The following is a 115,343-nucleotide window of genomic DNA, read 5'->3' on the forward strand; positions in this document are numbered from 1 at the left end:
CTGAACAGGCATTAGTGCTGATTCAGAAACTGTATGCGATAGAAGCAGAGCTCAGGAAAAAGACCGATGGTACAGCGGAAGACCGCCGCGAATACCGACAACAGCATAGTCAACCAGTGATGCAACAACTATATGAATGGCTCAACCAACATCAACTGACTGTGCCATCGAGTTCTCCCACCGCCAAGGCTATCAATTACACTCTGAAGCGTTGGCCAGCCTTAAGCCGTTATCTGGATGATGGCAATCTACCGATATGCAACAATTGGGTAGAGAATCAAATGCGACCTTGGGCCTTAGGGCGCAAGAACTGGCTGTTTGCTGGCTCGCTGCGCAGCGGCCAGCGAGCGGCGAATATCATGACTTTAATCCAGTCAGCAAAGCTGAATGGCTTGGATCCGTATGCCTATTTAAGTGATGTGCTGAAAAGGCTGCCGACGCATAAAGCGACCCAAATAGAAGAATTACTGCCACATCGCTGGAAATCCAACTCAAATTAAAAAATAGGCATGGGGTTCAGCGGACGCTTACTTTTATAATCTGAAACGACCTCATTCAAGTCTAGACAAAATGACACCAAATGAGTTTTACTATGATCAGCTACCCCAACAAAACAAGGTGGCTTAACTAGAGCGGAATATCACTTATAAATACGCTTTTAGTTGTTCAAACAAGTGGAACCACCTCTTTTTAATAAATATTCAATTTTTTGAAAAATTCAATTCTGACAATCAATCCTCCAACTGCATTTGCACGTTGTAAAGTAATCTTGCCTAAATGAGAGTCAATAATCTGCTTCACAATAGATAATCCCAGACCACTTCCTACTACAGAACTGGCTTGATTTATTCTATAAAAACGCTGAAATATAAATGGGATTTGTGCTTCATCTAGACCTATGCCGTTATCTTCAACCTGTATAAAACTACCATTTCCAATACTTCCACAACTGACTTTAATAATAGGTTTATGTATTGAACTACGATAAAGAATGGCATTTTCGAGTATATTTCTCAACATAATTTCCAACTGATCTGACTGCCCCCAAACGCACACTGAGGTGAGATGCAATTGTAAGTCTACACCTGCTTTTCTGAACTGAATACCCATCATTTCAACTGTACCTTTAACAATATCTACCAAATCAATATTGCTTTTGTTTTGTGTGGCATTCGGTTCAAGCCTCGCTAATGTAAGCAACTGAGTAATCATTCTTGATGCTTTGTCTACTCCTGTAATAATGTCCTGTGCAGCTTCCTTAGACTCCTCATTGGAACGTGCATTTTGAAGTACTTGGGCATGTAAGCGTATAGCAGCTAATGGTGTACGGAGTTCATGAGCGGCATTTGAGGTAAAACGTTTTTCACGTTGCATACTTTCAGCAATCTCACTAAGTAAGGTATTTAAAGAGCTCACTAAAGGTTCTATTTCTTTCGGTACAACTGGCTTAATTGGATTTAAATGTTCAATGGATTGTTTTTCTAAGTTTTGACTAATGCTATATACAGCCAATAAATGACGACGGATCGTGCAAATAATCAACCATAATAATAATGGCAAAAATATGATTGAAACCAAAATCAAAAACAGCAACATATCTTGCTGAATATCTTTTCGAATTGTCCAAACCTGCGCAATTTGTACCTGTATTGTATGCGTACTATCCCAAACAGAATAACTACGATAAGTATTATTATTCAGTTTAATCCAACCAAAATTATCTTGCTGAACAAATGGCTGTGTTTCCACACCAATAGAACGATAAATTAATTGTCCATCACGATGCCAAATTTGAAATACAATTTGGTCATAATGCTCACCCTTAGCTTTTTCAATCACTGTATGCTGCGGTACTTTTCCATCTAGGGTACTTAGAGTCGTAGACAATAAAGCATGAGCAGTTTCTGCTAATGACTTATCAAAAATATTATTGGCAGTGTTTTGCATTCCCCAATAAATACTTCCTAAACTACCCAACCAAACGCTAGTGGTAATTGCCAGTAAAATTATAGATAAGCGCTGGGTTAATGAATAGCTGCGAATTGGATCAGCCATTTAATGCTGTTCATCCATGATATATCCAAAACCTTGTACTGTACGGATAATATTTTTACCTAATTTCCGACGCAAGTTATGAATATAGACTTGTACAACATTACTACTCACATCAACGTCATAAGCATAAAATGAATTTTCTATATTTTCACGCGAAATTACACGACCACGATTGAGAGTAAATAACTCCAATAAATGAAACTCTTTATGTGTCAACTCAATTTCGACTTGATTTAACAGTACTTGTTTACTCGCTTTGTTAATACTAATATTTCCAACCTGAATTAGGTCCCCTACCTCTCCTGAAATTCGGCGTAATACAGCATGAATCCTTGCTACGACCTCATGTAAATCATAAGGTTTAACAACAAAATCATCAGCTCCTGCCTCTAGACCTGTAATACGATCATCAACTTGATCTTGAGCAGTCAGAATAATAATTCCAACTTGATTCTTTTTGCGACGTAGTGATTTTAAAATTTCAATCCCATTTCGATCAGGCAAACCTAAGTCTAGTAGAATAAAGTGATAATGATAACTCACTAAAAAATGGTACGCTTGCTCTGCTGTGCTCGCAATGTCAACTACAAAGCCCATTTGATCTAGACCACGTGCAGTTGCTTTTGCCAACAAGCTATCATCTTCTACCAATAGAACTCTCATAACACCTTTTTCTCTTGCTTACCAAACTACAGCGCAAATTTATAATCCCTACTATGCTCGTAAATATTACTGTTAAATTCTATCCATCTCATGTAAAGGCCACAATTGATGAGAATCAAGTAATAAGGAACTCATACTTTCTGCATAATCTACTTTAGCTTGATCGACTCGGCTACGTGCTTCAATCAATTGCTGCGAATGCAACAAAAGCTCATTGAGATTCAACTCACCTAATTTATACGCTTTTTGCATCAAGTGATGTTGTTGTTGCAACAGTTGTAAGTTTTCTTGCGCCTTCGTATTCCGTACAGTCGCTGACTCCATTTGAATCACCCACCCCTGTATTTCTTGACGCAGACGTTTTTCTACACGCAATACCTCCAAATCCGCTTTTTTTGCTTCTGCCGCTGCCATTCCTGAAGCAATACCGACTTGTCGCGCAGTCAAAGGAATTGAAACACTAACCCCTAATAAATTCTCCTCTCCCGATTGCTCCCTACTGTAACCAAAACCAATCGTAGGATCTGGCAGTCTATTAAGCTGCTCTCTTTTTAATACTGCGTATTGCTGTGTAGCTTGCATCCTTACGAGTGCTAACTCATGATTAACTGACAAAATTTTCTGTACCCACTCTGCTTGACTATACTGTATAGGGCTAGGCTGTATAACATCGCTGCTCCACTGTTCAGGGATCTTTCCTCTATAATCGCGGGCCAACAATTGCTGAGCTTGAATATATGCAGCTTTAGCTTGCATATATTGTTCCTCAAGTTGTTGGTACTCATTCTTCAAGAGCATTAGCTCAAGTCGTGGTGCATCTCCTGCTCGAATACGTTGTTCAGTCACTTGGATAAATTGCTGAATTTGATCCAGCTGTTCTTGCAGTCGCTTCAAATGCAATGTGCTTCGCATATAAGCAAACCAACTATTTAACAACATTTTAGATGCTTGATGTTGAGCATTCTCATACTTCAGTTCTGCAATACTTGAAATACGTTGTGCTAGATCTTGATCTAGCCGGTATTTATTAGGCAAACGTATTTGTTTTTCTATCCCCAAACTAGGTTCATAACTATTGGCTTGTTTTCGCTCTAGTTGTGTATCCGTCTTACGTACTTGCATACCGGCTGTAACAGTCCACGGATTTTGCCCTACTTTTAATCCTTGTCGGGCAAAGTCTGCATAATCTTGCTCTGATATTGCAGCACGCACATTCGGATGTTCTACTAGACTCTGTTGTACTGCTTCAAGTGGTGGCAAAGCAGCTTCAAGTTGAGGTTTTGCAATTGCTGTCGAAGCCACTGTAAAACAATAGCCCAACCCAAACAGATACCAAATTTGGCCTAGAAGTGTTGATTTAAATTTGATATTTAATGTCATTAGTCAAGTGCTCCTTGGCTCATATAACCAGAAATTAATGTAGGTATGACCCAATAAAAACAATCACTTGATTTAAATTTTTGCTGAATATGCGCCAAAACCAATGATACAGATTCGTGTTGTACAATCAGCAATATAAGATTCCGTTCAGTTGCTCCGCGAATTTTTTCCTGAACATTACGATAATGTTGGCGATTACCAAACCCTTGTGCGTTGACACAAGTACACCCTGAAATCAACTCAGGAATTAACCACAAATGCTCCATAAGTTCTTCAGCAATATCAGAGGACACGTTAATAGAGAGTTGGCATATTTCAGACATGATGATCTCGCGCTAAACCAAATTTTTTAAACAAGTTAGGAAGTAAAATCAGAGTCAGCAAAGTACAAGAAATAAGCCCTCCAATCACAACTATCGCCAATGGACGTTGAATCTCGGCACCAGGGCCAGTAGTAAATAACAATGGGATCAAACCTAAAGCTGCAATACTCGCGGTCATCATGACTGGACGTAAACGGCGCATAGCACCTTCACGAACAACTTCCTCAATTGCAACACCACGAGAAATCAGTTGATTAAAATAACTAATCATCACTAAACCATTCAGTACAGCAATCCCCATCAAGGCAATAAAACCAACTGATGCAGGAACAGATAAATACTCACCTGTTAATGCTAATGCAAATACTCCACCGACTAACGCAAAGGGAATATTGACGAAAACCAATACGGCTTGACGCACCGAACCCAAAGTCGTAAATAGTAAAAAGAAGATCATTGTTAATGCAGCAGGTACAACAAGCATTAAGCGAGCAGCCGCACGTTGTTGGTTTTCAAATTGCCCCCCCCATTTGAGTGAGTAGCCGGTTGGTAACTTGACTTTCTCTGCAACCAATTGTTTTGCTTCATCTACAAAACTAACTAAATCACGATCACGTACGTTGGCACGTACCACTGACATTCGTGATGCATTTTCACGATCAATTTTTACGACACCCTCAGTCTTAACCACTTCTGCTAAAGATAACAATGGCACTGCAGCTGCATTCTCAATTGGCAAGGCAATATTGGAAAATTCAAAACTCGACTCTCCCAAACGTGGATCCCCTTTCATCATTAATGGAACAGGGCGCCCCTGTTCAATAATGGAACCTATTTCTTTGCCTTCCACGAGCATCTTGAGTTGGGCTTGAACATTTTGACTGTCCAATTGATTTCGTATAGCCATATCACGATGGATTCGCAGCTCTTGATACTGTACTCCCGAATTTTCGAGTGTCATGACATCTTCATTGCCTTCAATGCCTTGTAGAACTATTGCAATTTGCTTTGATAAATCATTAAGCTGGTCTAAATCACTTCCAAAAATTTTGACAGCCAAATCTCCTCGTACTCCAGACAACATTTCTGAAGTGCGCATCTCTATGGGTTGACTAAATGTTAAGTTCACGCCAGGAACATCTTGAAGTACAAGACGAATTTTTTCTAAAATTTGCTCTTTATTTTTGACTTGCCATTGCGTTTGTGGTTTTAGCACAATGAAACTATCTGTTTCATTTAACCCCATAGGGTCTAATCCCAATTCATCAGAACCTGTACGTGCCACAATTCTTTCAACTTCAGGCACTTGTTCCAAAATACGTTTTTGAATATCCAGATCTAATGCAATTGAGTTTTGTAAGCTAATCGAAGGGATTTTTTCTAACTGTAAAATAGTATCTCCCTCATCCATGGTTGGCATAAATGACTTTCCAATGAATGGGAAAATCAATGCAGCCAGAAGTAAGGTACCACCTGCTAAGACATAAATCTGTTTAGGATGGGCTAAACTCAGATTCAAAAGTTTTCGGTAACCAGTTTCTAATTTAGCTACTAAAAAGGGTGTGTGATGTGCTTTCGGTTTTAGAAAGAATGAACACAGTACAGGAATCACTGTCAAAGAAAAAATTAGTGAACTTGATAAAGCAAATACAATTGTTAAAGCCACAGGTGAAAAGAGCTTCCCTTCCAATCCTTCAAGCGTGACCAATGGAATAAACACTAACATAATAATGATCATGCCTGCTGTGACTGGTACTGCAACCTCAGACACTGCGCGGTAAATCATATTTAATGGCGGTAAAAAAGAACGTTGCGGTGACTCTTTTGCTTCAGCAAGTTGCATTTCAATATTTTCAACCACTACAACTGCAGCATCCACTAATAAACCAATCGCAATCGTCAAACCACCTAAAGACATTAAATTGGCACTTAAACCAAAATGGTGCATCATCAAAAAAGTACTTAGTGCAGATAATGGTAAAACTGCCGCAACCACTAAAGCAGACCTTAGGTTTCCTAAGAACAATAAAAGTAAAATCAAGACTAAGACAATAGCTTCTAATAACGTTTTACTTACGGTATGAATGGCTCGGTTTACCAACTCACCACGATCATAAAATGGTTCAATCGTTGTACCCTGTGGCAGAGTTTTTTCAATGTCGGACAAATGCTCACGAACATGTTGAACGACTTGACGTGCATTCGCACCTTTTAAAGTTAATACAATACCTTGGACAGCCTCACCTTGGCCATTTTCAGTCACTGCACCATAGCGTGTGAGTGCTCCAGTATGTACCTGTGCAACATCTTTAACCCGCACCAATGTTCCTTGATGGCTAGAAACAATAATATCGCCTAACTCTTCAAGGTTTCTGACGCGGCTATCGCTTCGGATCAGTAATGACTCTCCATTTTCATTAAGCCGCCCAGCACCATCACTGGCATTATTTAGCTCGATTGCCTGTTGTAGCTGTGTTAAAGATAAGCCTCGTGCCGCCAGGGCCTCTAAATTAGGGGTCACTTCAAATGTACGAACAAGTCCCCCCAAAGCGTTAACATCGGCGACCCCTTCAATTTTACGAAGTTGTGGACGAACCACCCGATCAAGTAGAGTTCGTTTTTCCATATCACTGAGTGGCCCATGTAAGGTAAACATAAAAGATTCACCTAATGGGGTCGTCATGGGTGCAATTCCACCTGACGTACTACTTGGTAATGCAGACATCACATTACTTAAACGTTCATTCACCTGTTGTCTAGCCCAATAAGGGTCAGTGCCTTCAGCAAAGTCTAATGTGATAATCGCAATCGCGTATTTAGATTGCGAACGCATTACTGTCTGATGAGATATTCCCAACATTTCTTGTTCAATGGGTACAACAATACGGCTTTCCACCTCTTCGGGCGTCATGCCGGGCGATTTCATCACAATTTGTACTTGCGTACTTGACACATCAGGAAAAGCATCAATTGGTAGTTTCGTAAAAGCAATGTAGCCTGCCACACTGATCGCCAATGTGAGCAATAATATTAAAATGCGCTGACTAAGTGAAAAGGCGATAAGACGTTTTAACATATGTCTCACCTCAACGTTCTGTAGTGCTAATAGGTGCTTGCTCTGCACCAAAGCCAGACCACACCGCCTTGAGACGCTCTACACCACTGATAGCAAGTTGCATTTTGGGTTTTAATTTTTCAGCTGTAATATAACTTTGCTGCTGATCAGCTGATAGAACTTCAACCGTTACAGCTTCAAACCCCTTCTGATTTTTAACAAAAATAATGTGTTTACCATCTTGTGAGGTTATGGCAGTACTTGGTACTGGCCATGCTGCAATTACTGTTGGCTGCTTACTTTGAACATGAACTTTGACAAATTGTTGCACCCGCAAACAATTATGTTTGGTATCCATTTGTACGATGATATTTTGAGTTTGTGTATTCCCTACAAGTGCTGGAGCGATATTTTGTATATGCCCTGTAATATCACAACCTTCAACCTGAACAACATCCCCAATATGCACATATTTACTGTCAGCTAAATTAGCTTGTAATAACAATTGTAACGGTGAATCAGCGTTTACAAGTTGACCTAATACTGTACCAGCCTCAACATACTGACCTGTAGAAACCTGTAAGTTTTCTATATAACCACTTGTTGGGCTTTTAACATAGACAATGGAATTTAGACTATTTACCTGCCCTCCTCCCATAAATTGCAGCATTCGCTGTTTTGCACCTAAGTTAATATTAAGACGCTGTACTTGATTCTGTGCCTCTTGCACACGCTTCTCGGCAATAATGCCTTCAGCATATAAGCTACGTTCACGTGTTAAATTTTGCTGGGCTAATTGTTGTTGAGCACGAAGCTGCAATATTTCATTTTGAATCTGAATTAAATCTGGACTATGTACAGCAAGTACATGATGATTCCGGGTAACTTCTGCCAAGGGTTGTACCAAAACTTGCTGCACCATTCCTGAAACAGGACTAGTCAGTACAACTTTGCTTTCTGGTGACCACTGTACTTGCCCTTGTAAAATAATTTGTTTTTGTATGTTAGTAGAAGAAGCACCTAATGTGTGTAATTTGATCCCAACTTGCTCAATTTGTTTTGAAGAAATTAAGATTTGTTGCTCTGAGACTTCAGGACTCCTCTCAGCCTCTGAAACCTGTCTCTCTACTTTAGCCTCTATATTTTTATTCGAGAGCAGCTTACTTCCCCACCATAGCCCAAGGCTAATCAAGATCAAGACGCTCATTAGATATAATAGTTTTTTAAAATTTAGTACATCTACTCGCTGATCCACTCGTTTCATCCTTCAAGAGATTTTCTCTACAAAGCTAAGATTAAGTTCTTAAGATCAGATTAAGTTTATAAACCTATTTCAGACTGCATAGGCCCAAGTGAACCGTATTGGGTTTGTGGGAGACTTTTATTTAACTGATGTTACGTAGTAAGTGCATTTTGAGCATCTTCGCTACTACATGTTGTAGTCGATTTATAAATTATTAATAATCATTATATTAAACTATATATTGTTATTATTTCTCACGAAAATCAGCATCAAAACATAGGTGACTTTTATAAACTAAAATGTCTAAAATGAAGTGACCAAAACCACATTAAATGATCTAAATTGATCAAAATTTTACTCCACCAAAAACTATATACCAGTAATCAAATCATATACTTATAATTAAGGTCATTTAATGGAATAAATCTCGGTGACCTTGCCAAGGTTGGGGTCGCGAGTTCGAGTCTCGTTTCCCGCTCCAAATTCAAAAAGCCTCAATCGAAAGATTGAGGCTTTTTTATTGATTTTATATTATGTTATCCCCAATCATACTTTCTTTATTATCTTTTATTTCACAGTTTCGGGCCCCAAATACGACATATTCGTAGGTAGTTGCAAAAAATAAATGCATTAAAATCATTAGATTTCTTTAATCCAATAGAATCTCATCAGCCAATCAAGCATCTCATTATCGACCAACTGGCATAATTTCATAAATCCATTTTTTTGTGTTTTAATGGTGATATCACAATGTAAAACACAATATTATGGATTTAATATTCAAAAAACCTGAAGAAGTTGTTGCTTTATTATGTGAGAGGCTTCGTAAAGAACGTCTTTATCTGGAAATGACTCAGGCAGATGTTGCTGCGCGTGCGGGTATTGGTGTGAATACTGTATCTAATCTAGAAGCTGGTCGAAATGTTTCATTTGAAAATTTAGTACGTGTTGCCATGGTGCTCGGCCGATTAAAAGAATTAGAGGAACTTTTCAAACCACATTTAAATAGTGTAGATGACATGCTCCGCTATGAGAGTAATACGGCTCGCCAACGTATCAAAAGGAAATGAATCCATGCTCAAAAAACTTGATGTTTACTACAATGGATGGGGCGAATATTGGCTTTGGGGCACACTAGTTTCCTCAACTGCAATCACAGGTCGACCATTGATTGCTTTTGAATACAGCGCAGAAGCAATTAGTAAAGGTTTAGAGCTTTCATCTTACCTACTTCCGCTAAAAGGTGACCCATTAAGAAAGAACTTTCCTGCACATCAAATGGGATTACCAGGCCCTATATACGATGCCTTACCCGATGGCTGGGGCATGCTCCTGATGGATCGCTTATTTAAAAAAAATGGACTTAATCCAGCACGAGTTGGGCCTTTAGAACGCCTCACGTATATTAGTACACATGCAATGGGGGCATTATCCTTTGAACCTTCAGCATCCGAGTTAACATTAGCTGAAAATATTCCATTGCTAAGACTCGCTCAAGAAGTTCAGGAAGTTCTCAAAGGAGAAGGTGCCGAATTTTTACAGCATTTATTAATTATGGGCGGGTCTCCACAAGGTGCAAGGCCAAAAGCACTTGTTTATCGTGATCCTGTCACTAATGAATTCTCAACAGTTCACTCACATCAACATGAAGCTTGGCTGATCAAATTTCCCGCTCAGCAAGAGCATCCTGAAGTTTGTGCAATTGAAACTGTTTATGCAGAATGTTTGCGTCATTGTCATATTGACACCCCAGACACCCAATACTTCACTCTTCCGAATGGCCTAACTGCATTTGCCTCAAAAAGATTTGACCGCTGCGATGGCATGCGCATCCCTATGCAAAGTTTAGCTGCCTTTACAGGGGCTGATTTTAAATCACCTGGGAGTTTAGACTACAGCAACTTTCTTCGTGCTACACACTTTTGTACCAATGATATTCGCGAAAAAGCGATTGCATTCAAGCGCGCTGTTTTCAATGTGGTGTTCAATAATCGAGATGATCATTGCAAAAACTTTTCGTTTTTAATGTCTCAAAATGGACAATGGAAACTCGCCCCAGCCTACGACGTTACTTTCTGTGAAGGCCCAGGTGGATATCATCAAATGGATATTATGGGTGAAGCACTGGATATTACTCGGTCTGCCATTGTCAAACTGGGCATTCAGGAAGCAGAGCTTTCTATTCAAGAGGTTGATGAAATGATTAACTCAATTTGCGAAGTTGCCAGCCGATTTACGAAGATTGCTCATGATCTATTACCTGAACAAATTAGATCTGAAACTCTCCAAATGATCCAAAATAGGATTGAGCATAATATTCATTTATTGAATTGAATATAAACCATCCGATTTAATCAAAAGCAATCTGGAAATACATATAAAATTTAATCAATAACAGATCAGTGATAAACTCCGAACCCAAGATGGTATATCCACTGCGGGCTTTGGTCATTATAAACAGACAAAGACAACTTACATCCCTCTTGCACTGCAAGCCCATACTCTAATGTTAGCTCCTTGAGTTGCGCAGGTGATAAACTCAACCAAGCATTATCAGGAGCTGGTTCAATATTAAAAGTGACACTTTTAACAGCTTGCTCATATTTTCCAGTCTGAATATTCAGTTCTACGGAATCTGGAAAATGCTGATAAATAGATAATTCATCATCCTCAACATCAAAGCTATATACTTCCTGATTTTGCATATCTCTTAGACATGTATCTTTATATAACTGTTCCGTTAGCAAAGCTGCATTCACCTGAATATTAGAAAAGAGTTGTTCACCTTCTGAAGAAAAAAAGTCCTGATTAAACTTTTGAATTTGTTCATCATCATATTTTGTAAAGTCGCAGGTATTGGCATTGAATCTAAGTCTGGCATCAACCACCAGTTCATTATTAGACCAAGGCAAAAGTTGCGATAAATCTTGCGATTTATATTGTTTTTTGGTGTCCACATAACCTTCATAACCAGGCCGATTAAATACCGCCTGCTTTTTTGGCTGAGTTCTATCTTTATTTGCACAGTATTTATAGTTAAATTGTGGAATTACAATGTTGGGATGTTGCACAATATTTAAGCGATGTCGATTAACACGCCCTGCTGTCTGAACTATCGACTGCACACTTGAAGCATCAATAATCGCCCAGTCAAAATCATGATCGCGCCCAACTTCTTCTACAGGCGTTGCAATCACAATCAATGGAATATCTATAGAGTTAGAGGTCCGAACGATACTTAATATCTCTTCATCCGTATAAATATGTTCATTTCCCGTTGGACGTTTTGTGCCATTTTTATGCCGTGTGAGCAAAAAGTCGAGTCGTTTTTCTTTGTGGAATCTTGAGATTAGCCAATCATGAGCATGGTAACAAGCAATCTGTGCATGTGGCAGTCGGCCTGATAAATGCTTTGCTAAATCAATAGCATGCTTGATATTTGCCACACGGATTAAACCAAATGAAAGTTTTTTGTCCTGTTTTTTAAGTGACCAACGATGTTGTTGATGTAGAGCTTCTGTCTGCTCCAAAATCGTCCTTTTCCATTGATCAACAGAAGGATTTTCAATACTGGCTAAACGTGCCAAACGATATGGCTGTTCTGCTTTAACCGTAAGAACGTGCTGCAACTCATCTAAATGCTGTTGATAAACCTGATTAAATACTGATGGTTCATGGCTTTTTTGTACCAGTATCTTGGGCTTCAATTCATTGTCTGCAATCGCTGCAATAAATTTTTGTGGTTCCTTATATAAGGCTGCACGAAGCTCGATTCCTGATTCAAAAGCACGGTAAATGCTATCTGCGACTGTTGCTGAAAGCGTTGCAGATGAACAAATAACATGACGACCATACATTGCAGCCAATTGGACTAAACGCAATACAGCGATTAATGATTTAGGTTCATAACCATCAATTTCATCTAAAATCAGATCACTGCTCATTATTCTGAGCAATGCTTTAACATGATGCCCTTGTCGATGTGGCTCGCCTGCCGCGATTAAATAATCAATCGTGGATACCAATAAAGGCGAGGCTAAAACATTTTGAGCAACTTTATCTACTCCCCTTTTTCCTTTGACTATTTTAGTAAATAGAGGATGCAACCACTGTGGTAAGTCTTGATCCTGTGCATAAGCATCAAATACAGGTTCTGGTAAATTTTCATCTTCATCAGCCACAGACGCATTTGCACGACTTTCATTAAATAACTTTTGGCTGACATGATCACCAATAATCACGGCAATTTCATCATCCGACAGATTCATGGAGCTTTTAAGTGCATCACCAGTCTGTAACGTTAATGAGCGAAGATTCAGTGCAATGGCAAGGCGTGGATCATTCGGTCTTAATATACATGCTGCACGCAGGTTCATTCTGGTTTTACCACTCCCCGTTCCTGCAATATTCAGCAATAAGCAAGGGGTATCTGGCATTTTATTGATTTGCTTTTGTAAGGCATGAGCAACCAAATTTTGCCACTGAAATCTGGGTAAAGTAGAAGGCTGACAGATAAACTCAACCGTTTGTTCACTTAAACCAGCAAGATTCAAATCTGTCATCATTTTTGTGGCGATATACGCAGCACGATCTCCAACCTGCTGCAAATGCCAATCCAGAGGTTGATCTTGCATTCGCTCCTTTTTGCCTTGTGGACTATTTTTTATCTTTGTATTGGCAAATAGGCTGACATTTTCAGGTTTTGTTTCAGAAAACTGTTCCGCAGAAACGGTATGGTCTGCATGAATGAGTGCTGCGCGGCTATGTAGTGCTAAAGCTTTCCAATATAACTGTTGATCTTCCGTTGCTTGGGTCATTTTCGCTAAGCGGGCCATACGGTTTTGGTGACTTTTAAATATGCTGTCATTTAAATCACCCGCACAGGTGAATTGTTCTACACGAGGATGTTTTTCCCTGACATGCAAATCCGCATTTGGATACCAGTTGTTATCTCCCAATAAGCCATGATGCGTCACCACCAAATAATCCACGGCTTCTAATTCATTCAGCAAAAATTGTTTTCTTATCTTAGTACGTTCGCCCAGGGTTAAATCTGTTAAGTTACGATCAATATTTTTCCATGCTTCTGGCCAATTCCAGTTATTTTTACGCATTTGCTGCAATAGTTTCATCGACAACCATTCATGTCGTACATCATCTTTGAGCATCTGCCCTGCCATCGCAGGACTTAATTTGCTTTGAAAGTGCTGAGAAGCCTTACCAATGTCATGTACATCACCTGCAGCACCTGCAAGTAAACTTGCTGCTCGAACCCATTCAGGCACTTGTAGCTGCTTTTGTTGTTTAGATGTCGAGGCAACTGGATAAGCGCCCTCTAGATTAAAACGATGCTTAGAACCTACGACCCAAACCAATTTCATTCTGCGCATACCATAATTCACATAAGCTGCTACAGCAGTTTGACGTGTTGCTGTTTTTTTCAGTGCGCTACGAATTTCTTTAAGACCTTCCATGGTCATAGGTGCCTGCCATGAACTTTGCCCAGTGCGAATTGCATAGCTATCTAAAACAGCTCTGGTCTTTTTTAAAGCGCGTTTTTCACAAGCGGATATAAAAATTGTATGCATATTGGATGGATATAATTATTCATTGGATTTAATCGCATCTCTGCGACACATCATGTCGTTTAACTAAAAATAGCATTTGATAATAAATATTTCATCCGCTATTAATACTCTAAACAAATATATTTTAATAACTTAGGATGCATTATGACAAAAGATACAGAGGAAAATCCTTATCAGCAAGCCTTGGCTGAATCTGTTCATTACAGCCTAAAAACCGTTAACTCAAATATTGAAAAAGGCGGTATCCGCCTTGCGCAAAGCCATGCATTAAACTTACCTTATATTTCAGCACGAACATTACTTGCTGATGATTTTCTTGTTCCAACCGACTACCAAGCAAATGCAGGTAAAACTGCAACTTTATTTAAAGTCGTCAAAGCAGCTCAATTAGATGAAGAGCTGTCCGAAGCAGATGAAGAATTTAAGCAAAACGTGGCCTTGCTTAAACCACATTTAAACAAGATATTTGAACAACCATTTACTGCAGGGTTGGATATTATTGATATTCGCATGCGTCAATTACTCATTCCTAAAAATAATGAGTATCTATCCATCAGCCCACTTTCAGCAGCAGGTCTGAATTTACTGATTAATACTGAAGTTGATGCACTTAAAGAACAACGTAAAGCAGAAGGTAAAAATACAAAACTGAAGAATATTAAGACAGCTGTATTTGGTATTGGCGGATCAAATCCGCAAAACGTCGGAAGTCTAGTCCGATCCATGCAACGTCCTCTTGTTCTTGACTCACCTACTCAAGATCCTGAAACACGCCTTGCTTTTCAGTATTTTTATAAAGGCTTTGATTACCAAATTTCAAATGCCTATATCAATCGAGCGATGTATCAGGAATTGACTGAATATGCAAAATCTTTGATTAAACAACAAAAACTAAGTTTGAAGGTAGGCTTCCATGAACATGGTATACACGCCCCTTTTTCAAATATGCAAACACGTGCAGCAGAATTAACCACTATTCAGAAAGTTATCGATGATGTTCTGCAACAAGGGCAAGACATCCTCCAAATTTTAAAGGCTGTTGCAAATGATTTGCCTAGTTTAAAAGTGTTGGAGAGAAAATCGAGGTGGAGCCATCCGCGTGTATCTCTAATCGCTCAAGGCTTAATTAATCCTGAACTGCAACAATTTGAAGATTGGCAACAGCTTTTTGCAGATGATTTAGCAAGACGAATCACGAAACACAGTTACTGGAAAAAAGAGATTAAAAATACAGTTGACATTAGCCTATCGGAAGCTGAAGCCAAAAGCTTTCTCTCACGTCGTATTCAGGAGCTTTTAAAATGAGTTGCTTCGTCGTTATTCCATACATTAAAGTGCAAGCAGCAAATTTTCAGAGCAATGGCTTAATCATGGGTGGCGCTCCACTGATGGCTGCTGCCATGTTTAGCCATCACCTTGCGCGTCAAATTGATGAAAAAGATCTCGGCTTTTATTATGTGCACCATGATATACAACCACTTGGTGGAGAAGCTTATGGTCGCTTCACTCCAGCACAACGACGCGGTGCTACTTTTATTGGTAAGACAGATTATGCTAGAGGAACTAAAAATTTATCACTTCAACCCACTGCAAGCTGTCATTTGCTGTTCAGTTTAGTAATTGAATTTGACGCTAGACGTCCAGATCTAAACACATTAGTTCAAACTATCAAAAGAAGTAAATTTGCAGGCGGTCATATTCTCGAGTTTGGGAAAATTCAAGATTTTAATGATGCTGAAGATGCCTTGGCTCAGATTAGCTCTGGCTTTTTAATTCATGATAGGAATGATTTATTAACCGCCTATCAAAAAGCATATCAAGTAAATCGTTTACAAGCCTTTAGCCAACTTTTAGCACATCGTCCGCAAGCTAAAAATAGTGATATACCTATTTTAGAACATTTACCGAATGAAAGCTTAGCATGGCTTTCTGCAACAACTTTAGGTTATGCCTTACTCGAACAACCAACTGCTGATCGTGCTGGGATTCGCCATGCCGATGATCAGGATGAAACACAGCATGCCTATGCAGAACCTTTAACAGGCTTGATTCAGTATCACTCACTTAATTCAATCTTGAATGAAATCCGCCTTGAAACATCAATTTATCCCGATGGCTATTTAGAACAAATCCAATGGTCGTATCACTGGATTCAAGACAACGTTTTTTTATTGCAACAAAATCAACAGATCGACAACTAATTGACATTTATAAGGAATAAACATCATGTCTACATCTGAAAATTTCAAAAAATTACCAGGCAGCCTTTCTTTACAACGCGGAACATTAATCAGTGATGCTGCTTTCTACCATTTGCATGCTGATGGCAAAGAAGAGGCGCTACATGTGATGTATCATGGTATTCGTGGTACTCAAAACGTGGCAGGCAATAAAGACAAAGGTGCTGCTTCAGGTAACACTGTCGCTCGTGAAGTTTCTAATATTCAAATGACAGAATCGGCGAAACTTTTGCCTGATGCTAAGTTTCTAGTCAAATGGAGTTTACGTTTCATCGACTTAGATCATATTTTATTTGCTTCAGCATCCAAAGCAGGTGCAGATAAACAAGAGGAAAAAGACTTTCGCGCAAGTTTCAAGGATTTTATTGAAAAGGCTAAAAATAGCGAAGGGATTGAAGAAGTTGCTCGTCGCTATGTTCGCAATATTGTGAATGGGCGTTGGTTATGGCGTAATCGCAGCGTTGCAGAACATATTTCGATTAAAGTCAGCGAAATTATTGAACATGATCAAAGTCAGACGACTAAAAGCTATAAATTAATTGCTGAATTTAATGCTTTGGATTACAGCCTAAAATCATTTGATGATGTTTCTGAAAGTGAAAATAAAATTGCCAATATCTTAGTCAAAGGCATGCAAGGTGATGTCAATTCAGGATTACATATTGAAGCGATTGTAGATTTTGGCATGGGCGGTGTTGAAGTCTTTCCATCACAAAACTATCTTGAAGAAAAACCAAAAGGTTTTTCGCGCTCACTGTATCAACTCAATCCTATCCGCCCTGAACGTCAGGCCAAAGACAATCAGTTTTTAGGACAAGCAGCGATTCGTGACCAAAAAATTGGCAATGCCTTACGCACCATTGATACTTGGTATGACAAGTTTTTAGAGAATGATAGTAAACCAATTCCTGTAGAGCCAAATGGCGCAAGCCTAGACGCACAGGACTTTTTCCGTGTAGACAAAAAGAAAAAAGATTCTGCTTTTGATATTTTAAAAGAAATTCGCAGTTTAGACCCAAATAGCGATAAAGGTATGTTCTTAATAGCCTGCTTAGTTCGTGGCGGCGTTTACTCTGAGGGAGAGTAATATGCAACCCAACTATTATCTTGATATTCGGATTTTGGACAGTGCGGATGATGGCGAGCTTACCCTCGCCCATCTGCGCAATCAAATTTACAGTATTGTGCATGGCGCTTTTCGAAAAATGCCAGAAAAATTCGCCTTGGCTTTAGAAATTTCACCACGCCAGCAACGAAAAATGCTGGCCAAAGAAGCGAAATACAATCACCCCATAACACCAAATTATGATGTTTTACGTATTTTTGCATCGGAACAAGATGATTTAGATCAATTGGTTGAGAGCATTAAAGGTCATTGGAAAATTAGAGACTATGCTGTACTCAATCATCCTGTTGCTGTGCCTATAGCAAAGGTGACGGGTTGGCGCTGTTATTTTCGTTTTCGATTACCGACCTTAAAAGCTGAACCCAATTTTTTAAAAGATTATCCTGAACGAGAAAGTTTACATACCAAACGTCTTAATAAAGCCAAGAAACTTCCTTACTTTAAGGTCATTAGTCAAAGTACTGGACAAAGTTTTACGGTTCCTATTGAGATTTTTGATATTAATTTTGAGGAAGAAAATTTTGGACTTCCTGAAACTTACAAGGATGTTAACGTGTTAAAAAGTGGTTTACCTGATGGGTATGGCCTAGCACGAAAACAACACGCTTTCGCATTACCTGTGTTTGAGGTATAAAAATGAGTGATTTCCGTCAGCAACGCAGTCGTGCCCTGATGTTATCTAAACGAGCCTGTGTATTCTACCTTGAACGAGTACGGGTCATGCTCAAAGATGATCGGATTGTGTATCTGACGGATAACCTTCAACCGATGGAACATTTTTATAATATTCCTGAAAAAAATACGGCGTTCTTATTACTCGGTAAAGGCAGCTCCTTAACCGATGCTGCCGCCCGTCGTTTGGCAGAATCTAATGTCATGGTTGGATTTTGTGGTTCAGGTGGTTCTCCTCTCTTTTCATCACTTGATCTCACTTTCCTCGCACCACAAAGTGAATATCGCCCAACCGAATATATGCAAACTTGGATGAGAGCTTGGCTTGAAGATGATGCTCGCTTACTGATGGCTAAAGTTTTACTAAGCGAACGTGTGTCTATTACTGAAAAAGCATGGAAAAAGAATATCAACTTAATACAACACGGTATATCGCTTGACCCCATTGCTATGACACGTTTTCTACAAGATATTGATTTGGCAAATAATCAAACAGAATTATTAGCAGCCGAAGGCCGTTGGGCAAAAAGTCTCTATAAACAACTTGCATCGGGTTTAAATTTTGAATTTAGCCGTGAGGAAGGAAAAGGGTCGCATGAGTCCTTACGTGATATTGCCAATAGTTATCTAGATCATGGTAATTACATTGCTTATGGTTATGCTTCTGTCACACTAAATGGTATGGGAATAAGTTTTGCCTTACCTATTTTGCACGGTAAGACACGTCGTGGTGGTTTAGTTTTCGATATTGCAGATTTAGTAAAAGATGCTTTTGTTATGCCACAAGCGTTTATTTCTGCCAAAAATGGACATAATCAAAAAGAGTTTAGAATGCAACTGATTGAATCCTGCCAAGATCAGGATGTCTTAGACTATATGTTTAACTTCATTTCTGAGCTATGCAATAAAATCAAATGATTTCAAAAGTTTATTGATTTTTGTTTTTTTGATCTATTTTCACTCTTTAAAAACCTATATCATTATTATCTAGAGCTTTTTATGATAAAAGTTCTAGTTTGCCATCGCCCAGATGGTTTAGAAGTTGTAAATATTGGCACTATTTCCACAACTTAAGTTTGCCATCGCCCAGATGGTTTAGAAGTCATATTTATCAAATAATACTTTTTCGTCTTCGTTTGCCATCGCCCAGATGGTTTAGAAGAGGTAAAGTGCTGCATATAACCCCCTGTTACCGTTTGCCATCGCCCAGATGGTTTAGAAGTTTAGTTGCATTATTCGGGGGGATTGTGAAGTGTTTGCCATCGCCCAGATGGTTTAGAAGTAAATTAACAATCTCTAAAAGGTTGCCATGATGTTTGCCATCGCCCAGATGGTTTAGAAGGCATGTTTTACCTGTGCCAGTTTTACCGATAAGTTTGCCATCGCCCAGATGGTTTAGAAGTCAATAGAATCAATAAGGTCATCACCTTTATGGTTTGCCATCGCCCAGATGGTTTAGAAGACAAGCGCAAAGGGAGAATTAAAATGCCCTTTGTTTGCCATCGCCCAGATGGTTTAGAAGTTGTAAATATTGGCACTATTTCCACAACTTAAGTTTGCCATCGCCCAGATGGTTTAGAAGACTATTTCCGCTATTGGATTTTCGGGTTGAGCGTTTGCCATCGCCCAGATGGTTTAGAAGGCACGATGAACCGCTGCTTCCGCTTTAGCTACGTTTGCCATCGCCCAGATGGTTTAGAAGTTATGCGTACTGGTAAAAGGATTTCAAAAAAAGTTTGCCATCGCCCAGATGGTTTAGAAGTAGCACGTAACTAGGAGTCATCCATACTTCACGTTTGCCATCGCCCAGATGGTTTAGAAGTATTTGACCATTACCCATTAAGAATATTTCATGTTTGCCATCGCCCAGATGGTTTAGAAGAAGCAGAAAAATATTGTCGTGTTGCTGGGAATGTTTGCCATCGCCCAGATGGTTTAGAAGAATTAGCAGATAATCGAGATTCAAAAAACCATGTTTGCCATCGCCCAGATGGTTTAGAAGAATGGTAAAGTTTTATTGTTAGAGCGTGGTTCGTTTGCCATCGCCCAGATGGTTTAGAAGTTTACCGCTTCGTGTTGGAGCTGCAACAAATGGTTTGCCATCGCCCAGATGGTTTAGAAGTGAACAAGACCCAAGTTTAAAATATCAATGCTGTTTGCCATCGCCCAGATGGTTTAGAAGATTGCGGGGGTTGGCGCAATTGTTTATCTGCTGTTTGCCATCGCCCAGATGGTTTAGAAGTTTTGCACCGGAAACAGCGCCACTAGCACCTCGTTTGCCATCGCCCAGATGGTTTAGAAGACTTGATTATATTGATAGAAACCCAACAAAACGTTTGCCATCGCCCAGATGGTTTAGAAGATTATTGCGTCTTTTGTCACATTGTTATTGATGTTTGCCATCGCCCAGATGGTTTAGAAGTAAAACAAATCTTACAAAATTAAGGCCGATCAGTTTGCCATCGCCCAGATGGTTTAGAAGTCAAGAAATGTTAGAGCTAGATAAAGCTAATCGTTTGCCATCGCCCAGATGGTTTAGAAGTTGCTTGATTCCCCTCTTTGCTCCATTTGATCGTTTGCCATCGCCCAGATGGTTTAGAAGCGTTTCTTTTTGGCTTGTAGTAGTTGCAGCATGTTTGCCATCGCCCAGATGGTTTAGAAGGATTAGTCAAAATTGGCTAATCAGGGATAATTGTTTGCCATCGCCCAGATGGTTTAGAAGATCTGCAATATAACCTTTATTAGCTTTGGGGCGTTTGCCATCGCCCAGATGGTTTAGAAGTCTATTGTTCTTCTTCAAGCAATTTATTGGCAGTTTGCCATCGCCCAGATGGTTTAGAAGTTTTGTACGTCTATCAATAATAGGAGAACATTGTTTGCCATCGCCCAGATGGTTTAGAAGATATTAAGCACAGCATTACTATACTCCAGTATGTTTGCCATCGCCCAGATGGTTTAGAAGTGAAATTGTGTCGGGAAAATATAAACTTCCTGGTTTGCCATCGCCCAGATGGTTTAGAAGTAGTCATAATGGGCGGATTGGGGGAAGAAAAGGTTTGCCATCGCCCAGATGGTTTAGAAGTACACCAGTACACACCTTAATAACTTTCATTAGTTTGCCATCGCCCAGATGGTTTAGAAGTAATGTTGATTGGGATTATGATGTAACTTTGCGTTTGCCATCGCCCAGATGGTTTAGAAGATCTGCGGGATACATGATATTAGCAATATTCTGTTTGCCATCGCCCAGATGGTTTAGAAGAAAAACAACTAAAGCACAGTGATATTCACCAAGTTTGCCATCGCCCAGATGGTTTAGAAGTGAAATGGCATCAGGTTTAGCGGGTGGTATTGGTTTGCCATCGCCCAGATGGTTTAGAAGTTTGTCGGTTGAATGTATTGAAGCTTTAATGTGTTTGCCATCGCCCAGATGGTTTAGAAGTTGATTGTATTAAACAGAACCTACCACATTTAGTTTGCCATCGCCCAGATGGTTTAGAAGAATTTTGAAGAATACTTGGGATATGAGGTAAAGTTTGCCATCGCCCAGATGGTTTAGAAGTGAACCAGTTGCCCCGATTAAGCAAATATTTTGTTTGCCATCGCCCAGATGGTTTAGAAGAATATCAGACTGTTTAATTAAAGAGCCAACACGTTTGCCATCGCCCAGATGGTTTAGAAGATTGATACACCGATACCAATTAGCATGATTACGTTTGCCATCGCCCAGATGGTTTAGAAGATTAGATGAATGGATTACTGAAACAATTAATAGTTTGCCATCGCCCAGATGGTTTAGAAGTTGACCTTGCATAGATGCAAGAGAAACACCACGTTTGCCATCGCCCAGATGGTTTAGAAGTGAACGTGTCGGAGCAGCTAATAGAATAAATTGTTTGCCATCGCCCAGATGGTTTAGAAGTTATATGTGCTATCAATCTTTGTATTTAAGACGTTTGCCATCGCCCAGATGGTTTAGAAGATTTTGAAAACTTGCTAGAATCGGCTTCTGTTGTTTGCCATCGCCCAGATGGTTTAGAAGTACTCGATAATAAGCAGAATTACAATCATTTGGTTTGCCATCGCCCAGATGGTTTAGAAGATATTTCCCATTTCGCAAAATCAAAGGTCGGCGTTTGCCATCGCCCAGATGGTTTAGAAGTAACTCAATTCATAGTATTTTTAAAAGAAAACGTTTGCCATCGCCCAGATGGTTTAGAAGAACAATAACTCTTGAAACCTCAATATCATTATGTTTGCCATCGCCCAGATGGTTTAGAAGTTGTGGAGAGAAAAGGATACGGTGATTACCGAGTTTGCCATCGCCCAGATGGTTTAGAAGTGATAAATCTGAAAATGTTTTAAAAAATTAATGTTTGCCATCGCCCAGATGGTTTAGAAGTAATAATTATAAAAATAAATTAAGAGATAATTGTTTGCCATCGCCCAGATGGTTTAGAAGACTTTAGGACTTTGCTTCTGTCTAACGATATTGTTTGCCATCGCCCAGATGGTTTAGAAGAAACGCTAAAGGCTCATAGATCATGTAGTGATGTTTGCCATCGCCCAGATGGTTTAGAAGATTCCAACCACAGGGCGATAGACAATAGTTATGTTTGCCATCGCCCAGATGGTTTAGAAGTCTAAAGCCATATCGCAAGGTGTAGGGATCATGTTTGCCATCGCCCAGATGGTTTAGAAGAACAAGCACTTCCACATAGTTAGCTTGTGTTAGTTTGCCATCGCCCAGATGGTTTAGAAGTTAAGATCAAATGCCCCTAAGCTGTATATTGTGTTTGCCATCGCCCAGATGGTTTAGAAGAAAACAGATTGCATGATTAAGCGCAATCAAAAGTTTGCCATCGCCCAGATGGTTTAGAAGAACATTTAAAAGCTAGTTTTAAAGGCATCTTTGTTTGCCATCGCCCAGATGGTTTAGAAGTCTACCGCTTCCATCGCAGCTTCCCATCCATAGTTTGCCATCGCCCAGATGGTTTAGAAGTTGTGCAAGCAACGCTTCAATCAAGGGGCTTGGTTTGCCATCGCCCAGATGGTTTAGAAGAACCTCTTAAATGTGCCGCCCCATGTTATTTTGTTTGCCATCGCCCAGATGGTTTAGAAGTAAATGATATTTGCATGGTTAATGACTACACCGTTTGCCATCGCCCAGATGGTTTAGAAGTCATCGGTACGCTTACGCTTTGCTTTGATTTCGTTTGCCATCGCCCAGATGGTTTAGAAGTAGTGGACTATCCGACCACTCAAGGTGGGGTAGTTTGCCATCGCCCAGATGGTTTAAACATTACACCCCTTATTATCAATCAAATTAATTTTCAAAGTAACTCTAAATAACGATGCACCCAATCAACCGAAATGCGCTCTTGCTCTAAACGCCTATTTTTAAATGTCTGTGCACGCAAATCATGAAATAATTTTAACTCGTCAGCAGTGAGATATTGTGGCTCACTAAAAATAGAGTCTGGTTCATCCACCATATGATTTTGGAACTGTAAAACTGTGGCTTCATCCATCATTAAAGCAATCACGTGTGGAATTTTTTGCCGAACCATACTTAAAATATTTAAACCTTCAGAGTCGATATCTCCCCAATAAAAAACCTGTTTATACTGTAACCACTTGGCCTTCATCCATGTAATATTTTTACCCCCACCACAAACCACAATACTATTTTCCAAGTAAGGGCACGCTAAACCTGACTGAATATTTTCAACTACAATTATTCGTTCCGCAGGTAACTCAAATTGATCTAGCACCTCTGTGGACAATTGAAAAACGGGGAGTCCTCCCAATTTTTCCTGCACATTTGGGCAGACGGGTTTGATCGTCAACCAACCTTTGGGGCTATCTAAGCAATCTAGCCATGCCAACAACCCTCCAGCCAGTACGATCTCATCATCATAAAGTACATTGCAAATTGCCTCCGTCAGCAATAAGTTCTGCTCAAGAAACTTCGTGTTTACAGCGCTTAATGGCAAGGCCCTTAAATAAAGCCCTGCCCCCATATTCGGTTTCAGCTGTTCAATCAGCTGAATCAACCATTGCCATTCTTGTTGGCTATAGCGTTCTATCTGCTCTAAATGATGAATTAAAGTTTGAAATAAACGGTGCTGATGACGATCATGCACAAAAGACTGCTTCAAAAAGCTGGATATTTTATCCAACCAGTTTTCAAGTTGTTGCTCTGTTCCTAAAAGCTCAGTAAGCTGCTGTAAAGAAAAAATTCGTAACTTTACTGGAACACGTTGTTCTGAAAGTTGTCGATACTGCCGTTCTTGCCATTCAACCAGTTCAGGATAAGCAAAATCTGTCCACGCTTTAAAAAAAGCATGAAAATGACCCAAATTATCTCTAGCTTGTTGGTCTGTGGGCACTTTCAGTGAAATTTCGATTGGAAAAGGACGTTGATTTAACAACCGCTGCTTTAAATTTCGACGATTTTCCCATTCTTTTTTATGCAAAATACCCAAAACGGTATTTGGAAGTAATCCCCACTTCTCAATTTTAGGCATCTAACTGCACCCCAAACTGTTGTGCCTCTCTATGCAGTTGCTGTTGTTTTTGCGCCATTTTTTCATCAATTTCCTGCCAAGTAATTTCACATAAATGACTTTCATGTTTCTCAATATCACGCTCGGCAATTAATAAAGAACGTGCTGACTCACGCGCTAAATTCAAGTTTTTATAAGGTGTGATTAAATTGACATGAATTTTCAACGCCTTAAATACTTTGAGTACTCGACGACTAACCGCTTCAGCTGTGTTTGAAAAAGCTTCATCTAAAAACACTGTACTGTAGATTGGATAATCATAGCCGTCTGGTGTTAATACATAAGCCAAACTCGCTGCCACAATGGTTCCAGCAAAAGATTCTTTTTCTCCGCCAGATTTACCACTCGATGACTCCAAAACATCTCGTATTTCTTCTGTAGCCAAATCGACTTCTTCTGCATAGAAAGACATTTGATGACGAGGATCAAGTAAACGCTGGCTTTCAAAAGTATGCGCTGTAACCGAGTTACTCGCTTTTTCTAAAATAGAAATTAATTCAGCTAACTTTTTAAAACGTTGTTCATATTCAATACTATTAATACTAGATACGACCCATTTTAGTTTTTGCTCAAAATCTATGACGTGTGGATACTTTTCCTTTTTGTATCCTAGTCTTAGATAGCTGCCAGACTTAAATTCTGTACGCCGTAAAACCTGATTAATTATGGCAATACGGTCAGTGATTTCTTCTCTATCTGCCTCAAGGCGATTCTGAATCACACTTAAAGACTGCATGGTATGTTTTTGCAGACGCTGTTCAAACTGTTCAACTAAGGCAGGCAAACCTTCCTTTTCTAGTTCATGAAAATAGGCAACGCAATCATCCAATGCGGCCAAACCAACTGCCCATTCACGTTGTAATGCAATATGTGACCATTTATCCTTGCCACGAAACTGACCAATAATGTACGTTGCGCTATTTTTTGCTGAGGTATTTTGGTTGCTGGTATGTTCAATTAAACGCTCTAGCTCTTTTTCCACAGCAGTAAGATAAGCATCCTCCAACCGAGGTGTTTCTCCTATACGCTGTAGCAACAGTTCTCTGGCTTGTTCTGGGACACCTTGGTTTGCTGCCTTTTGCGCTTGTTGTTGTTGTTTTTCTGCATCACTGAGTTTCTGTTTGAGTTGCCCCCAAGTGTGTTGTAACTGCCCTTTCTGTTCCTGTAGTTGTTTTAATTCCTCTTTTGCAAGCTCCCAACGTTGTCGAGCTTGTTCAATATTGGTATCTGCCTGTTGTAAATGCTGCAAGTCATTGCTGGTCTGTTGCTGGCGCTCTGTCCAATAAGGAATATTTATCATATCCCATTGGTAACGTAACATTCGCTCCCACAAACTCTTATGCTGTGTTACCTGATCTAACACCTTACGCGATTGTGCAACACTCAAGGCATACTGTTCCAACTGTACCTCAAGTTGTTTCGCTTCATGCTTTAATAAATTTAAACGTGAAGTATTGGAAAATCCCAAACACCAAATTTTTCGATCATCAATCCGCTGTTGATCTTTTTTCTCAAAACGACCTTGCTCACGATGAATTAAGCCCTGTTGTGTCATAGAAAAAGGCGTTGTATTCATGATTGTTGTATCTGCCACACATTGCAGATCAAAGCGAAGCAGATGTTGTTTTAACCAATCACGATATGGATGCTCTCGCCAAACCAATTTCCGCAGAAAACCATTTTCTTTAAAATACACACTTTCTGTAGCATCAAGATGGATCACCTGTAAACGCACATGGGTTTTATTATGACGCGCATTCACCCATTGAGTGACCATCGAATAACGATCTTTCGGCACCAATAACGTTGTTTTTAAACCACCTAATGCTCGTTCAATTGCGCCTTGCCAGATTTTTTCAGCCTCTTTTACATCAATGAGCTCACCAATAAACATTAATTCATGTTCATCAAAATCTAAGTGCTGTCTAAGCTCATCTCTTAAACGCAATAAATGTACATCATGAATATTACTATTAGGTCTGGTTTCTATTTCCTGAATATCGCTTTGAGTTTCTTTCAGTTGCTGTTGCGTTTGTGCGTATTTGCTACTGACTTGAGCAAACTCATCTTGTCTTTGGGTTTTCTCTTGCCCAATATTTAGAAGCTGCTCATGGGCTATTTTTTGGTTATCAATTAAATTTTGCTCGGTTAAATCATCTTGCAATTGTAATTGCTGAGCATCTTCCTGATAACGTGAAGCCTCTATGGTTAATTGATTTAACTGACGCTGTATCAGTTCTAGCTCTTTTTGTAAGTTTTCAATCCGATTACCGCCGACTCGTAAATAGTCTTCATGGCAACGCTCTTGTTGTTTTTCCGCATCATGTTCTTGTTGTTCTAATTGCTTAAACTGCGTATGTAATCGCTGTATCTCTTGCTCCAGCTGATGTATTTTTTCAGTCCAAAACTGAACATACAATTCACCTAAATATGCAGGAAAAGCTTGTTTTTCGAGCTGTAGATTATTCAGTTGCAGAGTTAACGCTGTTATTTGAGCAGCTAATCCAGGTAGTTTTTGTAAATATAGGACTTGTTCACGTGCATCTACCAAATGCTTATAGTTTGCCTCTAGGTCGGCAAACTCATTCACTGCTGTCTGCGCTAAAGCACGAACCTGACTTGGTTCTAAAACCAACTCACGAATTAATTTAGTCAAATCATCAATTTTCTTCAAACCTAAAGCACGTGATAACAACGCAGGGGCATTTTTATTATCCATAAATAAATATTTACGGTACATCTCCTGATAGTCTTCAAATTTGCTGTCAAAATAATGCACGCGTGCATCTGTTTTAGGATTAAAATGTTGTTTCAGCTGGCGAGTATTGCCATCTGCAAATTTTTCTAACACCTCCGTCAGTTGCACATTACGACTTGCAATCATATATAAACGGTTCACTTCACTCAGCGAATTTTGACCTTGCCCGACCCAAAACAATCCAATTAAAGTAATCATTGAACCGTCATCAGCGGTATATAGCGCTCTTAATGCTGTCGTCACTGCTTTTTCGCGCTTATTTTTTACTCGCGTTCCAGCACCATCATGTTCTGTGCCAAAACTACCCCGCATATAAGAAAGTAATGTGCGGTCTGAACGAGCACCCTGTGCAGCCGCTACGTTAAAACTGGCTTTATTGGCAGGTTGCAGCAATGCCATTAAACCATCAATAAAAGTGGACTTACCGGCACCATTATCTCCCGTAATGAGTGTTCCTTCAGGATCAATGCGAGCTGTATGCAAGTTATGGAAGGAGCCCCAGTTAAATACTGAAATTTCCGACAAGCGAATTTGGCCTTGTGCAAATAGAGTTGAGAGGGTCATTTCTTGCATGATGATTCTCCATGTTCTTGTTCGGATTGCTGCAACTTGGCCTTTGCTGATAATTGTTGATATTCAGATAATAAACTTTGTAAAAACTCGGCATTCACGACATAGCGGATAATTGGCGTGATTTCATAACGCCCTTCTTCACCACGCAGTCCTGTTAATACTTTTTTCTCTATAAATTTATCTAATGCTGTATTTAATTTTTTACGATCTTTACTGTCATGATTCGTTAAAGGAATAAATGGAATTAAACTGCTCCGAATTCGCTCAACATCAATAATAATTTTTTGCTCACCCGCAGTTTCCCGTTCCTGATAATACTTCCGCAAAATAAGTAAAATTAAGGTGTCATATACAGTTAAAGTTCGTTTTCGTATCAGTACAGGAAAATCATCTAAAGGCTGGTTCTCATCTTCCTGTTCATCCTCAATACTTTCGAGATTGATGATATAAGCTACACCTTGCTTGGCATCCAAAACCAACTGGATATAAACCTCTGCCAAATGTCTACGAATTTCCGCTTCATATCGGCACAATAAATCAAAAAGTTTTAAGTTTTCTGCTGCAAGAATAACCCCTTGACGCATGAGATAGACCAATACCCGTCGGGCTGCATGCGGCATAAGTGCATCTATATCACGATCCTGAGCATGCTCCATATCTGTTTGATTATCTGCATGTTGTACCTCTGCTCGAGCTGTAGGAGACAAATTTTCTACAGGCTGATTAGCGTGTATATCTATATTTTTTTCTGAATTTGAAGATGGTCTGCGTACCATTTCAAAGAAATTGTCATGCTGTTGTATCTTATTTTCTGATTGCATCTCGATCTCCTTAAAGCGCCAACTCATCTATATTTTTGGGAAATAAATCTGTACTCAAGTAATACACTGGAATACTGGCCTGCAAATGCACACCTGAACGATCCTTAAGTTCAACTTGCTCGGTATGCTGCATTTGTGGTGCTTTAATGGCTTTTGCTATACGCAAGTAAGCAACAAGCTCTTCAAGTCCCGCTTGTACAGGATGTTCCTGTGTTAAATGGGCAATACTCATCACCCCTTTCTGTGCGAGCGTTTGATATACTTTTTCAGCAACAGCACGAACCCGTACACTGTCTAAGTACTTCAGCATCTGATCACTAGGTTCAGTCTTGTTTTGTTGCTCTTCGACCTTACGCGTATCCATATGTTCTGTGGGACTTTTTAAAGCAAGACTTTCAGGCGAATTCAGCTGAATGGAACCCACGGCTAAATCTACTTGTACTTCTGTTTTTAAATCACACTCTGATTGCAACAACGCCACTGCATTTTTTTCTAATTCCGACAGAAACTGATCAATCAAACGGTTTTCCAATGCTGCACCACTTTCAATATAAGCTCTCAAACCTTCTTCTGTACGACGTCGGACTTGGAAAACTCGGCTACTTTCGCGTCCTAACTCACGCATTAACTGACCTAAATATTTACGTTGAGATTCGCTTAATTGTTGTGCAATAGGATGATTCAAAATACTGCGTAACTGCTCTCTAAACTCAGTAGAACGATCTTGATCCTGAAGTAATTGACAAAACCCATCAAAAGCACTGCCTGCATCACTTTGGGCAAGCAACTGCTCTTTTTCCATTAAGCTCAGCAATACTTCTCCACGTGAATAAGCACCACTAATCATATCTAGACGCAACTCTTTATCTCGTAGACGAATCTCATCTTCGACCCGTCTAAAATCGCCTGTAAGAATGGAAGCAAGTTGATAAATTTCTCGTATTCTTTCTTTTTGTTCTGATTCTTCTAATTGTGTAACAACACCCGCCAACAAAGCATCTATTTCATTTTGAATCACTAATTTTTTTTGTTCGAGCAACTCCACTCGTTCTTCAATATTTTCACTCAATGCGACCACAAAATCACGAACCGCATCCTGCACAATTCTTAAATGTGATGCTGTGGTATGGGTTGCTCGCTCATCCAAGCCCTGACAAAAACGTAATACGGTTTCGCTAATATCCGTTTTACTCAGCTTGCCATCTATTTCTCTGAGCCAGCCTGAATGAATCCAATGATTTAAATAATGCGCTGCATTATTTTCTGTCTGCCAAATACCCTGCTCACGACTAGATTTAATCAACTCATCCAAGACATTTCTTGCACGGCCATAAGGGACTTCATTTTGTTCTGCAAATAAGTCAACAATGAACGCTAAAATATGTGGTGCGTTATCTGCTCTTAATAATTTCCAAATTGAGTTTTCATGATATAAACGCCGATACTTGGCCTGTAACCCTAGAATATTCATGCCATTCCACATCATCTGTATGATGGTTATTTATTCTACAGTTATTTTTTAATCACCCAAGCAAATTACCAAGCAAGACGACACGAGTTGTCGCATAAAGTAAGATGATATAAACAATCACCTTACTTCATCGAAAAAAATAAAAAACAAACCTTATCTAACTTCTTTGTGTACAGTGACAGCAACCTTAACCTACCTCTCCCCATACACCGTTGCAATCAAATGCTCCACCACTTGCGGCTCAGCCAAAGTAGATGTATCTCCTAAACTATCCAATTCATTCGCTGCAATTTTCCGCAAAATACGGCGCATAATTTTACCTGAACGGGTTTTGGGTAAAGCAGGTGCCCAATGCAGCGCATCAGGCGTTGCCACAGGTCCCAAAATTTTGCGAACCCAATTGACTAATTCTTCACGCAACTCCTCTGACTCAGGTGTACCAACTTGCAAGGTTACAAAGGTGCAAATCCCCTGTCCTTTAATCTCATGGGGCATACCCACCACTGCCGCTTCAGCCACAGCTTCATGTGCCACCAAGGCACTTTCAATTTCTGCGGTACCTAAACGGTGCCCCGAAATATTCAAGACATCATCCACACGCCCTGTAATCCAGTAATAGCCATCTTCATCACGGCGTGCACCATCTCCTGTAAAATACGCACCCGGATAGGTCGAAAAATACGCTTCAATAAAACGTGCAGGGTCGCCCCAAATACCGCGCATTTGCCCTGGCCATGAATCTTTCATAATTAAATTGCCTTCGGTCGCGCCTTCCAGTTCATTACCTTCGGCATCGACAATTGCGGGTTGTACCCCAAATAAAGGGCGCGTCGCCGAACCGGGTTTCAGTGGCGTTGCACCTGGCAATGCTGAAATTAATATGCCCCCTGTTTCGGTTTGCCACCATGTATCTACAATTGGGCAACGTCCTTCACCTACCACGTTGTAATACCAGTTCCATGCTTCAGGATTAATCGGCTCACCGACTGAACCGAGTAAACGCAAACTGCTACGGTCACTCTCACGTACAAAACGATCTCCCTCTCGCATCATGGCGCGAATGGCAGTCGGCGCAGTATATAGAATGGTGATGTTGTGTTTATCGACAATATGCCCTGTGCGCGCCCAACTTGGATAGTTCGGCACCCCTTCAAACATCACGGTTGATGTACCATTCGACAATGGCCCGTATAAGACATAAGAATGCCCTGTAATCCAGCCTACATCTGCGGTACACCAAAACACATCATCTTGTTTCAGATCAAAGACTTCTCGAAACGTGCTGTTCACATAGGTCAAATAACCGCCTGTGGTATGCAAAACGCCTTTGGGTTTTCCTGTCGAACCCGAAGTATATAAAATGAATAATGGGTCTTCGGCATTCATCGGCTCGGGTGGGCAGATGTCATTGACCGACATAATTTCCATGTGATACCACACGTCGCGTTCAGGTAACATCTCAATCGGATTTCCTGTACGGTGCACCACAATCACATTTTGCACACAGTCGGTACCTGCTACTTTTAGAGCAGCATCAACATTGGCTTTTAAATAAATTGGCTTGCCACCACGCATGGCCGAGTCTGCAGTGACAATTAACTTGGCCTGACAGTCTTCAATTCGGCTAGCCAAAGCATCGGGAGAAAAACCACCAAAAACCACACAATGCACTGCACCAATCCGCGCGCAGGCTAGCATGGCAATCGCAGCTTCGGAAACCATTGGCATGTACAGCACCACCCGATCACCTTTTTGCACCCCGTTCTTTTTCAGCACGTTGGCAAAACGACAGGTTTCATCATGCAAAGAAGCAAAAGAAACCACTTTATGCCGAGATGGATGATCTCCTTCCCAAATAATTGCAGGTTTATGCGGATGTTCTTTTAAATGACGGTCTAAGCAATTGGCACTGACATTCAGTTGCCCATCGGCAAACCATTCAATTTTAAAATGCTCGGGGTCAAAGTTGGTATTTTTGACTTGAGTAAAAGGTTTAATCCAATCTAAGCGTTGGGCTTGCTCTGCCCAATAAGTATCAGGGTCATCTATAGATTGTTGATAGCGTTGAAAATATTCTGCCTCAGTGGTGCGGGCAGTCTTTTTAAATTCATCTGGAACAGGATATACGTCTTTCATCTGCTACTTCCTTGATGTTCTTGCATCTCTCACGAGATGTATGCCACGTTATTGATTATTATTTCTGCACATTTACAGTATGAACTTTCTTTTTTATGGCTCACCATTCGGCTTTAGTCGCATAAATTTTATACAAACAAGAGCATGCCAAATCGTTGATCGAATGCCATGTCCTTGCATTCATACTTTTCAGGTTTACATTCCACTGTACTGCGCATTGCATTATTTTTAAAGAAAATATCGTCCAATAATCGCGAGTATTAACATTTTTTTACGCAGCCAATCATCCATGCCAACGACCCTGTCTTACAGATAAAACCACATACAACTAGCATTTTAAGCGCCAAAAAATAGTACGCTCATCACTTCTCTCCAAGTTGTCTAAAATACTCGCAAGTAAGCATTGCTTCATTAACCAAATTGAGTTTTTCAGGCAAAATAGTCACTTCATTTTGAATTCGGAATTATCGTGGCAGAATCCAAACCCTCACTCAGTGAAGTTTCTGAAAACACCAGTCAGCTGTTGCAGGAAGCCACTGAAAAAACCACGCAAACCGTGATCAATCATACGGCCAAGTACAATGACGCCTACTCCACCATCGACAAAATTATGGAAGGATTTTGGGAACGTGTGCCGTATTTGATGATTGCAGCCGTGGTGCTGATTCTGTTTTGGCTGCTTGCCCGACTGTTTAAATGGTTTATTCGCAAGACCCTGAACAATCGTTCCTATACCCGACAAAATTTGGTTTTGGTGCTGAATCGGGTCGGTAGTTCCGCAATTATTTTCTTTGGTTTTCTGATTGCGATGGTGATTGCAATTCCGGGTTTTACCCCAAGCCAACTGATGAGTGCTTTGGGTCTAGGCTCTGTTGCAATTGGTTTTGCTTTTAAAGATATTTTCCAGAATTTATTATCGGGCGTGCTGATTTTGATTGGTGAGCCATTTAAAATTGGTGATGACATTATCGTAAATAATATGGAAGGTACGGTAGAAGATATTCAGATTCGTGCCACCTTCCTGCGCTCTCCCGATGGACGTCGCATCGTGATTCCAAATGCTACGGTGTATACCAGTGCCGTGACGGTCAATACGGCTTATACCCGTCGTCGTTGCGAGTTTGTGGTCGGTATTGGTTATGAAGATGACGTACAAAAAGCCAAAGATATTATTTTGGCCATTTTAGACCGTGACATAAAAATCTTGAGCCAACCTGCATTTAGCGTCAATGTCACTGCCTTGGCCGATTTTTCGATTAATTTAAATGTGCGTTGGTGGGTAAATACGACGGAAACCACCACTTCAGCATCCATCAGTGAAGTGCAAGAACGGGTAATTGCCGCTTTTGCCGAACATCACATTTCGATTCCTTATCCTGTGCAGGAAGTGAAAGTTTATCGTGGTGATGCAGCAGTCAATGAAGATGATTCAGCCCGCACTAAACAAACGCCCTAAAACATAAGCAATCACAGTTTCAGTACGAATAATACGGTTGCCCAAGTGCCGCGCTTGGCAGCCGTTTTTTTCGAGCAAATCAATTTCGTAGGGAATAAATCCACCTTCTGGGCCAATCACAATACTGCATGGATGTTGGATGGCATGTGGCATAGCTTGATCGGTATAAGGATGCGCCACATAAGCAGAACAATCGGCAGAAATCAAACCGGGCAAAACATCTTCCACAAAGGGTTTAAAGCGTTTATAAAGTTGGATCTCAGGTGCAATGGTATCGCCTGCTTGTTCCAAGCCCAAAGTTACATATTGATCGAGCTGCTGCAAAAATGGCGTTTGCCAATAGCTTTTATCAACCCGATAGCTGTGCAGTAAAATAATTTTTTCCACACCTAACGTCACGCTATCCATAATTAAACGACGCAATACTTTGGGGCGCGGCAAAGCCACAATCAGGGTCACAGGCAGTTTTTTTGGGACAGCTTCTTCATGCAGGGCTTTGACTTGAATTCGCTGCTCGCTGACTTCCACCACTTCGGTCAAATAACGCTTGCCACCACGAATCCCGACTTTCAAGGTGTCACCGACTTGCACACCAACATGCGTATGCAAATGCTGCACTTGCCGCTGGGTGCTAATAGACCACACTTCATTTGTGGTCTGTCGCGGGTCAAGCAAAACGATATTCATATTTAAAGATACTGATTAATCACGTGAATATGCTCAGTTAAAGAGCCACGATTTTTATACATAATCACTTGAGCATTTTGATTCAGCTGTGCACGTAACGCAGGTTCAAACAACAATTGCGTTAACGTATTTACAGCTTGTTCAGCATTTTCGACCACATACACGGCTTCTGCTGCAACAAACTCATCCACAATACTTTGGAAGTTAAAATAATTTTTGCCCAATACCGTGGCGACATTTAAGGCCAAAGGCTCTAAAATATTATGCCCACCGCCAGGTTCATTCAGCGAACCACCGACATAACAGGCCTGACTTAAGGCGTACCACAACCACATTTCACCCATGCTATCGGCTAAATACACTTGTGTTTCAGGTTGAATCGCTTCAGCCAAGCTACGGCGCTGCATATTAAGTTGCAGTTTTTGTACCTGCATAGCCACTTCATCAAAACGCTCTGGATGGCGCGGCACAACAATACATAACAGTTCAGGATGCTGTGCGAAATAAGGTTTCAGTGCAGTCAATAATTGCTGTTCTTCAGGCGCATGGGTACTGGCAAGGGTAATAATTTTGCGATGTACCAATTGCCATGTCTGTTGCAACTGCGCGGCTTGCTCTACAAAATCTTCTGGCGCAGTAATATCAAATTTAATATTACCCACCACGTTGGTACGCTCGGCAGGCATCCCCAATGCGATAAAACGCTGCTGTGTGGCAGAGTCTTGCGCCAAAAGTTGCTGCAAATTTTGCAACATGCCACGAGTCAATCCTTTAACTTTGGCATAGCCTTTGGCCGATTTTTCCGAAAGCCGCGCATTAATCAACAAACACGGGACTTGAAAATGCTGCGCCTGATCAATCAAATTAGGCCACAATTCTGTTTCGACCAGTGCCAATAATTTAGGCTGATATTTCTGATAAAACTCACGAATTAAATGCACCTGATCGGCAGGTAAATACACGGCTTGAAATAAATCTAAATACGGTGCTTTTAAAAATAATGATTTGGCGCGTGCCTGCCCCGTTTTGGTGGTATTGGTGACTAAAACGGGATGTCCCACTTTTAAATAATGTTCAATTAAAGGTTGTGCGGCATTAGTTTCCCCCACCGACACCACATGAAACCAAATGGCATGTAAATTTTTAGCAGGCTGAAATGGGCCAAAACGCTCAAGCAGTTCTTGTTGTAATTGCTCAGGATATTCGGCACGTTTACGAATACGTGACTGATAAATCGGTTTTAACAGCGCCAAGGCTGCGTTATACCAAAATGGAGTAGCCAAAAGATGCGCCCCAAAGAAAGATTATCGGCAAAATATAACAGAGCCACACGCGCATGTTAATTGCATGTGGCGCTATACTGGCTTTTATTCTACAGCGTGTTGTGTTTCCGCCAAAGTTGGATAATCGATATAGCCTTCTGCAACGGCTGTACCAATCATGTTTTCCAGCTTGAGTTCGTTTAAAGGTACATCTGCCAATAAACGCTCATACAAGTCTGGATTGGCAATATACGCCTTACCAAATGACACCGCATCGGCCTTGCCCGAAGCCAATAATTCCACGGCATCAGCACGACTTAAACGCATGTTCGCGATATATGGCACACCGCCTGAACGTACTTTCATTTCTTGGGAAATGCTGTCTTCGGCTAAATATTCGCGGGTAAAGAAAAAGGCGATTTTACGCTGCCCCAATTGCTGCATGACATAGCCAAAGGTTTCACGTGGATCATCATCTCCCATGTCGTGCTCATCGCCACGTGGTGCTAAATGCACACCGACTCGACCTGCGCCCCAGACTTCAATTAAGGCGTCCATCACTTCTAACAAGAAACGCGCACGATTTTCAACCGAACCACCGTATTCATCGTCACGTTGGTTGGTTTTGCTTTGCAGGAATTGATCAATCAAATAACCATTGGCTGCATGCAACTCTACCCCATCAAATCCTGCTTCTTTGGCACGGATGGCGGCTTGTTTATATTGCTCGGTAATGGTGTGGATTTCTGCAATTTCTAAGGCACGTGGCAACACATATTCACGTTTAGGACGCAACAAACTGACATAACCCGCTTGTTGTACCGCACTTGCCGATACTGGTGTTGCGCCATTGAGTAAATTTGGATGTGAAACACGACCTACATGCCACAGTTGCGCCACAATCAAACCACCTTTGGCATGCACGGCATCGGTAACGAGTTTCCAACCCTGCACTTGAGCATCGGTAAACAATCCTGGGGTATTTAAATAACCATTGGCTTCTTCAGAAATTACCGTTGCTTCTGAAAGAATCAAACCTGCACTGGCACGCTGTGCATAATATTCTGCCATCATTGGCGTTGGAACACGGTCATCGCTGGCGCGGCTACGGGTTAAAGGTGCCATCACCACACGGTTTTTTAGATGCAGATCACCCAAAACTAAAGGAGAGTCTAATTCAGCCATTTTTGCCTCTAATCTCACAGTTAAAGTGAGTGTTTTAAATATTCGACATATTGCTGAATGAGTGCTTCATTACGAGAAAAATACGACCATTGTCCATATTTTTCTGCACGAATAAGACCTGCCTGTTGCAGTACCGATAAATGATTTGACATGGTCGATTGCGACACGTTGCCCAAACGCTCAATGTGTCCTGCACATACGCCACGCTTAAAGTCGCCACACTCATCTACCGACAAAAATTGTTCTGGTGCTTTTAACCATTCTAAAATTTGCCGACGGGTAGGATTGGCTAAGGCTTTAAAGATTAAATCGACATCCATCATTCAGACACATATTCGTAAATATAAGCCCAATTCAGCAGCTGCTTTTAATATATCGTATTTTTTCGATATTAATATCGTTTTTTTACGATTTATATAATTTTTTAAGCAACTTCACTGAATTGGGCAGGCTCATTAGGATCTTACAGACCGTAACTTATAGACCCTGCTTTAAACTGGCTTCAATAAACTTGTCTAAATCACCATCTAAAACCGCACCTGTATTTGAAGTTTCCACGCCTGTACGCAAGTCTTTAATACGTGAATCATCCAATACATAAGAGCGAATTTGGCTGCCCCAACCAATATCAGACTTCGAGTCTTCTAAAGCTTGAGCCGCCTCATTACGTTTACTCATTTCCAGTTCATACAACTTAGCACGTAACTGTTTCCACGCATGGTCACGGTTGGCGTGTTGCGAACGCTGGTTCTGACATGCCACCACAATACCTGTAGGTGCGTGGGTTAAACGTACCGCAGAGTCAGTTTTGTTAATGTGCTGACCACCCGCACCTGAAGCACGGTAAGTATCGGTACGAACATCGGCAGGGTTAATATCAATTTCAATGTTGTCATCAACTTCTGGCGAAACAAACACCGCAGAGAATGACGTATGACGACGGTTACCTGAGTCAAATGGCGATTTACGCACTAAACGATGCACGCCCGATTCGGTACGCAACCAACCATACGCATATTCACCTTCAACGCGAATAGTCGCAGATTTAATCCCTGCTACATCACCATCCGACTCTTCCATCAATTCTGCTTTAAAGCCGTGACGTTCAATCCAACGCATATACATACGCAACAGCATCGATGCCCAGTCTTGTGCTTCTGTACCACCCGAACCTGCCTGAATTTCGACATAGCATGGGTTTGGATCCATTGGATTGCTGAACATACGGCGGAATTCTAATTTCGCCAGTTCTTCTTCTGCAGAAGTCAATTCAGACTGCACATCCACCAATAAATCTTCATCATCGGCTTCAACGGCTAAATCCAGCATGGCTTGGGCATCTTCTAACTGGGTCGCCAAACCTTCTAGAACATGAATCACGTTTTCAAGCTCGCCCTTTTCTTTGGCCATGGCTTGCGCACGACTTTGATCATTCCAGATTGCAGGATCTTCTAACTCGCGGAGAACCTCTTCTAAACGCTCTTTTTTCAGATCGTAGTCAAAGATACCCCCGTAGTGTTTGACCACGTTCGTTCAAGTCTTTTAATTGGTTTAGATAAGGATTAATTTCCACGTAAATTCTCTCAATTAACAATGAAGCTTATTAACTGATAATTGTAGCACAGACATGTTCTGGCATTTCTATCCTGCTGTAAATTCCAGCATAACTTTTCAGCTTTTATAAGTTGAATGCTAAATGTGGTTAAAAATAAAGATCGCTTTAAACTTTTAAAGTGAAAGCCTGATGATATCCAACCTAAAATAGCATGCACGATTAACACGGATATTTATCTTAATGGCCGATCTATCGCCCTGATTTTTTGCCTGACACATTCAGCTGAAAACATGCTTAAAAAGTGGTGTATGGTAATTGCTTCAACCCGCCAAAATAAAACAAAGATGAAACAAGTTTGATGATTTAATGATCAACTTTAGTAAAATTCACAAAATACACATAGTTTTAATAAAACAAAACATTTAATTATTTCATTTTTATTTCAATCACTTAAACTCAAAATATTACACAAATTTACGCTTGTAACAAAGCGGCAACTTTCCTGTGATTGACGCTGATTTTTTTTCGCCTAGACTGAAAGTTGTAACAAAAAGTTTAACTGTTAACCAGATTTCAGAGGGGTACTTTCCATGAAAAAATTAGCAATCGCATCAGCCCTACTTTCAGCTTTGGCTATCACTGGTACTGCGAACGCATATCAAGCTGAAATTGGTGCATCAGCAGGACTGATTGATCCAGACAACGGCAGTTCAAGCGGTTCATTCGGTGTAGATGGTACTTATTACTTTAACCCTGTACAAACCCGTAATGCACCTTTGGCAGAAGCAGCGTTCCTTGATCGTGCTAGCAACGTAAATGCCAAATACCAATATGACGAAGTTGGCGACAATGAAGCGCATACTTACGGCGTAGGTGCAGAGTACTTTGTACCGAATTCAGACTTTTACTTAAGTGGTAATGTGAGCGGTCATGACTTGAAAGACAATGATGACCTAAACAATGATTTAACCACCTATGGTGCAGAAGTTGGTTATTTACCAGCACCAGGCTTGTTAATCGCAGCAGGTCTTAAAGGTTGGGATAATGACCGTGATGATGGTGTAGACCCGACTTTACGTGCTAAATACGTAACTACACTTTCGAATGGTAAAGACATCAACCTTGAAGCAGGTGCTGCTTTTGGTGATCTCGATGAATACAATCTTGCTGCGGATTACTTCATTGATAAAACGCTAAGTGTAGGTGTCGATTATTACAGCAACGATATCAACGATAATGATGAGTTTGGTGTGAGTGCACGTAAATTCTTTACACCACAAGTCAGTTTGGAAGGTCGTGTAGGCTTTGGTGAAGTTGGTAATGCTGACTACAACCGCTTTGGTGTCGCTGCGAAATATCGCTTCTAAGCTTAAGTCTAATTCCTTACTCAAATAGCACCCTTCTTCGGAAGGGTGCTTTTTTACGCCCCGCAGATTCAAATCTCAAGTGCAACACATTTGTAGTTAGTTGAAAAAGTTAGGTGTATTCATAGAATCATTAGACTTTTTCAACCCGCAATTGGAAAGCACACAATGAAGAAATACACCCAACTTTCTCAAGATGAAAGATACGAAATTTATGCTACTTTGAAAAGTAAAAGTTCAATCGCTACCCTTGCTCGGGAGTTAGGACGTTCACGATCAACCATCTACCGTGAATTAAAAAGAAATACTGGGCAACGTGGATATAGAGCTCAACAGGCAGCTAAATTTGCAAGTCAAAGACGGTACCGTCCTTCATCATCAATGACAGCATTTGCCTTCGCTTATATTGATTATTTGATTGGTTTGGACTGGTCACCAGAACAAATTTCAGGTGCTTTAACACAACGCGGTTGGCTGGATGTACCTTCACATGAGTGGATTTACCAGTACATTTATCAAGATAAATCAAAAGGTGGTAAACTTCATCTACACTTAAGGCATCAGAAGAAATATCGAAAACGCGGTTACAAAAACACGGATCGTAGGGGGCAAATCATTGATAAAACAAGTATTCACTACCGAGACCAGGTCATTGATCAACGACAACGTTTAGGAGATTTCGAAGGTGACACGGTGATTGGTAAACATCATAAAGGTGCTTTATTGACTCTCGTTGATCGAAAGAGCCTGTATGTACATATTGTTCATTTAGGGTCAACGAGAGAATCCTCTAAAACGATTACTTGTGCATTAGATCGTTTACAAATGAGCCATGCTTATAGTGTGACATTTGATAATGGCAAAGAATTTTCCGAACACAAAAGAATTACTGATGCTGGCATAGAGACGTATTTTGCTGATCCTTACAAGTCTATTCAGCGAGCTAGAAATGAAAATACGAATGGTTTAATCCGGCAATATCTGCCAAAATCATCATCGTTTGATGACGTGTCAAACGAACAAATAGAGCAGATAGAATTTGCACTCAACCATCGTCCTAGAAAAACCCTAGGTTGGTATACACCGAGTGAAGTTATGTCTGGTTTTTATACTGTTGCACTTGCCGCTTGAATCCGCCAAATTAAACCGTTCTGAAATTACAATCGAAGATGATGAAGATTCGATCTCGGCAGACAACACAGGTTATGCACTGGAAGTGGGTTATTTACCAATCAATAGTTTGTTATTAGCAGCTGGTGTTGCAAAAGAAAATATTGACCCAATCCAAGCAAGCCAAATCGGTTTTATCAACAGCTTTACAAATATTTGGACTGCTGAAGATGATACTATTGCAACACTTCGCGCAAAATATGTCACTCAAATTGGTAACTATTATACTAATTTTGAAGGTGCAACCTATTTTGCAGATGAAACAGTATATCGTCTAGGTGCAGACCTTTATATCGACCCAACTTTAAGCGTTGGTGTTTCTTTTGCAGATTCAACAGAAGAAGATTTTGATACTATCTTTAATGTACGTGCACAAAAATTCTTTACCCCAGCATTTGCTGTAGGTGTGAATTACACGACAACTGATGGTGCGGACTCTTACGGCATCAATGGTACATTCCGCTTCTAATCCCTTACATTAAAAGCAAAAAAATCCGCTCAAATTTGAGCGGATTTTTTTATTTGGATTACTGCTCCAAATGCACAATCTGCAACTGCAAACTCACATTGCCATTAAACACATTGCGCTCTAACTCATAAACCAAACGCACATCATCCCGCATCGGGTTAAATTCAAATTTATCTTTAGCACCAAACGCAATCGCATCAACCACTTGTCCATTGTCCAATGCCAAACGCAATTTTAAATGAGCGTCCTTCAACCATCTAAAATCAACCACTTTAAACCGTCCCTCAAACACAGGCTGCGGAAACTTTTGTCCCCACGGCGCCAAATGCTGTAATAAATCTACCGTGTGTAAATCAAAAGCTTCTTGCGGCAATTCACCATCTGTCCATAGCACAGCATGAAATAAATCCGCATCCATTTGCGCAATGATCTGTTCAAAGACCTGTTTAAATTCTGCAAAGTGCACCTTTTTTATGGTCAAACCTGCCGCAGCCGCATGTCCACCAAAATGACTCACCAAATGTGGATATTGCTCTGCAACCAATTCAATGGTGTCACGTATGTGAATCCCCTCAATTGAACGGGCAGAGCCTTTAATATGCTCACCATCTTCATCGGCAGCAAATACAATCGCAGGGCGATGAAACTGTTCCTTTAAGCGTCCTGCAACAATTCCAATTACACCTTGGTGCCAATGTTCTTCAAACATGATCAAGGCATGCGGTAAATCGCTTTGATCTAACTGCAGCTTTTCCAACTCTGCCAGCGCATCCTGTTTAATTTGCCCTTCAACCTGACGGCGTTCCTGATTCAAAGCATTTAACTGACGCGCCAAAGCATAAGCACTTTGCATATCCGCTGCCAGTAAACACTCGATTCCAATGTCCATGGTTTCCATGCGCCCTGCAGCATTGATACGTGGCCCCAAGACAAAACCCAAATCCTGCGCTTTGAGCTGTGCGGGTTCACGTCCTGCCAAATCCAGCAATGCGCTAATCCCAGGACGACATAAATTCTGCTGTATCCGTTTCAAGCCTGCATCCACCAAAATACGGTTGTTATAATCCAGACTAGCGACATCGGCATAGGTGCCCAAAGCCACCAAATCTAAATATTGCGTTAAATTTGCAGCAGATTTACCCTGTTTTTTACGCTGACTGGATAAGTTGGCCAACACATAAAATGCCACGCCCACACCTGCCAAGGCTTTACTTGGGAAATCACAACCCAATTGATTCGGATTCACCACAGCCTCTGCATTTGGAGTGGCTTTTGTGGTGAGGTGGTGATCGGTAATGATGACCTGCATCCCCAAAGCTTGCGCACGCTCCACACCTTCATGACTGGAAATTCCGTTATCTACCGTAATTAATAAATCAGGTGCATAACGCTCAAAAGCCAAATCGGCAATGGCGGGGGTTAAGCCATAACCATATTTAAAACGGTCAGGTACTAAATACTGCACGTGTGCGCCCATTTCGCGCAATGCCAAAATCATAAGTGTGGTACTGGTCGCGCCATCGGCATCGTAATCGCCCACAATTACAATTTTTTTCTGCTGATCAATCGCCTGATCCATCAGCTGAATTGCTTCTGGTAGACCTTTCATGCTTGGAGCAAGCAAGTGCTTCAGTTTAAGTTCCAGCTCCTGCTCAGACGCAACGCCACGGCGCGCTAAAATTTGGGCAACAAATGTAGAGACGCCCTGAAAGTTTTCAGGGCGTGTAAGTAAAGGTCTTTGCTTTATTAGAATTTTTGACATAATTTCCAGTCATTTAAGGCATCAAGCGTTGTAGTTTCCAGTCACCTTCAATTTTTTCATAAGCTAAGCGGTCATGCAAACGGTTCGGACGGCCTTGCCAAAATTCGTAATAATCAGGCTGCAAGCGGTAGCCACCCCAAAATACGGGTTTTTGCAATTCAGATTGATCACCCACTTGGGCATGCAAGTCTTGGAAACGCGCCTGTAGTTCTTCACGACTGGCAATCACACCACTTTGCGGAGTGCTAATATGCGCAGCGATCTGATTATCACGCGGGCGTTTGTGATAATACGCAGTCGATTCTTGCTCATCAATTTTTTCGACATAGCCACTGACACGAATCTGACGTTCCAGTTCAGGCCAGTAAAATAACAATTCAGCATAAGGATTGGCCGCTAAATCCAACCCTTTTTGACTGTCATAATTGGTATAAAAGTCATAGCCTGCTTCGGTGGCTCCACGCAGCAACACAGTACGCACATGCGGACGACCTTGCGCATTGGCAGTCGCCAATGACATCGCATACGGTTCATGCAGCTTGGCTTCTAAGGCATGGTTAAACCAATTCAAAAACTGAATATGCGGATTGGCACTGACCTGTGCTTCTAGCAATTCACCTTTTTGGTAACTTAAACGCAGCTCACTTAAATCTTTAATTAAATCACTCACGATTTACCCCCCTTTTAGACGGCATGACGACGTACAGCATCTGCTAAATCTTTCGCCATTGCCTTCACTTCAGCCAAATCATCACCTTCCACCATGACACGAATCACAGGTTCAGTGCCCGATTTACGAATCAATAAGCGTCCACGACCTTTCAGCTGTTCCGTAGCACGGTCAAACTCTTCCACCAAGGCAGGAACGGTATACGGATCAAACATATTTGCTAAGCGCACGTTTTCCAGCACATTTGGCAACAGTTTAAAATCTGCCACCAATTCATGTAGGGCTTTATTTTGTTCGACCATCACCGTTAACACTTGCAAGGCAGCAATAATTGCATCACCTGTGGTGCTCTTGTCCAAAGTCAAAATATGCCCCGATGGCTCACCACCAATAACCCAGCCATTTTCTTCCAGACCTTGTAGCACGTAACGGTCACCGACATTGGCACGGAGTAATGGTACTTGGGCTTTTTCTAACGCCAATTCCAGCGCCATATTGCTCATTAACGTCCCAACAATACCTGCAGGTTTTTTCGAGCCTTGTGTGGCAAGAATATATAAAATGTGGTCACCATCAATTTGCTTGCCTTGACTATCCACCAAAATCACACGGTCTGCATCACCATCAAATGCAACACCCAAGTCCGCCTGATGCTCAAGCACTGCTTTTTGCAAACTTTCAGGATGGGTTGAGCCGCAATTTTCGTTGATGTTTAAACCATTTGGCTCATTGTGAATGGCAATCACTTTCGCACCTAATTCACGGAATACCGCAGGGCCAACATTGTAGGCAGCACCATTGGCGCAATCGACCACAATGGTGAGGTCATTTAAATCTAAATGATATGGAAAGGTCGATTTACAAAACTCGATGTAACGCCCATTGGCATCTTTAACACGAACGCTTTTACCCAAGTTGGCCGTATCATCAATTTTTAATTCTTGCTGCAATTCTTGGTTAATTTCTTCTTGCAAGGCATCTGGCAGCTTTTTCCCTTCGCCCGAGAAAAATTTAATCCCGTTATCAAAATACGGATTATGCGATGCTGAAATCACAATGCCTAAACTGGCATGCAAAGCGCGGGTTAAGTGCGCAATAGCGGGCGTCGGCAATGGGCCGAGCAAATGCACATAGACACCTGCGGCATTTAAACCCGCTTGTAATGCTGCTTCTAAAATATAGCCTGAAAGACGTGTATCTTTACCTAATACCACAATAGGTTTATTTTTTTTGGTGTGTTTTTTTAAAACTTTACCTGCTGCAAAACCTAGTTTTAATGCAAAATCAGGTGTAATTGGTAACTCTCCAAACTTCCCTCGAATGCCGTCTGTACCAAAATAACTCATATTGTTCTCACTTCTTAGGGGTGATCTTTATCATCACTTTTTTACTGCGAGTTACTTTACACCAAAAATGAAAAAGCCGTCACATTGATGACGGCTTTTATTTGAAAATGCTACTAAATATCAACCAACGCGATAGTTCATATTAACCAACGCGATAGTTCGGCGCTTCTTTAGTAATCGTCACATCATGCACGTGAGATTCCTGCATACCTGCTGCAGTAATCTTCACGAATTTAGCATTTTGGCGTAGATCTTCAATGGTTGAAGAACCTGTATAACCCATAGATGAACGTAAACCACCCATCATCTGATGCACGATGTTGCCCATTGGGCCTTTGTACGGTACACGACCTTCAATACCTTCTGGTACAAGTTTTTCTGCACCTGCTTTCGAGTCTTGGAAATAACGGTCTGCAGAACCTGTTGCACCCGCCATTGCACCCAATGAACCCATACCACGGTATGCTTTGTAGTAACGACCTTGGAAGAATTCAACTTCGCCCGGTGCTTCTTCAGTACCAGCAAGCAATGAACCCACCATAATGGTACTTGCACCTGCACCAATCGCTTTGGCCATATCACCAGAGAAGCGAATACCACCATCGGCAATTAATGGAATCTGTTCTTTCAATGCATTGGCAACAGCGTCAATTGCAGAGATTTGCGGCATACCAATACCTGCCACAATACGTGTGGTACAGATTGAACCTGGGCCAATCCCCACTTTCACTGCGTCTGCGCCTGCATCTAACAATGCCAAAGCAGCATCGCCAGTTGCAATGTTACCGCCAATTACTTGAACTTGTGGATAGTTAGCTTTTACCCAACGTACACGCTCAATTACGCCTGCAGAGTGACCGTGTGCAGTGTCAACCACAATCGCATCGACACCTGCTTCAACCAATGCTTCTACACGGCTTGGTGTTTCTGCGCCTGTACCCACTGCAGCACCCACGCGTAAACGACCTAAGTCATCTTTACAGCTGTTTGGATACAATTCTGCTTTACGGAAATCAGTGACCGTAATTAAGCCTTTTAATTCCTGCTGGTCATTCACCACCAAGACTTTTTCAATACGATGCTGTTGCAATAAAGCTTGAATGTTTTCTTTAGATTCGTCTTCGCGTACTGTCACTAAACGATCTTGACCTGTCATGATATTGCTGACAGGTTGTTCAAGGTTGGTTTCAAAACGTGTATCACGTCCTGTCACAATACCGACAACTTTGCCATCTTTTACTACAGGTACACCGCTAATATTATTGGCTTGAGTCAGCGCAATCAATTCACGTACTGTAGTTTCTGGCGTTACGGTAATCGGGTCTTTCACCATACCCGCTTCAAATTTTTTCACACGGCGCACTTCGGCTGCTTGCGCAACGATGTCCATGTTTTTATGCAAAATACCAATACCACCGTTTTGCGCCATCGCAATTGCCATACGAGATTCAGTCACCGTATCCATTGCTGCTGAAACCAAAGGAATATTCAGGTCAATGCCGCGCGTAAAACGTGTCTTTAAGGAGACATCTTTTGGGAGAACAGTAGAATAGGCAGGGAGTAATAAGACATCATCGAAGGTTAACGCTTCTTGAACGATGGTCAGCATAACAGTCTCACTGGTAATTTCCGTGAGCCATTATAAACAAATCTGGGCACAAATTTCATTTGTTCTCTAAGAAATATTTTTTATTCTGCCCTTCTGGGGGATGCAGCATGAAAAAATCGGTAATTTTCATCTAAAAATTGAGGTTTTCACTCCTAGTTTGCTTTTTAGCCACGCAAGTTTAAAACTTGCGAGGTTTCATTTTTCAGGCAGATAAAGCCGCTTCAATCTGAATCATGATTTGGCTATCTACCCAAAATTGAGCCACAAAAAAAGCAAAGCCGCAGCTTTGCTTTTCCAATCTGGATTGCGATCAACAACTTAAAGCACCATTAAACCACTTGATCGAAGTCATCATCATTCACAGAAATGGCTGGATCGACTTGCACAAATGGAATCATGTTATGCGCACGACGTGCTTTATTGCATTGATCATCGGCAATTTGCACTTCTTTACAAGAGCTGCTGCGTAATTCATAAATCCCGCAGCTCACTTGCTGTCCGACTTCACCTTCTAAAGCGACACAACGCGGCTGACTCTGATTGGTACCACACATGCATGAATAGACTGCTGTTACTGGTTCCGTGTAGTGCTCAGGCATATTCATGCCTTCAGCCCAATAAAATGAAACACGGAAATAAGCGCAACACGCGCCGCAGCTTAAGCAGGCATCGGCTGTAGGTACTTGAGACAACATTCGTTAAGTTCTCGTCATCAAAAAAATCGTTTTTGGGCGAAAATCTTAAAAAAAGTTGTTTTTGCACTCAAGTTTTTTTTACAGTTTTTTCAGCTTTTTTTTGTCGCTTATTCAGGGCAGCTAAAAACGTGTTCATCCATCAAATCGACGCCACATTCCAATGTTTCAATCCAGTCTAGGAATTGGTTCACCTGTTCTTTGCCCACAAATGGCGTACCGTGTTGCGGCACAATCATTTCAACGTCCATGGTGCGTACCATATTCACCCATAGGCGAATCACTTTATTGGAACACATATAGCGCTGATGGAAACCTTTCATCGCAGGAATATGCGCAGCAAAATCAGTCAATGGAATTGAAGCATCTTCCACCATTGACGCACCCATATCACCAGAAAATAAAATTTTGGCGATAGGATCATAAAACTGGAAATTACCAACAGAGTGTAAGAAATGCGCAGGCACAGCAATAATTTTAGACTCGCCCAAAGGAATTGCCTGACCTTCATCTGGCAGTTCCACCAAACGATCTAACCAGTTGCCTTTCATACGGTCGCTCATAAAAGATGAGCTTAAGTGCGGCAAGAAACGCGCCCACAATTTTGATGCTACGATTTTTGCTTCGGTATAGACCAACCAACGCGGCATTGAAGTGATGATGTCTGGGTCTTGGTGCGATGCCATGACATAGTCAAGATTGGTCAAACGGGTATATTTGTTTAATTCCATGGTCAGTGGTACATAGGTCAGGTCGCCACCTGGGTCTAGCACTGCGGCACGGTTATTATCAATGATCAGAAATTGGTTGGCCTGAACACCTTCACCTTTGACCAAACTGGTAAAACTAATACATTTATGTGTCCCATTATCAAATAAGACCTGCGATGTTGTACGGTCAAATGCCATAACCAATCCCCAATTTTTTCATTTTAAAAATAGATTTTCTATCACTGAATAACATATAGCTATTTATGGAAAGTTACAATAAATAAAATGGCTCAGATTATCTGAAATATCAGTGAATTGCAGTACCATTCACATAAATAAATCCCGAGCAGTTTGCTCAGGATTTATGCATTTTAATGAATAATTTAGAATAAATAATGTTGCGCCAAAGTCGACACACCAATAATTAGGAAAATCAGTGCACCAATTTTATGAATTAAAGCAATTGGCAATCGGGTCGCTAATTTATTACCAATAAATACCGCAGGTGCATTGGCCAGCATCATCCCCAAAGTGGTTCCAAGCATGACCCAAAACACGCTGTCATAACGTGCGGCTAAAGCCACTGTGGCAATTTGAGTTTTATCGCCAATTTCTGCCAAAAAGAACAATACAAAGGTCGCGCCAAATACACCGTATTTTTGCCACTTGTTGATGCTTTCAGTTTCATCATCTAGCTGGTCTGGAATAAGCATCCAAATCGCCATGCCAATAAAACCTAAAGACAAAATCCACAATAAAATTTCTGGGCTAAGTACCGTGGTAATCCACTGCCCTAAAACTGCAGAAAGTCCGTGGTTAATGAGTGTTGCCAGTAAAATAGCAACCAAGATTGGAGCAGGTTTACGAAAACGTGCCGCGAGTAATAAAGCCAATAGTTGGGTTTTATCACCCATTTCGGCTAAGGCGACAATGGCAGTCGAGATGAGGAATTCATACATGATGTTTTTCTCTGGCTAGCACACATACCAATGACCTATCCCTCCTGCTAGCCAAAATCTGCAGAGTGATAAATCAAAGGTCTTGCCAACAAAAGAAAGCTTGAAAAAGCAGACTTGGTTCTTTGCTATGATGACCATGTTCTGTGGAACAAATATGTTGACCATCACCTTTTTACTGCATTCAGTTGAAACAGAAATTAGTAAAAAGCGGCTACTCCCCAATGAAGTACAGCTATTCTAAACGGAATACTGCGGTTAAGCAAATTTAGCCGAATAACGGCAGTGACAAAAAACCCTGCCGCAGCAGGGTTTTATAAAGCTTTTCTGAGTTTAGAGCAGCAAGCTACGAATATCTGCCAACAATTGCGTCAGTTTATGGGTAAAACGTGCTGCATCTGCGCCATTAATCACCCGATGGTCATACGACAATGACAACGGCAACATCAAGCGCGGATCAAAACCTTCACCATTCCAGACAGGCTGCATGGTCGCTGGTGAAATACCCAAAATCGCAACCTGTGGCCAGTTCACTAACGGCGTAAATGCCGTACCACCAATCGAACCTAAACTGGTGATGGTAAAGTTTGCACCTTGTAAATCTTTAGGCGACAACTTTTTATCACGCGCTTTTTGACTCAACTCACCCAGTTCAATCGCAATTTGTTTAATCGATTTCTGATCTGGATTACGTAGTACAGGCACGGTTAAACCATCGGGGGTTGCCACCGCAATGCCCATGTGGATTTCTTTACGCAGCAGCACAGACTTTTGATCGTCTGCCAGATGCGCAGCGAAATATGGCTCATCTTTCAGCAAATGCGCTACTGCTTTGGCAATGAACGCCAAAATGGTCAAGCTAACACCTTCTTTTTTGAAGTTAGCTTTCAATTCACTGCGCCACGCTTCTAGCTCAGTAATATCGGCCAAATCAAATTGCGTGACTTGTGGGATGTAATTGTTCAGGGACAATTGCGGAATTGACACTTGTTGTAAGCGCGTCAAACCTTTTTCTTCCACGCCACCAAATGCAGTAAAGTCAGGCAGCTTTGGCAAACCTGTAACTTGCTGTGTTGTAGCAGCGACAGGAGCCGTCTGCGGCGCAGTAAGACGCGCTTTAACATAAGCCTTCAAGTCTTCTTTGAGTACACGTGCATGTGGGCCAGTGGCGTTTACATCGGCTAAAACGACACCCAACTCACGTGCCAGTTTACGCACAGCAGGGCCTGCATACACTTTTGCATTGGCTTCATGTTGCGCCTTGCTCAATTTATCTACATTCGTATGCGCACTTGCTGCAACTGTCGTGGTTTGTGCTGTAGATGCAGCACTGACTGCTGGCGATGCACTTGGTGCAGAGGCAACTTGCGCTGCCGCAACTGCTGCTGGTGCAGCTGCGCCTGCAGTTACTATCGTCACTAAGGCATTGCCCTGCGCAACACTTTGTCCTAATTCTACATGAATCGCTTGAATCACGCCTGCAGTAGTACTTGGCACTTCTACCGTAGCCTTGTCTGATTCCACCACAATCAAACTTTGGTCAGCGGCAACTGTATCACCTACTTGTACCAAAATTTCTGCCACTGTGGCTTTATCGACCCCTAAATCAGGCACTGCGACTTCAACCTGTGCTGATGCTGTTGTTTGTGGTGCAGATGCAGTTGCTGCGCTCGCTGTTGCAGCAGCCGCTTCTGCTGATGCCACTTGAGGTGTTTCCACCTGTGTGACTGCAGCAGCGGCGGTTTTCACTTTCAGAATCACCACACCTTCTTTTACGGTATCACCCGTATTGATTTGGATAGCGGTAACTGTACCCGACACCGTACTTGGCACTTCTACTGTAGCTTTGTCCGACTCCACCACAATAATGCTTTGATCCACATCAATCGCATCGCCCACTTGTACTAAAATTTCCCCAACAACGGCTTTTTCCACGCCAATGTCAGGTACTTGTACATCTACTTCTTGCGCAGTGTTTGATGTCGCTGAGCTTGGTGCTGCAGCGACCACTGGTTCAGCATCTTGCTTCGGTGCCGCGTCCACTTGGGCTTGCGGTGCAGCAACTTCTGTAGCAGCTGCCGTTTGAGCTTCAGTTTCCAATTCAATCAGCACCGCACCTTCAGTCACTTCATCGCCTTGTTGTACCAAAATACTTTTCACCACCCCTGCAACGGTGCTGGGTACTTCAACAGAGGCTTTGTCTGATTCCAATAGGACAATGCTGTCATCAACTGCAATCGTGTCGCCAACTTTGACAAGAATATCTGCAACAGTGGCTTTATCGACACCAATATCAGGCGTTTGAATTTGCATGATCAGTGCTCCTCTTTGTAGTCAGCAACCGCTTGTACTTCAGGAACCGCTTGCGGTGCCCACGCGACAGGACGATCTGTATCTAACTCAAATGTCGAGATTGCATCTTTGACCAAACGCGCATCGACTTCGCCTTCATCAGCCAGTTTTTTCAAGGTGGCTACCACAATGTGTGCAGCATCGACCCCAAAGTAGCTACGCAAGTTACCGCGGGTATCGGAACGACCATAACCATCGGTACCTAAGGCAACAAATGGACGATTGTCTGGCAAGTAACCGCGAATTTGCTCGCTATAGGCGCGCATGTGATCGGTAGCAGACACGACAATGCCATCTTTGCCACGTAACTGTTGTGAGATCCACGGCTCTTTGCTTTCTTCAGCCAATGGATGCAAACGGTTGTATTCTTCACACGCCATACCATCACGCGCCAATTCATTAAAACTGGTCACACTGTAGACATTCGAGTGGATTTGATACTCTTCACGCAAGATTTTCGCCGCTTTGATGACTTCACGCAAAATCACACCTGAACCTAGCAATTGAACCGTGGCTTTTTCATCTTCCTGCAGTAAATACATGCCGCGCTTAATGCCTTCTTCCACACCTTGTGGCATTTCAGGATGCTCGTAGTTTTCATTCATTACGGTGAGGTAATAGAACACGCGCTCCTGATTGACATACATGCGTTGCAAACCATCATGCACAATCACGGCAAGCTCATAACCAAAGCATGGGTCATAGGACACACAGTTTGGAATAGTATTGGCTAAAATATGCGAGTGACCATCTTGGTGTTGCAAGCCTTCACCATTGAGTGTGGTACGTCCTGCAGTGGCACCCAACAAGAAACCTTGCGCCTGTGCATCACCTGCCGCCCATGCAATATCCCCAATCCGCTGGAAACCAAACATGGAGTAATACATATACATTGGGATCATTGGTAAGTTATTGGTCGAATAACTGGTACCCAAAGCTGCCCAAGCACTCATTGCACCTGCTTCGTTAATGCCTTCTTGCAGCATGTGACCGTCTTTGGCTTCACGATAATGCATCAATTGTTCTTGGTCTTCAGGGGTGTATTTTTGCCCATGTGCGGCATAAATACCCAGTTGACGGAACATGCCTTCTAAACCAAAAGTACGTGCTTCATCGGGTACAATGGGTACCACACGGTCTTTAATGGCTTTTTCTTTGAGCAGGGCAGAAATCAAACGCACCATCACCATAGTGGTCGATTGTTCTTTGCCACCTGAACCTGCCAAGACTGAATCGAAAACTGATAATTCAGGAATTTGTAAAGCTTCGCTGTCTTTACGACGCGCAGGCAAATAACCACCCAACGCTTCGCGACGCGCTTTCATATATTTCAATTCAGGCGAATTTTCACTTGGACGATAGAACGGCACTTCTTCAAGTTGCTCATCGCTAAATGGCAAGTTGAAGCGGTCACGTACATATTTTAAAGAATCCAACTGCATTTTTTTGATTTGGTGGGTTTTGTTCACCGCTTCAATTTCATCAGACAAACCATAACCTTTGACAGTTTTGGCTAAAATGACCGTTGGCTGACCTTTGGCCTTACATGCTTCAGCATACGCCGCAAATACTTTGTATGGATCGTGACCACCACGGTTCAGGTTATCAATATCTTCATCGCTTAAATCTTTGACCAATTCTTTGGCTTCAGGATATTTACCAAAGAATTTCTCACGAGCGTATGCACCACCTTTCACTTGCAAGCGCTGATAATCACCATCCACCGCTTCTTCCATAATGGCTCTTAATGCACCTGTGTCGTCTTTGTCTAATAAAGCATCCCAATGACGCCCCCAGACCACTTTAATCACGCGCCAACCTGCGCCACGGAATAACGACTCAAGTTCTTGAATGATTTTACCGTTACCGCGTACAGGGCCATCTAAACGCTGTAAGTTACAGTTCACCACCCAAATCAGGTTATCTAGCTTTTCACGACCTGCCAGTGAAATTGCACCCAAACTTTCTGGCTCATCCATTTCACCATCGCCTAGATATGCCCAGACTTTACGGTCTTCTTCTTTAATCAAACCGCGGTTCATTAAATATTTTTGAATATGTGCCTGATAAATTGACATGATTGGACCCAGACCCATCGATACCGTTGGGAACTGCCAATAGTCAGGCATTAAATAAGGATGTGGATAGCTAGGTAAACCGTTACCGCCCACTTCACGGCGGAAATTATTTAATTGATCTTCGGTTAAACGCCCTTCTAAAAATGAACGGGCATAAATACCGGGTGCACAGTGACCTTGGTAGTAGATCATATCACCGCCAAAATGATCACTATTGGCACGGAAGAAATGGTTAAAACCAACATCATATAATGTGGCTGAAGATGCGAAACTTGCAAGGTGACCACCTAAATCATCACCTGTTTTATTGGCACGCAATACCATTGCCAACGCATTCCAGCGAATCAGGGCGCGAATACGACGCTCCATATCCTGATCGCCCGGCATGGCAGGTTGTTCTTCCACTGAAATGGTATTGAGGTAAGGAGTATTTAATCGCTGAATGGGTACATGCTTTGCAATTGCACGTTGGTACAGTTTTTCGAGTAAAAATGCTGCCCGTTCAGTACCCATATGTTGTAACACAGCATCAAAGGCGTCTTGCCATTCTTGGGTTTCTTGTGAGTCCGTATCACCGTAAAACGCCATAATTCACTATTCCTAAGCCTAATCGTATGCTTTATATGTATCATAATTTAGACTTTAGTAGATATGGCTAATCTTAAATGCATATCCTGCATACTATTTAGAAAATAAATAGTCATTGACACATTCTTACAGCAAATAACAAAAAACCGCCAATTTAGGCGGTTTTTTATACAATAAAGCAGATACTGCGTGTTATTATTTTTTTAGGTGATAAGTTGATGTCTGAAATGTCTCACTAGATTTCGCTAAAAGCTAAAACGTGAGTATAAAGAAAAGCGACCTTTGCCGCTTTAATTTCATGTTTTAATTTGTAGTTCGCGTGTAGTTTACAGTGAGTGTGGCTAGAGCATGAATTTCTAGCCAAAACATTACGGCAACATTGCTAAATAGGTAGAAGGGTTCTTACGTTGACCATCTTTCACTACTTCATAATGTAAGTGAGGACCTGTACAACGACCTGTACAACCCACGTTGGCAATATGTTCGCCTGCATCTACACGGTCACCCACACGTGCAATTAAACGTGAAGCGTGTGCGTAGCGCGTGATATAACCATTACCGTGGTTAATTTCTACATATTGACCATAACCTGTGCCCCAGCCTGACTTGGTCACAATACCTGGGCCAGTCGCATAAATTGGAGTACCGCTTGGTGCAGCAAGGTCTAAGCCAGAATGGTTTTCAGCACGACCACTCATGACACGACCGCCATAGTTCGAGCTAATACGTGCATTTGGTAATGGATGTGACACTAACCAAGCATAAGGATTTGAAGAAGCAAAACGGGTGCTGGTATTGGTACCGTATTTTTTTGCTAAAGACGCATTGTTTAATTCTGTAGTCTTTTCACGAAGCTTAACGGTCATCTGCGTTTGTGCAGGAACATCAATGTCTTGTGTTTCTGTATAAGAACCTTGTGACAAGGTGCGGGTTAATTGCTCAATACGATCAGTCGATGAATTTTGAGAATCTAACTCAACTAAATCAGCAAATGCGACAGATGCTGCCGAAGCTGCCAGTGAAAACGCTAATAAAATACGGCGCGAATGCATAAAAAAACCTCTTAACTGTTCTTACTTGAAGTTCCTTGTGATCTCTTCCTTGATATCTACTGAAAGGAGCGCATAAGATTAGGGCATAAACATGAAGGAATGATGTATGTCCGAACCTGTGAATCTCTTTCAACAAACAAGAAAACACATAAAAACAGGAAACCTAACGTTTCTCTCAACCCAAGTTGCTGCATGGCAGAAACTTGGCAAACTTATTCAACCTTTACTGCCGCAACCAGAGCAATGGCAGGTGGTTTGTTATCAACAAGGTGTCTTAACCATTACTGGAACGAATCAAGCGATGGTCAGTCAACTTGCTTATTTGCAAAAGCAATACATTACTCAACTGTCACAACTGCATGAACTGAAAGACATACAAAAAATTCAAGTTCGTTTAAGAGTTGAATCTCAAACGCCCCCAAAAAGCGAAAAGCCTTTAAGAACACTTAGTCCAGAAACTCAAGATATGTTACGAGGTGCTGCTGACTTTGTGAGCGACCCTAAGCTTAGCCAAGCTTTGTTACGTTTGGCAAGCAATAAAAAATAATTGTTTGCAGAAAACACCAAAAACTCGCGCTCAAATTTGTGATGAAATTCACATATTATTGTTGTTACATTATAACGTAGTAAGAAAAGACAATGACTTATGTCACATGCACAAAAGTGATCGGGCAAGAATTTATGTCATCAAATGTTACAATTTCATAACTGCTTGGATCGCTCTGAACATTGCGTAATAACTGATTATTTAAGGCATGTCCTGATTTATAACCATCAAACTTGGCAATAATTTGATGTCCAAGCAAGTACAAATCCCCCACAGCATCTAAAATTTTATGCCGTACAAACTCGTCCGAGAAGCGCAAACCTTCTTCATTGACCACGCCTGTATCATCTACCCCAATGGCATTATCTAAACTCGCACCCAAAGCCAAATTATTGGCTTTTAAATAGTCCAAATCTTTCATAAAGCCAAAAGTACGTGCGCCACTGACTTCATAGACAAAGGTTTCTGTAGAAAAATCGATGGTGGCAGACTGATATTCTTTTTTAAAGGCAGGATGATCAAAGTCGATGGTGAAATTGAGCTGAAAACCTTCATGCGGACTGAACACCGCACGTTTATCGTCAATTAAAGCTTCTACAGGTTTTAAAATTTTGATGAACTTTTTCGCAGCATCCTGTTCTTTTAAACCACCCTGCATCAACAAATAAATAAAAGGCCCTGCACTGCCGTCCATAATGGGCACTTCAGAGGCAGACACTTCAATAATCAAGTTATCAATGCCCAACCCTGCAATTGCACTCATAACATGCTCAATAGTGCCAACTTTGGCATTATCCTGAACCAAATTCGAGCACATAAATGCTTCTTGAATCAGCATGGCATCGGCTGGAATATCGACAGGCGGATTTAAATCGATACGACGAAACACAATTCCCCCATCGGCATGATGCGGCACAAAGTTGATCAATACTTTTTGACCACTGTGCAGACCAATACCGCTCGCCTTGACGACACGTTGTAGGGTACGTTGTTTCAGCATGTTCTCAATTCATCTAAATTTTAAAACCGCTATACGTTAGCATATTTAGCCATTGATAAAAAACAAAAAAGGCAGTTTAAAACTGCCTTTTCCCGATCACACAATGAAATTGAGGATCTTGGCTTATTTACGCTGCTGATTTTTCAAATAGTCTTGAATACTCATTGGCGTTGGACGCGCAGAGCCTGATGTTGTTGTCGCACTAATTGCAGGCGCAGTTTCTGCCTGCTGACGCTGAATTGCAGGCACATCATCTTCTTCTACTGCCGCTATTGGTGCTGCAGAAGTGGTTTGTGTCACGGTGCGTTTTGCAGGCTCTGGTGTATCGCCTGTGTTACGCGCTAAACCAGTAGCAATAACAGTCACGCTAATTTCGTCACGCGCTTCAGGATCAAATACCGTACCGTAGAATACTTGGGTTTGTTCGGTATCTGAAAGTTGATGAATCACGTCCATGATCTCTTCGATTTCACCGAAGGTCACATCATCACCACCCGTTACGTTAATCAACAAGCCTTTGGCATTGGCAATGGTTACGCTATCGAGCAATGGGCTACGAATCGCTTGTTCAGCCGCTTGACGCGCACGGTTTTCACCACGACCTGAACCAACACCCATCATCGCATAACCGCGCGTACTCATCGCAGTTTTCAAGTCAGCAAAGTCTAGGTTGATGTGACCTGGACGTACCACCAAATCAAAAATACTGCGTACACCGTTCAACAAAACGTCATCGGCTTTTTTATACGCATCTTTCATTGAAATGTCGCGGTAAACTTTCATTAAACGCTGGTTTGGAATAATGATTAAAGAGTCTACATGCTGTTCTAATGCCGCAATCCCTTTTTCCGCAGAAAGTAAGCGACGCTTACCCTCAAAGTTAAATGGCGTAGTCACCACACCAACAGTCAAAATGCCCATTTCTTTGGCAATTTCAGCCACAACTGGCGCAGCACCTGTACCTGTACCACCGCCCATCCCTGCAGTCACAAACACCATGTCTGTGCCTTCAAGTTGCTGACAGATCAGCTCGCGGCTTTCTTCCGCTGCAGTTTGACCCACTTGAGGATCACCGCCCGCGCCTAAACCACGTGTGCTTTGCTCACCTAGCTGGATTTTGAATTGCGAATTCATGCGATCCAATGCTTGTTTGTCCGTATTGGCACAAACAAATTTTACACCCTGAATATCCGACTCAAGCATGTGCTGCACAGCGTTACCACCTGCACCACCCACACCAAACACAGTGAAACGGGCTTGACCGTTGCTATCGGTTTGATCATCTATAAATTCAAATGAGGCCATGACCTTTAGATTTCCTAATACGTTATTGGCAGTCACTTAAGCCCGTATACTGCCTTGATCTTCATAAAAATTATTTTTAAGAATGCTGTTCAACTTCTGGCTTGTCAAGTACCAGTGATGATCCGTACAACTTCCTAACAATATTCCCAAAAAACTCAACTAAAAAATAGATTTTAACTTTTCGTTCAAGCCAGACCATGCCCGTCCGACACGCCCCCAAACCGATAAGGTTTCAGGGTCTTCATGTTCTACAATCGTGTCTTGAGTATAGTTTTGACTATAAAGCAATAAGCCTGAAGCTGTTGCATATTGTGAACGGCGTAAGGCGGCCTGATGCGGTTCATCGGCATAAACTTGTGAAGGATGATTCCCCAAGTGTGCCGAAACACCCAACATACGACGTACCAAGCTGATCATGCCTTCAATTTGTGAGGCATCACCCGCCAAAACCACACCATGATATAAACCATGAATGGCACCGCTCTTTTCGAGTTCCTGACGAATTTGTGCAAAAATTTCTTCATAACGCGCAATAATAATTTCCGCCAGTTCAATACGGCTAATGGTTTGCGGCCCATCAATGCCCTGAATCTGAATCATGTGATCAGGTTTGACCACTTTCATATCTACACAGCCATACAATAGCTTAATCCGTTCAGCTTCTTCAGTTGTGGTTTGTAACACCGCTGCAATATCGCGGGTGACATGCTCACCACCACGCTGCAAAGTGTGTGCCAAGGCCAAACGTCCATCTAAATAAACTGCAATACTGGTCGTACCTGCGCCAATATCTACCAGACACACACCGTATTCTTTTTCATCTTTAAGCAGACTGGCTTCTGCAGTGGCTAAATTTGACACCACCATTTTTTCGACACCAATATTGGCACCTTTTAAAGCACGGTCTAAATTCTGCATGGTGCTAATAGGCAACATCATCAATTGATAATGCCCCGTCATGCTATGTGCTGACATACGAATTGGGTTTTGTACCCATTCACCCGAATCATCTAAATCGAAACCGAGTGGTACTGCACTCACCAAATAATGGTCTGAGGTGAGGTGACTGGCTTTGGCCAAGTCCAAGGCGCGTACCACTTCACTGGTGGTAATGGTGTGATCACTACTTTCAATAGGTGTGCGACCTGAAGCATAAAAGCTTTTTAGCTCTGCACTAGGAATAGAAATCCATGCCGAATGCACACGGCATTCCGCCATATCTTCCGCTTCTTGCACGGCATTTTTAATTGCAGTAATCACTTTATCGAGACTGACAATTTTTCCCTTACTCATGCCTCGATTACGTGCGGTGGCCATACCAATGACTTGGATATTGTCTGGCGCATGGACCTTAGCAATCAAAACTGAAACTTTGTGCGTCCCAATGTCAATCGCAACAACCGAGGGAACAGCTTCACTCATTTATTCACTACCATTACCAGTATGTTTAATTTATGGCTTAATGCCTCTATTTTTTTAAAGCCCAATATTATGGCTTTGCTCTTATTCCCTCTGCAATGCTTGTGTCATCAATCGTTACAACAAAGTGACCATTTGCAATTTTTGGCGGAATTGAGTTTTTCCATTGAATGGCTAAACCATTGCGATAACGCAAATCGATGGCGGATATTTTAGACCATACAGGTTTCAAATCACTTTGTGCAAGATGCCCCAAGCGCTGCAGCTTACTCATGGTTTGATCTTTATCTACAATAACACGTAGACCTGAATCAAACTGCATAAACCACGTCATACGTTCTGTTAAATATAGTTCTTTTAAACGATCGTTGACGGGTAAGAATAATTGGTTAATTTCATTATAACGACGCATCATCATTTTAGATTGATGCGTTGGCCCGTGTAATAACGGTAAATGTTGATTATTTTGTGGCGTGACCTCGGTAAAGACTTCACCGCTGTCACTGAGCAAACGACCTGTCCCCCAACGTGCAATTGGATGACGCGGCATAACCCGCACACGAATAGCGTTCGGCCACGCACGTGAAACCACCACTCGATCTACCCAAGACAACTCCAAAGCGGTATCGCGGATTTGCTCTAGGTCAGAGGTGAAATAGTTCTTGGTCATTACAGGGTTCACATGCGTCATCACTTGGCGGTGTTCCGCATCTGAACGTGTACCCACTACATCTAGCTTGGCAATTTGTGCATCGGTCATGACTTTGTATAGCCCGTACGCACCCACTGCCAACACGAGCACCGCAACGCACAGCATTACCCAACCGCCAAAATGAATCAGCTTTTCTTTGGCTGTTGGCGGTTTGTCATGAATCGAGGTAATCGCTGCCCGTTTACGGCGCAAGGATGCAGGAAGTTGAGCCATATTTAGTGTGCTTCACCTGTAAGGGTTTGTGCCAAAATTGCCACACACAGCTCATCAAAACTATAGCCGACTGCATTTGCCGCTTTCGGAACTAAAGAGTGGCTGGTCATTCCCGGCACGGTATTCACTTCCAATAGCCAGAAATTGCCGTTCTCATCTTGCATGGCATCAATACGACCCCAGCCACTTGCACCCACGGCTTGGAAGGCACGTAATGCCAAAGCTTGTAACTGTTGCTCTTCGGCAGTGCTTAAACCACACGGAATACCGTATTGCACATCATTACGTTGATATTTGGCTTCATAATCATAGAACGCCACATCTTTCGGTGGTTCTAAACGAATAATCGGTAAAGCCTGACCATTTAACAGCACGATGGTAAATTCACGTCCTGTAATCCATTTTTCAGCCATAACAATAGCGTCATGTGCAGTTGCTTTCGCTACAGCATCGGCAAAGTCTTCTACTTTTTCGACTTTGCTCATGCCAATACTTGAACCTTCATGTACAGGCTTGATGATGAGTGGTAAACCCAATTCGGCAACCACGTCTTCAATATTGGAATCTTTGCTAACAATACGATATAGCGCAGTTGGCAAGTCAGAACCTTGCCAAATTTGCTTGGTCTTCACTTTGTCCATGCCAATGGCTGAACCTTGCACGCCCGTACCCGTGTATGGAATATTCAACCATTCCAAAACACCTTGAATTTGACCATCTTCACCACCGCGCCCGTGTAACACAATAAAGGCACGATCATAATTGACCAATTCGGTCACGCTACGTGTTTGTGGATCAAATGCTTCTGCATTGACCCCAGAACGTAGCAGTGCTTCGAGTACTGCTTGACCGCTGTCTAGAGAAACCTCACGCTCAGCAGATTTTCCACCCAATAACACGGCAACTTTGCCGAACTTTGAAGCATTTGACACGTTTATATCCTTAAACTTTAAACTGGTCGATCAAATTCAAACATCACAGGTTGTGATTATTTTAAATATAAATGGTTTTGTGCAAGCTCGATTGAAATCGCCCCCACATTACCTGCACCTTGGGTCAATAACAAGTCATTGGCCTGTAACACTTGTTTCACAATATTCGGTAGGTTGCCGTCATTTGGATCGACCAAAATTGGCTCAACCTGACCACGCAAACGAATACTGCGTGCCAAAGTACGGCTATCTGCGCCAACAATTGGTTTTTCACCCGCAGGATAAACATCGAGCAATAACAATTGATCGACTTGTGACAACACTTCCACAAAGTCATCAAAACAGTCACGGGTGCGACTAAAACGGTGTGGCTGGAACAACATCACCAAACGGCGATCAGGATGACTTTGACGCGCAGCTTTAATGGTGGCTTCCACTTCTTTCGGGTGATGTCCGTAGTCATCTACCAATTTCACATTGCCGTCTGCTACCTCAAACTCACCTTGTACTTGGAAACGACGACCGACACCGCTAAAGCCTTCTAAAGCACGGCAAATTGCACCATCAGAAATGCCTTCATCGGTGGCAATTCCAATTGCAGCCAAGGCATTCAATACGTTATGCAGCCCCGGTTGATTCACCGTCACGCGTAACGGTTCGCGGTCTTTACGCAGTACAGTAAAGTGTGTGCGCATGCCGTCTTGATCAACATCAACGGCACGAATATCGTTGTCTTCATTAAAACCATAGGTCAATACAGGGCGCCCGATACGCGGCATGATTTCACGAATATTGGCATCATCACCACACACCACAGCCAAACCGTAGAATGGCAGTTTGTGCAAAAATTGAATAAAGGTATCTTTTAAGGTATCGAAACTACCACCATAGGTGTCCATGTGGTCGGCATCAATATTGGTCACCACAGCCGCCATTGGCTCTAGGAATAAGAACGATGCATCAGATTCATCGGCTTCTGCCACGATATAACGGCTAGCACCCAATGCTGCATTGACCCCAGTACGGTTTAGCAAACCACCAATCACGTAAGTTGGATCCATGTTTTCTTCGGCCAACATACAGGTGATTAAACTGGTAGTGGTGGTTTTACCATGTGTACCCGCGACTGCAATACCATGACGGTAACGCATCAACTCGCCCAGCATTTCAGCACGACGCACCACAGGAATACGGGTGTCAATTGCTGTTTTAATTTCTGGGTTTTCTGGGTCAATTGCAGTAGACACCACCAACACATTGGCGCCTTTAATATTCTCTGCCGCATGCCCAATATAAACCTTGATGCCGTTTTCTTCTAATTGCGCTGTGGTTTTTGAAGCTTTGATGTCTGAACCCGACACTTTATAGCCTTGGTTTTTCAAGACTTCGGCAATACCACACATCCCCGCGCCACCAATACCCACAAAATGAATGTGTTTGATACGGCGCATTTCAGGCACTTTGATTAATTTTTTCGCTTGATCAGCGGGTGTAGATGGAGACATATTTTACTCGAACAATGCTTGAATAAGACGAACCACGTGTTGAGTTGCATCAGGCTGCGCCTGCTGACGGGCTTTGACCGCCATTTCAGACAACAATTGACGATTCATTAACGGGGTTAATAATGTTGTTAAACTTTCAGGTGTCATGCTGGCTTGCGGACAGATTTTTGCTGCACCAAGATCGGCTAAAAACTTGGCATTGGCAGTTTGGTGATCATCCACCGCACTAGGCAATGGTACAAATACTGCTGCAACACCTGCAGTCGCGACCTCGGTTACCGTGAGTGCGCCCGCACGACAAATAATTAAATCGGCATCACTATAGGCTTTGGCCATATCTTCAATAAAAGGCTGTACCTCAACCTGTAAATGGTCAGGCTTGTGTGCATAACGTGCCTGCGTCGCTTCGGCATGGTTTTGCCCACATTGATGATAAACATCTAAAGCGACATTTAGTTGCTTTAACGTTTCAGGTACACATTCATTTAAGGCTTGTGCACCTAGTGAACCACCCACAATTAAAATACGAATTGGCAAGCCTGCTTTTTCACGTTCCTGATAGCGCCATGCAGGGCTTAAGGTCGCAGTGATTTCTTCACGAACAGGGTTGCCTGTGGTGACAATTTTATTACTGTTTGGAAAGGTATTTGGGAAAGCCTGACACACGGTTTTTGCCACACGTGACAATTGAGTGTTGGTAAAACCCGCAACTGCATTTTGTTCGTGAATCAGCACAGGAATACCCAAAGCACGTGCTGCCAAGCCACCCGGCCCTGCCACATAACCACCAAAACCTGCAACAGCATCAACTTTTAATTGCTTCATGTAACGCACAGCACTGAGCGTTGCGCCTAAAATTTTAAATGGTGCAGCCAGTTTACGGATCAAACCGTTGCCACGTACACCTTGAATATTAATTTGGTAAATTGGGATATTATGATTTTTAAGCAGACGATTTTCCATGCCCGTTGGGGTCGCCAACCATGACACTTGAATCCCTTGTTGCTGTAATTGTTTTGCGACGGCCAAAGCGGGAAAAACATGTCCACCTGTACCTGCGGCCATCATCATGACATGTTTAGGCTGTTGTTGCTGTGCGTCAGTCACGGTTTAATTCTTCAACTCAAAATAAGGCAAATAAAAATCTTGTATAAGCTATCAATTGTAATCACAAACGCATGGGCTTTAAAGGTTATTTACTTTTTTTCACCAAGTGCTTGATTGTTTTTTTCTACAGATTTTCAAGTTTAAACTAGTTTTATTATTAATCTACGGAAAATGTTAAGTTTTATTCAATTTTACCTGCTTTGATTGATCTATTTTGCAAAGTGTTTAAGTTGTTTTTTGTATCCACGTCTCTAAAAACAAGGCCGCTTTCAAATAGAAAACGGCTTTTGTATTGATACAGTGAGCATAAAGCCCAAACTTAGTTGGGACGACCTGCTTCAAGTACGGTAAATAAATCATCGGCAATGGATGTACCAAACTGTGCATCAATTTCACGAATACACGTTGGACTGGTCACGTTGATTTCAGTGACATAGTTGCCAATCACATCTAATCCGACAAAAACCAAGCCTTTTTCACGTAAAAATGGCCCGACTTTGGCGGCAATGGCTTTGTCATTTTCAGTCAATGGACGTGCTTCGCCTAAACCACCTGCAGCTAAGTTGCCACGCACTTCGCCATTTTGTGGAATTCGTGCCAAACAATAAGGCACAGGCTCACCATTAACCATGAGGATGCGTTTATCACCATCTACAATTTCTGGAATATAGCGCTGCGCCATGATTGGCTGAGTGCCGTTGTTGGTCAGAATTTCAATGGTTGAGCCAATATTGACCCCATCTTGGTACAAACGGAAAATTCCCATGCCGCCCATGCCATCGAGCGGTTTAACGATCACATCACCATGTTGCTGAATAAATTCACGAATCAGGCTTTGTTGTGACGTGACCAATGTCGGAACTTGTAGTTCTGGGAATTGAGTCGCAAACAGCTTTTCATTACAGTCACGCAGGCTTTGCGGCTTGTTGATGATCCATGCGCCTTCGCGTTCAGCTTGCTCTAAAATATATGTGGTATAAACGAAATTCATGTCAAAAGGCGGGTCTTTACGCATGAGAATGACATCATAATCAGCTAAGGATTCTTTGCGTTTTTCGCCCAATTCGTAATAATGGTTATAATCTTCAAAGACTTTGAGCGATGCAATCAGACCAAATGCCTTGCCCTGATCAATATATAAGTCTTGCTGTAATGCATAGCCCAAGGTATGCCCACGACGGCTTGCCGCCCATAACATCGCCATGGTTGAGTCTTTTTTCAAATTGACACTTTCGATGGGATCCATCACAACAAGTACGCGCATATTTCGGTGCTCTTTTGAAGAATTGAATAAGCAAAAGTATAGCGGAGTTTGGCTTTGGTTTTGCTGCAATTTTCGTAACGCTTTATCCACGATCATCATGCACTTAGGAGTATGCGATGCAACAAGCGATTATTGGTTTTCATTTAGATGAAGAAAATGATTGGGTCGCAGATTTGGCCTGCGGTCATGGGCAGCATGTGCGGCATAATCCACCGTGGCAAAACCGCCCGTGGGTAATCACAGAGCAAGGGCGCAAGGAAAAGTTGGGGGTGATGCTGGAGTGTAAGAAGTGTGAGGAGGAGACACCAATCTAAATCACTGTCTCCTTAGTGTCTCCGATACAATAATATTTCTCAATTAAATTTGTTACATCCAAAACAATTTAAAGGGGAAACTGAAATGCCAAAATTAACTAAAGAACTCGTAGTAAACTGGCATATTACAGAAGCATGCAACTACAAGTGTGATTATTGCTTCGCAAAATGGGATAGCGATAGTAAAGAGGTTTTGCACTCTCAAATAAAAATTGAAACTCTAATTGAGCAAATTGAAAACATTAGACATATATTAAACAAATCAAGTCAAACCGTTTATTTTGATCAATTACGTCTCAATTTAGTCGGAGGCGAGACTTTTCTTTATATGAAACAATTGAAAAATATTATCAATTTATCAAAAAAGTATAATTTCAGGCTTTCTGCGATTACTAATGGCAGTCTATTCAATGAAATTGATATGAAGTTTATTGCTCAGAATTTTTCGTCATTAGGTATTAGTGTAGATTCTATAAATGAATACACCAATTTAGCTATTGGACGTACATCTAAGCAAAATACCTTTAATCCGTCTCAAGTTTTAACAGCTATCAATAAAATTAAAAAGTATAACCCTATGATAGAAATAAAAATTAATACTGTCGTCAATAAGCTCAACGCATCTGAGGATTTAAGCTACTTTATTTCTCAAATCCAACCTAATAAATGGAAAATTTTTAAACTTTTACCTGTTTATTCAAATAAATTAGATATCACAGAGCAAGAGTTTCATCAATTTATTGAAAAACACTCAAGCTTCAAGTCTATTATCAGTTCAGAGAATAATAATGACATGACTGAATCATATTTAATGATTGATCCACTAGGACGTTTTTTTCAAAATGGTTACACGAGTGGGTATAAATATAGTTCTCCATTATGGCAAGTTTCAGCAGAAACTGCATTAAAGCAAATAAAATTTGATTCTCAAAAATTTGTCAATCGTTATAAAAAAATCTTTTAATTAAAAAGTTAGAAGAAGCTCTTAAACTCCATAAGAGCTTTTTTTTCATCCCAAGAACACTCTTGTTCTAATAACTTAAATTCCATAAATACAATATATTTTTTAAACTCATCAATTGTTTCCTGACTGATACTCTGATTCATCATGCGATGTCTAGCTTTTTGTACTCTTTTGTAAAAACTTTCCCCTCGATTTTTCACATCAAATTCAGAACAAAATTCTCTTAAATTACCTTTATAACATTGCTCTAGAAGAGTATTAAATTTATCGGTAACCTCTGTACTGCTGCCTACCACTTCGGCATTCCCCCTGTGATCGATTCATATAATATTGTGTAGATTTCACCACTTTGTCATAATCAATTTGAATAAGCTTATTTATCGCACATTCACAATACTGTTCTGTTTCTAACAAGCTTAAATTGGATGTTTGGAATATTCTAGCCTCACATGCTTTTTCAAATTTTTGAATATTTTTATCCGTCCATGAATTATTATCTACCAAACTTTTATATCCCATAAAAGCTACTGGCAACCCTATTAATGTAGCCCAAATCCAATTTTTATACTTATGCTGTTTTTCTGTACCATAGAACATTAAATGGGATTGACAACCGCCACATTGGTAAAGACCTGTTTTTCGAGAGTCGATGATTAACCTGTTATCACGTCCACATTTCGGGCAACGTATATACGCATACTTTTCTAATTCAGACATAATAAAAATAAAAAAAGGGTGATAAAACACCCTATTTTATATAAAAAATAATGATTTAGATACCATACTTCACACGGTATGCTTCCATTTTCGCCAAGGCCTCTTTTTCACCTTTGACATCTAAATAATTCATTAAATCTTTCATGGTAATTAAAGCATGCACAGGAATTTCCAACTCTTTTTGCACTTCCTGAATAGCAGACAAATCGCCCTGACCTTTTTCTTGACGGTCTAAAGCCACCAATACGCCCGCAATTTGTGCGCCTGCATTTTTCAAAATAGTCACCACTTCACGAATAGCCGTACCCGCAGTAATCACATCATCAATAATCCAAACTTTTTTGCCCTCAACCGCAGCACCCACCAACACACCGCCTTCGCCATGATCTTTGGCTTCTTTACGGTTAAACCCCCACGGCACACTTACGCCATGATTTTGCGATAAAGCCACTGCTGTAGCTGCCACAAATGGAATACCTTTATAGGCAGGCCCGAAAATAACATCTACATTTTTGCATTGCATGAGTTGATCTGCATAGCCCGAAGCCAATAGCGATAAAGCTTCGCCATCATTCAACAAACCTGCGTTAAAAAAATAAGGACTCACACGACCCGATTTTAAAGTAAACTCACCAAATTTAAGCACACCACGTGATAAGGCGAGTTCGATAAAAGCTTGCGGGTTAAATTGAGCTGGCGATGTCATGAGGTGCTCCAAATTAATACATTGAGGTAAGACCTGAGCATGATACCAAAGAGTAGCTATCCGAGTGATCAAAAAATTCTTCGAGTGGTTTCAATTAACGTCAATGGGTTGCGTTCATCGGTAAGCAAAGGCTTACTCGAATGGTTGGAAAAGTCTGAAGCAGACGTGATTTGCATGCAGGAAAGCCGCATCACACACGCCCAATGGACCGATAAATTTAAGCCAGAAGGCTGGCACACGCATCTTTTCCCTGCAGAACGTGCAGGTTACGCAGGAACAGCCATTTATAGCCGTTTGCCCTTTGTTTCTGTGCAAAATGGTTTAGGCTTTGAATTGGCCGATTCTCAGGGTCGCTTTATCAGTGCTGAATTTGATGTAGGACTGGATCACCCAATTTACATCTGTTCACTGTATTTGCCTTCTGGCTCTTCGGGTGAAGAAGCGCAAATGCGGAAAGATCACTTTTTAGAAGAGTATCAAAAAATTCTAAAACAGTGGCGTGAAGACAATAAATCGATCATTGTCTGTGGCGATTACAACATTGTGCATAAGCGCATTGATATTAAAAACTGGTCAGGTAACCAAAAGTCTTCAGGTTGCTTACCGCATGAACGTGCATGGTTAGATCATATTTATAATGACTTGGGCTATGTCGATACCTTCCGTGAAGTACGCCATGAAGCAGAGTTGTATTCTTGGTGGTCAAATCGCGGGCAAGCCCGTGCCAAGAACGTTGGTTGGCGGATTGATTATCATGCCTGTTCACCCGACTGGAAAGCACGCACTGTCAATGCTTGGGTGTATAAAGAAGAATGGTTTAGTGACCATGCTCCCGTGATTATTGATTATAAGATTTAGGGTCTATTGACATTTCATAAATGGTTTGCGCTGTAGGCTAAAACTGAGCAGATCAGGCATGAAACGCAGGGAATAGTGGATCTATTGCCAAGTTTCATAACGCAATCTGAGAAAGTTTTAGCCACAGCCTGAGCAAAAACAAGCACTGCTTTGTTTGCAGCGCAAGGCGCAGCGAAGGACGAGCATATTTTTTTGCTGCTATTGCGTTATGTGCCAGTCATTTAGAATGGCTAAATTTCCTGTCCCATGCCTTATATCAGCTAAAAATATGCGTCGTCGCAAACATAGACGAATTGTCAATAGTCCCTTATTCACACAAATTTCACAGCCTATATGAGTGAACAATTGTTCACTCAACTGAGGTTCAATTCGCACATAATCTGTCGACTTTGTGTATTTATCTTCAAGTCGATTCAGCGCATTATTGCATCACGGCAAAGGGACAGTCAGGATGACACAAAAGGATTGGAAGCCGAAGGATGGAAAGTAAACTAACTGGTTTTGGTTAGTTTCAAGGATGTAACAATGGACGTTAAAATGAGACCCGCATAATCAGGATGATTAAATGCGGGTTTTCTCTTTTTATCATCTTATTTTCTGTTTTGCGCTGTTACTGTTGTTCTTCACTGTATTTTTTATTTTCACTAAAGTCTGTTCTTATCAAGTTTTTCATTTTTTTCTGTTTATGCGTCCCATTTTAGAGCGATCAAGTGTCAATTTGGTGACATCGGTATGACGTATTGATGACACATACCATTTAAACAGCCAATCATTGTTCACTGCAAGTTTCTAGCACTTAGCGCTGTTTTGGGCTAGGCTATAGCCAGTTTGATGATATTAACGTGAAAAAAATATGTTAAAAATTTATGGGATTAAGAACTGCAATTCAATGAAAAAAGCCTTCGATTTACTCAATGAATTGGGGCTAAGTTATGAGTTTCACGATTATAAAAAACAAGGGATCGATGCCGACACTGTCAAAAGTTGGTTAGATGCGCTTGGGCAAGATGTAGTACTGAATAAAAAAGGCACCACTTGGCGCAAACTCAGCGAAGCAGAACAGCAAGCTGCTTTGGCCAGTGAAGCCAACTTAATTGAAGCACTTTGCACTCACACCAGTTTAATTAAACGTCCTGTCTTAAAAACTGAATCAGGCTTTATTGCGGGTTTTGATGAAGCGGCTTATCGTGCTTTAGGTTAAGTTTAAAAAAATACCAATAAAAAACCTGCTCACATGGAGCAGGTTTTTTTATATCCTGTGCAATATGATTTCAACTGCACAGGTGGAATACATGCTTAGTTCGCACGAATCCATGTTTGGTTACGACCCAATGCCGCTACACCAATGAAACCACGCAATTCCAGTTTCTTACCACCATCGGCAAGCTTACCTTTTAGCTTGTAGGTTTTACCTGTTTGCGGGTCAAGAATTGAACCACCATCGTAGCTCGTGCCGCCTGTATTTTTCAGACCGCGAACAATGGTCAAACCTTTGAGTGATTTGTTGTGATACGGACCTTCACATTTTGTACAGGCATTTTCTTCACCAGGCGTTAAAATTGACTGAATGCTTGCGGTTAAAGTTCCATTTTTTTGCTCAGTAAATCTTACCGTGGCTTTGGGTTGTTTGGTTTTGTCGTCAATTGTTTTCCAAACTGTGCCGTTAAGCGGATCTGCAGCATTGGCCAAAGCGCTTAAACCTAACAGCCCGAATGCAAGTGCAATTTTTTTCATTGTTTTGTTTCCCTGGTCTACTATCAGACAACTTTATTATTAAAAAGTCACAACAAATTTGCAATTTTTGAATGTGACCGTTTAGTGTACCCTTGTAAATTATGTTGGTAAATACACAAATATCCGATCAAATAAAGAACAAGATGGAAAAATCATGAAGATTAACCCCATGTGGAAACAAATTATTACAGAGCAGTTTTTAAAAACCACCATTCGCAAACCAAGCCAATTTAATTTACCCCCCAATTCTGTACGTTTTGCACTAGAACAAATGTGCCGTTTATTTCCCATGCAAAAGTCGGTGCAGGTACGCGCGCTGCGTTTAGCAGGTCTGCATGCCGAAGAATTAAAACCACAGAATGCTGCAACACAGCTCATTTTTCATATTCATGGCGGGGCTTTTTTTCTGGGTTCGTTAAATACCCATCGAGCATTTTTGAGTCAAGTTGCGGCACGCACCCAAATGCAAGTGATTCATGTCGATTATCCGCTTGCACCTGAGCATCCTTTTCCACATGCTTTGGAAGCCGTGTTTGATGTCTATCAAAGTCTGTTGGCGCAAGGTATACACGCCAAAGATATTATTTTGTCAGGAGATTCTTGCGGTGCAAATTTAGCGTTGGCGCTAGCTTTAAAAATACGTGATGAGCAATTGCCGCAAGTGAGTGGCTTAATGCTGCTGTCACCATTTTTAGATTTAACCCTCACCAGTGAATCCTTGCGTTATAACAGCAAGCATGATGCCCTGCTGTCAATTGAAACGCTGGAAACAGGCATTGATTACTATGTACCGCCTGAACTTGATCGGGCAGACCCGCAAATTTCGCCATTGTTTGATGATTTACATGAATTACCACCAGTTTTAGTACAAATTGGCTCTAAAGAAATTTTGCTGGATGATGCAACACGTTTTAAAGAAAAAGCCGAACAGGCAGGCGTAGAAGTGCATTACAAACTCTACACGGGTATGTGGCACAATTTTCAAATGTTTTCACCGTGGTTTGAAGAAGCCAAACGTGCATTGGCAGATTTAGCAGAGTTTGCACATCGGCAAGATCAGAGCTAAGTTCAACCATAACAAGGCTTTGCTAACCAACCCTTTTAGCCGATCCATCTATATAAAAAAAGCTCAGCACCCTCAAGGCACTGAGCTTTTTTTATTGAAATAGTGGGTTAAATCGCCTGAATTTTTTGCATCGCATTGGCAACAGCTTGGTCTTTAAATTCCGACATACTCACCCCTTCAGCGCGAATAATTTCTACATCATTCACCCCTGTAAAGTTGAAGATGGTTTTCAAGAAATCTTCCTGAAAATCGGCAGGGCTGTTATCACCATACACACCGCCACGGCTACTGGCGATATAGGCTTTTTTCTCACCCGCCAAGCCTACAGGCCCTTGCTCGGTATATTTAAAGGTTTTACCTGCCACGCTGATGCGATCAATCCATGCTTTTAAAGTTGAAGTCAAACCAAAGTTATACATGGCTGCACCCACCACCACGACATCGGCATCAATATATTGTTGGATGATTTTTTCACCCAAAGCCGCTTGTTCTGCATCCTGCCCCATTAAAATTTCGGCAGTTAAGTGCGGAATCGGCTGTTGTGCCAAATCTAAATAATCGACCTGTGCATTGCTATTTTTTGCAGTCAATTGTTGCACAATCGCTTGGCTTAACTGACGTGAAACTGAGTTTTCACCTAAAATACTCGAGTCGATGTGTAAAATTTTCATGGGGATGTTCCAATCTTGTATTCATTTAATAACGCTATTTTAATCGTGCAGCGTAAATAGAATAATTGGGAAAACTAAGACACTATGTTTTATTTTTGGAACAAAAAAGACCACTTTACCGCACAAAAACTTCCGCAGTATTTTTCCTAATCCTGCTTTTTCCAAGTCATTTTGCTGGTTTTTGATAAGGCTCTAAATAATTGACCCACATTGCTTCTTGTGATGCGGCGTGTACCCAAGCGCGCATAGCAGGATGCTGCATCACCCGCTGCATATAGTGTTGGCTGTTGGCACTTACAGGCAAGGCATAAGTCATAAAACGCGTCACCACAGGAGCATAAAACGCATCGGCAATGCTAAATTCACCACACAAGAAACCATCTGCTGCAGGACGTGCCGACCAAATGTGTTCAATGCGTGCCACATCCTGCCTTAAACCCGAATGTTCTTGCCATAATTTTGTACCCACTTCTGCTAAATTGGCGCGAATATTCATGCCACATAAACTGCGTAAATCGGTAAAACCACTGTGCATTTCTGCGCTGATGCTACGCGCCCAAGCGCGTTGCTGTACATCACGCGGCCAAAGTGCCTGTTCAGGATATTGCTCTGCCAAGTATTCACAAATGGCGAGAGAATCCCAAATCAACATGCCCTGATCTAACAAGGCAGGCACTTTACCATTGGGGTTAATTTCTAGGACACGTTGTTTAAAATCGCCCTCACCACGCTCGCATGGAAAGTTCAGTTGTATTTCTTCAAAAGCCAAATCAAACGCCTTCAGTACCAACCACGGGCGCATCGACCAGCTCGAATAATTTTTATTGGCAATATACAGCTGCATCATGGCGATGACTCCTGTGTGGTTTGAAGTTGCTGCAGTTGATTTAACAAGGTGCTTTCGTTAAACGCACCCGTTAAACGCAGACTGCGAATTTCTTGTTGTTGTGCATCCAAAAATAAAAAGGTAGGTGGCCCTAAAATTTCCCATTTATTCAGCAAAGCTTGATGACTGGCATCGTAATGGCTTAAATCGAGTTTAATTAAATAAAATTCTGCAAGTGCCTGTTTTACAGTGGAAGATGTCAATACCTGTTGCTCAATCGGACGGCACGCCACACACCAATCGGCATAGACATCTATAATCATGCGCTGATTTTTCGGAGCTTGGGCAAGTAACTGTTGTAATTCCGTTGCAGTCGTTGCACGGTGCCATTCTAAAACCGCATCGTTTTCCTGCTGCCAAAAACGCTGGCTGTGTTGATATTGGTTATAAATCAGATACGGCACCACCACCAATAACGCACTCAGATAAATCGCCCGCAGCGTACCATGATAGCCACTCAAACGATGCAGCACATAGCCGACAAAACCCACTCCAAGTGCCAAACTAAGCCATTGCATCCATGCTTCACCCAATAACGGACGAATAAAATACAATGCCAATGCCAACATAATAAAGGCAAACAGCACTTTGACTTGATGCATCCACAAACCTGCGCGTGGCAAAGCTTTTGCCCCAAGCACACTGGCCAACAATAACGGCGTACCCATGCCAAACCCGAGCGTAAATAGCAGCAACGCCCCCTGCATCTGACTTTGGGTTTGTGAAATAAACAATAACGCCCCTGCCAATGGCGCAGTCATGCATGGGCCGACCAAAAGTGCCGACAACATGCCCATGAGTGCAGCACCTGCCAAATTGCCGCCTTTTTGCATAGATTGCGCCTGATCGAGTCGATTGACCCAAGCACGTGGTAACTTGATCTCAAACAGTCCAAACAAATTTAAGGCAAACAACACAAACAGTAAACTAAAGGCAATTAAAGTAGCAGGTTGTTGTAACCAACGCTGAAAATTCAAACCTGCGGATGACGCAATTAAACCCAATATGGCATAAACCATTGCCATGCTACAGACAAAAACCAGAGTAATCGTCCACGCTTTGACACCTTTATGTTCACGCACCAACAAGGAGGTCAAAATGGGCAACATCGGCAAAGAACATGGAGTAAAGGCCAATAAAACCCCTAAACCAAAAAACAGTAGCAAGCCATAAGCAAATGAACTCTGTGCCAGTTTTTCTGACCACATTTGATCTTGTGCAGTGATGGGTTGCGCTGTCGCAACACTTGTTGAGGATGCTAGCGTGGAGTTGGCAGGTGTTGTCGAAAACACATTCTGGGTTGGGTTACTGTGTCCACCCCACAGATTTTTTTGTGCTGCGCTTTGATTGTCTAAAATCACCAAACCAGTGCTGTCTGTCTGAAATTCAATGCGCTGTGGTGGATAACAAAGTCGATCTTGCGCACAACCTTGCCAGCTCACTTGATAGCGCTGTGCAGCCTGCGTGGGAATTTTAAAACTGACTTGTTGATAATAAACCTGAGTATGTCCATAGTTTTCATCATAAACATCTTCTGCGGGAGGCAACTCTAAAGCCAGTATTTGCTGTCCATGCTCAACCTTAAATTGATGCTGATACAAATAATACTGTTCAGGCATGTTCCAGCGCAGTTCGGCTTGTTGGGGATTGACCGATTCAACGCTAAACTGAAAGGCTTGTTCGGGTGGGAGTAAAGGTGCTTCTGCGTGTAGGCTTAGCGAACACAATAAAAGTAGACTTGCGAGCAGACAAGATAAGCCCTGCGCCACATAACGTAAAATATCAGCCATTAGATCAACAGCAACTTGCCAAAAGGTCTGAAATAAGGACTGCTTCATGTTCTGCTCGCCTCGGCATGAACTTTATTAGGATGAAAACAGATCTGCAGCAAGCTTGATGAGTTTAGCCTGCTGCAACATACAACGTATTTTAAAGCTTTAAATGGTTTAAATGGCTTAGAACAAGAACGCCATACCTAAACCTGCATGGTAACTTTTATCTGCACCGTCTAAATCTACACCGACACTGGCATCCAGCTGAGTGCGTTCATTCAGTGCGTAAATCACCCCCGAAGTTAAGCCATATTCATTGTCCTGACTTTCTGCTTTACGATAGACCAATTCTGAAAAACCTGACCATTGATCGCTTAAACGATACTGAATATTGGGAATTGCTGTAACCGCCCAATCGCTATTTTGTACATCGTAACGCATGTTGATGCCTGTTTTTAACAGCTCACTGTATTGATAGCTGACTGCCGTACCCAAGCTATAAATATCATCTTCTTCGCTAAAGCCATCATTGCCTGTGGCAATTAGCGCTTGCAACAACACGGCCATAGAAAGTTTGTCATCATTTAAGTCAATGGCTTGTTTTAAACCAATGCTGACATCACCCAAACCATCATCTTCAACCGATTGACCTGCAGTTTTGCTTTTGCTCCATGCAGGCCCTTGCCAGCCCAGCTGTAACTCTAAATCTTGCGCCAAACCTGTACGTAACAGCATGTCAGCATTAAGGCGAGTAGTTTTAACTTTTTCGCCCGAAGCATCGTTACTTTCTTGATAACTTGCACTTGGCAAAGCCTGTTCCCAAGCCAGTTTCCCTACAGGTGTAATACCCGTACTCATTCCTGCACCAGGACGATCAAACTCAAAATCTGCCGCGCTCACCTGCATGCTGATGCCTGCCGCCACGATTAACCCAACTGTTTTTAATGCTGACATATTTTTATCTCTGCTCTTAGGCCAATTCTTTGCTCATTTTTGCGCCATAACGACGCAACAATTCTAAAGTCTGCTGTTCTTCTAGCAAAGCATCCGACCACTGAATTTCATCAAAATCACAATCAAACAATAAATCACTAATTGAAGATAAAATCGTTAAACCATCTTCATCTTTGCTGTTCGGATCGACTTTTTCATCTAATAAACGCTGTACCGCAGGAACACATGCTGCAGAAGCCGCATCCCACAATGGGCCGTAAATTTCTTCGGCATCCCATAAATGCAAATTCACTTTGGCTTGAATCAAGGCCTCTAAAATATCTAAATGCACTTGCAAATCTTGCTGTTTTTGCTGCTCTGTGAGTGGCTGACCTGCTTCATATGCTTCGCAGACTTTTTCCCACCATTGAAATAAACCATCTGACCAGACTGAAATTACAGGGCCTTTTTCGGCATCCATAAAGTTAGGGTCTAAACCGTCTGCCAATAGGCGTTGCACTTGGGCAAGGTCTAATTCTTCTATTGCTTGCACCAAGACTTGTTGTTGCGCAGTTAACATGCAGAGAGCTCTCTTATTCAATGTTTAATTTAGAACTATTATGCCCAATAAAGCGACATTTGTATGAGATAAATGTCAGCAAATCGTGAATTTAGTGCATTGGCTGCATGCAAACACAAAAAAGCCCCGCAAAATTTGCGAGGCTCTTGGAATCTGTCTGATCCTTATTCGTCGTCGCCACCAACATCTGTATCTACAAATTCTGGGCGAGCACCACGAGGATTCTCATTTTTCTCAAACGCATGTTCTAGGCTGCGTTTTAAACGGTCAATCGCACCGTGAATGGCTGTATCAATATTATGACCACGATGATTCACAACCACTGGTTTTAAACCTGCTGGACGTGCTTCAATCATACAACGAATGTCGTCATCACCGCCTTTTTCACCATTTTCATCACTAAAATGCACTGAAAAATGGGTAATACGCTCACTGTGGCGTTGGAATTCATTATTCAGTTCTTCACGAACGTAACTAATTAATCGATCACTGTTTTGAATGTTTTTATCGGTACGGATTTCAATGTTCATGATTTCATCCTCTTGCGTTCGTTATTTCTGAATCTTGTTGTGCCAAAATCTTACACATAATTTTATATATATGTTTTGGCGTGTTTATAATGTGCTGTTTTTACAGCATAAAGTACATCTTCAACTTAGTTTGGAATCACTTCCTCCTACGTGAATGATGAACACTTTTAATTCTGCAGAACCGTGTCCCTATACCTTGAATATCGGGCCTATCTGAAAAATATGCAAGCAATATTTATAGAAAAGCAGCAAAAGAATAACCCTTTTATCACCAATTTCAGCTTAGATGCTCAATAAGCGATCAATTTGGATAGCACCATGTTGTTCAATCTATTGCCAATAAGAAACTTGATGCTTTTAAAGGGTTTAGTTACATCTGCAATATTCGCCTTTGCATTTTGACCATTGGTTTTAAATCGTTTAAAAAGTATTCAACCCAAAAACTGATAAAAAACACCCAAAAATGACCCGTCAATAATCGAATTTTGCTTTATTTTTGCTAAAGGATCTGTATCCTTGAAACGCTTTTATTGGGGTCTATTTTTATGAAACTTACACATATTGCTGCGCTGTGCGCAATCTCCACTGCTGCAACTTTTACGCAAGCTGCACCGATTTGGCAAGATTTTAGCGTGACAGGTTTATACGGTGAAAATTACAAATCACCTTTTTTAACTGGCGATCAAGAGATTGAACAAAACACTGTAACTTTTGAATACGCTGCTGGTTTTAAATATGGTGATTTTTTTGCCTTTGCTGACCGTTCAAACAATGATGTAGATGGCAATGACACTTACTTTGAAGTATCACCACGCTTAAGCTTAGGCGCTGTTTCTGGTCAAAAACTTGCCTTTGGTCCAATTAAAGATGTTTTAATTGCAACCACTTGGGAAGGTGGCGAAGGCTTTAACAATTACCTATACGGTATTGGTTTTGATCTTGAGCTTCCATATTTCAAATATGCGCAATTGAACTTCTACAAAGCAGATAATGATAAAGATATCTCTCAAGATGATTATCAAATGACGTTTGCTTACGGTCTTCCATTTAAAGTCGGTGCTGAAGACTTTTTAGTAGATGGTTTCCTTGATTGGTCTACTGCAGAAGATGACCACGCTAGCGAACTCAACTGGACTACACAATATAAATGGAATGCAGGCAAACACATTTCGCCAAATACACGTTTATATGTCGGTATCGAACACTCTGTTTGGAACAACAAATACGGTAATAAATCAGGCATCAATCAAAACGATGTCAGCGCATTGGTCAAATACCACTTCTAAGCTGTATTTTTCGCTGTTCAAAAAGCAAGACCTCGGTCTTGCTTTTTTATTGGTCGTTAAAATAGTTTCCAATAAATATGCTTTGCTCATAACCATGCAGCCCATTTGCACTTAGCGCAAAACTCCGCTAGATTGAGTTAAATTTCAAATAAAAAGCACTGTGAAGCCCACATGCAAAAAACCGATTTCATTATTCTGCTGTTTTGTGCGATTGCTGCAATTTTGCATGGCATGAGCGGTTTTGGTTTTCCTATGCTCAGTACGGCTGCGGTGGCGATGTTATATCCACTCAGTACCGCGGTTGCTTTGGTTCTGATTCCCTGTTTGCTTCTTAACGTGTACATGCTGCGGGGCGATGCCACACAATCTATATTCAGCAGCTTATATGGCTACTGCAAAAAATATTGGGGTTTAATCTTCAGTGCGCTGATTGGCAGCTATTTGGGCGTCAGTTTGCTGCTCATTCTAAATGAAGGTTATTTAAAGTTGGCAATGGGCGTACTGATTTTATTGTACGTGGCCGATCAATTTCGACAACGTCCTTTACAAATTTCTGCCTCACTCAAAAATATGCTGATTTTTGGTTTGCTGGCAGGTGTGATTGGTGGTGCGACCAATGCCATGGCACCATTTCTAATGATGTATTTACTCAGCACTCAACACAGCAAAACCGATATTGTGGTGATTAGTAATCTTAATTTTATTGTCTCTAAACTCATTCAACTGGCAGTATTATATCCAGTAATTCAACAATTTAGCAGCACACAATTTAAAGTTTTGGCACTGATTTGCCTATTTTCTGTGGCAATGGTTTATGTGGGCAGTCTGATTCGTAAAAATATTTCTCAGGCTGTATTTAAGCACATTGTATTTACTTTACTTGGTTTCATGGCTATTTACGCAATTGCTCAAGGATTAGCCATCATCACAAAACAGCCTGCATTGTTGATATAAATCAATAAAATGAACATAACAAATGGAAAATTATTTAGATTTTTTTTGGCTTAAATAATTATTTACACCTATAATTAAGACCAGCTTAAAAAACAGTCTATTCAGACTGCTTCGGTCGTTTGCATCGACCAATCTTCCCTCTTTTCTTTTAATTCCTTTTGACGGAGTGAACTTCTATGGAAAATAACCATATAGAAGTGCCAGCCAATATTAAGCGAAAAGAACTGATCAAGACCTGGGTGATTGTTGTAATTGCAGCCCTGCTCTCTTTCGGTTTATACAATGTCTTGCCCTATGATGAAAATGCAAATAAGGGTCTAAGTCTGTTGCTTTTTATTGGTATTTTATGGCTCACCGAAGCTGTACACATTACCATTACCGCACTTTTGGTGCCGGTGCTTGCCGTAATTTTGGGCATGCCTGTTGAAAATGCCAGCAAAGTGCTTGAGCCAATTAGCACCAGCAAGGCATTGGCGACTTTTGCCGATCCTGTTATTTTCCTGTTCTTTGGTGGTTTTGCTTTAGCGACTGCACTGCACATTCAGAAACTGGATCGTAAAATTGCGATGTGGATTATTTCCATGTCGGGCGGTCACTTGGGGATTTCGGTTTTATCTATTTTTATTGTCACTGCTGCGTTGTCGATGTGGATTTCCAACACAGCCACGGCGGCGATGATGTTACCGTTGGCGCTGGGTTTGTTATCACACCTCGATGCCACTAAAGAGCGTAAAACCTTCGTTTTCATTTTATTGGGGATTGCCTACTCTGCCAGTTTAGGTGGTTTGGGTACGTTGGTAGGTTCGCCACCAAACGCTATTGCAGCCAAAGCGTTAGACTATGACTTTGCTGACTGGATGAAAATTGGTTTACCAATGATGCTGATTTTGCTACCAGCAATGTTGGTCAGCTTATATTTGGTATTGCGTCCAAATTTAAATCAAAAAATTCATTTTGAAACTGAAGTAATTCCTTGGACCAAAACCCGTGTTGCAACGATGATTTTATTCGTATGTACTGCAGTGGCGTGGATTTTCGGCAAGAAACTTAGCGAAACCTTTGGTATTAGCCAACCCGATACATGGACTGCATTAGCTGCTGCATGTTTGGTAGTCATGCTAGGTACTGCATCTTGGAAGCAAGTAGCTGAAAATACCGATTGGGGCGTGTTATTACTGTTCGGTGGTGGTTTAACCCTCAGTGCGATCTTAAAAGATTCAGGCGCATCTTTGGTATTGGGTCAAACCCTTGCCAATACCTTTGGTGATACTTCGCCATTGGTAGTGATTTTTGCGGTGACCATCTTCATTATTTTCTTAACTGAATTTACCAGTAATACAGCGTCTGCTGCGTTATTGGTTCCTGTATTTGCTGCAATTGCAGACCAAATGGGTATTCCAAAAGAAATTTTAGTGGTGATTATTGGTATTGGTGCATCGTGTGCCTTTATGTTACCTGTGGCAACGCCACCAAATGCGATTGTATTTGGTACAGGTCAAATTAAACAAAGTGAAATGATGAGTGTGGGCATGGTGTTGAACGTCATGTGCGTATTTATTATTTCATTATTTGTATATTGGTTCTTTAGTTAAGGATCAATAAAAAATGGAGCACAAGATGCTCCATTTTTTCGCCTCAATTTTAGAATATTTTTAATCATCAAATCATTACCTAAATAAATTCGCTATACTCAGGACATAATAATTTAGACACAATGAGGAGGGTTAAATGGCTAAGTTTTTAAATACGAGCGCGACCAATTTTTTCTTAGAAGAACTGATAAAAAATGCCAAAGAAAGGTTAATTTTAATTAGCCCATATTTACGTTTAAATGACCGTATTAAAGAGTTACTTGAAGATAAAGATCGACTCAAAATTGATATTCGAATCGTTTATGGAAAAAGTGATTTACATCCTGATGAAATAAAATGGATGCAAAAACTTGATTTTGTTCGGCTCAGTTTTTGTAAAAACTTACATGCTAAATGCTATCTCAATGAATCTGAATGTATTATTTCTAGTCTAAATCTTTATGAATTTAGCCAAATTAATAATAACGAAATGGGCATTTTGATTCGCAAATATGAAGATCAAGATGTCTTTAAAGATGCTTATGAAGAAGCGCAACGTATTATTCGTATTAGTGATGAAGTTAGAATTAGTTTAGATGAAGTGAAAGCCGAACCAATAAATGAATCTGTTGAAGAAACCAATGACAATAATGTTGGTAAATTAACATCATCTAAACTTGCAGCAAAACATAAAATGAAAACCAATGAATTGTTGGCTCATTTTACCGAAAAAGGCTTATTAAATATCAATGATGCTGGAAAGCACATACTCACTCAACAAGGCAAAGACGTAGGTGCAGAATTTAAAACCAGTCAATATGGTGGATATTTTTTATGGCCTGAAAATATTGAATTATAAACACCAATCAAAATTACAATAAAAAGCATCCATTACTTTTTTGAAATAATGGATGCTTTTTCTAAATTAAATCAGCTTAAACTGCCAAATCGGCTAAATTACCTTTTTGCTCTAACCACACTTTACGGTCTGCAGAGCGTTTTTTAGCCAGCAATTTATCCAATAAACCTGCGGTAAAATGACTATCATCCAAATCGAGTTGCACCAAACGGCGTGTATTTGGATCCATCGTGGTTTCACGTAACTGACTGGCATTCATTTCACCCAAACCTTTAAATCGGGTAATTTGCGGATTTTTGGTTTTGGCTTTTTTCAGCGTGTTTTCTAACTCATCTTCATCCAGCGCATAATGCACATCTTTACCGTCATCAATACGGAATAATGGCGGCATGGCGACATATAAATGCCCATCTTCCACCAAGCTTGGGAAATGCTTCACGAACAAGGCACACAGCAAAGTGGCAATGTGTAAACCATCCGAGTCGGCATCAGCCAAAATACAAACCTTACCATAACGCAATTCAGATAAATCATCACTGCCCGGGTCAACCCCAATCGCAATTGCAATATCGTGTACTTCCTGCGAACCCAAAACCTCGTCCGAAGATACTTCCCACGTATTTAAAATTTTTCCACGAATTGGCATGATCGCCTGAAAGTTTTTATCACGTGCTTGTTTGGCAGAACCACCTGCGGAATCACCTTCGACAATAAACAGTTCCGATTCTTCACGGGTTTGTCCCACGCAATCTGCCAATTTACCCGGCAAGGCTGGGCCTGAAACAATTTTTTTACGTTCTACTTTTTTCGCTGCTTTTAAACGACGACCTGCTTTGGAAATTGCCATTTCTGCCAGCTGCATGGCAATGTCAGAGTTTTGGTTCAACCACAAGGCAAAAGCATCTTTGGCGATATTCTGCATAATGCTTGCCGCTTCACGGCTCGATAAACGCTCCTTGGTCTGCCCAGAAAACTGCGGCTCTTGGAACTTTAACGATAAAATGTAGTTAACCCCATCCCAAACATCTTCGGCAGATAGCTTTAAATTGCGCGGCAATAAATTGCGTAATTCACAGAACTCACGTAAAGCATCGGTCACACCAGAACGTAGTCCATTGACATGCGTACCGCCTTGCGCAGTCGGAATCAAGTTGACATAACTTTCCTGAATTTGCTCGCCACCTTCTACGTTCCAACAAATTGCAAATTCTGCACTAGCACGTTCTGCCTCACCTGTCGCCACAAAAGCAGGAGCAGGTACAATCTCACGATCTTCCAGCTCATCCATCAAATAGTCGACTAGACCATTTTCAAACTGCCAGACAATTTTTTCATCGTTAATTTCATCAATGTAATGAATTTCTAAACCTGCAGCCAGTACCGCTTTGGCTTTTAAATTGTGCTTTAAGGCTTTTAGCGCAAATTTAGGTGAATCGAAATATTTAGCTTCAGGCCAGAAATGTACCAACGTACCCGAAGCACGTTTTGGGGCTTTGCCTTCCAAGACTTCTAAAGGTGCAGCAGCTTCGCCCTGATCAAAAGCCATTTTATACAGGTTGCCCTGACGCTGTACGGTCACTTCAACCCGACTGGACAAGGCATTCACTACAGAAATACCGACCCCGTGCAAACCGCCCGAAAATTGGTAGTTGTCGGTGCTGAACTTACCGCCTGCATGCAGCTTGGTCAGAATAATTTCAATCCCGCTTTGCCCGTATTCTGGGTGAATATCGACAGGCATACCACGGCCATTGTCTTCTACCGACAAAGAGCCATCTTTATAGACTTTTACGGTAATTTTATTGGCATGCCCTGCAAGTGCTTCATCCACCGCATTATCAATAACTTCTTGCGCCAAATGGTTTGGACGTGTGGTGTCGGTATACATGCCCGGACGACGACGTACTGGATCTAAACCAGATAAAACTTCAAGAGATTGAGCGGTATATTGAGACACGTTGTACTGTTTCCTTAAGCTAGGGAATCCGATAAAAATTGCAGTAACATCGGAATTTTGTCTGCAAAATTATCCATGGCATGATTGCCGTGCGCTTCAGTCATGATCATGGCCGAAGGTGAGGCAGCACTATAATAACGCTGCGCTTCACGATAATCCAAAACTTCATCGCCTTGTTGCAATAACACCAATATTTTGTCTGCATCTTGCGCAACTGGCAACGCAATGTCTGCTAAGTCATCCAATTGCGCTGCAGTTAAGCTCCAGTTCGGATGTACCACATAGGGCAGCACATCGCCAAACAAGTCCTGAAACAATTGCCATGGTCGCATAGCAGGGTTAATCACAACAGCAGGCACATGATGCTGTACGACCAGTTGTGTCGCATAAAAGCCGCCTAGACTGCTGCCCACCAATGCCACATTGGGCAAACGTTGAATCAATGCCGATACGTTTGCCAAAACCTCTAAAGGTGGAGCATTTAAATCGGGCAAATGCATCTGAATACCAGGGCGATGCTGCTGCACATAGGCATACAATAGCTGCCCTTTCATGGACAAAGGACTACTTTGAAAACCATGTAAATAAATTAAATTCATGCGCGACATTTCTTAGTAACACCATTCAATTTTTGGCTGATACAGCACTTATTTTGCGTTTTTAATTTAATTTTCATGGAAAAATGCAATTGTTAGACAAAAAGATGCGAACATCTTGGCAGTCATCGGTATTTTACAAGTAGTTCAAGATGAACACGATAAAATAAAAGTATCGGGTTTGGTGACAATTCATCAAAAAATTTGCAGTTCTGTAAATTCATGAAATGCCAGCAGACCCTTGAGTTTATACCGCGAACCCAAGTAAAAATAAAGCGTTCGGTATATGGGAACACAAGGGGCAACACAGTATGCCAAGTTTAACACCGCTGCATGAAACGTATTGTAGATGGGATCGTACACCTCCAAGTCAGGCCGATATCCTAGAAGGCTTGGCACAGTTGGTCAGCACGCGCCTGAATGCCGTGATGAGCGAAGTGATTCAAACCATTCAGCGTGAAGTTTTGCTCAGCGTATTTGGCATGAGCGAACAACGCTCGCAAAAGTTTCAAAAAACCGCAACTTTTCAAAAGTTGTATAAGTTTGCCTTCCACAGCTTACAACAATACGGCTATCACTTTGTTGCACCAGGTTTACGTCAAATCATTGCGCAATTTCCCAACTTACATGACAAAGCACTCACGCCAAGCCTGCATTTTTTAGTCGGTGTACTGAATGGCGTACTGGGAGATTATCTACTCGAACAGCAAAATCCGCTCGCCTTACCTATGGTGCTCTATGACCATTATGGCGAAGTCCAACAAGGCGATTTGTCTGGACGTGTGGTAATTTTTGTGCACGGTTTATGCCGCAATCACCTCGATTGGACTACACACCAATTTGGTGGTTTTGGTGAAAAATTACTGGCACAACGTGACCATAACACCATGTTATATCTGAATTACAATACAGGGCGTCGCATTTCTGCCAATGGCCGCAGTCTTGCCAATACCTTAGATGATTTAATTCAGCGTCATCCTAAAATTACCAGTATTGATTTAATTGGGCACAGCATGGGTGGCTTGGTGTCGCGCAGTGCGCTGTTTTACGGTAAGCAAAATTTGCAGCACTGGATTCACTTGGTCGAAAATCTGGTCTGCTTGGGTTCACCACATCATGGGGCTGTTTTGGAGCGTTTTGGTTTCCATTTACAGGAAAAATTAGGTCGCTTTCCTATTGTGAAAATTGTCGGGCATTTGGTCAACATTCGCAGCAACGGCATTTTAGATTTGCGCTATGGCAGTGTGCGAGATGATGACTGGGAACATAATCAGGCACGAATTGGACAGGTCGATGACAACCGCAAACCTGCACCTTTGCCGACCCATATTAATGCTTATTTCGTGGCAGGCAGCATTGAGTTTGAGAAAAAGCAGAACCTGACCCGCAAAGTCATTGGCGACTATTTGGTCAGTGTAAAAAGTGCTTTGGGGGAGCACCCTAACCCACGGTTTCAATTAAGACTGCCTGAATCACACAAAGCTGTGTTCTATGGTCTGAACCATTTTCAGTTGCAATATCATCCGAGTGTGGCTGAGCAATTGGTGAAATGGTTTTATCCTGCGCATGAAGAAGTGCCAGAGCAGCAAATTCGTGAGTTTATTGGTGATTGGTCAAGCTTAGAAGGCATCGCGCTCACCTAACATAGTCTAAACAGTTCAAAATACGCTACAACACGATGATTTTTAGATGGATTTTCAACAGCCCCTAAATACACAAATAAAAAAGCGCCATCTACATTGAGATGGCGCATTTTTATCAATTCAGTGAGCAAGTAGCCCGAATTTATTTTTTCTTCACTTTGCCAAATGTAGTCGATGCCACAAACGGATAGTTACGCAGCAATTGCCATAAACTAATGATCGCCAACACGCTAAAGAACAGCAATGACCACACGGGTAAAGACTGCCCCAAGAACGTCCAATCAATCACAGCACATTCACCTGAACCCGACAGCACTTGTTGCAACACAGCTTTCATGGGTAAAGCATCTACCAAATAATCCAGTCCTGGGCCGCAGCTTGGCACTTGATCAGGCGGTAAGTTTTGCAGCCAAACATGCCGTGCTGCCACACCCACCGACCATAAAATTCCAATACTGCCGAACAGCGCATAAATACGCTTAACCACGTTAGATTTAGGGTTATGCACAAAGGCAATCAGTGAAACCAAGCCCAATGCAATTAGGCCCACCCGCTGAAAAACGCACAGTGGACACGGCGCTAAACCTTGCACATGCTCCAAATACAATGCAAATGTCATCCCAATGACACTGGCTAAAAATAAAACACCACTTAGCAGACGATAACTCAATTGCATGTTTAAATCCCTGAACTGTTATCTATATTGTGCGACATAGTCTGCAAAACTCAGACCTTGTGCTTGTTCAAGTTGTTGTTGTTGCTGAATAGATTGCACTGCAATTTCATCAAAATATGTTTGTGTTTCAGGACGAAGCGTATGTTGTTCATACGCATGTGCATGTTGCTGTGCCATATAACTGCCAAAGCCCCACGTACCACCATGACGAATAGTATCGGCAATCATGTGTGCCGACAGAGTTTCATCGACTTCATGCAAACGCACCATCATGCGTTCTAAAGCTTGAGAATACAGCTGCGTCGCATAACTTTGGTCGAGTAAAGCAGCCAAAGGTTGCATGGCGGTGACATACTGCTGTCCCCACGCTTCAATTGGGGTTTTAACATCGCTCTCTTGAATGTGCGCATTTGGCGCACGCCCACGATTGACCACTTCGGCCTGATTTTTTTCGATGATGCTTTGTTCCGCATCTAACAAGGCTGGGCTGTCTTGCAACAAACAATACAATGCTAAGACTTCCAAAAAGCCTGCGGTATGTTCATCTATCCCAATTGGGCTATACGGATTAACATCTACCGCACGTAATTCGACATAACCAATACCACGATTGGCAAGTGCTTGAGATGGGGTTTCACCTTCTTGTGGTACTTGTTTTGGGCGCACCAAACTGTAGTACTCATTTTCGATTTGCAGCACATGGTCATTAATTTGAATTGGCTCACCCGTAGCATCATCTAAACCTAAGCGGCTAAATGGCAAGTACGGGGTTTTCACGGCTTTTTGCAAACCATCTAAATAACCTGTTAAGTCATTGTAATGAATACCAAGTTTTTTCTGCGCCGAGTTTTGATAGCCAAAGTTACCCATACGCAACGCAGTCGCATACGGTAAATACAACGTGCCTCTTAACAACGGCAACAAATGATGTTCACGCCCTGTCATAAAACACTGACAAACCGATGGACTCGCACCGACTAAAAACATCACCAATGGCGTTAAACGAATAAAGTTACGAATTAAACCTAAATAACGATGACTACGATAATCTTGCAAACTCAGTGCTTTGAGCTGCTCATCACTTTCATGTTGTTGCAAGGCGGCAAATAAATGTTCAGGGAAGGATAAATTATAATGCACCCCTGAAATGGTCTGCATACGGCGACCATAGCGCACACCTAAACCACGGCGATACAAGGTTTTAAAGCGCCCAATATTGGAGCTGCCATATTGCGCCAGTGGAATACCGTCATCGGTTTCATCGAGCATACACGGCATCGACAGCGGCCAAAGTTTTTCACCTTCGCCTAAGTGCTGATGCACCACGCTATGAATATCTCGCAAATAATCAAGCGCGTGTTGAATGCTGCTTTGCGGTGGAGTAATGAACTCCATCAACGCTTCGGAATAGTCCGTAGTAATATGCGGATGTGTGAGTGCCGAACCCAAGGCTTGAGGATGTGCTTGCTGCGACAAGAAGCCATCGCTTTGCATACGCAGACTTTCGCGTTCAATCCCGCGCAACATCCCTTGAAGCAACGCAGCGTCTACCCATGTTGGTAGAACATCTTGCGCATTTGGTTCGGGTTGACTCATTACACTCTCGCTTAATCCAATACACTACAAATACGACATAAACCACAGGCTGATTTTGGGTCGGTGGCAATTTTCTCTATCATGCAGATGATCTGAGATGAAATTGCTACCGTTCAAGTATAACTTGATTTGGCATCAGCACATGCGCTTGGGCTGTTTTTTCTAACAAAATGATGATTTTGGGGCATGCTGACATTTTATAAAGTGGTCAACGTCAATAAATTTTAATTTGGCAATTTTTTATCACAAAGTTGCACTATAAGACATGCTAAATTTGTGATTTTATAATCAAAAGAACAGAGGTAAATAATAAAGCGTATGAATTATCAAGATTTTTTAGATTTTTGGTTTTCTCCTGCTGCAGAACCGAACTGGTTTGTCAAAAGCGCAGAATTTGATGCCCTGCTCGCAGAAAAATTTACCGATGTACTGCAACAAGCGGCACAAGGAGAACTATGGACATGGCGCGAAACACCCGCAGGTCGTTTGGCTGAAATCATTGTTTTAGATCAATTATCACGTAATTTATACCGTAATGACCCGCGTGCCTTTGCCCAAGATGGAATAGCCTTGGTGTTGGCACAGGAAATGATTCACTTAAAATTGGATCAGGACTTAAACCCAACCGAACGTCGTTTTCTATATATGCCGTTTATGCACAGTGAATCCAAACGTATTCACGAAGTCGCATTAACGTTGTTTGAAAGTTTGAATGACCCCACCGTGTTGGGCTATGAACTGAAACATAAAGTGATTATTGACCGTTTTGGGCGTTATCCGCATCGGAATCAGGTGTTGGGACGTCCTTCGAGTGCAGAAGAACTTGAGTTTTTAACCCAACCCAATAGCAGTTTCTAACTGGCGAGCTTGTCTTGGCTGGTTGATGTGTACAGGAGCTTTCACATGAAATATTCCCTACTCGGTCTTGCCCTTGCCAGCAGTTTGCTGTTTACAGGCTGTGCCACGACATCCTCTAAACCGCTCAGCTTTGAGCAGTTGGGGCAATACAGCACCACACCACTGAATGCGCAAACCTATCGGATTAGTTTTTTAGCGGGTCATAACATGAGTTTTGGCACTGCAGAAGAAATTACTTTGGTGAAAGCAGCACAAACCACGCTGCAACACGGTTTTCGCTTTTTTAAAGTTTTAGATGATCCGAGTAACCGTAGCCAGAAACCACCTAGACAAGCCGTGGTTTACCCTGCACCAAGTTACTATCCGTATAGCTATTCGCCGTATGGATATTATCATCGTCGCGCACCATTCTGGCCTGACCCATTCTATGATATGCCGCAAGTGGTGACCCTCGATCCGACTCAAGTGTCTTACACCATTCAGTGTTTTAAAGATCAAAAATCTGCACCTGAAGATGCCTTTGATGCGAGCCTAATTTTACAATCACTGGGGGCAAAATATGGTTTAAGTCCCACAGGACAACCATTACCCCCACCAACCTCTGCCCCTGCCGCGCCCTAATGAGATAAGGATGCCTGCATGAATACAGCGTCTGACCACACTTTAGCGAGCAGCTCGCAGCATAGCTCTCCGAGCCTGCAACGCAGTAAACGCTTTGCCACCATTGCTTTAGTGATTGCCGTGCTGGCATGGCTGGCATTAATGCTGACCGCAAAATTACTGCCTGAATATACGTGGTTGATTCACATACTAATGCTGTCTGCCGAAGCAGGCGTGGTCGGTGGTCTGGCAGACTGGTATGCGATTACGGTGCTGTTTCGCAATCCTTTTGGCAAAATGCCAATTCCTAAATTCTTACGTGATCACACCGAAATTATTCCACGCAACAAAGACCGTATTGCCGAGTCGATGGGGCGTTTCGTACAGGAAAACTTTTTATCGCCCCAAGTGGTACAAAAAAGCCTGCACAGCACTGACTTATCTTTATCCGTGGGCAAATGGTTGGCGAATCCACAAAATAATGCGCAAGTGACCCAAGTCATTCAGCAGACTGTACCGAAAATTTTTGAATTTGTCGGGCAAGAACAAATTGGGCGCTTTATTCAAAGCAACAGTGTGCAATGGGTTCGCAACACGCAGGTCAACCACTTGGCCAGTGAAATGCTGCGTGCGGTTTTGGAAAATGACTTTCATCAGGATGTGCTGCAACGCGGTTTAGACCTTGCCCATGACTGGATGCTGAAACATCCTGAAAAAAGCCGTGAATTGACCCGTCAATTGTTTAAAGAGCTTGGCGTGTGGAAACTGGCCAAAGGTGCGAGCTGGATTGGAATTGATGTGCAGCAACGCACCATAGATTCTTTACTGCAACGGGTCGAATCTATGTTGGCAGACCCTGAACACCCTTGGCGACAAAAAATTGAAGAGGCTGGGCAACAACTGATGTTACAACTGGCAGATAACAACAGCAGTGCCAGTCTACGTCTAAATGACACTAAAAATGCCCTATTAGACAGTCCACAAGTCTTGAATTTTATCAGTGGTGCAGTGGTGATTCTCTGCAATGCGATTAAGGAAGATTTACAAAAACCTGATTCGGGAATTGCACAAAACCTGCGTGTTGCTATTCAGCAAGTCGGTGAAAATATCATTGCCAATACCGCAGTACGTCAATTACTGAATGAAAAAATGAGTACGATTGCGGTGAACTTGTCAGATCAATATAGTGAAAAAGTAATTCGCTTTATTAGTGAGCGCATTCATGAATGGGACTCGCGCGAAATGATTGGCAAAATTGAAAACGAAGTCGGTGGTGATTTACACATGATTCGGGTCAATGGTGTAGTGGTAGGTGCATTTATTGGTCTGGGATTGGGGATTATTCGGGCATTGGTGGAGTTGATTTGAGATGAATTTTTTTTGATAAGTCGATCTTGAGGTGTTCAATCAAAAATAACGCCTCGAACGATCTATTCAAGCCACATCATCACCCTTTACCCCATTTGCATTCCCCCCTGAAAACGCTACGATGTAAAACAAGCTGCTGCCACAACCAGAACCCCACTATGCTCGATATTCACGCGAAACTGCCTGCTCAAGGTCTGAGTATTTTTAGTACCATGTCTAACTTGGCACAACAACTGAGTGCCTTAAATTTATCGCAGGGTTTTCCCGACTTTCCCCCACCTGCAGCATTACTGGATGCTTTAAGCCAAGCCACACACGCAGGCTTCAATCAATATCCTTCGGGCGATGGTTACTTGCCACTACGCGAACAACTGGCACAGCAATTTTTACAGCGTGATCAGCTAATGCTTGACCCGATCAGTGAAATTACCATCACCCCAGGGGCAACACTGGCTATTTTTAGCATCATGCAAACCGTGCTGCAGGCAGGCGATGAAGTCATTATTTTTGATCCAAGTTATGACAGTTATGCACCCTGTGTAAAATTGTTGGGTGCAAAAGCCGTTCATATTCCGCTGCAGGCTCCACATTTTCAGGTGGACTGGAATATGGTCAAAGATGCGATTCATGCCAAAACCCGCATGATCATCATCAACACACCACATAACCCCACAGGCACAGTATGGTCAGCGCAAGATTGGCAGCATTTAATTGATGTTATTCAGGAACATAATATTGTGGTGCTGTCCGATGAAGTCTATGAACATTTGGTCTTTGATGCGCATCAACACCGCTCTGCACTGTCTTTTCCTGAGCTTAGGGAACGCAGTTTTGTCGTGGGTTCCTTTGGTAAAACTTTTCATGTCACAGGCTGGAAAACAGGCTACTGTGCGGCTGCACCTGCCTTAATGCAGCTCTTTCGCCAAGCCTATCAATTTATTAATTTCTGCGGAGTTAGCGCTGTGCAAGTGGCTTTGGCAAATTATATGCAGCAGCACCCTGAACATATTGCAGAACTGGCAAAGTTTTATCAGGACAAACGTGATTTGTTTAATCAAGGCATTGCCAATTCACGCTTTCAATTCAGCCCTGCACAAGGCACTTATTTTCAAAATTTAGATTACAGCAATATCCGTCCCGGCTTAAATGCTGTCGATATGTGCCATTTTCTAGCCGAGCAGCACGGCATTGTCGGTATTCCTGTGTCTGCATTTTATCAAACCCCACCCGATGATTTACGTTTAATCCGTTTCTGCTTTGCTAAAAAAACCGAAACCCTGTTGCGTGCAGGTGAAATTTTATCGGCAATTTAAGCGATGAAGCTCCACTGAAATGTCACTGAGTTACTGAAAAGCTAAGGCTTTTTATGACCAAATCATGCTAGGGTGAAATTTCAAACAACCGCATATTGAAGCGCAGGATTTGGCATGGCAAGACCTCAGGCACTGGTCGATCACCCTCAGCTTTGGAAAACCTTTTTGGTGTTTCTATTGCCACTGATTGCCACCAATATTTTGCAAAATCTTTCGGGCACCATTAACACGATTTTTGTCGGGCAAATGCTCGGTGTGGAAGCCATTGCTGCGGTGTCGGTATTTTTTCCCATTATTTTTTGCCTGATGGCCTTTGTGATTGGGCTTTCGGCAGGATCGACCGTGTTGGTCGGGCAAGCGTGGGGCGCACAAAATGTCGAAAAAGTGCGTTGTATTGTCGGTTCGACTTTATTTATGACCCTAATTGGCGGCAGTTTCATTGCCTGTTTGGGGGTGATTTTTGCCGAACAAATTTTAATATTATTAGGCACAGACCCTAAAGTGATGCATCTATCCCTGCCGTATGTGCAATGGATGTTGGCAGGCAGCCCACTGCTGTTTGTTTATATTATTTATACCTCTATTTTACGTGGAGTGGGCGATAGCCTTACGCCACTCATTGCCCTGAGTTTGACTAGTTTAATGGGATTGGTGATTACCCCCATCCTGATTGCAGGTTATTTTGGCTTTCCTCGCTTGGGCATTATTGCCCCTGCAATTGCCACCATTCTGGGCTATCTGGCTATTTTAATTTTTTTGGTGATTTACCTGAATAAAAAGAATCATCCCTTAAAAATGGATGTGCATCTACTACGTCAAATTCGGCATCAACCCAATTTAAGCAAGGTGATTTTACGCTTAGGGATTCCCACAGGCTTACAAATGGTCACTACCTCTATGGCAGGTTTGGTGATTGTCGGTTTGGTCAATCGGCATGGTGCTGAGGCCACTGCCGCCTATGGCGCAGTTAATCAGGTGTTGAACTATATTCAATTTCCTGCGCTATCTATTGCAATTGCCGCTTCAATTTTTGCTGCACAAGCCATTGGTGCAGGCAAAGCCGAATTACTGGCTAAAGTGACCCGTACAGCCTTAGGCATGAATTTGCTGATTACAGGTATTTTAGTCACCTTGGGTTATTTATTTTCTAAATATCTGATGGCGTTGTTTATTACCGATCCTGCGGTGGTGGTACTGGGTCAGCAGCTCTTATTTATTGTGTTATGGGCCATTTTATTTTTTGGTGCCAGTGCAATTTTTGCCTCCATTATGCGCGCCAGTGGCACGGTCAATGTTCCAATGATCATCAATATTTTAGCGATTGTTTTAATTGAAGTACCGTGTGCTTATTTCTTCAGTCAGTGGTGGGGTTTGCAAGGAATTTGGTATGCCTATGCCTTGGCATTTGTGAGTCTGTGCATCGGTCAAGGTGCGTATTATCAATTTGTCTGGAAGAAAAAAACCATTCAGGTTTTGGTCTGAATGGTCTGTTATATTTGTAAGTTAGATTAACCGCGTTTCTTGCCCAACTTAGTCGCCCATGCGGTAACTTTCTGATAACCCGTTGGAACAATACGCTGGATTAAATCCAAAGTTTTGGCATCATTACCAATCAATAAACGGCGCTTGTCTTTTTGTACCGCTTCTAAAATTTGGCGCGCCGCTTCTTCAGGCGGGCAACGCAATAATTTATTAAAAGCACGTGCCGATTTTTCAGGATTCATGCCCAAAGTGCGCATGCTGTCGTTCATTTTAGCATTGTTGGCAATATTGGTACGAATCCCGCCTGGATGCACGCTCAACGCACTCACACCACAATTTTCCAAATCCAATTCCTGACGCAAAGACTCGGTAAAACCGCGCACCGCAAATTTGGTTGCGTTATAAGCCGACTGCGTTGGCTGTGCAGTTAAACCAAATAAACTGGAAATGTTAATGATATGACCATCTCCCGTTTGTTTGATTAAAGGCAAAAATTCTTTGGTGCCATAGACCACACCCCAGAAATTAATACCAACAATCCACTCCAACTCTTCGTAACTTGCACCTTCTACGGTAGAACCCAACGCCACGCCTGCATTATTAAAAATCATATTGACCGAGCCGTGGTCTCGCACAGTTTCAGCTGCCCATTCGCGCATTTGTTCTAATTTAGAAACATCCACCTTTTTAATGGTCACGCGCACATTACTGTCTTTGAGCAAATCCACTGTTTGCGCCAAACCTTGTTCATTCACATCACTGAGCGATAAATGACAGCCTTGCTTCGCCAATAGAACAGCCAATTGCTGCCCAATACCCGAGCCTGCGCCTGTAATTGCGGCAACTTTATTTTTAAAATTTTTCATGTGATTTCCTTGAGTATGTGGCGTGCACAGTTCAGACCTGCTTGTTGTTTTGTAGGGCTGTGCGATGCGCTGTGGTTTAAATATAATTTTGACAATAAGTATTGTCAATATAAGCCAGTACGAATATCGCAAATGAATCTGAAAACATAGGTTTAACAGATAATTATTGCTAGTATAAAGCCTAATTACGGTTCTTATTTGGCTTAACTGAACATGACAGAACAACTGCCCGTGACTGCAGAAACAGAAAAAACCACCCAGAAACAACAAAAAGAACGTCAGTTTAAAGGCTTGTCTTTAACTGAGCGCAAACAGGCGCGTCGTGAAAAACTGATTGAGGCAGGTATTCAAGCCTATGGCACGCATGGTTTTTTTGCCGTGACCGTAAAAGATATTTGTACCGAAGCCAAACTAACCGAGCGCTATTTCTACGAATCCTTTAAAAAAAGCGAAGAACTGTTTCAGACCATTTTTTTAAAATTGATTGATGAATTACAGCAAAATGTCATGCAAGCCATTATGCAAGCCTCGGCTGATCCTAAAAAAATGATTGATGCAGGACTGACTGCTTTACTGACCACGCTAAAAAATAACCCGCAAATGGCACGTATTATTTATATTGATGCCATGCTGGTGCAAGAACTACATAACCAAGCCACCATTCACGAAACTATGTCGCGTTTTGACCGCATGATTCAGGCCTTTGTCATGCTGATGATGCCGCATTTAGACCGCCCCAACCGAGAAATTTCACTGGTAGCGACAGGCTTAAATGGTTATGTCACCCAAATTGCGATTCGCTGGGTGATGAGCGATTTCAAACAATCCATGGAAGATGTCTTGTCTTCTTGCCGTATTGTATTTTTATCGTTATTACAGACCTTTTCGGAAAAAGAGCAAGCTTTTGTGAAAGATTCTTCGACATTGTCATAAAATCGAAAAATATTCATAATATTTTTCAAATTCAGAGGGGTCTGCTGACATTTCATAAATGGCTTGCGCTGTAGGCTAAAACTGAGCAGATCAGGCATGAAACGCAGGGAATAGTGGGTCTATTGCCAAGTTTCATAACGCAATCTGAGAAAGTTTTAGCTACAGTCCTTCGGAACGAGCATATTTTTTTGCCGCTATTGCGTTATGAGTCAGTCACTTAGAATAACTAAATTTCCTGCCTCATGCCTTATATCAGCTAAAAAATCTTGCGAGATATATCTCTCACGTCGCAAACATAGACGAAGTGTCAGCAGACCCTATTTACTTTGACTGAATCTGTTCAGTTTTTTCATCAAATCGACACTATTTTGTCACAAATTATTGCAAAAATAGCCCATTCAACCCTTTCTGCAATGATACTGTCATAATTAATCTTTGTAATAAGCCTGTCATAAATAAAACGGTCCACCGTTAACATCTATAGGATATTGCGTTGTGAAAGATGACTACATTTTAATCGTCGATGACGAACTTCCAATTCGGGAGATGATCCATACCTCTTTAGATATGGCAGGCTTTCAGTGCTTACAAGCAGAAGATGCAAAACAAGCTCATCAGATGATTGTCGATCAACGTCCAGCGCTTATCTTGCTTGATTGGATGATGCCAGGCGGTGTCAGCGGTGTAGACTTGTGCCGTCGCCTAAAACGCGATGACAACCTTGCTGAAATTCCTGTGATTATGCTCACTGCACGTGGCGAAGAAGATCACAAAGTTCAAGGTTTAGATGCTGGCGCGGACGACTACATGACTAAGCCGTTCTCGACCCGTGAACTGGTGTCACGTATTAAAGCGGTCTTACGTCGTGCCAATGCCTTAAGCGGTGAAAAAACTATTGATGCCAACGGTTTAATTTTGGACCCAGTCAGCCAGCGTGTCAGTTTTGGTGACAATATTTTAGAAATGGGCCCAACCGAATATCGTCTATTGGCGTTCTTTATGACGCATCCAGAGCGCGCTTACACCCGAGCGCAATTGCTTGACCAAGTCTGGGGCGGCAATGTATATATTGAAGACCGAACTATTGATGTGCATATTCGTCGTTTACGTAAAGTTTTAGAACCGTATGGCGTAGACCGTTTTGTACAAACGGTACGTGGTACAGGCTATCGCTTCTCGACACGTGCGGATGTTGCTTTAGGCTAAAATTATTTTATGTACGAACCTTACCCAGTCCCTGAACTCGCCCGTGACCTCAAACAAGTTCGTTACAGCAGTTTATGGACTTTTGCCAAACAAGATTTTCGTTTATTGGCCTTTTTCCTAATTATTGCAAGCTTGATTGGTTTTGGGATTGGGTATTTTTGGATTTGTATTAGCCTCGCCTTTTTGCTGTTTTTTCTTCAGCAAATGCGCTCCCTCTATTTAGTTAATGATTGGATTTCCAATCGTCCTTATGATGTGCCGCCAAATCTGCATGGTATTTGGGGTGCATTACTGTTCAATGTTTATCGCTCACAACGTCAGGAACGTATCGTTCAGGCCGAAATGGTCGGGTTGATTGATCGCGCCCAGTCTTCATTGGTGGCGTTGGATGAAGCCGTGATGCTGATTGATGAAAATCATCAAATTGAATGGTGGAACCCTGCTGCTGAAAAGCTATTGGGTATTCAGCCTTTAGACCGTGGACGCAACATCCTCACTATTTTGCGCCAACCTAGTTTTATTGAATATTTTAATCATATTGATCAAGCACCTGACGGTTTAAAAATGAAATCTAGCGTGCATGAAGGGCAATATGTGCAAGTCAAAATGACTCAGTTTGGTGGCGATAGCCGTTTGTTATTTGCTTACGACATGACGCGTATGCATAACCTAGAACAAATGCGTAAAGACTTTGTCGATAATATTTCACACGAATTACGCACTCCGCTAACGGTGCTGAGTGGTTATATCGAAACCTTTACCGATCAGGAAGATATTAACCCGCGTTGGAAACGTGCTTTTGAGCAAATGCAGTCACAAACCCGACGCATGAACGCTTTGGTAAATGACCTGCTGCTGCTGTCGCGTCTGGAAAATGAAAAAACCATCGCCAAAAATCAAATTATTGAAATGCCAAGTTTAATGAATCAATTATTTGACGATGCACATGCCTATAACGTCGATTATGGACATACGCTCAACTTAAATATTGACAGTCATTATGATCTGATTGGTTCAGATGTAGAATTGGCCAGTGCCTTTAGCAACCTGATCACCAATGCGATTAAATATACCCCGAAAGGTGGGACGATTACCATTGGCTGGCATGATGATGGCAATCAAGGTTATTTTACTGTGGAAGATACAGGCATCGGGATTGATCCGAAACACTTACCACGCTTAACCGAACGCTTTTATCGTGTAGACAGCGCACGTAGCCGACAAACAGGTGGTACTGGTTTAGGTTTAGCAATTGTGAAGCACGTTTTGATGCAGCATAATGCACACTTAGAAGTCGAATCTAAAGAAAATCAAGGCTCTACATTTAAAGTCGTGTTCCCAAAAGAGCGTTTGTATTACGAAACTTAAGCGCTGGTTGAGCTAAAATAGACAATAAATTACAGATTTAAAAAACAAAAAAACGCCAAATTACTTTGGCGTTTTTTATTTCTTTATTCACATATTTTATTCAGCAGAAACGATATGTCCCAGGGCTTTCCCCATTTCCACTACAGAATTGGCTTTGAATTCAGCATCCCACTGCATTTTATTTTCTTCAAACAAAACAATCGCGGTTGAACCCAAATAAAAACGTCCTAATTCTGCACCTTTTTCAAGGAATAATTGGTGCTGATTCAGCTCCAAACGCCCTGATGGTTTCACTTTGCCTGTCGCCACGGTTTCAATGCCCGCCACAATCATGGCACCCACCAAAACAACCGCCATACGACCCAATTCGGTATCAAACAAACACACCATGCGCTCATTGCGGGCAAATAAACCCGGAATATTTTCGGCTGTGGTTTGATTGACAGAAAACAACTCACCTGGCACATATAAAGTTTCGGTGAGTGTGCCTGCAAAAGGCATGTGTACACGGTGATAATCGCGCGGAGATAAATACACGGTTGCAAATTGACCATTTTTAAATGGTTCAGCCAATTGCGGGTCGGCAATTAAGTTTTCAACAGTAAATTGCTGACCTTTGGCCTGAAAAATTGCCCCATCTTCAATTTTACCCAACTGTGAAATCGCCCCATCTGCAGGCGATACAATGCTGTTCGGATTGCTGTCAATTTCCCGCACACCCTGCTTTAAAGAACGGGTAAAAAATTCATTAAAAGATTTATATTTCAAGGCATTGCTTTGTTCTGCCAAAGACATATCAATGCCGTATTGCGCCTTGAATGCAGTGATCACCGCATTTTTGAGCACAGGATGCTCACTGGCTGCAAGTTTACCCACAACACGTGATAATTGATGTTGTGGCACAACGCGTTGTGCCTGAATGAAAATTTGTTTTTTTAAACGTGATGTGAGGCTCAAGACGGCAACTCTCCAGTAATAACAGGACTGTCAGGGCGGTTGCCCCATTCACTCCACGCACCATCATAGGCCTGAATTTTCCAACCCAATAAACGCCCTAAAATGTAGGCCAAACCTGAACGGTGATGTGACTGACAATACACCACTACAGGTTCGTTTAAATTGAATCCGAGTTGTTCCAGACGCTGTCGTGTGCGTTCTAAGGGATGCAATTTTAAATGATTTTCACGATTAAGGGCAGTACTCCATTCAAAATGCAATGCCCCAGGAATGTGACCGCCGCGTCGTGCAGCCAAACGCAGCCCTGTATATTCATCTATGGTGCGGCAATCCCAAAGTTGCACCGACTGGTTTTGGCACTTTTCTAATAGCTCATCATATTGAATTCGATACTGATTTTTCTCAATAACAGGAACAAGCGTGCTGACGGGTGTTATTGGTTCAATCTCAGAAGTGGTTGGAAAACCTGCTGCCAACCATGCGTGAATCCCACCATTTAGTAAACTGGTATTTTCAAAGCCTAAACAGTGTAAATTCCAAATCAGACGCCCTGCCCATGCGCCACCTTCATCGTCATAGGCGACCACATGATGCTCAGGGGAAATACTCAAATACTGAATCAAGTCTTGTAAAGCCTCGGGTTCAGGCAATAAACCCGATGTATCTTCATCCTGACGTAGCAACATGCTCGGTTTGACCTGTAAAGCATGCGGAAGATGCAATTGCTCGTACACCGAATTGCGGCTCAAATCGACAATGCGCAATTTTTCATGCCCTAAAAAGGGAACTAAATCTTCTGCTTCAATCAGCAGTCCAAAATTGAATGGAGAAGTGCTCATTTTTATGCGGTTCAGTCTGTTTGGCAATCAACTTTAACTTAGTATAGGTCATTTTTGATAGCATGCTGTTTTTTTCATAACTTTCGCAGAATTTTAACAATCACATGCTTTAATCTAGAAAAAAACCGAAGATTTTCTTCGGTTTTTTCAATGTGCTCAGGTTTTAAACAGGCGTTTGTATTTCAAAAACTTGGCGTAAATATGCCAAGAAGGTGTCATTATCGGTCATGGTTTTACCCGGACTATCGGACAATTTCGCCACCGACTGACCATTACATTCCACCAATTTCAACACAATATTTAGCGCAGTTTGCCCCATATCATTGGTTAAGTTGGTACCAATCCCAAAACTAACCTGAAAACGGTCTTTAAAATACTGATGCAAGGCCCATGCTTTTTCGACATTTAAGCCATCACTGAAGGTCAGCATTTTAGTTTTACTGTCAATTTTTAGCTTTTTATAATGTGCATAAGCTTTATCGCCCCACACATACGGGTCGCCACTGTCATGTCGCAAGCCATCAAATAACTTGGCAAAATACAAATCAAAGTCACGCAGGAAAGCATCCATCCCGACCACATCAGTCAAGGCAATGCCTAAATCACCCCGATATTCTTGCACCCAAGTTTCTAGTGCGGCTTTTTGGAAGTCACGTAAACGTACATCTAGCGCCTGAAATGCCTGTAAAAACTCATGTGCCATTGTCCCAATTGGGGTAATGCCTAATTCTTTAGCCAACAGTACATTACTAGTACCACGAAACACTTCAGGTACAGCTTGATGAAAAGCCGCAATCACGTGCTTTTGCCATGCAAAACTATAACGGCGGCGCGTACCAAAATCTGAAACCAAAAATGGTGGATCTTCAGGCAGTTGCTGCTGTTGGTAACTTTGAATCAGGGCAATTTTTTGCTGTAAACGGCGCTCACCTTCTGCCCAAACCTCATCATTACGGATGCGCTGAAAATACAGTTCATTGACAATTGCCAGGACAAAAATCTCGAACATCATGGCCTGTACCATCGGGCCTTCTACCCGAATATCCAAACGACCTTGCGCATCAATACTGGCGTGAATAAAACGACGCTTGAGCTGAAATAATTCTAAATAATCGACAAAGTCACTTTTAATAAAGCGTAAATTACGCAAATACTGCAATTCATCTTCTTTAAATTTCAACTGACACAAATGATCAAGCTGCGCATTCAACTCAGCTAAAATATCGCTCAGTGGATACGCGGTATCTTCAAGATTACGGCAGCGGAATTGATACACACTGTGCGTTTGCGGAAATTTATGCAGCACCACCTGTAACATGGTGAATTTATATAAATCAGTATCGAGCAGAGATTGAATAATGGGGGTCATAGGGATCATCATTTCGCGGTACTTCTTGCATTAAAGCATACTTTATTCAGCAAAAAAGGGCTTTTATCGACAATCTTGTTACAACTTTGCTGAAGTGTAGCCTTCCCAAGATATTTTACCTCTCTGCGGGCAGCTACCGTTCTGATGCTTTCGTGATTGATGTTAATGCACGCCAAAGTGCCTAAGTTTGCTACAATCTGCAGCCATCCCCCACACTGAGAAAATTAGTCCCCCATGCGCGCATTATTACAACGAGTTCTTGAAGCCAAAGTCGTGGTCGATGGTGAAATCACTGGCGAGATTCAACAGGGTATTTTGGTATTTTTGGGCTTAGGCAAAGACGATAATTTTGAGAAAGGCAAAAAGCTGATTGATAAAATTTTAAAATATCGTTTTTTTGATGATGAACAAGGCAAAATGGGTTGGAATGTCAGTCAGGCCAATGGCAGTGTGTTATTGGTTTCACAATTTACCCTCATGGCACAGACTCAAAAAGGTTTACGTCCTGATTTTGGCCCTGCGATGCCCCCAAACGATGCCAAAGCGCTGTATGAACAATTGGTGGACTATGCCAAAAGTCAGTTTGACAGGGTGGAAACAGGTATTTTCTCTGCCGATATGAAAGTGCATTTGGTAAATGACGGGCCTGTGACTTTTTGTTTGGAAGTCGAGTAAATCACATATAAAAAAACCTCTGTCAAAAATTGATCAGAGGTTTTTGTTTGGGTCTGAGCAGCTTATTTACCCGTTTTTTGTTTAATAAACTGGCGTGCCATTTTAATTTTTTCTTTTACAGGTTTTGGTAGTTTAGGTGGAATCAATTTCGCTGCTTGGTTAAACCACACCAATAAGCCAAAATCACCTTCCATTTTAATGCTGCCATTTTGCATGCCTGTCATAAATGCAGTTGGATCACCTTTCATTAAGGTTTTTACGCCTTGCTCGCTGTCTGCAAACTGCAAAATAAAATCGGCTTTTTCTGCATCGCCTGCCACAGTGTCAATATGTCCATTGTTGACAATAATTTGACGCGCCATACCCAAGTCTGTGCCAATTTGAATACGGAACTGGCGTTCATGCACCAACTCAATAAATTTTGGACTGGTACGTGCCAGTTGTTTCATACGCAATGCCAAACCTGCCACGAGAAGGTCAAGTGGATCGGTGCTGACATCAACCAAAGGAAGTTTGACCACAGGAATTGCAGAAAGTTTCATGACAGTGAAGCCTATTGTAATTGTTGGATAATGAACAGACTCATCCTATCACAACTCCCGCTTTTTGCTGCAAGGCTTTGTATAACAATCTTTAGGAGGGTGTTAAAATTTTGTCGCTGTTTGGATGGCGCAAACTGCCGTACAGATAAAGCAAAAAAGATGCAAACCAGTTGCATCTTTTTAAAGTTTTTGAATTTAGTCTGTACGATTTAGCGGCTTGAGCACTGCTGCTGATCGTCTTCATAGACTGGGGTATGTTCGATATAGCGACGTTTTGCCAAAGCACGCTCTGCCCGACGGTCTTCTCGTAATAATAATAAAGTCACCAAAGTCATCGCCAAGAAAATTGCCGACAAGTAACTGTAGGTAATTGGCAGTTCAAATACGCTTTGCACACTGTAGCGCACCACTTCCAATAAACCCCAAAACACCATACCTGCCAACATAAAGTTTAACCAGCGACGATAAGGCGAAAAGAAAACAGCAATCAACGCAGCTGCGACGAGGCTTAAGCCTACAATGGTCGCTAAATTCGCTGTTAGCATAAAAACCTCCGTCTAAAGATGCAGCCTCTTTTTGAATTGGTCTGCGACTTCAAATACCGTTTAAATAAATAATGGATGTCGATTTAAATTCTATGTCTGCATTATGCTGCGTTTTCTAGATAAAAAAAGACTTGTATTTTTATAAAGCGACACACCTTGTCGCAATATTATATTGTCATTACATTTTTTAAATTTTGTAGTTTTCGGGAAGCTAAGCTAGCTCTTTATTCGCGTGTCATTACAAAAAAACACCTTATTTTTTTGCCTTAAAAAATATTTTTTTCATTCAATGCTGTTGCGGTTTTTATCGACAGTTTTTGTTTACCGTTCATCGTTATCTGCTGATTATACAAACAAAAAACGCAGCATGACTGCTGCGTTTTTTTCATTGAATTGTCATATTAGGCACGGTTCAAGTCTTTGTCATGCACGCCCAATAAGTACAGCACACCATCCAAGCCCACGCTTGAAATGGCTTGATTGGCGTTTTGACGTACCAACGGTTTAGCACGGAACGCCACACCTAAACCTGCAATAGAAAGCATTGGTAAGTCGTTCGCACCATCACCCACCGCAATGGCTTGTTCCAAAGAAATCCCCATTTTGTCTGCCAGTTCACGTAGCAATAATGCCTTACGCGCACCATCCACAATGTGACCTTTTACTTCGCCTGTAACCATGCCATTTTCCACATCTAGAATGTTGGCATGCACCTCATCAATCCCCAATTTTTCCTGCAGATATTCTGCGAAATATTGGAAACCGCCCGACAAAATAGCGGTGCGATAACCCAAAGATTTCAGGGTTGAAATCAGGCGTTCAGCACCTTCGGTCACGGTCAGACGTTCGGCAATTTTAGGCAACACAGCAGCATCTAAACCTTTGAGCAATGCTACGCGCGCGCGGAAACTTTGCTGAAAATCCAGTTCACCCTGCATGGCACGTTCGGTAATGTCCGCCACCTGATCGCCCACACCTGCCTCAATCGCCAACTCATCAATCACTTCTTGTTCAATGAGCGTTGAGTCCATGTCAAAACACACCAAACGGCGGTTACGACGGTAGGCATTGTCTTCTTGTACCGCGACATCCACACTCAGTTCATTCGACAGGCTTAAACACGCAGCACGCATGGCAACTGCATCTAGCATTTGTCCACTTAATCCAAACTGAATGCAAGCACGTTTAGGTTCATCTTCGGCTACATTAAGCTGTGGGCGACCCGACAAACGGGTTACAGTTTCAATGTTAAAACCTTGGCTAGATACAATATGCGTGACCGCCTGTAAATGTGAGGCATTCAGCTCTGGTGCCAGTGCAGTCACGATATAACGGGTACGACCGCCTTCTTTGACCCATTGCTCATATTCAGTTGCAGAGATTGGTTTAAAACGCACAGTTAAGCCAATATCATGTGCTAAAATCAGAATCTCCTTCATGGCTAAAGCAGTTGCAGTCTGGTCTTCTGATGCAACAACAATACCTAAAGTCAGTTGATTATGAATAACAGCTTGGCCAACATCTAAGATTTGTAAGGAATGAGCGGACAATACCTGCATTAATCGAGTAAACTGATTAGGTTGGTCAGGTCCTAAAAATGATATAAGAATGATTTCTCGCATGAATTGACTCGGGTCTGAGCTACAACTATTGTGAGAATCATAATCTAAATTGAATATAAATGCCTTGGAAGTTTTACCTTGAATGCGCCTAGACAAGGGCTATTTGCTAGCCTATTGATTGTAAGTTTTGCTTTTCACACCTTTTTATTGGTGCTTGCAACAACACACCAATTAAATGAAAACCGCGCCAATCAGGGGCAGTTAATGACCAGCCAACTGGTCACAGACAGCCTTTCTGAGCTGGAACCTGCCAATACAGTATCACTGGCATTATTGGTGAATCGTTATGCCACCAATCCAAGCATTGCTTCTATTCGTATTTTAGATGCGCAAAATCAGGTCTTGGCGACAGGTGGACAGTCACGTACCCGTGAAGGTGAAGTCTTTGTCCGCGATGCAATCATCAATGAAAAGAAAGTCGGCAGCATTGAAATTACCTTAATTCAGCCAAGTATTGGTGAAATTCTGCGTACCCAATGGTTAGCGACACTTTTATCATTATTGGTTCATGGCTTGTTATGGTTGGCTTATCGCGCGATTGCCCGTCCAAGTCGTAGTGAATATTTAGCACGCATTAATAATGAATCTCGCCTTAAACACGAATTACAATTATTGACGCAAGCCCTTGAACAAGAAAAACATCAAACGGCTTTGGCACTTGCGCAGGCACAGCAACAGCCTAAACCTGTGATGTCGCCTAAAGCAAACAAAGCCATTGAGCAAAGCCAAGAGCAAAACAACATTGCGCTGAATATTCAGTTTTATGACCCGAAACAATTATTAGACACGGTCACGCAAAGTGTGTCTGTGCCTTATTTTAGCTTATGTCAGATTTTCCTGAACAAAAGCATTGAACTGTGCGTACAACACTACAAGTTAAACCGTTCCGACATTCAAACAGTACAACCATTCCATGAAGATGGCGCAACACTCAGTATTGCAGCCAATACACCAAATGCAGCAGCCTGTATGGCCATGATTGGCACGGTGTTCCAGTTATTGTCTGAAGTGCTGTATAAGCGTTATCGTGAAGAAAAGCGTTTTGTGTTGCAAACTCGCAGTGGTTTATCAACCGCAGTCGAAGCCATGCAGTTATCTGCAGTGCAGGCAGCAGAGCGTTTGGTGCATCAATTATCTGCTCGTGAAAATGCAGTGCATTTACCGAATGAATTACTAGATGAACTGTCTACGCATTATGAATTGGTGAGTATGCCAAATCCGACCAATGTGCTGATGCGCCATGCCTTTATGGTTAATGGCATGGACAGCCAATCGGCTGAGTTGGCGCAAAGCCTGCGAACTGAAATTCTAAAAGGCAAACATTCAAGAGCTTCTTAAAATAATCCATGAGATGCCTTAAAAGCATAAAAACCTGAGTATGCACACATACTCAGGTTTTTTATACTCACAGATGCTAGATCACATCCATTTACTGCAGCCCAATTTACACATTCAACTGCTTCTGCTCGACCAAATACATTTGCGCATTGTGTACAGCAGCCTGCCCCACCACAGCAGCTTTCTGCCATTCGCCATTGGCTTGTAGCTCCCACGCATTTTGATTGTCATGCAAATAACTCAGCAAGCCATCTTCTACAATACGCTGTTTAATTTTCTCATCCAAAATAGGGAAGCAAGTTTCCACCCGTGAAAATAAGTTGCGCCCCATCCAGTCTGCGCTGGCGCAGTACAATTTTTTTGCACCACCATGCTCAAAATAATACACGCGGGTATGTTCCAAAAAGCGTCCCACAATCGAACGGACATGAATACGCTCAGACATACCTTTCACTTTTGGAATCAAACAACAAATCGAGCGGATAATTAAATCGACCTGTACCCCTGCCTGCGAAGCACGGTACAAAGCCGTAATTAACTCAGGCTCAGTCAATGCATTGACTTTAATGATAATTCGGGCAGCTTTGCCTGCTTGTGCAAACCCGATTTCTTGTTCAATCAGTTTGAGCAATTCACTGTGCAAGGTAAATGGTGCATGCAGCAAGTTTTTTAATTTTGCCGATCTGCCCATGCCTGTGAGTTCCTGAAACACCCGATGCACATCTTCACAAATATCAGGATGTGTGGTCATCAAACCATAGTCGGTGTACATACGTGCATTGCCCGCATGATAGTTGCCTGTACCCAAATGCACATAGCGCACCAACTGATCTTGCTCACGACGCACAATCAAAATCATTTTGGCATGGGTTTTATAGCCGACAATGCCATACACCACCACTGCGCCTGCCTCTTGCAAGACGTTGGCGACCATAATGTTGGATTCTTCATCAAAACGTGCGCGTAGCTCGATCACGGCAGTGACTTCTTTGCCATTACGTGCGGCTTCTGCAAGTACCTGCACAATTTCAGAATCTGGGCCACTACGATACAGCGTTTGCTTAATCGCCAACACATTTGGGTCTTTCGCCGCTTCTTTGAGTAAATTAATCACCGGCTGAAAAGAGTCAAATGGGTGATGTAGCAACACATCCTGCTTTTTCAGAATCTCAAACATCGGTTTTTGCTTCCGAAATATTTTTGGAATCACAGGTGCAAAAGGTGGATATTTCAATTCAGGTCGGTCAAAACTACTGGTCAGACGCGACAGGTTAATCGGCCCGCTAATCCGATATAATTGCTGCTCATCTAAATCAAACTCTCTGAGCAAATAATCAATAATATCTTGCGGGCAATCATCTTCAATTTCTAAACGTACCGCACGCCCAAAACGACGTGACGATAATTCATCTTTTAAGGCAACTGCCAAATCATCGACATCTTCGGCCAAAATCAGGTCGGCATTGCGGGTCACTCGAAACGCATAGCAACCTGTGGCTTTCATGCCTGGGAACAGATCATTGATATGCTGCTGAATAATCGCAGTCAAGAAAATATGTTCAGTCGCACTACCTGCCACTTCTTTTGGCAAATTGATTAAACGTGGCAAAGAGCGTGGCGCAGGCACAATCGCCATTTCAATTTCACGTCCAAAAGCATCTTTGCCTTGTAAACTGACAATAAAGTTCAGACTTTTATTGACCAAACGCGGAAATGGATGCGATGGGTCTAGGCTAATTGGCGTTAAAACAGGCTGTACCTGACGGGCAAAATAATCGGCAATCCACGCTTTATGTTTATCCACAATGTCATGGTATTGAATAAAGTGAATCCCTAAACTTTGCAGCTGCGGCAAAATGGCATAATTTAAAGTGTCGTATTGCTGCTTCACCGCCTGATGCACTTTATCAGACAGTTCTACCAAGACCTGTTCAGTCGGAATGGCATCTGGGGTACGGGTAATGGCATTCAAATCGAGTTGCTTCATTAAACCTGCAACGCGAATTTCAAAAAACTCATCTAAATTACGTGAAAAAATAATTAAAAAATTGAGTCGCTCTAAAATAGGTAACTCTGGGTCTAAAGCTTGCGCCAAGACCCGACGGTTAAACTCAATTAAAGAGAGTTCACGATTAAAATAAGTATCAGATGAATGCTGAAAGTGTTCCATATCTTCTCTATGCTGTTTTTAAGACAGTCTGCTTATTTCGCCTCTGTGCAAGGCATGGTAGGTAGAGATTATGACAATCATGTTACACCCACAATCAATCGCAGAACATTTCGTCAAAATTGGGTATATGTAAAAAATTGATTTTTATTTATTTTATTTTACATTTAATCTATTTTTATAGCAAAAAGGAAGATTTCGCCCTTCCCTTTCGCGGCCAGTTCGTTATCTAGTTTTAGCCAAGTAAGTGCTGACTTTGTACTCGCTGTACTCCTTGTGCCAACATCTGTTGCCATGCTTGTTCTAAAGAGCCATTTAAATCAATCGCTTTGGTGGCATCTTCAATCACATAGGTGCTAAAACCCAACTCACAGGCATCTATTGCCGTCCACGCCACACAAAAGTCGGTGGCAATGCCCACAATATAAACCGTATCAATTTCACGGGCTTTTAAATAGGCCGCCAAGCCTGTGGTGGTTTTGCGGTCTGCTTCCATAAAGGCAGAATAACTGTCTATTTGCTCGTGAAAACCTTTGCGTATAATCAATTGTGCTGTAGGCAAATCTAAATCTGGGTGTAATTCAGCATCAGCTGTGCCTTGCACACAATGCACAGGCCACAACACTTGCTCGCCATAACTGAGCTGAATCTGCTCATAGTCCTGTTTGCCTGCATGGTTGGCAGCAAAGGACACATGCGTTGCAGGATGCCAGTCTTGGGTGATCACAATGTTCTGAAACACACGTCCCAACGCATTAATGCAGGGAATAATTTGATCGGCATTTGCAACCGCCAAATTACCTCCTGGACAAAAACCATTTTGCACATCAACCACAATCAAGGCATTATTCAGCTGCTGCATGCTGTTTCCTTTCCCATCTTAAACGCTACCCTCAGCATAGCTGAAATTTAAGTCTGAGTTGTATCGCTTTGATAAAAATAAAAAGAATCGTTTTCGGCACAATGTTGATAGTTCGGTAGCTGTAACAATAATTGCCGTACAAAACGTGGATAGATTTTGGCTTTGCGTGCAGTCGCGGCATGAAAATAAAAATAAGGCAGTGGATGCCGAGTTAAATAATTGACCAAATGCTGTCGGGTTAAACGCATCACCTGAAAGGCATCAATACCTGCGTTGACATCTTCATAAGTAGCTTGATCGGCAAATGCCAGCCACGCGTTTTGTTTTGGAGAAGTCCGTGTTGCTCGAAAATGGCGTTTCAGTTCTAAGATAAATTCATATTCAATCAGATACAGCGAAAACTGCTGTTGATCCAACTGAAATTCTGCAATCAATTTTTTCTGCTTCAAATGATACTCTTATATTTACTGTTTTTTAGGACTTATTATACCCTGCTTGCGTCATTGCCACCCAGTAGAACAGGCAGCTTTGCGACAGTACTTGTCACACTTCATTCGAGCATTTTCTCTCAAAAATCAGCGATCAACATACAAAAAAATAGCCTGCAGGTGCAGGCTATTTGGTCTTTCAACTGTTCTCATCCTTTTAAACAGTTTGAATACGACGTACCAATAACAACATGAAAATGGCTGAAATAATAATACATGGAATGGCTGCTGAAATAACCCCAGCCGCACCAAAGCCTGCTGCCAACAACTGACCTGCAATAGCAGGGCCAAGCATTGCGCCTACACGACCAACAGCAGAGGCAACACCGACCCCAGTACCACGTACTTCGGTTGGGTAGACAATACTACCAAAAGCATATAACACGCCCTGACAGCCAATCACAAAAGCACCGACCAAAGCTGAAGCCATATACATTTGCATGAGTGAACCCGCTGCATTTAGAGCAAATAAACCTGCCAAAATACCACCATACATCAATAAAATCACGTAGGCTTTTTTCCAACGGTCGGTCAGCATACCCAAAATTACAGTACCGACTGTCGCACTCACCATGAAATAGAACTGTGCAGTACTGCCTTCTTTACGCGAGAAACCTAATTCCATAAATAAAGATGGTAACCAGCTCAACATGATGTAAACCACCATCAAGGTAAAGAAGTAACTCACCCAAATAAATAAGGTACGCAATAAGTTTTGTGAATTAAACAAATCTTTAAAAGATGCTTTTGGCGCAGCATTTTGTGCTGTGACATCTTTACCTGCCGCTTGTGCTTTTAAGAATTCACGTGATTCTGGCAATAACCACATCATCAATGGAATGACAATAAATGGCAGCAAACCACCCAAATAGAAAATGTTTTTCCAGTTTGAGCCAAAATCTGTACTGGCAATTAAAGATAAAATGGCTGCACCCACAGGCATACCACAATACATCAAGCCCACAGCACGACCACGGTTTTGTGGCGAAACAGCTTCAGATGCCAAAGTAATTAAAATTGGCATGGCTGCCCCTAAACCCGCACCTGCCAAGAAGCGCACCGCCAATAGGCTTTCAAAGCTATTCACCCACACCGTACATAAGGTAAATAAAGCAAAGACTGCTGTAGACCAGATTAATACTTTTTTACGACCAATACGGTCTGCAAAACGTCCGCCAACCAAAGCACCTGGCAATAAACCTAAAATACCCGCACTAAAAAATACCCCAAGCTGCGAGCTGTCTAAACCAAAATGCTCACGGATACCTGCCGCAGCAATACCTGCTGCCTGAATATCCAGACCTTCAATCACTGCAATTAAAAAGCAGATCGCGACGGTAATAACCGCATGCCGCTGATCGCTATGTTGTGTTGATCTATCCATTGGGTCCCTCTACTAGAATTAGATAGCCATGTGAAAGCCTGCATCTTGCGCAGTTTTAAACTGCAGCAATAGCTATCAATAAGTGTTAGACCAAAGTGAATTTTTTCAGATCAGCGCAAACGTGTTGCGCAGCATGTAGAAAAAAACATAGCGAAAAAAACAATAAATCTGGCAAATTACACGCTATTTTCCCGCTTAAAGCAGTAAATTCAGCGCAAGATTTCTCACCATTTAAGAAGTCAGCGACAACATAGGTAGACTTAAAAGCTATTATTCTTAAGAATCAAAAATCAAAATATCCCGATTAAAACAGTCAGATATAAGATCTATAAGGTCTGAATTGAGCGTTTTTTTATATAAATATCTAGGGTCTGTTGACAATTCATCTATGTTTGCGACGTGAGAGATATATCTCGCAAGATTTTTTAGCTGATATAAGGCATGAGACAGGAAATTTAGTCATTCTAAATGACTGGCACATAACGCAATAGCAGCAAAAAATATGCTCGCCCTGAAAGGCTGTGGCTAAAACTTTCTCAGATTGCGTTATGAAACTTGGCAATAGTCTCGCTATTCCCTGCGTTTCATGCCTGATCTGCTCAGTTTTAGCCTACAGCGCAAGCCATTTATGAAATGTCAACAGACCCTATATTCAGCGTTGTATTTCAAACTTGAGGCTAAAAAAGTGCTGATGAGGGTTGCGCCATACCAATGAAAATTTGGGTACAAAGGAGATGGTTATTATTTTTTTATTTTGAACAACAAGCTGCTGATCCTAAAATACTAAATTAAACAAAGTTTATGATTGCTTTGACGAAAGCATATTGTTCTGACACACTGAATCAGTCATAATTTGGCTAAGCATTATTTAATCAATTTGATTGAATTTTGACCCAAATCAAAATACTGCAACCATCCACATCTACCTTTTCTACACCTCTGTGGATGGAAAAATAGGATCTTTTTAAAAAATGACTCAGCAAGCACAGACCATTCAAGGCTCAATTGTCGCAATTGTCACCCCAATGTTAGAAGATGGCAGCGTAGATTGGAAAGGTCTCGAGAAGCTCGTTGAGTGGCACATAGAACAAGGTACCAACAGTATTGTTGCTGTAGGTACAACTGGTGAAGCATCGACCTTAAGTATGGAAGAGCACACCAAAGTGATCGCAGAAATTATTCGCGTCGCAAATAAGCGTATTCCTGTCATTGCTGGTACTGGTGCAAACTCAACGCATGAAGCCATCGAACTGACCAAAGAAGCACAACAATTGGGCGCAGATGCGGCCTTATTGGTAACGCCTTATTATAATAAGCCAACTCAGGAAGGTTTATACCAGCACTATAAAGCAATTGCAGAAGCAGTTGATTTACCTATCATTTTATATAATGTACCGGGTCGTACTGGTGTAGATATGTCAAATGAAACGGTCATCCGTCTTGCAGACATCCCAAATATTGTGGGCGTAAAAGATGCAACGGGCGATGTGCCACGTGGTCAGCAATTATTGGCTGGCTTAACAGGCAAAAACATGGTGGTGTATTCAGGCGATGACGCTACGGCATATCAATTGATGCTGCACGGTGCAAAAGGCAATATTTCTGTAACTGCCAATGTTGCACCAAAAGCCATGAGCCAAGTTTGCGCGGCTGCAATCGCAGGTGATGCTGCAGGTGCAGAGCAACAAAACAGTGCGATTGCAAATTTACACAATATTCTATTTTGTGAATCGAACCCAATTCCTGTGAAATGGGCACTTCATGAAATGGGATTAATTGGTACAGGAATTCGCCTGCCATTAACTCCGCTTGCAGAACAATATCGTGCACCGTTACGCGAAGCCCTTCAGGCTGCGGGTGTCATTCAATAAAAGAGCTTAGTATGATGCAATTACGTTTTGGTTTTATCGCCGCACTTTCAGTATTGAGTTTGGCTGGTTGTAGTTCTCTTGCCATCAATAATGGTTCATTGGACTATAAAGACGCCGCTACTTTAGCACCACTTCAATATCCAGAAGGTTCTGTGGTTCGACCTGCAACACCGTTGTATCCTGCACCAAGCGTTGACCCTTTAGCAACGGCAAATGCACCTAAGCTTGAAAATGCACGTGGCAACCGTTTTGCGATGCCACGTCCTGAAGCCATGCAAGCCAGCAGCAACACAGTTCAAGACAGTACGCAAATTGGACGTCCTCAACCCGTAGTTGACGGAAACCAAAATCCGTTGCTCAAAATTGATGGAAATTCTGCTACAATTTGGCAATACACACTTGCCACCCTCAGCAGTCTGAATTACAGCATTGTTGGTCAAAGTAAGAACCGTTACGAGGCAACCATTAAGGTCGATCAACAGATTTATGTCTTAAGATTGACCTCTGTCGGTTCGAGCAACAACCTAGCTGTATTCAATGCCGATAACAGCTTTGCAGATCAAGAAAAAGCTGCAGATCTGTTGGCCCAGATTTACCAAAATTGGCCAGCCTAGCCGTACTAGGCATTTTTTTTTGAAAAAGGTTCCCTCATGTTAAAACAAACCTTGCTCTATACTGGTAAAGCAAAATCTGTTTATACCACAGACAGTGCAGACCACCTGATTTTAGTCTTTCGTGATGATGCCTCTGCGTTCAATGGCGAAAAAATCGAACAACTAGATCGTAAAGGTAAGGTGAACAACCGTTTTAACGCCTTTATCATGGAAAAATTGGCTGAAGCGGGTATCGAAACTCACTTTGAAAAACTACTTACACCAAACGAAGTATTGGTGAAAAAGTTAGACATGATTCCTGTAGAATGCGTTATTCGTAACTACGCTGCAGGTTCACTCTGCCGTCGTTTAGGTGTAGAAGAAGGTAAAGAACTGACCCCACCTACATTTGAATTGTTCTTTAAAGATGACGCTCTTGGCGACCCAATGGTAAACGAATCTCAAGCGATTGCTTTAGGTTGGGCCAATGCTGAACAATTGGCAAAAATGAAAGAATTAACTTACCAAGTCAACGATGTATTAAAAGCATTGTTTGATGCAGGTAACATGATTTTGGTCGACTTCAAACTTGAGTTTGGTGTATTCCACGACCGTATTGTGTTGGGTGATGAGTTCTCTCCAGACGGTTGCCGTTTATGGGACAAAGACACCAAGAAGAAACTCGACAAAGACCGTTTCCGTCAAGGTTTAGGCGGTGTGGTTGAAGCTTATGAAGAAGTTGCTGCACGTTTAGGCATCGACTTAGACAATATCTAATTCAAGCTTTTCAATTTTAAAAGCTGAATTCCCAAAACCGAGCAACATTGCTCGGTTTTTTGTATTTTGCTGTAGACCAAACAGGGTTTACAAACCAAATCTTTGAAAAAATCGCCCCATCCACAATGCCCAGTCTGTCTGCCTATTTTTAAATTTATCTGAATTTAAATTGTGTATTCTGCAATTCCGTGTATGCTTGTTGTCATACTAGAAAAATATGAAGTTCGTTTTAATCGTCTAAGTCCGTAGTTTTATTTTGTAATCCTTCGTTTGTTCAGATTTTAAGTCGCATCTTTTTCCCAGTTATTCCAAATCTTTTTTAGATTGCAACATATTAAAATTCAGCAGGATATTTCCCTATGTCAAATCCGACAATGAAAGGCACGGTAAAGTGGTTTAACGAAACTAAAGGTTTTGGTTTTATTCAACCAGAATCTGGTCCAGATGTGTTTGCGCATTTCAGCGAAATCGCACACTCAGGCTTCAAGACTTTACACGAAGGTCAGCAAGTTGAATTCAGCATTGCGCAAGGTCAAAAAGGCCCGAATGCTGTAAACATCAAACCGCTTTAAACCTTTGAATGCAGCACTCAAGGCTGCAAACAAATCTAAAAAAGCTCAAGTTGATTCTTGAGCTTTTTTTATGCCAATACTTTTACAAATATCTTTTCAGCTATACCAAATCGCTTAGGATTGAGTCTGCTGCCAACGACGTTGTTGTAAACGCTCACCTTCCACTTCACGTTTATTACGTGCCGACTCATACAACTTTGTGCCTTTCAGTTCAGGCGGCAAATAGTCCTGTAGCACAA

The 115,343-nt window shown here is 41.8% G+C and carries 97 protein-coding genes, 1 pseudogene, 1 CRISPR repeat array and 1 riboswitch (1 of these 100 running past the window's edge); of the genes and pseudogenes, 37 read left to right on the forward strand and 61 right to left on the reverse strand.

The window, feature by feature from the left end:
- Nucleotides 1-500 (forward strand): IS66 family transposase (locus E0H79_RS06535; protein ID WP_131261188.1); only part of this gene is annotated, 500 nt, incomplete at its 5' end.
- Between the two features lie 190 nt (nucleotides 501-690).
- On the opposite strand, the gene E0H79_RS06540 is transcribed toward E0H79_RS06535, so the two are convergent.
- From E0H79_RS06540 to E0H79_RS06565, 6 genes are all read right to left on the reverse strand, one after another.
- Nucleotides 691-2,055, reverse strand: a complete 1,365-nt coding sequence (locus E0H79_RS06540; RefSeq protein ID WP_004974307.1) for an ATP-binding protein — start codon at nucleotides 2,053-2,055, stop codon at nucleotides 691-693.
- Nucleotides 2,056-2,706, reverse strand: a complete 651-nt coding sequence (locus E0H79_RS06545) for a response regulator (protein WP_249920782.1) — start codon at nucleotides 2,704-2,706, stop codon at nucleotides 2,056-2,058.
- An 84-nt stretch (nucleotides 2,707-2,790) separates the two neighbouring features.
- Nucleotides 2,791-4,098, reverse strand: coding sequence for a TolC family protein (locus E0H79_RS06550; protein ID WP_004974304.1), 1,308 nt, complete (start codon nucleotides 4,096-4,098; stop codon nucleotides 2,791-2,793).
- Entirely contained in the window at nucleotides 4,098-4,421 is a 324-nt protein-coding gene (locus E0H79_RS06555) for a DUF3240 family protein (RefSeq protein WP_004974301.1), read from the reverse strand. The genes E0H79_RS06550 and E0H79_RS06555 overlap by 1 nt, the downstream gene beginning before the upstream one ends.
- Nucleotides 4,414-7,497 (reverse strand): efflux RND transporter permease subunit, encoded by a 3,084-nt coding sequence (locus E0H79_RS06560; protein ID WP_004974298.1) that lies wholly within the window; start codon nucleotides 7,495-7,497, stop codon nucleotides 4,414-4,416. The genes E0H79_RS06555 and E0H79_RS06560 overlap by 8 nt, the downstream gene beginning before the upstream one ends.
- A gap of 10 nt (nucleotides 7,498-7,507) precedes the next feature.
- Nucleotides 7,508-8,731 carry an efflux RND transporter periplasmic adaptor subunit gene (locus tag E0H79_RS06565; protein WP_004974297.1) on the reverse strand — a complete coding sequence of 408 codons (1,224 nt, stop codon included), beginning with the start codon at nucleotides 8,729-8,731 and terminating at the stop codon, nucleotides 7,508-7,510.
- A gap of 755 nt (nucleotides 8,732-9,486) precedes the next feature.
- Here E0H79_RS06565 and E0H79_RS06570 point away from each other — a divergent pair.
- On the forward strand, nucleotides 9,487-9,789 hold the full coding sequence (locus E0H79_RS06570) for a helix-turn-helix transcriptional regulator (protein ID WP_070153706.1): 303 nt from the start codon (nucleotides 9,487-9,489) through the stop codon (nucleotides 9,787-9,789).
- Between the two features lie 4 nt (nucleotides 9,790-9,793).
- Complete coding sequence (locus tag E0H79_RS06575; RefSeq protein ID WP_131261189.1) at nucleotides 9,794-11,053, forward strand: type II toxin-antitoxin system HipA family toxin; 1,260 nt, start codon at nucleotides 9,794-9,796, stop codon at nucleotides 11,051-11,053.
- Between the two features lie 65 nt (nucleotides 11,054-11,118).
- Here the strand turns inward: E0H79_RS06575 and cas3f are convergent, their stop codons facing one another.
- Nucleotides 11,119-14,307 (reverse strand): type I-F CRISPR-associated helicase Cas3f, encoded by a 3,189-nt coding sequence (gene cas3f / locus E0H79_RS06580; RefSeq protein WP_131261190.1) that lies wholly within the window; start codon nucleotides 14,305-14,307, stop codon nucleotides 11,119-11,121.
- 144 nt (nucleotides 14,308-14,451) lie between these two features.
- On the opposite strand from cas3f, the gene E0H79_RS06585 reads away from it, so the two are divergent.
- Genes E0H79_RS06585 through cas1f form a run of 5 tightly spaced genes read left to right on the forward strand, consistent with a single transcriptional unit; the run spans nucleotide 14,452 to nucleotide 19,263 of the window.
- Nucleotides 14,452-15,612, forward strand: a complete 1,161-nt coding sequence (locus tag E0H79_RS06585; RefSeq protein WP_131261191.1) for a type I-F CRISPR-associated protein Csy1 — start codon at nucleotides 14,452-14,454, stop codon at nucleotides 15,610-15,612.
- A complete protein-coding gene (gene csy2 / locus E0H79_RS06590) occupies nucleotides 15,609-16,508 on the forward strand; it encodes a type I-F CRISPR-associated protein Csy2 (RefSeq protein ID WP_131261192.1) in 900 nt (299 codons plus the stop codon). Before E0H79_RS06585 ends, csy2 begins: the two co-directional genes overlap by 4 nt.
- Before the next feature lie 25 nt (nucleotides 16,509-16,533).
- Nucleotides 16,534-17,634: a type I-F CRISPR-associated protein Csy3 gene (gene csy3 / locus E0H79_RS06595; protein WP_131261193.1), complete on the forward strand. Its 1,101-nt coding sequence runs from the start codon at nucleotides 16,534-16,536 to the stop codon at nucleotides 17,632-17,634.
- Nucleotide 17,635: 1 nt separating this feature from the next.
- The gene (locus E0H79_RS06600) at nucleotides 17,636-18,307 is read left to right on the forward strand and encodes a type I-F CRISPR-associated endoribonuclease Cas6/Csy4 (protein WP_131261194.1); all 672 of its coding nucleotides are present in this window, start codon (nucleotides 17,636-17,638) and stop codon (nucleotides 18,305-18,307) included.
- A gap of 2 nt (nucleotides 18,308-18,309) precedes the next feature.
- On the forward strand, nucleotides 18,310-19,263 hold the full coding sequence (gene cas1f, locus E0H79_RS06605; RefSeq protein WP_070154190.1) for a type I-F CRISPR-associated endonuclease Cas1f: 954 nt from the start codon (nucleotides 18,310-18,312) through the stop codon (nucleotides 19,261-19,263).
- A gap of 96 nt (nucleotides 19,264-19,359) precedes the next feature.
- Nucleotides 19,360-23,647: a CRISPR direct-repeat array (repeat unit 28 nt; unit sequence GTTTGCCATCGCCCAGATGGTTTAGAAG).
- A 31-nt stretch (nucleotides 23,648-23,678) separates the two neighbouring features.
- Here cas1f and E0H79_RS06610 read toward each other — a convergent pair.
- The 5 genes from E0H79_RS06610 to acs form a co-directional block, all read right to left on the reverse strand.
- Nucleotides 23,679-24,875, reverse strand: coding sequence for a Wadjet anti-phage system protein JetD domain-containing protein (locus E0H79_RS06610; RefSeq protein ID WP_004974289.1), 1,197 nt, complete (start codon nucleotides 24,873-24,875; stop codon nucleotides 23,679-23,681).
- Nucleotides 24,868-28,245, reverse strand: a complete 3,378-nt coding sequence (locus tag E0H79_RS06615; protein ID WP_131261195.1) for an ATP-binding protein — start codon at nucleotides 28,243-28,245, stop codon at nucleotides 24,868-24,870. The genes E0H79_RS06610 and E0H79_RS06615 overlap by 8 nt, the downstream gene beginning before the upstream one ends.
- Entirely contained in the window at nucleotides 28,233-29,066 is an 834-nt protein-coding gene (locus E0H79_RS06620; protein ID WP_131261196.1) for a DUF4194 domain-containing protein, read from the reverse strand. Before E0H79_RS06620 ends, E0H79_RS06615 begins: the two co-directional genes overlap by 13 nt.
- Before the next feature lie 10 nt (nucleotides 29,067-29,076).
- Nucleotides 29,077-30,537, reverse strand: a complete 1,461-nt coding sequence (locus E0H79_RS06625; RefSeq protein WP_131261197.1) for a DUF3375 domain-containing protein — start codon at nucleotides 30,535-30,537, stop codon at nucleotides 29,077-29,079.
- Between the two features lie 192 nt (nucleotides 30,538-30,729).
- Nucleotides 30,730-32,673, reverse strand: a complete 1,944-nt coding sequence (gene acs, locus E0H79_RS06630) for an acetate--CoA ligase (protein ID WP_131261198.1) — start codon at nucleotides 32,671-32,673, stop codon at nucleotides 30,730-30,732.
- A 469-nt stretch (nucleotides 32,674-33,142) separates the two neighbouring features.
- On the opposite strand from acs, the gene E0H79_RS06635 reads away from it, so the two are divergent.
- Nucleotides 33,143-34,129, forward strand: coding sequence for a mechanosensitive ion channel family protein (locus E0H79_RS06635; RefSeq protein ID WP_131261199.1), 987 nt, complete (start codon nucleotides 33,143-33,145; stop codon nucleotides 34,127-34,129).
- Here the strand turns inward: E0H79_RS06635 and E0H79_RS06640 are convergent.
- From E0H79_RS06640 to prfB, 5 genes are all read right to left on the reverse strand, one after another.
- The gene (locus tag E0H79_RS06640; RefSeq protein WP_131261200.1) at nucleotides 34,103-34,816 is read right to left on the reverse strand and encodes a 16S rRNA (uracil(1498)-N(3))-methyltransferase; all 714 of its coding nucleotides are present in this window, start codon (nucleotides 34,814-34,816) and stop codon (nucleotides 34,103-34,105) included. The genes E0H79_RS06635 and E0H79_RS06640 overlap by 27 nt on opposite strands.
- Nucleotides 34,817-34,818: 2 nt before the next feature.
- Nucleotides 34,819-36,099: a 3-deoxy-D-manno-octulosonic acid transferase gene (locus E0H79_RS06645; RefSeq protein ID WP_131261201.1), complete on the reverse strand. Its 1,281-nt coding sequence runs from the start codon at nucleotides 36,097-36,099 to the stop codon at nucleotides 34,819-34,821.
- A gap of 84 nt (nucleotides 36,100-36,183) precedes the next feature.
- Nucleotides 36,184-37,263, reverse strand: coding sequence for an alkene reductase (locus tag E0H79_RS06650; RefSeq protein WP_131261202.1), 1,080 nt, complete (start codon nucleotides 37,261-37,263; stop codon nucleotides 36,184-36,186).
- A 20-nt stretch (nucleotides 37,264-37,283) separates the two neighbouring features.
- Nucleotides 37,284-37,583: an ArsR/SmtB family transcription factor gene (locus E0H79_RS06655; RefSeq protein ID WP_019837093.1), complete on the reverse strand. Its 300-nt coding sequence runs from the start codon at nucleotides 37,581-37,583 to the stop codon at nucleotides 37,284-37,286.
- Nucleotides 37,584-37,740: 157 nt separating this feature from the next.
- Nucleotides 37,741-38,836 (reverse strand): peptide chain release factor 2 gene (gene prfB / locus E0H79_RS06660; RefSeq protein WP_104852716.1). Its coding sequence is split into 2 segments (ribosomal slippage): nucleotides 37,741-38,763 and nucleotides 38,765-38,836, totalling 1,095 coding nucleotides; the frame shifts between segments, so codons are not numbered across the junction.
- Between the two features lie 572 nt (nucleotides 38,837-39,408).
- Between prfB and E0H79_RS06665 the strand changes: the two genes are divergently transcribed.
- The 3 genes and pseudogenes from E0H79_RS06665 to E0H79_RS06675 all read left to right on the forward strand — a co-directional run.
- Nucleotides 39,409-40,185: a putative porin gene (locus E0H79_RS06665; protein WP_004974263.1), complete on the forward strand. Its 777-nt coding sequence runs from the start codon at nucleotides 39,409-39,411 to the stop codon at nucleotides 40,183-40,185.
- A 165-nt stretch (nucleotides 40,186-40,350) separates the two neighbouring features.
- Nucleotides 40,351-41,313: an IS30 family transposase gene (locus E0H79_RS06670; protein ID WP_131261203.1), complete on the forward strand. Its 963-nt coding sequence runs from the start codon at nucleotides 40,351-40,353 to the stop codon at nucleotides 41,311-41,313.
- A 1-nt stretch (nucleotide 41,314) separates the two neighbouring features.
- Nucleotides 41,315-41,821 (forward strand): annotated as a pseudogene (locus E0H79_RS06675) (putative porin); the annotation flags it as partial.
- A gap of 58 nt (nucleotides 41,822-41,879) precedes the next feature.
- Here the strand turns inward: E0H79_RS06675 and recJ are convergent.
- The 10 genes from recJ to E0H79_RS06725 form a co-directional block, all read right to left on the reverse strand.
- Nucleotides 41,880-43,583, reverse strand: a complete 1,704-nt coding sequence (recJ, locus tag E0H79_RS06680) for a single-stranded-DNA-specific exonuclease RecJ (RefSeq protein WP_131261205.1) — start codon at nucleotides 43,581-43,583, stop codon at nucleotides 41,880-41,882.
- Nucleotides 43,584-43,596: 13 nt separating this feature from the next.
- Nucleotides 43,597-44,253 carry a pyridoxamine 5'-phosphate oxidase gene (gene pdxH / locus E0H79_RS06685; RefSeq protein WP_131261206.1) on the reverse strand — a complete coding sequence of 219 codons (657 nt, stop codon included), beginning with the start codon at nucleotides 44,251-44,253 and terminating at the stop codon, nucleotides 43,597-43,599.
- A gap of 14 nt (nucleotides 44,254-44,267) precedes the next feature.
- Nucleotides 44,268-45,599, reverse strand: coding sequence for a phosphoglucosamine mutase (glmM, locus tag E0H79_RS06690; RefSeq protein WP_131261207.1), 1,332 nt, complete (start codon nucleotides 45,597-45,599; stop codon nucleotides 44,268-44,270).
- Between the two features lie 142 nt (nucleotides 45,600-45,741).
- Complete coding sequence (guaB, locus tag E0H79_RS06695) at nucleotides 45,742-47,208, reverse strand: IMP dehydrogenase (RefSeq protein WP_004974257.1); 1,467 nt, start codon at nucleotides 47,206-47,208, stop codon at nucleotides 45,742-45,744.
- Between the two features lie 329 nt (nucleotides 47,209-47,537).
- Nucleotides 47,538-47,903, reverse strand: coding sequence for a YkgJ family cysteine cluster protein (locus E0H79_RS06700; RefSeq protein WP_004974255.1), 366 nt, complete (start codon nucleotides 47,901-47,903; stop codon nucleotides 47,538-47,540).
- A gap of 107 nt (nucleotides 47,904-48,010) precedes the next feature.
- The gene (locus E0H79_RS06705; RefSeq protein WP_004974253.1) at nucleotides 48,011-48,808 is read right to left on the reverse strand and encodes an MBL fold metallo-hydrolase; all 798 of its coding nucleotides are present in this window, start codon (nucleotides 48,806-48,808) and stop codon (nucleotides 48,011-48,013) included.
- A gap of 185 nt (nucleotides 48,809-48,993) precedes the next feature.
- Nucleotides 48,994-49,569: a TMEM165/GDT1 family protein gene (locus E0H79_RS06710; protein ID WP_004974251.1), complete on the reverse strand. Its 576-nt coding sequence runs from the start codon at nucleotides 49,567-49,569 to the stop codon at nucleotides 48,994-48,996.
- Between the two features lie 72 nt (nucleotides 49,570-49,641).
- Nucleotides 49,642-49,801: riboswitch (yybP-ykoY riboswitch) on the reverse strand.
- Nucleotides 49,802-49,899: 98 nt separating this feature from the next.
- On the reverse strand, nucleotides 49,900-51,879 hold the full coding sequence (locus tag E0H79_RS06715; protein WP_131261208.1) for a 2-oxo acid dehydrogenase subunit E2: 1,980 nt from the start codon (nucleotides 51,877-51,879) through the stop codon (nucleotides 49,900-49,902).
- A 2-nt stretch (nucleotides 51,880-51,881) separates the two neighbouring features.
- Nucleotides 51,882-54,584 (reverse strand): pyruvate dehydrogenase (acetyl-transferring), homodimeric type, encoded by a 2,703-nt coding sequence (gene aceE, locus E0H79_RS06720; protein WP_096901655.1) that lies wholly within the window; start codon nucleotides 54,582-54,584, stop codon nucleotides 51,882-51,884.
- Nucleotides 54,585-54,952: 368 nt separating this feature from the next.
- Nucleotides 54,953-55,636, reverse strand: a complete 684-nt coding sequence (locus E0H79_RS06725) for a M23 family metallopeptidase (RefSeq protein ID WP_004974246.1) — start codon at nucleotides 55,634-55,636, stop codon at nucleotides 54,953-54,955.
- 106 nt (nucleotides 55,637-55,742) lie between these two features.
- Between E0H79_RS06725 and E0H79_RS06730 the strand changes: the two genes are divergently transcribed.
- Nucleotides 55,743-56,183 carry a DciA family protein gene (locus tag E0H79_RS06730; RefSeq protein WP_004974242.1) on the forward strand — a complete coding sequence of 147 codons (441 nt, stop codon included), beginning with the start codon at nucleotides 55,743-55,745 and terminating at the stop codon, nucleotides 56,181-56,183.
- Nucleotides 56,184-56,280: 97 nt separating this feature from the next.
- On the opposite strand, the gene lpxC is transcribed toward E0H79_RS06730, so the two are convergent.
- The 8 genes from lpxC to gshB form a co-directional block, all read right to left on the reverse strand.
- Nucleotides 56,281-57,183 carry a UDP-3-O-acyl-N-acetylglucosamine deacetylase gene (gene lpxC / locus E0H79_RS06735; RefSeq protein WP_004974240.1) on the reverse strand — a complete coding sequence of 301 codons (903 nt, stop codon included), beginning with the start codon at nucleotides 57,181-57,183 and terminating at the stop codon, nucleotides 56,281-56,283.
- A 123-nt stretch (nucleotides 57,184-57,306) separates the two neighbouring features.
- Nucleotides 57,307-58,488: a cell division protein FtsZ gene (gene ftsZ / locus E0H79_RS06740; protein WP_131261209.1), complete on the reverse strand. Its 1,182-nt coding sequence runs from the start codon at nucleotides 58,486-58,488 to the stop codon at nucleotides 57,307-57,309.
- 159 nt (nucleotides 58,489-58,647) lie between these two features.
- Complete coding sequence (gene ftsA, locus E0H79_RS06745; protein ID WP_004974236.1) at nucleotides 58,648-59,910, reverse strand: cell division protein FtsA; 1,263 nt, start codon at nucleotides 59,908-59,910, stop codon at nucleotides 58,648-58,650.
- A gap of 67 nt (nucleotides 59,911-59,977) precedes the next feature.
- Nucleotides 59,978-60,832, reverse strand: coding sequence for a cell division protein FtsQ/DivIB (locus E0H79_RS06750; protein WP_004974235.1), 855 nt, complete (start codon nucleotides 60,830-60,832; stop codon nucleotides 59,978-59,980).
- 2 nt (nucleotides 60,833-60,834) lie between these two features.
- On the reverse strand, nucleotides 60,835-61,764 hold the full coding sequence (locus tag E0H79_RS06755) for a D-alanine--D-alanine ligase (RefSeq protein ID WP_131261210.1): 930 nt from the start codon (nucleotides 61,762-61,764) through the stop codon (nucleotides 60,835-60,837).
- Nucleotides 61,765-61,820: 56 nt separating this feature from the next.
- On the reverse strand, nucleotides 61,821-63,269 hold the full coding sequence (gene murC, locus E0H79_RS06760; protein WP_131261211.1) for a UDP-N-acetylmuramate--L-alanine ligase: 1,449 nt from the start codon (nucleotides 63,267-63,269) through the stop codon (nucleotides 61,821-61,823).
- Nucleotides 63,270-63,272: 3 nt separating this feature from the next.
- Nucleotides 63,273-64,376: an undecaprenyldiphospho-muramoylpentapeptide beta-N-acetylglucosaminyltransferase gene (gene murG / locus E0H79_RS06765; protein ID WP_096901644.1), complete on the reverse strand. Its 1,104-nt coding sequence runs from the start codon at nucleotides 64,374-64,376 to the stop codon at nucleotides 63,273-63,275.
- A gap of 319 nt (nucleotides 64,377-64,695) precedes the next feature.
- Nucleotides 64,696-65,640 (reverse strand): glutathione synthase, encoded by a 945-nt coding sequence (gene gshB / locus E0H79_RS06770; RefSeq protein ID WP_004974228.1) that lies wholly within the window; start codon nucleotides 65,638-65,640, stop codon nucleotides 64,696-64,698.
- Between the two features lie 116 nt (nucleotides 65,641-65,756).
- Here gshB and E0H79_RS06775 point away from each other — a divergent pair, with 116 nt between their 5' ends.
- Both E0H79_RS06775 and E0H79_RS06780 read left to right on the forward strand, forming a co-directional pair.
- Nucleotides 65,757-65,954: a DUF3565 domain-containing protein gene (locus E0H79_RS06775; RefSeq protein ID WP_004974221.1), complete on the forward strand. Its 198-nt coding sequence runs from the start codon at nucleotides 65,757-65,759 to the stop codon at nucleotides 65,952-65,954.
- A gap of 85 nt (nucleotides 65,955-66,039) precedes the next feature.
- On the forward strand, nucleotides 66,040-66,918 hold the full coding sequence (locus E0H79_RS06780) for a viperin family antiviral radical SAM protein (protein ID WP_004974219.1): 879 nt from the start codon (nucleotides 66,040-66,042) through the stop codon (nucleotides 66,916-66,918).
- An 8-nt stretch (nucleotides 66,919-66,926) separates the two neighbouring features.
- Here E0H79_RS06780 and E0H79_RS06785 read toward each other — a convergent pair whose 3' ends face one another.
- From E0H79_RS06785 to pyrE, 3 genes are read right to left on the reverse strand one after another with little or no spacing between them, the layout of a single operon-like run.
- On the reverse strand, nucleotides 66,927-67,214 hold the full coding sequence (locus E0H79_RS06785; RefSeq protein ID WP_004974218.1) for a hypothetical protein: 288 nt from the start codon (nucleotides 67,212-67,214) through the stop codon (nucleotides 66,927-66,929).
- Nucleotides 67,183-67,635: a hypothetical protein gene (locus E0H79_RS06790; RefSeq protein WP_131261212.1), complete on the reverse strand. Its 453-nt coding sequence runs from the start codon at nucleotides 67,633-67,635 to the stop codon at nucleotides 67,183-67,185. Before E0H79_RS06790 ends, E0H79_RS06785 begins: the two co-directional genes overlap by 32 nt.
- A gap of 55 nt (nucleotides 67,636-67,690) precedes the next feature.
- Complete coding sequence (pyrE, locus tag E0H79_RS06795; protein WP_131261213.1) at nucleotides 67,691-68,341, reverse strand: orotate phosphoribosyltransferase; 651 nt, start codon at nucleotides 68,339-68,341, stop codon at nucleotides 67,691-67,693.
- Between the two features lie 39 nt (nucleotides 68,342-68,380).
- Between pyrE and E0H79_RS06800 the strand changes: the two genes are divergently transcribed.
- Nucleotides 68,381-69,199 carry an exodeoxyribonuclease III gene (locus E0H79_RS06800; RefSeq protein WP_096901635.1) on the forward strand — a complete coding sequence of 273 codons (819 nt, stop codon included), beginning with the start codon at nucleotides 68,381-68,383 and terminating at the stop codon, nucleotides 69,197-69,199.
- An 853-nt stretch (nucleotides 69,200-70,052) separates the two neighbouring features.
- Nucleotides 70,053-70,400, forward strand: a complete 348-nt coding sequence (locus tag E0H79_RS06805; RefSeq protein ID WP_026438350.1) for a Spx/MgsR family RNA polymerase-binding regulatory protein — start codon at nucleotides 70,053-70,055, stop codon at nucleotides 70,398-70,400.
- A gap of 95 nt (nucleotides 70,401-70,495) precedes the next feature.
- On the opposite strand, the gene E0H79_RS06810 is transcribed toward E0H79_RS06805, so the two are convergent.
- Entirely contained in the window at nucleotides 70,496-70,933 is a 438-nt protein-coding gene (locus E0H79_RS06810; protein WP_004974208.1) for a DUF2147 domain-containing protein, read from the reverse strand.
- A gap of 154 nt (nucleotides 70,934-71,087) precedes the next feature.
- On the opposite strand from E0H79_RS06810, the gene E0H79_RS06815 reads away from it, so the two are divergent.
- Nucleotides 71,088-71,999, forward strand: a complete 912-nt coding sequence (locus E0H79_RS06815) for an alpha/beta hydrolase (RefSeq protein ID WP_004974206.1) — start codon at nucleotides 71,088-71,090, stop codon at nucleotides 71,997-71,999.
- Nucleotides 72,000-72,106: 107 nt separating this feature from the next.
- On the opposite strand, the gene E0H79_RS06820 is transcribed toward E0H79_RS06815, so the two are convergent.
- The 6 genes from E0H79_RS06820 to E0H79_RS06845 form a co-directional block, all read right to left on the reverse strand.
- Nucleotides 72,107-72,670, reverse strand: a complete 564-nt coding sequence (locus tag E0H79_RS06820; RefSeq protein WP_004974205.1) for an FMN-dependent NADH-azoreductase — start codon at nucleotides 72,668-72,670, stop codon at nucleotides 72,107-72,109.
- 166 nt (nucleotides 72,671-72,836) lie between these two features.
- The gene (locus E0H79_RS06825; RefSeq protein ID WP_131261214.1) at nucleotides 72,837-73,517 is read right to left on the reverse strand and encodes a glutathione S-transferase family protein; all 681 of its coding nucleotides are present in this window, start codon (nucleotides 73,515-73,517) and stop codon (nucleotides 72,837-72,839) included.
- Nucleotides 73,514-75,346, reverse strand: a complete 1,833-nt coding sequence (gene dsbD / locus E0H79_RS06830) for a protein-disulfide reductase DsbD (RefSeq protein WP_165492523.1) — start codon at nucleotides 75,344-75,346, stop codon at nucleotides 73,514-73,516. The genes E0H79_RS06825 and dsbD overlap by 4 nt, the downstream gene beginning before the upstream one ends.
- 165 nt (nucleotides 75,347-75,511) lie before the next feature.
- Nucleotides 75,512-76,282 carry a transporter gene (locus E0H79_RS06835; protein WP_104852730.1) on the reverse strand — a complete coding sequence of 257 codons (771 nt, stop codon included), beginning with the start codon at nucleotides 76,280-76,282 and terminating at the stop codon, nucleotides 75,512-75,514.
- A gap of 16 nt (nucleotides 76,283-76,298) precedes the next feature.
- A complete protein-coding gene (locus E0H79_RS06840) occupies nucleotides 76,299-76,841 on the reverse strand; it encodes an ankyrin repeat domain-containing protein (protein ID WP_004974192.1) in 543 nt (180 codons plus the stop codon).
- Between the two features lie 164 nt (nucleotides 76,842-77,005).
- Nucleotides 77,006-77,371 carry an HPF/RaiA family ribosome-associated protein gene (locus tag E0H79_RS06845; protein ID WP_004974190.1) on the reverse strand — a complete coding sequence of 122 codons (366 nt, stop codon included), beginning with the start codon at nucleotides 77,369-77,371 and terminating at the stop codon, nucleotides 77,006-77,008.
- Nucleotides 77,372-77,916: 545 nt separating this feature from the next.
- Between E0H79_RS06845 and E0H79_RS06850 the strand changes: the two genes are divergently transcribed.
- The 4 genes from E0H79_RS06850 to E0H79_RS06865 all read left to right on the forward strand — a co-directional run bounded on the left by E0H79_RS06850 (nucleotide 77,917) and on the right by E0H79_RS06865 (nucleotide 82,041).
- Entirely contained in the window at nucleotides 77,917-78,657 is a 741-nt protein-coding gene (locus tag E0H79_RS06850; protein ID WP_131261216.1) for an outer membrane protein OmpK, read from the forward strand.
- A gap of 171 nt (nucleotides 78,658-78,828) precedes the next feature.
- Nucleotides 78,829-79,611 (forward strand): sulfite exporter TauE/SafE family protein, encoded by a 783-nt coding sequence (locus E0H79_RS06855; RefSeq protein ID WP_131261217.1) that lies wholly within the window; start codon nucleotides 78,829-78,831, stop codon nucleotides 79,609-79,611.
- A 176-nt stretch (nucleotides 79,612-79,787) separates the two neighbouring features.
- Nucleotides 79,788-81,203: an SLC13 family permease gene (locus tag E0H79_RS06860; RefSeq protein ID WP_131261218.1), complete on the forward strand. Its 1,416-nt coding sequence runs from the start codon at nucleotides 79,788-79,790 to the stop codon at nucleotides 81,201-81,203.
- Nucleotides 81,204-81,339: 136 nt separating this feature from the next.
- The gene (locus E0H79_RS06865) at nucleotides 81,340-82,041 is read left to right on the forward strand and encodes a phospholipase D family protein (protein WP_131261219.1); all 702 of its coding nucleotides are present in this window, start codon (nucleotides 81,340-81,342) and stop codon (nucleotides 82,039-82,041) included.
- A gap of 76 nt (nucleotides 82,042-82,117) precedes the next feature.
- Here the strand turns inward: E0H79_RS06865 and parE are convergent, their stop codons facing one another.
- Together parE and E0H79_RS06875 are read right to left on the reverse strand one after the other, a co-directional pair.
- Nucleotides 82,118-83,998, reverse strand: a complete 1,881-nt coding sequence (parE, locus tag E0H79_RS06870) for a DNA topoisomerase IV subunit B (protein WP_004974183.1) — start codon at nucleotides 83,996-83,998, stop codon at nucleotides 82,118-82,120.
- A 14-nt stretch (nucleotides 83,999-84,012) separates the two neighbouring features.
- The gene (locus E0H79_RS06875; protein ID WP_131261220.1) at nucleotides 84,013-84,597 is read right to left on the reverse strand and encodes a YqiA/YcfP family alpha/beta fold hydrolase; all 585 of its coding nucleotides are present in this window, start codon (nucleotides 84,595-84,597) and stop codon (nucleotides 84,013-84,015) included.
- Nucleotides 84,598-84,905: 308 nt separating this feature from the next.
- On the opposite strand from E0H79_RS06875, the gene E0H79_RS06880 reads away from it, so the two are divergent.
- Nucleotides 84,906-86,237: an alpha/beta fold hydrolase gene (locus E0H79_RS06880; protein WP_004974178.1), complete on the forward strand. Its 1,332-nt coding sequence runs from the start codon at nucleotides 84,906-84,908 to the stop codon at nucleotides 86,235-86,237.
- Nucleotides 86,238-86,379: 142 nt separating this feature from the next.
- Here E0H79_RS06880 and E0H79_RS06885 read toward each other — a convergent pair whose 3' ends face one another.
- A complete protein-coding gene (locus E0H79_RS06885; RefSeq protein WP_131261221.1) occupies nucleotides 86,380-86,913 on the reverse strand; it encodes a disulfide bond formation protein B in 534 nt (177 codons plus the stop codon).
- Between the two features lie 18 nt (nucleotides 86,914-86,931).
- On the reverse strand, nucleotides 86,932-88,509 hold the full coding sequence (gshA, locus tag E0H79_RS06890; RefSeq protein WP_096901506.1) for a glutamate--cysteine ligase: 1,578 nt from the start codon (nucleotides 88,507-88,509) through the stop codon (nucleotides 86,932-86,934).
- 318 nt (nucleotides 88,510-88,827) lie between these two features.
- Here gshA and E0H79_RS06895 point away from each other — a divergent pair, with 318 nt between their 5' ends.
- The 5 genes from E0H79_RS06895 (at nucleotide 88,828) to E0H79_RS06915 (ending at nucleotide 94,130) form a co-directional block, all read left to right on the forward strand.
- On the forward strand, nucleotides 88,828-89,367 hold the full coding sequence (locus tag E0H79_RS06895; RefSeq protein WP_131261222.1) for a DUF924 family protein: 540 nt from the start codon (nucleotides 88,828-88,830) through the stop codon (nucleotides 89,365-89,367).
- A 45-nt stretch (nucleotides 89,368-89,412) separates the two neighbouring features.
- The gene (locus E0H79_RS06900; protein WP_104852739.1) at nucleotides 89,413-89,988 is read left to right on the forward strand and encodes a CC0125/CC1285 family lipoprotein; all 576 of its coding nucleotides are present in this window, start codon (nucleotides 89,413-89,415) and stop codon (nucleotides 89,986-89,988) included.
- An 18-nt stretch (nucleotides 89,989-90,006) separates the two neighbouring features.
- Nucleotides 90,007-91,335, forward strand: a complete 1,329-nt coding sequence (locus E0H79_RS06905; RefSeq protein ID WP_131261223.1) for a DUF445 domain-containing protein — start codon at nucleotides 90,007-90,009, stop codon at nucleotides 91,333-91,335.
- Between the two features lie 158 nt (nucleotides 91,336-91,493).
- Entirely contained in the window at nucleotides 91,494-92,648 is a 1,155-nt protein-coding gene (locus E0H79_RS06910; RefSeq protein WP_131261224.1) for a methionine aminotransferase, read from the forward strand.
- 114 nt (nucleotides 92,649-92,762) lie between these two features.
- Nucleotides 92,763-94,130, forward strand: coding sequence for an MATE family efflux transporter (locus E0H79_RS06915; protein ID WP_131261225.1), 1,368 nt, complete (start codon nucleotides 92,763-92,765; stop codon nucleotides 94,128-94,130).
- Between the two features lie 26 nt (nucleotides 94,131-94,156).
- Here the strand turns inward: E0H79_RS06915 and E0H79_RS06920 are convergent, their stop codons facing one another.
- Complete coding sequence (locus E0H79_RS06920; protein WP_096901500.1) at nucleotides 94,157-94,996, reverse strand: SDR family NAD(P)-dependent oxidoreductase; 840 nt, start codon at nucleotides 94,994-94,996, stop codon at nucleotides 94,157-94,159.
- Between the two features lie 213 nt (nucleotides 94,997-95,209).
- Here E0H79_RS06920 and E0H79_RS06925 point away from each other — a divergent pair, with 213 nt between their 5' ends.
- The 3 genes from E0H79_RS06925 (at nucleotide 95,210) to phoR (ending at nucleotide 98,503) form a co-directional block, all read left to right on the forward strand.
- A complete protein-coding gene (locus E0H79_RS06925; RefSeq protein WP_004974164.1) occupies nucleotides 95,210-95,929 on the forward strand; it encodes a TetR/AcrR family transcriptional regulator in 720 nt (239 codons plus the stop codon).
- A gap of 495 nt (nucleotides 95,930-96,424) precedes the next feature.
- Complete coding sequence (phoB, locus tag E0H79_RS06930) at nucleotides 96,425-97,135, forward strand: phosphate regulon transcriptional regulator PhoB (protein WP_004974162.1); 711 nt, start codon at nucleotides 96,425-96,427, stop codon at nucleotides 97,133-97,135.
- A 9-nt stretch (nucleotides 97,136-97,144) separates the two neighbouring features.
- The gene (phoR, locus tag E0H79_RS06935) at nucleotides 97,145-98,503 is read left to right on the forward strand and encodes a phosphate regulon sensor histidine kinase PhoR (protein ID WP_131261226.1); all 1,359 of its coding nucleotides are present in this window, start codon (nucleotides 97,145-97,147) and stop codon (nucleotides 98,501-98,503) included.
- Between the two features lie 96 nt (nucleotides 98,504-98,599).
- Here phoR and asd read toward each other — a convergent pair whose 3' ends face one another.
- The 3 genes from asd to pncB form a co-directional block, all read right to left on the reverse strand.
- Complete coding sequence (gene asd, locus E0H79_RS06940; protein ID WP_096901498.1) at nucleotides 98,600-99,460, reverse strand: archaetidylserine decarboxylase; 861 nt, start codon at nucleotides 99,458-99,460, stop codon at nucleotides 98,600-98,602.
- Nucleotides 99,457-100,299, reverse strand: coding sequence for a sulfurtransferase (locus tag E0H79_RS06945; RefSeq protein WP_131261227.1), 843 nt, complete (start codon nucleotides 100,297-100,299; stop codon nucleotides 99,457-99,459). The genes asd and E0H79_RS06945 overlap by 4 nt, the downstream gene beginning before the upstream one ends.
- Nucleotides 100,300-100,462: 163 nt before the next feature.
- Nucleotides 100,463-101,668 (reverse strand): nicotinate phosphoribosyltransferase, encoded by a 1,206-nt coding sequence (pncB, locus tag E0H79_RS06950; protein WP_131261228.1) that lies wholly within the window; start codon nucleotides 101,666-101,668, stop codon nucleotides 100,463-100,465.
- Nucleotides 101,669-101,902: 234 nt separating this feature from the next.
- Between pncB and dtd the strand changes: the two genes are divergently transcribed.
- Nucleotides 101,903-102,343 carry a D-aminoacyl-tRNA deacylase gene (dtd, locus tag E0H79_RS06955; protein ID WP_004974142.1) on the forward strand — a complete coding sequence of 147 codons (441 nt, stop codon included), beginning with the start codon at nucleotides 101,903-101,905 and terminating at the stop codon, nucleotides 102,341-102,343.
- 62 nt (nucleotides 102,344-102,405) lie between these two features.
- Here the strand turns inward: dtd and E0H79_RS06960 are convergent, their stop codons facing one another.
- The 3 genes from E0H79_RS06960 to serB all read right to left on the reverse strand — a co-directional run bounded on the left by E0H79_RS06960 (nucleotide 102,406) and on the right by serB (nucleotide 105,052).
- Entirely contained in the window at nucleotides 102,406-102,885 is a 480-nt protein-coding gene (locus E0H79_RS06960) for a hypothetical protein (RefSeq protein WP_004974140.1), read from the reverse strand.
- 209 nt (nucleotides 102,886-103,094) lie between these two features.
- Complete coding sequence (gene aciT, locus E0H79_RS06965) at nucleotides 103,095-103,430, reverse strand: ciprofloxacin tolerance protein AciT (protein ID WP_004974137.1); 336 nt, start codon at nucleotides 103,428-103,430, stop codon at nucleotides 103,095-103,097.
- 401 nt (nucleotides 103,431-103,831) lie between these two features.
- On the reverse strand, nucleotides 103,832-105,052 hold the full coding sequence (serB, locus tag E0H79_RS06970) for a phosphoserine phosphatase SerB (RefSeq protein WP_004974136.1): 1,221 nt from the start codon (nucleotides 105,050-105,052) through the stop codon (nucleotides 103,832-103,834).
- Between the two features lie 78 nt (nucleotides 105,053-105,130).
- Between serB and E0H79_RS06975 the strand changes: the two genes are divergently transcribed.
- Nucleotides 105,131-106,390 carry a hypothetical protein gene (locus tag E0H79_RS06975; protein WP_004974135.1) on the forward strand — a complete coding sequence of 420 codons (1,260 nt, stop codon included), beginning with the start codon at nucleotides 105,131-105,133 and terminating at the stop codon, nucleotides 106,388-106,390.
- Nucleotides 106,391-106,496: 106 nt separating this feature from the next.
- Here E0H79_RS06975 and ppk1 read toward each other — a convergent pair whose 3' ends face one another.
- The 4 genes from ppk1 to mhpT all read right to left on the reverse strand — a co-directional run bounded on the left by ppk1 (nucleotide 106,497) and on the right by mhpT (nucleotide 111,291).
- Entirely contained in the window at nucleotides 106,497-108,560 is a 2,064-nt protein-coding gene (gene ppk1 / locus E0H79_RS06980) for a polyphosphate kinase 1 (RefSeq protein ID WP_131261229.1), read from the reverse strand.
- A gap of 232 nt (nucleotides 108,561-108,792) precedes the next feature.
- Nucleotides 108,793-109,419 carry a bifunctional nicotinamidase/pyrazinamidase gene (gene pncA, locus E0H79_RS06985; RefSeq protein ID WP_104852749.1) on the reverse strand — a complete coding sequence of 209 codons (627 nt, stop codon included), beginning with the start codon at nucleotides 109,417-109,419 and terminating at the stop codon, nucleotides 108,793-108,795.
- Between the two features lie 47 nt (nucleotides 109,420-109,466).
- Nucleotides 109,467-109,868, reverse strand: coding sequence for a hypothetical protein (locus E0H79_RS06990; protein WP_131261230.1), 402 nt, complete (start codon nucleotides 109,866-109,868; stop codon nucleotides 109,467-109,469).
- A gap of 196 nt (nucleotides 109,869-110,064) precedes the next feature.
- Nucleotides 110,065-111,291: a 3-(3-hydroxy-phenyl)propionate transporter MhpT gene (mhpT, locus tag E0H79_RS06995; protein ID WP_131261231.1), complete on the reverse strand. Its 1,227-nt coding sequence runs from the start codon at nucleotides 111,289-111,291 to the stop codon at nucleotides 110,065-110,067.
- Nucleotides 111,292-112,262: 971 nt separating this feature from the next.
- Between mhpT and dapA the strand changes: the two genes are divergently transcribed.
- The 4 genes from dapA (at nucleotide 112,263) to E0H79_RS07015 (ending at nucleotide 115,104) form a co-directional block, all read left to right on the forward strand.
- The gene (gene dapA, locus E0H79_RS07000; RefSeq protein ID WP_131261232.1) at nucleotides 112,263-113,162 is read left to right on the forward strand and encodes a 4-hydroxy-tetrahydrodipicolinate synthase; all 900 of its coding nucleotides are present in this window, start codon (nucleotides 112,263-112,265) and stop codon (nucleotides 113,160-113,162) included.
- A gap of 14 nt (nucleotides 113,163-113,176) precedes the next feature.
- The gene (locus tag E0H79_RS07005; RefSeq protein ID WP_026438344.1) at nucleotides 113,177-113,776 is read left to right on the forward strand and encodes a hypothetical protein; all 600 of its coding nucleotides are present in this window, start codon (nucleotides 113,177-113,179) and stop codon (nucleotides 113,774-113,776) included.
- A 36-nt stretch (nucleotides 113,777-113,812) separates the two neighbouring features.
- Nucleotides 113,813-114,532: a phosphoribosylaminoimidazolesuccinocarboxamide synthase gene (purC, locus tag E0H79_RS07010; RefSeq protein ID WP_004974116.1), complete on the forward strand. Its 720-nt coding sequence runs from the start codon at nucleotides 113,813-113,815 to the stop codon at nucleotides 114,530-114,532.
- 359 nt (nucleotides 114,533-114,891) lie between these two features.
- Complete coding sequence (locus E0H79_RS07015; RefSeq protein ID WP_004974113.1) at nucleotides 114,892-115,104, forward strand: cold-shock protein; 213 nt, start codon at nucleotides 114,892-114,894, stop codon at nucleotides 115,102-115,104.
- Nucleotides 115,105-115,218: 114 nt separating this feature from the next.
- On the opposite strand, the gene E0H79_RS07020 is transcribed toward E0H79_RS07015, so the two are convergent.
- On the reverse strand, nucleotides 115,219-115,343 hold the 3' end of the coding sequence (locus E0H79_RS07020) for a replication-associated recombination protein A (RefSeq protein ID WP_004974112.1). Its footprint extends 1,144 nt past the window's final position; 125 of the gene's 1,269 nt are visible here — the last part of the coding sequence; the start codon falls outside the window, past its right edge; it ends in the stop codon at nucleotides 115,219-115,221.

Source organism: Acinetobacter sp. ANC 5045 (genome assembly GCF_004331005.1).
Lineage (GTDB): Bacteria > Pseudomonadota > Gammaproteobacteria > Pseudomonadales > Moraxellaceae > Acinetobacter > Acinetobacter towneri.

Bases quoted from the DNA above. Each gene is read 5' to 3' on its own strand.
- E0H79_RS06540 (WP_004974307.1), bottom strand. From the start codon at position 2,055: ATGGCTGATCCAATTCGCAGCTATTCATTAACCCAGCGCTTATCTATA.
- E0H79_RS06550 (WP_004974304.1), bottom strand. From the start codon at position 4,098: ATGACATTAAATATCAAATTTAAATCAACACTTCTAGGCCAAATTTGG.
- E0H79_RS06555 (WP_004974301.1), bottom strand. From the start codon at position 4,421: ATGTCTGAAATATGCCAACTCTCTATTAACGTGTCCTCTGATATTGCT.
- E0H79_RS06560 (WP_004974298.1), bottom strand. From the start codon at position 7,497: ATGTTAAAACGTCTTATCGCCTTTTCACTTAGTCAGCGCATTTTAATA.
- E0H79_RS06570 (WP_070153706.1), top strand. From the start codon at position 9,487: ATGGATTTAATATTCAAAAAACCTGAAGAAGTTGTTGCTTTATTATGT.
- E0H79_RS06575 (WP_131261189.1), top strand. From the start codon at position 9,794: ATGCTCAAAAAACTTGATGTTTACTACAATGGATGGGGCGAATATTGG.
- cas3f (WP_131261190.1), bottom strand. From the start codon at position 14,307: ATGCATACAATTTTTATATCCGCTTGTGAAAAACGCGCTTTAAAAAAG.
- E0H79_RS06585 (WP_131261191.1), top strand. From the start codon at position 14,452: ATGACAAAAGATACAGAGGAAAATCCTTATCAGCAAGCCTTGGCTGAA.
- csy2 (WP_131261192.1), top strand. From the start codon at position 15,609: ATGAGTTGCTTCGTCGTTATTCCATACATTAAAGTGCAAGCAGCAAAT.
- csy3 (WP_131261193.1), top strand. From the start codon at position 16,534: ATGTCTACATCTGAAAATTTCAAAAAATTACCAGGCAGCCTTTCTTTA.
- E0H79_RS06600 (WP_131261194.1), top strand. From the start codon at position 17,636: ATGCAACCCAACTATTATCTTGATATTCGGATTTTGGACAGTGCGGAT.
- cas1f (WP_070154190.1), top strand. From the start codon at position 18,310: ATGAGTGATTTCCGTCAGCAACGCAGTCGTGCCCTGATGTTATCTAAA.
- E0H79_RS06610 (WP_004974289.1), bottom strand. From the start codon at position 24,875: ATGCCTAAAATTGAGAAGTGGGGATTACTTCCAAATACCGTTTTGGGT.
- E0H79_RS06615 (WP_131261195.1), bottom strand. From the start codon at position 28,245: ATGCAAGAAATGACCCTCTCAACTCTATTTGCACAAGGCCAAATTCGC.
- E0H79_RS06620 (WP_131261196.1), bottom strand. From the start codon at position 29,066: ATGCAATCAGAAAATAAGATACAACAGCATGACAATTTCTTTGAAATG.
- E0H79_RS06625 (WP_131261197.1), bottom strand. From the start codon at position 30,537: ATGAATATTCTAGGGTTACAGGCCAAGTATCGGCGTTTATATCATGAA.
- acs (WP_131261198.1), bottom strand. From the start codon at position 32,673: ATGAAAGACGTATATCCTGTTCCAGATGAATTTAAAAAGACTGCCCGC.
- E0H79_RS06640 (WP_131261200.1), bottom strand. From the start codon at position 34,816: ATGAATATCGTTTTGCTTGACCCGCGACAGACCACAAATGAAGTGTGG.
- E0H79_RS06650 (WP_131261202.1), bottom strand. From the start codon at position 37,263: ATGGCTGAATTAGACTCTCCTTTAGTTTTGGGTGATCTGCATCTAAAA.
- E0H79_RS06655 (WP_019837093.1), bottom strand. From the start codon at position 37,583: ATGGATGTCGATTTAATCTTTAAAGCCTTAGCCAATCCTACCCGTCGG.
- E0H79_RS06665 (WP_004974263.1), top strand. From the start codon at position 39,409: ATGAAAAAATTAGCAATCGCATCAGCCCTACTTTCAGCTTTGGCTATC.
- E0H79_RS06670 (WP_131261203.1), top strand. From the start codon at position 40,351: ATGAAGAAATACACCCAACTTTCTCAAGATGAAAGATACGAAATTTAT.
- recJ (WP_131261205.1), bottom strand. From the start codon at position 43,583: ATGTCAAAAATTCTAATAAAGCAAAGACCTTTACTTACACGCCCTGAA.
- glmM (WP_131261207.1), bottom strand. From the start codon at position 45,599: ATGAGTTATTTTGGTACAGACGGCATTCGAGGGAAGTTTGGAGAGTTA.
- guaB (WP_004974257.1), bottom strand. From the start codon at position 47,208: ATGCTGACCATCGTTCAAGAAGCGTTAACCTTCGATGATGTCTTATTA.
- E0H79_RS06700 (WP_004974255.1), bottom strand. From the start codon at position 47,903: ATGTTGTCTCAAGTACCTACAGCCGATGCCTGCTTAAGCTGCGGCGCG.
- E0H79_RS06705 (WP_004974253.1), bottom strand. From the start codon at position 48,808: ATGGCATTTGACCGTACAACATCGCAGGTCTTATTTGATAATGGGACA.
- E0H79_RS06710 (WP_004974251.1), bottom strand. From the start codon at position 49,569: ATGTATGAATTCCTCATCTCGACTGCCATTGTCGCCTTAGCCGAAATG.
- E0H79_RS06715 (WP_131261208.1), bottom strand. From the start codon at position 51,879: ATGCAAATTCAAACGCCTGATATTGGTGTCGATAAAGCCACTGTTGCA.
- aceE (WP_096901655.1), bottom strand. From the start codon at position 54,584: ATGGCGTTTTACGGTGATACGGACTCACAAGAAACCCAAGAATGGCAA.
- E0H79_RS06725 (WP_004974246.1), bottom strand. From the start codon at position 55,636: ATGCATTCGCGCCGTATTTTATTAGCGTTTTCACTGGCAGCTTCGGCA.
- E0H79_RS06730 (WP_004974242.1), top strand. From the start codon at position 55,743: ATGTCCGAACCTGTGAATCTCTTTCAACAAACAAGAAAACACATAAAA.
- lpxC (WP_004974240.1), bottom strand. From the start codon at position 57,183: ATGCTGAAACAACGTACCCTACAACGTGTCGTCAAGGCGAGCGGTATT.
- ftsZ (WP_131261209.1), bottom strand. From the start codon at position 58,488: ATGGCCTCATTTGAATTTATAGATGATCAAACCGATAGCAACGGTCAA.
- ftsA (WP_004974236.1), bottom strand. From the start codon at position 59,910: ATGAGTGAAGCTGTTCCCTCGGTTGTTGCGATTGACATTGGGACGCAC.
- E0H79_RS06750 (WP_004974235.1), bottom strand. From the start codon at position 60,832: ATGGCTCAACTTCCTGCATCCTTGCGCCGTAAACGGGCAGCGATTACC.
- murC (WP_131261211.1), bottom strand. From the start codon at position 63,269: ATGTCTCCATCTACACCCGCTGATCAAGCGAAAAAATTAATCAAAGTG.
- gshB (WP_004974228.1), bottom strand. From the start codon at position 65,640: ATGCGCGTACTTGTTGTGATGGATCCCATCGAAAGTGTCAATTTGAAA.
- E0H79_RS06775 (WP_004974221.1), top strand. From the start codon at position 65,757: ATGCAACAAGCGATTATTGGTTTTCATTTAGATGAAGAAAATGATTGG.
- E0H79_RS06780 (WP_004974219.1), top strand. From the start codon at position 66,040: ATGCCAAAATTAACTAAAGAACTCGTAGTAAACTGGCATATTACAGAA.
- E0H79_RS06790 (WP_131261212.1), bottom strand. From the start codon at position 67,635: ATGTCTGAATTAGAAAAGTATGCGTATATACGTTGCCCGAAATGTGGA.
- pyrE (WP_131261213.1), bottom strand. From the start codon at position 68,341: ATGACATCGCCAGCTCAATTTAACCCGCAAGCTTTTATCGAACTCGCC.
- E0H79_RS06800 (WP_096901635.1), top strand. From the start codon at position 68,381: ATGATACCAAAGAGTAGCTATCCGAGTGATCAAAAAATTCTTCGAGTG.
- E0H79_RS06805 (WP_026438350.1), top strand. From the start codon at position 70,053: ATGTTAAAAATTTATGGGATTAAGAACTGCAATTCAATGAAAAAAGCC.
- E0H79_RS06810 (WP_004974208.1), bottom strand. From the start codon at position 70,933: ATGAAAAAAATTGCACTTGCATTCGGGCTGTTAGGTTTAAGCGCTTTG.
- E0H79_RS06815 (WP_004974206.1), top strand. From the start codon at position 71,088: ATGAAGATTAACCCCATGTGGAAACAAATTATTACAGAGCAGTTTTTA.
- E0H79_RS06820 (WP_004974205.1), bottom strand. From the start codon at position 72,670: ATGAAAATTTTACACATCGACTCGAGTATTTTAGGTGAAAACTCAGTT.
- E0H79_RS06825 (WP_131261214.1), bottom strand. From the start codon at position 73,517: ATGATGCAGCTGTATATTGCCAATAAAAATTATTCGAGCTGGTCGATG.
- dsbD (WP_165492523.1), bottom strand. From the start codon at position 75,346: ATGGCTGATATTTTACGTTATGTGGCGCAGGGCTTATCTTGTCTGCTC.
- E0H79_RS06835 (WP_104852730.1), bottom strand. From the start codon at position 76,282: ATGTCAGCATTAAAAACAGTTGGGTTAATCGTGGCGGCAGGCATCAGC.
- E0H79_RS06840 (WP_004974192.1), bottom strand. From the start codon at position 76,841: ATGTTAACTGCGCAACAACAAGTCTTGGTGCAAGCAATAGAAGAATTA.
- E0H79_RS06845 (WP_004974190.1), bottom strand. From the start codon at position 77,371: ATGAACATTGAAATCCGTACCGATAAAAACATTCAAAACAGTGATCGA.
- E0H79_RS06850 (WP_131261216.1), top strand. From the start codon at position 77,917: ATGAAACTTACACATATTGCTGCGCTGTGCGCAATCTCCACTGCTGCA.
- E0H79_RS06855 (WP_131261217.1), top strand. From the start codon at position 78,829: ATGCAAAAAACCGATTTCATTATTCTGCTGTTTTGTGCGATTGCTGCA.
- E0H79_RS06860 (WP_131261218.1), top strand. From the start codon at position 79,788: ATGGAAAATAACCATATAGAAGTGCCAGCCAATATTAAGCGAAAAGAA.
- E0H79_RS06865 (WP_131261219.1), top strand. From the start codon at position 81,340: ATGGCTAAGTTTTTAAATACGAGCGCGACCAATTTTTTCTTAGAAGAA.
- E0H79_RS06875 (WP_131261220.1), bottom strand. From the start codon at position 84,597: ATGAATTTAATTTATTTACATGGTTTTCAAAGTAGTCCTTTGTCCATG.
- E0H79_RS06880 (WP_004974178.1), top strand. From the start codon at position 84,906: ATGCCAAGTTTAACACCGCTGCATGAAACGTATTGTAGATGGGATCGT.
- E0H79_RS06885 (WP_131261221.1), bottom strand. From the start codon at position 86,913: ATGCAATTGAGTTATCGTCTGCTAAGTGGTGTTTTATTTTTAGCCAGT.
- gshA (WP_096901506.1), bottom strand. From the start codon at position 88,509: ATGAGTCAACCCGAACCAAATGCGCAAGATGTTCTACCAACATGGGTA.
- E0H79_RS06895 (WP_131261222.1), top strand. From the start codon at position 88,828: ATGAATTATCAAGATTTTTTAGATTTTTGGTTTTCTCCTGCTGCAGAA.
- E0H79_RS06900 (WP_104852739.1), top strand. From the start codon at position 89,413: ATGAAATATTCCCTACTCGGTCTTGCCCTTGCCAGCAGTTTGCTGTTT.
- E0H79_RS06905 (WP_131261223.1), top strand. From the start codon at position 90,007: ATGAATACAGCGTCTGACCACACTTTAGCGAGCAGCTCGCAGCATAGC.
- E0H79_RS06910 (WP_131261224.1), top strand. From the start codon at position 91,494: ATGCTCGATATTCACGCGAAACTGCCTGCTCAAGGTCTGAGTATTTTT.
- E0H79_RS06915 (WP_131261225.1), top strand. From the start codon at position 92,763: ATGGCAAGACCTCAGGCACTGGTCGATCACCCTCAGCTTTGGAAAACC.
- E0H79_RS06920 (WP_096901500.1), bottom strand. From the start codon at position 94,996: ATGAAAAATTTTAAAAATAAAGTTGCCGCAATTACAGGCGCAGGCTCG.
- E0H79_RS06925 (WP_004974164.1), top strand. From the start codon at position 95,210: ATGACAGAACAACTGCCCGTGACTGCAGAAACAGAAAAAACCACCCAG.
- phoR (WP_131261226.1), top strand. From the start codon at position 97,145: ATGTACGAACCTTACCCAGTCCCTGAACTCGCCCGTGACCTCAAACAA.
- E0H79_RS06945 (WP_131261227.1), bottom strand. From the start codon at position 100,299: ATGAGCACTTCTCCATTCAATTTTGGACTGCTGATTGAAGCAGAAGAT.
- pncB (WP_131261228.1), bottom strand. From the start codon at position 101,668: ATGACCCCCATTATTCAATCTCTGCTCGATACTGATTTATATAAATTC.
- dtd (WP_004974142.1), top strand. From the start codon at position 101,903: ATGCGCGCATTATTACAACGAGTTCTTGAAGCCAAAGTCGTGGTCGAT.
- E0H79_RS06960 (WP_004974140.1), bottom strand. From the start codon at position 102,885: ATGAAACTTTCTGCAATTCCTGTGGTCAAACTTCCTTTGGTTGATGTC.
- aciT (WP_004974137.1), bottom strand. From the start codon at position 103,430: ATGCTAACAGCGAATTTAGCGACCATTGTAGGCTTAAGCCTCGTCGCA.
- serB (WP_004974136.1), bottom strand. From the start codon at position 105,052: ATGCGAGAAATCATTCTTATATCATTTTTAGGACCTGACCAACCTAAT.
- ppk1 (WP_131261229.1), bottom strand. From the start codon at position 108,560: ATGGAACACTTTCAGCATTCATCTGATACTTATTTTAATCGTGAACTC.
- pncA (WP_104852749.1), bottom strand. From the start codon at position 109,419: ATGCAGCAGCTGAATAATGCCTTGATTGTGGTTGATGTGCAAAATGGT.
- mhpT (WP_131261231.1), bottom strand. From the start codon at position 111,291: ATGGATAGATCAACACAACATAGCGATCAGCGGCATGCGGTTATTACC.
- dapA (WP_131261232.1), top strand. From the start codon at position 112,263: ATGACTCAGCAAGCACAGACCATTCAAGGCTCAATTGTCGCAATTGTC.
- E0H79_RS07005 (WP_026438344.1), top strand. From the start codon at position 113,177: ATGCAATTACGTTTTGGTTTTATCGCCGCACTTTCAGTATTGAGTTTG.
- purC (WP_004974116.1), top strand. From the start codon at position 113,813: ATGTTAAAACAAACCTTGCTCTATACTGGTAAAGCAAAATCTGTTTAT.
- E0H79_RS07015 (WP_004974113.1), top strand. From the start codon at position 114,892: ATGTCAAATCCGACAATGAAAGGCACGGTAAAGTGGTTTAACGAAACT.